Origin of the sequence: Variovorax sp. 3319 (genome assembly GCF_031456585.1) — a bacterium.
GTDB lineage: Bacteria > Pseudomonadota > Gammaproteobacteria > Burkholderiales > Burkholderiaceae_C > Variovorax > Variovorax paradoxus_P.
Window position 1 is genome coordinate 112,360 of record NZ_JAVDUZ010000007.1, and the last position, 110,023, is coordinate 222,382.

At 65.6% G+C, this 110,023-nt stretch carries 112 protein-coding genes and 1 tRNA gene (2 of these 113 running past the window's edge); 68 read left to right on the plus strand and 45 right to left on the minus strand.

Features of this window, described 5'->3' with window-relative positions:
- The 5 genes from J2X67_RS15540 to J2X67_RS15560 all read right to left on the minus strand — a co-directional run.
- Positions 1-375 carry the start of a creatininase family protein gene (locus tag J2X67_RS15540; RefSeq protein ID WP_309954185.1) on the minus strand. 447 nt of this gene lie to the left of the window's left edge, so the window shows 375 of its 822 coding nt (coding positions 1-375); its start codon is at positions 373-375; the stop codon falls past the left edge of the window.
- Between the two features lie 147 nt (positions 376-522).
- Positions 523-2,151: an MFS transporter gene (locus J2X67_RS15545; RefSeq protein WP_309954186.1), complete on the minus strand. Its 1,629-nt coding sequence runs from the start codon at positions 2,149-2,151 to the stop codon at positions 523-525.
- Between the two features lie 15 nt (positions 2,152-2,166).
- Positions 2,167-2,937, minus strand: a complete 771-nt coding sequence (locus tag J2X67_RS15550; RefSeq protein WP_281147288.1) for an amino acid ABC transporter permease — start codon at positions 2,935-2,937, stop codon at positions 2,167-2,169.
- Between the two features lie 38 nt (positions 2,938-2,975).
- Positions 2,976-3,734, minus strand: a complete 759-nt coding sequence (locus tag J2X67_RS15555; RefSeq protein WP_309954187.1) for a basic amino acid ABC transporter substrate-binding protein — start codon at positions 3,732-3,734, stop codon at positions 2,976-2,978.
- 69 nt (positions 3,735-3,803) lie between these two features.
- Complete coding sequence (locus J2X67_RS15560; protein WP_309954188.1) at positions 3,804-4,280, minus strand: Lrp/AsnC family transcriptional regulator; 477 nt, start codon at positions 4,278-4,280, stop codon at positions 3,804-3,806.
- 177 nt (positions 4,281-4,457) lie between these two features.
- Here J2X67_RS15560 and J2X67_RS15565 point away from each other — a divergent pair, with 177 nt between their 5' ends.
- From J2X67_RS15565 to J2X67_RS15585, 5 genes are all read left to right on the plus strand, one after another.
- Positions 4,458-8,066, plus strand: a complete 3,609-nt coding sequence (locus J2X67_RS15565) for an indolepyruvate ferredoxin oxidoreductase family protein (RefSeq protein ID WP_309954189.1) — start codon at positions 4,458-4,460, stop codon at positions 8,064-8,066.
- Positions 8,067-8,325: 259 nt separating this feature from the next.
- Positions 8,326-8,658: a preprotein translocase subunit YajC gene (gene yajC / locus J2X67_RS15570; RefSeq protein ID WP_126748582.1), complete on the plus strand. Its 333-nt coding sequence runs from the start codon at positions 8,326-8,328 to the stop codon at positions 8,656-8,658.
- A gap of 84 nt (positions 8,659-8,742) precedes the next feature.
- Complete coding sequence (gene secD / locus J2X67_RS15575; protein ID WP_309954190.1) at positions 8,743-10,626, plus strand: protein translocase subunit SecD; 1,884 nt, start codon at positions 8,743-8,745, stop codon at positions 10,624-10,626.
- A gap of 18 nt (positions 10,627-10,644) precedes the next feature.
- On the plus strand, positions 10,645-11,604 hold the full coding sequence (gene secF, locus J2X67_RS15580) for a protein translocase subunit SecF (RefSeq protein WP_309954191.1): 960 nt from the start codon (positions 10,645-10,647) through the stop codon (positions 11,602-11,604).
- A 139-nt stretch (positions 11,605-11,743) separates the two neighbouring features.
- Complete coding sequence (locus J2X67_RS15585) at positions 11,744-14,149, plus strand: DUF1631 family protein (protein ID WP_309954192.1); 2,406 nt, start codon at positions 11,744-11,746, stop codon at positions 14,147-14,149.
- A 4-nt stretch (positions 14,150-14,153) separates the two neighbouring features.
- On the opposite strand, the gene J2X67_RS15590 is transcribed toward J2X67_RS15585, so the two are convergent.
- From J2X67_RS15590 to J2X67_RS15600, 3 genes are all read right to left on the minus strand, one after another.
- Positions 14,154-14,672 (minus strand): DUF494 domain-containing protein, encoded by a 519-nt coding sequence (locus J2X67_RS15590; protein WP_309954193.1) that lies wholly within the window; start codon positions 14,670-14,672, stop codon positions 14,154-14,156.
- Positions 14,673-14,752: 80 nt separating this feature from the next.
- Positions 14,753-15,922, minus strand: a complete 1,170-nt coding sequence (dprA, locus tag J2X67_RS15595) for a DNA-processing protein DprA (protein ID WP_309954194.1) — start codon at positions 15,920-15,922, stop codon at positions 14,753-14,755.
- A 27-nt stretch (positions 15,923-15,949) separates the two neighbouring features.
- A complete protein-coding gene (locus J2X67_RS15600; protein WP_309954195.1) occupies positions 15,950-17,164 on the minus strand; it encodes a LysM peptidoglycan-binding domain-containing protein in 1,215 nt (404 codons plus the stop codon).
- 161 nt (positions 17,165-17,325) lie between these two features.
- Here J2X67_RS15600 and def point away from each other — a divergent pair, with 161 nt between their 5' ends.
- Genes def through J2X67_RS15625 form a run of 5 tightly spaced genes read left to right on the plus strand, consistent with a single transcriptional unit; the run spans position 17,326 to position 20,369 of the window.
- Complete coding sequence (gene def, locus J2X67_RS15605) at positions 17,326-17,847, plus strand: peptide deformylase (RefSeq protein WP_309954196.1); 522 nt, start codon at positions 17,326-17,328, stop codon at positions 17,845-17,847.
- 2 nt (positions 17,848-17,849) lie between these two features.
- Complete coding sequence (locus tag J2X67_RS15610; protein WP_309954197.1) at positions 17,850-18,344, plus strand: hypothetical protein; 495 nt, start codon at positions 17,850-17,852, stop codon at positions 18,342-18,344.
- A complete protein-coding gene (gene fmt / locus J2X67_RS15615; RefSeq protein WP_309954198.1) occupies positions 18,341-19,294 on the plus strand; it encodes a methionyl-tRNA formyltransferase in 954 nt (317 codons plus the stop codon). The genes J2X67_RS15610 and fmt overlap by 4 nt, the downstream gene beginning before the upstream one ends.
- Positions 19,294-20,034, plus strand: a complete 741-nt coding sequence (locus J2X67_RS15620) for an AzlC family ABC transporter permease (RefSeq protein ID WP_309954199.1) — start codon at positions 19,294-19,296, stop codon at positions 20,032-20,034. Before fmt ends, J2X67_RS15620 begins: the two co-directional genes overlap by 1 nt.
- Positions 20,031-20,369 carry an AzlD domain-containing protein gene (locus J2X67_RS15625; RefSeq protein WP_309954200.1) on the plus strand — a complete coding sequence of 113 codons (339 nt, stop codon included), beginning with the start codon at positions 20,031-20,033 and terminating at the stop codon, positions 20,367-20,369. Before J2X67_RS15620 ends, J2X67_RS15625 begins: the two co-directional genes overlap by 4 nt.
- Positions 20,370-20,388: 19 nt before the next feature.
- On the opposite strand, the gene J2X67_RS15630 is transcribed toward J2X67_RS15625, so the two are convergent.
- From J2X67_RS15630 to J2X67_RS15655, 6 genes are read right to left on the minus strand one after another with little or no spacing between them, the layout of a single operon-like run.
- Positions 20,389-21,366, minus strand: a complete 978-nt coding sequence (locus tag J2X67_RS15630; protein WP_309954201.1) for a tripartite tricarboxylate transporter substrate binding protein — start codon at positions 21,364-21,366, stop codon at positions 20,389-20,391.
- A 41-nt stretch (positions 21,367-21,407) separates the two neighbouring features.
- Positions 21,408-22,385: an MBL fold metallo-hydrolase gene (locus J2X67_RS15635; RefSeq protein WP_309954202.1), complete on the minus strand. Its 978-nt coding sequence runs from the start codon at positions 22,383-22,385 to the stop codon at positions 21,408-21,410.
- Positions 22,382-22,585, minus strand: a complete 204-nt coding sequence (locus J2X67_RS15640) for a DUF2783 domain-containing protein (RefSeq protein WP_309954203.1) — start codon at positions 22,583-22,585, stop codon at positions 22,382-22,384. The genes J2X67_RS15635 and J2X67_RS15640 overlap by 4 nt, the downstream gene beginning before the upstream one ends.
- On the minus strand, positions 22,582-24,231 hold the full coding sequence (locus tag J2X67_RS15645; RefSeq protein WP_309954204.1) for an FAD-dependent monooxygenase: 1,650 nt from the start codon (positions 24,229-24,231) through the stop codon (positions 22,582-22,584). Before J2X67_RS15645 ends, J2X67_RS15640 begins: the two co-directional genes overlap by 4 nt.
- Before the next feature lie 6 nt (positions 24,232-24,237).
- The gene (locus J2X67_RS15650) at positions 24,238-25,359 is read right to left on the minus strand and encodes an alpha/beta hydrolase (RefSeq protein ID WP_309954205.1); all 1,122 of its coding nucleotides are present in this window, start codon (positions 25,357-25,359) and stop codon (positions 24,238-24,240) included.
- The gene (locus tag J2X67_RS15655; protein ID WP_309954206.1) at positions 25,352-25,912 is read right to left on the minus strand and encodes a VOC family protein; all 561 of its coding nucleotides are present in this window, start codon (positions 25,910-25,912) and stop codon (positions 25,352-25,354) included. The genes J2X67_RS15650 and J2X67_RS15655 overlap by 8 nt, the downstream gene beginning before the upstream one ends.
- A gap of 88 nt (positions 25,913-26,000) precedes the next feature.
- On the opposite strand from J2X67_RS15655, the gene J2X67_RS15660 reads away from it, so the two are divergent.
- From J2X67_RS15660 to pyk, 3 genes are all read left to right on the plus strand, one after another.
- Positions 26,001-26,906 (plus strand): LysR family transcriptional regulator, encoded by a 906-nt coding sequence (locus J2X67_RS15660; protein ID WP_309954207.1) that lies wholly within the window; start codon positions 26,001-26,003, stop codon positions 26,904-26,906.
- A 95-nt stretch (positions 26,907-27,001) separates the two neighbouring features.
- On the plus strand, positions 27,002-28,195 hold the full coding sequence (locus J2X67_RS15665; protein ID WP_309954208.1) for a phosphoglycerate kinase: 1,194 nt from the start codon (positions 27,002-27,004) through the stop codon (positions 28,193-28,195).
- An 83-nt stretch (positions 28,196-28,278) separates the two neighbouring features.
- A complete protein-coding gene (gene pyk / locus J2X67_RS15670; RefSeq protein WP_281147248.1) occupies positions 28,279-29,727 on the plus strand; it encodes a pyruvate kinase in 1,449 nt (482 codons plus the stop codon).
- 10 nt (positions 29,728-29,737) lie between these two features.
- Here pyk and J2X67_RS15675 read toward each other — a convergent pair whose 3' ends face one another.
- Entirely contained in the window at positions 29,738-30,754 is a 1,017-nt protein-coding gene (locus J2X67_RS15675) for a 1-aminocyclopropane-1-carboxylate deaminase (protein ID WP_309954209.1), read from the minus strand.
- Between the two features lie 136 nt (positions 30,755-30,890).
- Here J2X67_RS15675 and J2X67_RS15680 point away from each other — a divergent pair, with 136 nt between their 5' ends.
- From J2X67_RS15680 to J2X67_RS15695, 4 genes are all read left to right on the plus strand, one after another.
- Positions 30,891-31,400 (plus strand): Lrp/AsnC family transcriptional regulator, encoded by a 510-nt coding sequence (locus tag J2X67_RS15680; protein ID WP_309954210.1) that lies wholly within the window; start codon positions 30,891-30,893, stop codon positions 31,398-31,400.
- Positions 31,401-31,482: 82 nt separating this feature from the next.
- On the plus strand, positions 31,483-32,412 hold the full coding sequence (locus J2X67_RS15685) for an alpha/beta hydrolase (protein WP_309954211.1): 930 nt from the start codon (positions 31,483-31,485) through the stop codon (positions 32,410-32,412).
- A gap of 64 nt (positions 32,413-32,476) precedes the next feature.
- Positions 32,477-33,541, plus strand: coding sequence for a class II fructose-bisphosphate aldolase (gene fba / locus J2X67_RS15690; RefSeq protein WP_309954212.1), 1,065 nt, complete (start codon positions 32,477-32,479; stop codon positions 33,539-33,541).
- A gap of 100 nt (positions 33,542-33,641) precedes the next feature.
- A complete protein-coding gene (locus J2X67_RS15695) occupies positions 33,642-34,547 on the plus strand; it encodes a phosphoribosylaminoimidazolesuccinocarboxamide synthase (RefSeq protein WP_309954213.1) in 906 nt (301 codons plus the stop codon).
- 9 nt (positions 34,548-34,556) lie between these two features.
- On the opposite strand, the gene J2X67_RS15700 is transcribed toward J2X67_RS15695, so the two are convergent.
- Positions 34,557-35,009 (minus strand): META domain-containing protein, encoded by a 453-nt coding sequence (locus J2X67_RS15700; protein ID WP_309954214.1) that lies wholly within the window; start codon positions 35,007-35,009, stop codon positions 34,557-34,559.
- 186 nt (positions 35,010-35,195) lie between these two features.
- A complete protein-coding gene (locus tag J2X67_RS15705; RefSeq protein ID WP_309954215.1) occupies positions 35,196-36,116 on the minus strand; it encodes a tetratricopeptide repeat protein in 921 nt (306 codons plus the stop codon).
- Positions 36,117-36,152: 36 nt separating this feature from the next.
- Between J2X67_RS15705 and purE the strand changes: the two genes are divergently transcribed.
- Genes purE through J2X67_RS15720 form a run of 3 tightly spaced genes read left to right on the plus strand, consistent with a single transcriptional unit; the run spans position 36,153 to position 38,901 of the window.
- The gene (gene purE, locus J2X67_RS15710) at positions 36,153-36,713 is read left to right on the plus strand and encodes a 5-(carboxyamino)imidazole ribonucleotide mutase (protein WP_309954216.1); all 561 of its coding nucleotides are present in this window, start codon (positions 36,153-36,155) and stop codon (positions 36,711-36,713) included.
- The gene (locus J2X67_RS15715) at positions 36,710-37,903 is read left to right on the plus strand and encodes a 5-(carboxyamino)imidazole ribonucleotide synthase (RefSeq protein WP_309954217.1); all 1,194 of its coding nucleotides are present in this window, start codon (positions 36,710-36,712) and stop codon (positions 37,901-37,903) included. Before purE ends, J2X67_RS15715 begins: the two co-directional genes overlap by 4 nt.
- Positions 37,900-38,901, plus strand: coding sequence for an L-threonylcarbamoyladenylate synthase (locus tag J2X67_RS15720; protein WP_309954218.1), 1,002 nt, complete (start codon positions 37,900-37,902; stop codon positions 38,899-38,901). Before J2X67_RS15715 ends, J2X67_RS15720 begins: the two co-directional genes overlap by 4 nt.
- Before the next feature lie 10 nt (positions 38,902-38,911).
- Here the strand turns inward: J2X67_RS15720 and J2X67_RS15725 are convergent, their stop codons facing one another.
- The 3 genes from J2X67_RS15725 to J2X67_RS15735 form a co-directional block, all read right to left on the minus strand.
- Positions 38,912-40,513, minus strand: a complete 1,602-nt coding sequence (locus J2X67_RS15725) for a prolyl oligopeptidase family serine peptidase (RefSeq protein WP_309954219.1) — start codon at positions 40,511-40,513, stop codon at positions 38,912-38,914.
- Between the two features lie 134 nt (positions 40,514-40,647).
- Positions 40,648-42,078, minus strand: a complete 1,431-nt coding sequence (dacB, locus tag J2X67_RS15730; protein ID WP_309954220.1) for a D-alanyl-D-alanine carboxypeptidase/D-alanyl-D-alanine-endopeptidase — start codon at positions 42,076-42,078, stop codon at positions 40,648-40,650.
- A gap of 7 nt (positions 42,079-42,085) precedes the next feature.
- Positions 42,086-42,673, minus strand: coding sequence for a GDP-mannose pyrophosphatase (locus J2X67_RS15735; protein WP_309954221.1), 588 nt, complete (start codon positions 42,671-42,673; stop codon positions 42,086-42,088).
- 79 nt (positions 42,674-42,752) lie between these two features.
- Here J2X67_RS15735 and J2X67_RS15740 point away from each other — a divergent pair, with 79 nt between their 5' ends.
- From J2X67_RS15740 to pyrF, 6 genes are all read left to right on the plus strand, one after another.
- Positions 42,753-43,517 (plus strand): DeoR/GlpR family DNA-binding transcription regulator, encoded by a 765-nt coding sequence (locus J2X67_RS15740; protein WP_309954222.1) that lies wholly within the window; start codon positions 42,753-42,755, stop codon positions 43,515-43,517.
- Positions 43,518-43,583: 66 nt separating this feature from the next.
- Positions 43,584-44,603, plus strand: coding sequence for a DMT family transporter (locus tag J2X67_RS15745; RefSeq protein ID WP_309954223.1), 1,020 nt, complete (start codon positions 43,584-43,586; stop codon positions 44,601-44,603).
- Complete coding sequence (gene tsaB / locus J2X67_RS15750; protein ID WP_309954224.1) at positions 44,596-45,321, plus strand: tRNA (adenosine(37)-N6)-threonylcarbamoyltransferase complex dimerization subunit type 1 TsaB; 726 nt, start codon at positions 44,596-44,598, stop codon at positions 45,319-45,321. Before J2X67_RS15745 ends, tsaB begins: the two co-directional genes overlap by 8 nt.
- A complete protein-coding gene (gene rimI / locus J2X67_RS15755) occupies positions 45,318-45,860 on the plus strand; it encodes a ribosomal protein S18-alanine N-acetyltransferase (protein ID WP_309954225.1) in 543 nt (180 codons plus the stop codon). The genes tsaB and rimI overlap by 4 nt, the downstream gene beginning before the upstream one ends.
- Positions 45,857-46,705, plus strand: a complete 849-nt coding sequence (locus J2X67_RS15760) for a uracil-DNA glycosylase family protein (RefSeq protein WP_309954226.1) — start codon at positions 45,857-45,859, stop codon at positions 46,703-46,705. The genes rimI and J2X67_RS15760 overlap by 4 nt, the downstream gene beginning before the upstream one ends.
- Before the next feature lie 11 nt (positions 46,706-46,716).
- Positions 46,717-47,541 (plus strand): orotidine-5'-phosphate decarboxylase, encoded by an 825-nt coding sequence (gene pyrF / locus J2X67_RS15765; protein ID WP_309954227.1) that lies wholly within the window; start codon positions 46,717-46,719, stop codon positions 47,539-47,541.
- A 3-nt stretch (positions 47,542-47,544) separates the two neighbouring features.
- Here the strand turns inward: pyrF and J2X67_RS15770 are convergent, their stop codons facing one another.
- Positions 47,545-48,279 (minus strand): helix-turn-helix transcriptional regulator, encoded by a 735-nt coding sequence (locus J2X67_RS15770; protein WP_309954228.1) that lies wholly within the window; start codon positions 48,277-48,279, stop codon positions 47,545-47,547.
- A gap of 141 nt (positions 48,280-48,420) precedes the next feature.
- Here J2X67_RS15770 and J2X67_RS15775 point away from each other — a divergent pair, with 141 nt between their 5' ends.
- From J2X67_RS15775 to J2X67_RS15805, 7 genes are all read left to right on the plus strand, one after another.
- Positions 48,421-49,278: a hypothetical protein gene (locus J2X67_RS15775; protein ID WP_309954229.1), complete on the plus strand. Its 858-nt coding sequence runs from the start codon at positions 48,421-48,423 to the stop codon at positions 49,276-49,278.
- Positions 49,279-49,292: 14 nt separating this feature from the next.
- Positions 49,293-51,254, plus strand: coding sequence for an MFS transporter (locus J2X67_RS15780; RefSeq protein ID WP_309954230.1), 1,962 nt, complete (start codon positions 49,293-49,295; stop codon positions 51,252-51,254).
- Between the two features lie 156 nt (positions 51,255-51,410).
- Complete coding sequence (locus J2X67_RS15785; RefSeq protein ID WP_309954231.1) at positions 51,411-51,914, plus strand: YiaA/YiaB family inner membrane protein; 504 nt, start codon at positions 51,411-51,413, stop codon at positions 51,912-51,914.
- A 52-nt stretch (positions 51,915-51,966) separates the two neighbouring features.
- Positions 51,967-52,434, plus strand: a complete 468-nt coding sequence (locus J2X67_RS15790; protein WP_309954232.1) for a hypothetical protein — start codon at positions 51,967-51,969, stop codon at positions 52,432-52,434.
- Complete coding sequence (locus J2X67_RS15795) at positions 52,431-53,222, plus strand: DUF2145 domain-containing protein (protein WP_309954233.1); 792 nt, start codon at positions 52,431-52,433, stop codon at positions 53,220-53,222. The genes J2X67_RS15790 and J2X67_RS15795 overlap by 4 nt, the downstream gene beginning before the upstream one ends.
- 48 nt (positions 53,223-53,270) lie before the next feature.
- Positions 53,271-54,380, plus strand: coding sequence for a serine endopeptidase (locus tag J2X67_RS15800; protein WP_309954234.1), 1,110 nt, complete (start codon positions 53,271-53,273; stop codon positions 54,378-54,380).
- 89 nt (positions 54,381-54,469) lie between these two features.
- Entirely contained in the window at positions 54,470-54,850 is a 381-nt protein-coding gene (locus J2X67_RS15805; RefSeq protein WP_309954235.1) for a DUF3597 domain-containing protein, read from the plus strand.
- A 49-nt stretch (positions 54,851-54,899) separates the two neighbouring features.
- Here J2X67_RS15805 and J2X67_RS15810 read toward each other — a convergent pair whose 3' ends face one another.
- A complete protein-coding gene (locus tag J2X67_RS15810; RefSeq protein ID WP_309954236.1) occupies positions 54,900-55,688 on the minus strand; it encodes an SDR family oxidoreductase in 789 nt (262 codons plus the stop codon).
- A gap of 126 nt (positions 55,689-55,814) precedes the next feature.
- On the opposite strand from J2X67_RS15810, the gene J2X67_RS15815 reads away from it, so the two are divergent.
- The gene (locus J2X67_RS15815; RefSeq protein WP_309954237.1) at positions 55,815-56,198 is read left to right on the plus strand and encodes a hypothetical protein; all 384 of its coding nucleotides are present in this window, start codon (positions 55,815-55,817) and stop codon (positions 56,196-56,198) included.
- A gap of 32 nt (positions 56,199-56,230) precedes the next feature.
- On the opposite strand, the gene tgt is transcribed toward J2X67_RS15815, so the two are convergent.
- The 3 genes from tgt to queA are packed head-to-tail and all read right to left on the minus strand — an operon-like array spanning position 56,231 to position 59,699.
- Positions 56,231-57,424: a tRNA guanosine(34) transglycosylase Tgt gene (gene tgt / locus J2X67_RS15820; RefSeq protein WP_309954238.1), complete on the minus strand. Its 1,194-nt coding sequence runs from the start codon at positions 57,422-57,424 to the stop codon at positions 56,231-56,233.
- Complete coding sequence (locus tag J2X67_RS15825; RefSeq protein ID WP_309954239.1) at positions 57,421-58,659, minus strand: PQQ-dependent sugar dehydrogenase; 1,239 nt, start codon at positions 58,657-58,659, stop codon at positions 57,421-57,423. The genes tgt and J2X67_RS15825 overlap by 4 nt, the downstream gene beginning before the upstream one ends.
- Positions 58,656-59,699 (minus strand): tRNA preQ1(34) S-adenosylmethionine ribosyltransferase-isomerase QueA, encoded by a 1,044-nt coding sequence (gene queA / locus J2X67_RS15830; RefSeq protein WP_309954240.1) that lies wholly within the window; start codon positions 59,697-59,699, stop codon positions 58,656-58,658. Before queA ends, J2X67_RS15825 begins: the two co-directional genes overlap by 4 nt.
- Positions 59,700-59,825: 126 nt before the next feature.
- Between queA and J2X67_RS15835 the strand changes: the two genes are divergently transcribed.
- From J2X67_RS15835 to J2X67_RS15865, 7 genes are all read left to right on the plus strand, one after another.
- A complete protein-coding gene (locus J2X67_RS15835) occupies positions 59,826-60,503 on the plus strand; it encodes a DUF4166 domain-containing protein (protein WP_309954241.1) in 678 nt (225 codons plus the stop codon).
- A complete protein-coding gene (locus J2X67_RS15840) occupies positions 60,500-61,990 on the plus strand; it encodes a TIGR01777 family oxidoreductase (RefSeq protein WP_309954242.1) in 1,491 nt (496 codons plus the stop codon). The genes J2X67_RS15835 and J2X67_RS15840 overlap by 4 nt, the downstream gene beginning before the upstream one ends.
- Before the next feature lie 11 nt (positions 61,991-62,001).
- Entirely contained in the window at positions 62,002-64,110 is a 2,109-nt protein-coding gene (gene recG / locus J2X67_RS15845) for an ATP-dependent DNA helicase RecG (RefSeq protein WP_309954243.1), read from the plus strand.
- 82 nt (positions 64,111-64,192) lie between these two features.
- The gene (locus J2X67_RS15850; protein WP_281147192.1) at positions 64,193-65,158 is read left to right on the plus strand and encodes a LysR substrate-binding domain-containing protein; all 966 of its coding nucleotides are present in this window, start codon (positions 64,193-64,195) and stop codon (positions 65,156-65,158) included.
- Positions 65,159-65,299: 141 nt separating this feature from the next.
- On the plus strand, positions 65,300-65,875 hold the full coding sequence (locus J2X67_RS15855) for a Dps family protein (RefSeq protein ID WP_309954244.1): 576 nt from the start codon (positions 65,300-65,302) through the stop codon (positions 65,873-65,875).
- Positions 65,876-65,936: 61 nt separating this feature from the next.
- Positions 65,937-66,797, plus strand: a complete 861-nt coding sequence (ubiA, locus tag J2X67_RS15860; protein WP_309954245.1) for a 4-hydroxybenzoate octaprenyltransferase — start codon at positions 65,937-65,939, stop codon at positions 66,795-66,797.
- A gap of 16 nt (positions 66,798-66,813) precedes the next feature.
- Positions 66,814-67,281: a MaoC/PaaZ C-terminal domain-containing protein gene (locus J2X67_RS15865; RefSeq protein WP_309954246.1), complete on the plus strand. Its 468-nt coding sequence runs from the start codon at positions 66,814-66,816 to the stop codon at positions 67,279-67,281.
- A 6-nt stretch (positions 67,282-67,287) separates the two neighbouring features.
- On the opposite strand, the gene proC is transcribed toward J2X67_RS15865, so the two are convergent.
- Both proC and J2X67_RS15875 read right to left on the minus strand, forming a co-directional pair.
- Positions 67,288-68,145: a pyrroline-5-carboxylate reductase gene (proC, locus tag J2X67_RS15870; protein WP_309954247.1), complete on the minus strand. Its 858-nt coding sequence runs from the start codon at positions 68,143-68,145 to the stop codon at positions 67,288-67,290.
- Positions 68,142-69,266: an esterase-like activity of phytase family protein gene (locus J2X67_RS15875; RefSeq protein WP_309954440.1), complete on the minus strand. Its 1,125-nt coding sequence runs from the start codon at positions 69,264-69,266 to the stop codon at positions 68,142-68,144. The genes proC and J2X67_RS15875 overlap by 4 nt, the downstream gene beginning before the upstream one ends.
- A gap of 269 nt (positions 69,267-69,535) precedes the next feature.
- On the opposite strand from J2X67_RS15875, the gene rplN reads away from it, so the two are divergent.
- The 18 genes from rplN to J2X67_RS15965 all read left to right on the plus strand — a co-directional run bounded on the left by rplN (position 69,536) and on the right by J2X67_RS15965 (position 78,443).
- Positions 69,536-69,904 (plus strand): 50S ribosomal protein L14, encoded by a 369-nt coding sequence (gene rplN, locus J2X67_RS15880; RefSeq protein ID WP_009124801.1) that lies wholly within the window; start codon positions 69,536-69,538, stop codon positions 69,902-69,904.
- 13 nt (positions 69,905-69,917) lie between these two features.
- Positions 69,918-70,250 carry a 50S ribosomal protein L24 gene (gene rplX, locus J2X67_RS15885; RefSeq protein WP_126748524.1) on the plus strand — a complete coding sequence of 111 codons (333 nt, stop codon included), beginning with the start codon at positions 69,918-69,920 and terminating at the stop codon, positions 70,248-70,250.
- Positions 70,251-70,261: 11 nt separating this feature from the next.
- Positions 70,262-70,801, plus strand: coding sequence for a 50S ribosomal protein L5 (rplE, locus tag J2X67_RS15890; protein ID WP_013544114.1), 540 nt, complete (start codon positions 70,262-70,264; stop codon positions 70,799-70,801).
- Between the two features lie 8 nt (positions 70,802-70,809).
- A complete protein-coding gene (gene rpsN / locus J2X67_RS15895) occupies positions 70,810-71,115 on the plus strand; it encodes a 30S ribosomal protein S14 (RefSeq protein ID WP_258502860.1) in 306 nt (101 codons plus the stop codon).
- Positions 71,116-71,135: 20 nt separating this feature from the next.
- Positions 71,136-71,531, plus strand: coding sequence for a 30S ribosomal protein S8 (gene rpsH / locus J2X67_RS15900; RefSeq protein ID WP_021012928.1), 396 nt, complete (start codon positions 71,136-71,138; stop codon positions 71,529-71,531).
- Between the two features lie 24 nt (positions 71,532-71,555).
- Positions 71,556-72,089 (plus strand): 50S ribosomal protein L6, encoded by a 534-nt coding sequence (gene rplF, locus J2X67_RS15905; protein ID WP_009124809.1) that lies wholly within the window; start codon positions 71,556-71,558, stop codon positions 72,087-72,089.
- A 14-nt stretch (positions 72,090-72,103) separates the two neighbouring features.
- Positions 72,104-72,469: a 50S ribosomal protein L18 gene (gene rplR / locus J2X67_RS15910; protein WP_307704314.1), complete on the plus strand. Its 366-nt coding sequence runs from the start codon at positions 72,104-72,106 to the stop codon at positions 72,467-72,469.
- Positions 72,470-72,487: 18 nt separating this feature from the next.
- Entirely contained in the window at positions 72,488-73,006 is a 519-nt protein-coding gene (gene rpsE / locus J2X67_RS15915; protein WP_042577478.1) for a 30S ribosomal protein S5, read from the plus strand.
- A gap of 35 nt (positions 73,007-73,041) precedes the next feature.
- Positions 73,042-73,227: a 50S ribosomal protein L30 gene (gene rpmD, locus J2X67_RS15920; protein ID WP_009124818.1), complete on the plus strand. Its 186-nt coding sequence runs from the start codon at positions 73,042-73,044 to the stop codon at positions 73,225-73,227.
- Between the two features lie 11 nt (positions 73,228-73,238).
- Complete coding sequence (gene rplO, locus J2X67_RS15925; protein ID WP_015867794.1) at positions 73,239-73,670, plus strand: 50S ribosomal protein L15; 432 nt, start codon at positions 73,239-73,241, stop codon at positions 73,668-73,670.
- A 26-nt stretch (positions 73,671-73,696) separates the two neighbouring features.
- A complete protein-coding gene (gene secY, locus J2X67_RS15930; RefSeq protein WP_309954248.1) occupies positions 73,697-75,010 on the plus strand; it encodes a preprotein translocase subunit SecY in 1,314 nt (437 codons plus the stop codon).
- 64 nt (positions 75,011-75,074) lie between these two features.
- Positions 75,075-75,188 (plus strand): 50S ribosomal protein L36, encoded by a 114-nt coding sequence (gene rpmJ, locus J2X67_RS15935; protein WP_013544106.1) that lies wholly within the window; start codon positions 75,075-75,077, stop codon positions 75,186-75,188.
- Positions 75,189-75,211: 23 nt separating this feature from the next.
- Positions 75,212-75,577, plus strand: a complete 366-nt coding sequence (rpsM, locus tag J2X67_RS15940) for a 30S ribosomal protein S13 (protein WP_013544105.1) — start codon at positions 75,212-75,214, stop codon at positions 75,575-75,577.
- 12 nt (positions 75,578-75,589) lie between these two features.
- Positions 75,590-75,994, plus strand: a complete 405-nt coding sequence (gene rpsK / locus J2X67_RS15945) for a 30S ribosomal protein S11 (RefSeq protein WP_009124825.1) — start codon at positions 75,590-75,592, stop codon at positions 75,992-75,994.
- Positions 75,995-76,124: 130 nt separating this feature from the next.
- The gene (rpsD, locus tag J2X67_RS15950; RefSeq protein ID WP_013544104.1) at positions 76,125-76,748 is read left to right on the plus strand and encodes a 30S ribosomal protein S4; all 624 of its coding nucleotides are present in this window, start codon (positions 76,125-76,127) and stop codon (positions 76,746-76,748) included.
- 128 nt (positions 76,749-76,876) lie between these two features.
- A complete protein-coding gene (locus tag J2X67_RS15955; protein WP_057593154.1) occupies positions 76,877-77,866 on the plus strand; it encodes a DNA-directed RNA polymerase subunit alpha in 990 nt (329 codons plus the stop codon).
- Between the two features lie 83 nt (positions 77,867-77,949).
- Positions 77,950-78,348 carry a 50S ribosomal protein L17 gene (gene rplQ / locus J2X67_RS15960; protein WP_028258418.1) on the plus strand — a complete coding sequence of 133 codons (399 nt, stop codon included), beginning with the start codon at positions 77,950-77,952 and terminating at the stop codon, positions 78,346-78,348.
- 18 nt (positions 78,349-78,366) lie between these two features.
- Positions 78,367-78,443: transfer RNA gene (locus J2X67_RS15965), tRNA-Met, on the plus strand.
- A gap of 182 nt (positions 78,444-78,625) precedes the next feature.
- On the opposite strand, the gene J2X67_RS15970 is transcribed toward J2X67_RS15965, so the two are convergent.
- The 6 genes from J2X67_RS15970 to J2X67_RS15995 are packed head-to-tail and all read right to left on the minus strand — an operon-like array spanning position 78,626 to position 85,524.
- Entirely contained in the window at positions 78,626-79,024 is a 399-nt protein-coding gene (locus J2X67_RS15970; protein ID WP_309954249.1) for a RidA family protein, read from the minus strand.
- A complete protein-coding gene (locus J2X67_RS15975) occupies positions 79,021-80,643 on the minus strand; it encodes an AMP-binding protein (RefSeq protein ID WP_309954250.1) in 1,623 nt (540 codons plus the stop codon). The genes J2X67_RS15970 and J2X67_RS15975 overlap by 4 nt, the downstream gene beginning before the upstream one ends.
- 5 nt (positions 80,644-80,648) lie before the next feature.
- Positions 80,649-81,842: an acyl-CoA dehydrogenase family protein gene (locus J2X67_RS15980; protein WP_309954251.1), complete on the minus strand. Its 1,194-nt coding sequence runs from the start codon at positions 81,840-81,842 to the stop codon at positions 80,649-80,651.
- 4 nt (positions 81,843-81,846) lie between these two features.
- Positions 81,847-82,701, minus strand: a complete 855-nt coding sequence (locus J2X67_RS15985) for an enoyl-CoA hydratase family protein (protein WP_309954252.1) — start codon at positions 82,699-82,701, stop codon at positions 81,847-81,849.
- A complete protein-coding gene (locus J2X67_RS15990; RefSeq protein WP_126748516.1) occupies positions 82,698-83,174 on the minus strand; it encodes a MarR family winged helix-turn-helix transcriptional regulator in 477 nt (158 codons plus the stop codon). Before J2X67_RS15990 ends, J2X67_RS15985 begins: the two co-directional genes overlap by 4 nt.
- 1 nt (position 83,175) lies before the next feature.
- Positions 83,176-85,524, minus strand: a complete 2,349-nt coding sequence (locus tag J2X67_RS15995; RefSeq protein ID WP_309954253.1) for a bifunctional salicylyl-CoA 5-hydroxylase/oxidoreductase — start codon at positions 85,522-85,524, stop codon at positions 83,176-83,178.
- Positions 85,525-85,681: 157 nt separating this feature from the next.
- Between J2X67_RS15995 and J2X67_RS16000 the strand changes: the two genes are divergently transcribed.
- Both J2X67_RS16000 and J2X67_RS16005 read left to right on the plus strand, forming a co-directional pair.
- On the plus strand, positions 85,682-86,950 hold the full coding sequence (locus tag J2X67_RS16000) for a class I SAM-dependent methyltransferase (RefSeq protein ID WP_309954254.1): 1,269 nt from the start codon (positions 85,682-85,684) through the stop codon (positions 86,948-86,950).
- A gap of 12 nt (positions 86,951-86,962) precedes the next feature.
- On the plus strand, positions 86,963-87,286 hold the full coding sequence (locus J2X67_RS16005) for a DUF1840 domain-containing protein (protein WP_309954255.1): 324 nt from the start codon (positions 86,963-86,965) through the stop codon (positions 87,284-87,286).
- A 24-nt stretch (positions 87,287-87,310) separates the two neighbouring features.
- Here J2X67_RS16005 and J2X67_RS16010 read toward each other — a convergent pair whose 3' ends face one another.
- Both J2X67_RS16010 and J2X67_RS16015 read right to left on the minus strand, forming a co-directional pair.
- The gene (locus J2X67_RS16010; protein ID WP_309954256.1) at positions 87,311-88,327 is read right to left on the minus strand and encodes a tripartite tricarboxylate transporter substrate binding protein; all 1,017 of its coding nucleotides are present in this window, start codon (positions 88,325-88,327) and stop codon (positions 87,311-87,313) included.
- A 63-nt stretch (positions 88,328-88,390) separates the two neighbouring features.
- A complete protein-coding gene (locus J2X67_RS16015) occupies positions 88,391-89,317 on the minus strand; it encodes a LysR family transcriptional regulator (protein WP_309954257.1) in 927 nt (308 codons plus the stop codon).
- 111 nt (positions 89,318-89,428) lie between these two features.
- On the opposite strand from J2X67_RS16015, the gene J2X67_RS16020 reads away from it, so the two are divergent.
- Entirely contained in the window at positions 89,429-90,196 is a 768-nt protein-coding gene (locus J2X67_RS16020; protein ID WP_309954258.1) for an SDR family oxidoreductase, read from the plus strand.
- Positions 90,197-90,199: 3 nt separating this feature from the next.
- Here the strand turns inward: J2X67_RS16020 and J2X67_RS16025 are convergent, their stop codons facing one another.
- The 6 genes from J2X67_RS16025 to J2X67_RS16050 all read right to left on the minus strand — a co-directional run bounded on the left by J2X67_RS16025 (position 90,200) and on the right by J2X67_RS16050 (position 95,039).
- Positions 90,200-90,622, minus strand: a complete 423-nt coding sequence (locus tag J2X67_RS16025) for a MarR family transcriptional regulator (RefSeq protein WP_309954259.1) — start codon at positions 90,620-90,622, stop codon at positions 90,200-90,202.
- 13 nt (positions 90,623-90,635) lie between these two features.
- Positions 90,636-91,619: an alpha-ketoacid dehydrogenase subunit beta gene (locus tag J2X67_RS16030; RefSeq protein ID WP_409050505.1), complete on the minus strand. Its 984-nt coding sequence runs from the start codon at positions 91,617-91,619 to the stop codon at positions 90,636-90,638.
- Positions 91,610-92,644: a thiamine pyrophosphate-dependent dehydrogenase E1 component subunit alpha gene (locus J2X67_RS16035; protein ID WP_309954260.1), complete on the minus strand. Its 1,035-nt coding sequence runs from the start codon at positions 92,642-92,644 to the stop codon at positions 91,610-91,612. The genes J2X67_RS16030 and J2X67_RS16035 overlap by 10 nt, the downstream gene beginning before the upstream one ends.
- Positions 92,645-92,719: 75 nt before the next feature.
- Positions 92,720-93,604: a LysR family transcriptional regulator gene (locus J2X67_RS16040; RefSeq protein WP_309954261.1), complete on the minus strand. Its 885-nt coding sequence runs from the start codon at positions 93,602-93,604 to the stop codon at positions 92,720-92,722.
- A gap of 68 nt (positions 93,605-93,672) precedes the next feature.
- The gene (locus J2X67_RS16045) at positions 93,673-94,584 is read right to left on the minus strand and encodes an amino acid ABC transporter substrate-binding protein (RefSeq protein ID WP_309954262.1); all 912 of its coding nucleotides are present in this window, start codon (positions 94,582-94,584) and stop codon (positions 93,673-93,675) included.
- Positions 94,585-94,598: 14 nt separating this feature from the next.
- Complete coding sequence (locus tag J2X67_RS16050; RefSeq protein WP_309954263.1) at positions 94,599-95,039, minus strand: VOC family protein; 441 nt, start codon at positions 95,037-95,039, stop codon at positions 94,599-94,601.
- Positions 95,040-95,290: 251 nt separating this feature from the next.
- Here J2X67_RS16050 and xylF point away from each other — a divergent pair, with 251 nt between their 5' ends.
- The 5 genes from xylF (at position 95,291) to J2X67_RS16075 (ending at position 102,213) form a co-directional block, all read left to right on the plus strand.
- Positions 95,291-96,313 (plus strand): D-xylose ABC transporter substrate-binding protein, encoded by a 1,023-nt coding sequence (gene xylF / locus J2X67_RS16055; protein WP_309954264.1) that lies wholly within the window; start codon positions 95,291-95,293, stop codon positions 96,311-96,313.
- A 131-nt stretch (positions 96,314-96,444) separates the two neighbouring features.
- Positions 96,445-97,635, plus strand: coding sequence for an ABC transporter permease subunit (locus tag J2X67_RS16060; protein ID WP_309954265.1), 1,191 nt, complete (start codon positions 96,445-96,447; stop codon positions 97,633-97,635).
- On the plus strand, positions 97,636-98,412 hold the full coding sequence (locus tag J2X67_RS16065) for an ATP-binding cassette domain-containing protein (RefSeq protein WP_309954266.1): 777 nt from the start codon (positions 97,636-97,638) through the stop codon (positions 98,410-98,412). It begins immediately after the preceding gene.
- 37 nt (positions 98,413-98,449) lie between these two features.
- A complete protein-coding gene (locus J2X67_RS16070) occupies positions 98,450-99,610 on the plus strand; it encodes an ROK family transcriptional regulator (protein ID WP_309954267.1) in 1,161 nt (386 codons plus the stop codon).
- 140 nt (positions 99,611-99,750) lie between these two features.
- Positions 99,751-102,213, plus strand: coding sequence for a membrane-bound PQQ-dependent dehydrogenase, glucose/quinate/shikimate family (locus tag J2X67_RS16075; protein WP_309954268.1), 2,463 nt, complete (start codon positions 99,751-99,753; stop codon positions 102,211-102,213).
- Between the two features lie 13 nt (positions 102,214-102,226).
- Here J2X67_RS16075 and J2X67_RS16080 read toward each other — a convergent pair whose 3' ends face one another.
- Complete coding sequence (locus J2X67_RS16080) at positions 102,227-103,516, minus strand: helix-turn-helix domain-containing protein (protein ID WP_309954270.1); 1,290 nt, start codon at positions 103,514-103,516, stop codon at positions 102,227-102,229.
- A 152-nt stretch (positions 103,517-103,668) separates the two neighbouring features.
- Here J2X67_RS16080 and J2X67_RS16085 point away from each other — a divergent pair, with 152 nt between their 5' ends.
- A complete protein-coding gene (locus J2X67_RS16085) occupies positions 103,669-105,789 on the plus strand; it encodes a PQQ-dependent dehydrogenase, methanol/ethanol family (protein ID WP_309954271.1) in 2,121 nt (706 codons plus the stop codon).
- A 20-nt stretch (positions 105,790-105,809) separates the two neighbouring features.
- On the opposite strand, the gene J2X67_RS16090 is transcribed toward J2X67_RS16085, so the two are convergent.
- The 3 genes from J2X67_RS16090 to J2X67_RS16100 all read right to left on the minus strand — a co-directional run.
- Positions 105,810-108,233 carry a hypothetical protein gene (locus tag J2X67_RS16090; protein WP_309954272.1) on the minus strand — a complete coding sequence of 808 codons (2,424 nt, stop codon included), beginning with the start codon at positions 108,231-108,233 and terminating at the stop codon, positions 105,810-105,812.
- Positions 108,230-109,006, minus strand: a complete 777-nt coding sequence (locus J2X67_RS16095) for a hypothetical protein (protein ID WP_309954274.1) — start codon at positions 109,004-109,006, stop codon at positions 108,230-108,232. The genes J2X67_RS16090 and J2X67_RS16095 overlap by 4 nt, the downstream gene beginning before the upstream one ends.
- A gap of 109 nt (positions 109,007-109,115) precedes the next feature.
- On the minus strand, positions 109,116-110,023 hold the 3' portion of the coding sequence (locus tag J2X67_RS16100; RefSeq protein ID WP_309954275.1) for a tripartite tricarboxylate transporter substrate-binding protein. The gene runs 67 nt beyond the window's last position; the window shows 908 of its 975 coding nt (coding positions 68-975); the start codon falls outside the window, past its right edge; the stop codon is at positions 109,116-109,118.

A 110,023-nucleotide genomic window follows, 5' to 3' on the forward strand; every position in this document is an offset into this window, starting at 1 on the left:
CTGGCCACCGTGGCTGTTGTAGAGCACGAGCTTGCGCACCCCGGCCTTCGCAACGCAGGCGCCGATGTCTTTCCAAAGCGAGATCAGCGTGTTCGCGGACACGGTGAGCGTGCCCGGGTAGCGCGAATGCTCGTTGCTCTTGCCGTAGGGCACGGTGGGCAGAAAGAGCACGGGCAGGTCGTCGGGCAGGTGCGGGAGCGTGGCGCGAACCATGCCGTCGATGGTGGCCGTGTCGGTCGACATGGGCAGGTGGGGCCCATGCTGTTCGGTGGCGCCTACCGGCAGCACGGCAATGAGCCGTTCACGGTCGAGGCGGGAGAACTCTTCGCTGGTCAGGTCGGACCAGAAGCGGCTGCACAAGGGGACCGGGTTCATCGTGGCGTACCTCGTGGTGACGGGCAATCAGGGCGGGATGATGGTCTAAATTATCCAATCGGTCAAAAAAAGATGGATCGGTAGTTACCCAGAGACAGGTCGATTGGCCGTAAGGCGGCCGCTGCAAACCCGAGTGACCGGTCTGATTCAGCGCTTCACCACATAGCGCGTCACCACAGGCGGCGATTCGCCGATGTGGAACGCCAGCCGCCGTTCGCGCAAGGCCATGTCGGCGGCCGTGGCGCGGTTGAAGCGGCGCAGGTGATCGGTCCAGCTTTCGTCTACGATCTCTTCCACGTAGCGGCCGAGTTCCGAAATGTCGTGCAGCAGCTCCCAGCCGATGGCGCCCTGGCCGAGCCGCGCGCGGCGGGTCTGGTGCATTACCAGGTGAAAGGCGGCGGCACGTGCGGGGTCGATCATGTATTCGATGGTGATGACCACGCGGCCGTTTTCTTCGGGCTTTTCAGCGGGCGGGCCGGCAGCCCAGCCGGCGCGCGCGGGGCTCATGTCGGCTTCTTCGCCCGAGACGTCGGTTACCCAGCGCAGCGCCGCCAGCATGAGCAGCGTGCCGCTCACGGCCGCAATTTCCAGGCTGGAGCGCAGGTTGGTAACCGTGGCCACCTGGCCCCAGAGGGCCGCGCCGATCGCGCTCGCGCCCATGATCGCCATCTGGTAGGTCGACATGCCGCGCGCGCGCACCCAGTCGGGCAGCGCCAGTTGCGCCGACACCGAGAGCGAATTGGCCACGGTGATCCACGCCATGCCGCCGAAGAACATGGCAGGCACCGCGACCCACGCGTTGGGCGCAAAGGCCATGACCCCGGTGGCCAGCGATTGCAGCGCCGTGCCGCGCAGCACGAGCTGGTCGCGCCCCAGCGCCTGGCGCAGCCGCGGCAGAAAGAGCACCGCGATGATCGCGCCCGAGCCCATGGCCGCGAGCAGCAGCGTGAAGGTGCCGGCACCGCCGCCCTCGAGGTTGCGCGCCAGGAGCGGCAGCAGCGCAAGCAGCGCCGTGGAGTGAAAGAAGAAGATCGTGATGCGAGAGAGCACCGCCCGCATGCGCTGCGACTGCCACACGAACTGCACGCCCACGCGCATGGCGCTGATGAGCCGCTCGCGGCCCAGCGGATTGGGCTTGTGCTCGCGCCGCCAGCGCAGCACCACGAAGCCCGATGCCACCGACAGCACGGCATTGAGCGCAAATACCCAGACGCTGCCCGCACTGGCAATCAGCATGCCCGCCGTGAGCGGGCCGATGATGCGCGAGGCGTTCATTGCGATGCCGTTCAGGCCCAGCGCCGCCGGCAACTGCGGCCGTGGCACCAGCTCGGGCACTATGGCCGAGAACACCGGCCAGCGCAGCGCCAGGCCAATGCCGTTGGCGAAAGTGAGCGCCAGCAAAAGCGGCGCGGTCATCATGTCCAGTGCAATGGCCGCGCAGAGGACGATGGCCGTTCCCGCCAGCCAGAACTGCGTAGCCACCAGCCAGCGCCGGCGGTCGAGAATGTCGGCCAGTGCCCCGCTTGGCAGGCCCAGCAGGAACACGGGCAAGGTTGAAGCCGACTGCACCAGCGCCACCCAGATCGGCGAAGTGGTCAGCGAGGTCATCATCCACGCCGCCGCCACGTCGCTCATCCACATGCAGATGTTGGCGATGAGCCAGGTGCTCCACAGCATGCGGAACACGGGCAGCTTGAGCGGCTCCAGCGCCGCGAACTTCGGCGGCTGCGGCCGGGCCGGGGGAACAGGTGTCTCTTCGGGGGAAATCGGTGGCATGTCGCCCGATTGTGCCTATCCCCTGTCGCTGCGCGCCAGGCGGTGTTCGAGCCGCCGCAGCATCGTGGTGAGCACGAGCGTCATCACCCAGTACACCACCGAAATCGCAAGGTACGGCTCCCAATAGCGCGCATAGGCGCCTGCCACCGTGCGTGCGGCGTAGGCCAGTTCGGCCAGGCCGATCGCGGAGACCAGCGAGGTGTCTTTGAGCAAGGCGATCGCGTTGTTGCCAAGCGGCGGCAGCATGCGGCGGAAGGCCTGCGGCAGCACCACATAGCGCATGACCTGCGCGGGCGTGAAGCCGATCGACCGGCCGGCATCGAACTGCCCGCGCGAGATCGACTGGATGCCGGCGCGGAACACTTCGGAGATGTAGGCCGCTGAATTGAGCGTGAGCGCCACCACGCCCGAGATGAGCGCGCCGTGTTCCTGCTTGAGCGTGCGCGCCAGGTCGCCGTCGATGAGGAGGCCGGTGGTGGGATGAATGAACACCGGCATCACCGCGAAGTGAATCAGCAGGATCTGCACGAAGAGAGGCGTGCCGCGAAAGAAGCTCACGTACACCGTCGCCGGCCACCGCAGAAAGAACCGCGCAACCCAGGTCCAGGGCGCATGGCGCGGCTGCGCGAGCCGTGCGAGCGCAAGGCACAGGCCCCAGCTTGCGCCTAGCAGCACGCACACCACTGTCATGCGCAGCGTCATCCAGGCGCCTTGCCAGAACAGGTCTTTGTATTCGACCAGGATGTCCCAGCGAAACCATCCGAACAACAGGATCGGCTGTTCCATCTAGTGCTCCCTTGCGCCCGGCTCGGACGTGCTGCTGCTCATCGGGCGTTCGGGTCCTTGTTGAACCACTTCTTGTAGATCGTGTTGTAGCTGCCGTCGGCGCGAATGGCGGCAAGGCCGGCCGTGAGCTTGTCGAGCAGCGCCTTGTCGCCCTTCTTCACGACGATGCCGAAACCCTCTTCAGGAAAGGACTTGTCGTCGATGGTCTTGAGATCGGGGTTTTGCGCCACGCGGTAGGCGATCACGCCGTTGTCGCCCATGGCTGCATCGACGCCGCCGCCGGCCAGTTCCGAAATGATGAGCGGCGTGCTCTCGAAGCGGCGGATGTTGGGGCTGGTCTTGCCGAATTCGCGCGAGGCAATGTCGTCGGCGGTGGAGGCGCTCACCACGGCGATCTTCTTGCCCGCAAGATCCTTCAGCGATGCGACCGTGCTGCCCTTCGGCAGTGCGATGAGCTGGCGCGCGGCAAAGTAGGGCGGCGTGAAGTCGTAGCTCTGCTTGCGCTTCTCGTTGATGGTGACGCCCGAGATCACCAGGTCGACGTCGCCGTTGTTGAGCGCGCCGAAAATGCCGGTGAACGGCGTGTTGACCACCTTGATCTTCAGGCCCTGCTGCTTGGCAATGGCATTGATGATGTCGATGTCGAACCCGACGATCTGCTTGTCCTTGTTCTCGAAGGCAAAGGGCGCGTAGGTAGCGCTCGAGGCCACGGTGAGTTCGCGGTTCTGTGCCTGGGCGCCAAAGGCGAGCGCGGCGGCGGCAAGGCCGAGCGCCAGGGTGCGGCGGATGGAGTTCATGGGGGGCTTCCTCTTGTTCCGCCCGATGGGCGGCGTGTGTCTGTGGTGGGCAGGAATTCTAGGTTGCAGCTAGCGTGCCAGGTGCCCGAGCGGCCAGGCGCTGCTGGCCTTCACCTCGCCAAGCGAGAAACTGGTGTGCAGGTCTTTCACGTTGGGCAGGTTCATCAGGTGGCGCCGTGCAAAAGCCGAAAAGCTGTCGAGGTCTTGCGCCACCACCTGCAGCTCGAACGTGCCGGTGCCGCTGATGTAGTGGCAGGCCACCACCTCGGGCAGCTTGCGGATCGAGTCCTCCAGTTTCTGGGTGGCGTCGTGCGTGACGCGTTCGGTGTCGACACGCACAAAAGCGAGCACGCCGAGCCCGATCTTGTGGCGGTCGATCTCGGCGTGATAGCCCTTGATGAAGCCTGCTTCTTCCAAAGCGCGCACGCGGCGCCAGCAGGGTGCGGCCGAAAGACCTACGCGCTGCGCAAGCTCGGCATTCGTCAGGCGGCCGTCGGCCTGCAGTTCTTGCAGGATTGCAAGGTCGAACTTATCAATGCTTTCCATAACTACCGATGTTAAGCAAGATTCTTTCTGAAAGGTGGTTTTTTGAGGCGAAGAACGCAAACACCTGTCGCTGGCCCCGGCATACACTTTGCGTGATCATGGGCTCATGCCCTACCGGGCACAGACCCATAGCCAATCAGCCAGGCCCATCAGGCCCTGCCAAACGGAGACAAACACATGAATGCACCCCTGCCCGAGCACATCCGCAAGGCGCTGGAAACCGTCACGCTCGACGACAAATACAGCCTGGACTACGGCCGGGCTTTCATGAGCGGGGTGCAGGCGCTGGTCAAGCTGCCCATGCTGCAGCGGCTGCGCGACAAGCAGGCCGGCAAGAACACCGCGGGATTCATCAGCGGGTATCGCGGCTCTCCACTAGGCGGCTACGACCAGGCGCTATGGAAGGCCAGCAAGTTCCTGAAGGAGCAGAACATCGTCTTCCAGCCCGGCGTGAATGAAGAACTCGCCGCCACGGCGCTCTGGGGCACCCAGCAGCTGGGCTTTTCGCCGGCGGGCACCAACAAGTTCGACGGCGTCTTCGGCATCTGGTACGGCAAGGGCCCCGGCGTGGACCGCTGCTCCGACGTTTTCAAGCACGCCAACATGGCCGGCACCACCGAATGGGGCGGCGTGATCGCAGTGGCGGGCGACGACCATATTTCGAAGAGCAGCACGGCTGCGCACCAGAGCGACCACATCTTCAAGGCGTGCGGAACGCCGGTGTTCTTTCCGGCCAACGTGCAGGAAATACTGGACCTGGGCATTCACGCCTTTGCCATGAGCCGCTTCTCGGGCATCTGGTCCGGCATGAAGACGATCCAGGAAATCGTCGAGTCGAGCGCCACGGCCATGATCGACCCGGACCGCGTCGAGATCGTCATTCCCACCGATTTCCAGATGCCCCCTGGTGGCCTGCACATTCGCTGGCCCGACCACGCGCTCGACCAGGAGGCGCGCCTCATGCACTACAAGTGGTATGCCGCGCTGGCGTACATCCGGGCCAACCGGCTGAACCACAACGTGATCGAAGGCCCGAACGACCGCTTCGGCATCATGGCCAGCGGCAAGGCCTACAACGACACCCGACAGGCCCTGATCGATCTTGGGCTGGACGACGCCACCTGCCGCCAGCTGGGCATCAGGCTGCACAAGGTGGGCGTGGTGTGGCCCCTTGAGGCGCAGCTCACGCGCGACTTTGCCACCGGCCTGCAGGAAATCCTGGTGGTCGAAGAAAAGCGCCAGGTCATCGAATACCAGCTGAAGGAAGAGCTCTACAACTGGCGCGCCGACGTGCGCCCCAATGTGCTCGGCAAGTTCAACGAGCTCGACGGCGATTTTTCCGGCGGCGAATGGGCCATGCCCAACCCCACGGCCAACACGCTGCTGCGCGCCAACGCCGACCTGAACCCCGCGCTCATTGCCAAGGCCATTGCCCAGCGCCTGCGCAAGCTGGGCATCCTGGAGCAGGCCGGTGCCGACATGCGCTCGCGCATCGACGCGCAGATGGCCATCCTCGAAGCCAAGGAGCGCTCGATGGAAGCGCTCAAGGTAGGCGGCGTGCAAGGCGCCGACCGCCAGCCGTGGTTCTGCTCGGGCTGCCCGCACAACACCAGCACCGTGGTGCCTGAAGGCTCTCGCGCCATGGGGGGCATTGGCTGCCACTTCATGGCAACCTGGATGGACCGCTCCACCATCGGCTTCACGCAGATGGGCGGCGAGGGCGTGCCGTGGGTAGGCCAGCAGCCTTTCACCACCGACCAGCACATCTTTGCGAACCTGGGCGACGGCACGTATTTCCACAGCGGCCTGCTCGCCATTCGCCAGAGCATTGCCGCGGGTGTGAACATCACCTACAAGATCCTCTACAACGACGCCGTGGCCATGACCGGCGGCCAGCAGGTCGGCGAGCGGCCCGAAGGCCATTCGGTGCTGCAGATTGCCGAAAGCCTGCATGCCGAAGGCGCGAAGAAAGTGGTCATCGTGACCGACGAGCCCGAGAAGTACGAGGGCGTGAACATTCCCGGCGACCACGTGGCGGTGAAGCATCGCGACTTGCTGGACGACATCCAGCGCGAGTTCCGCGAGATTGCCGGCACCACCGCCATCATCTACGACCAGACCTGCGCCACCGAGAAGCGCCGCCGCCGCAAGCGGGGCACGGCCGTCGATCCGGCCAAGCGCGTGGTCATCAACGACCTGGTGTGCGAAGGCTGCGGCGACTGCAGCGTGAAGAGCAACTGCCTGTCGGTCGAGCCGCTCGAAACCGAATTCGGCCGCAAGCGCACCATCAACCAGAGCACCTGCAACAAGGACATGAGCTGCCTGAAGGGCTTTTGCCCGAGCTTCGTCACTGTCGAAGGCGGCCAGCTCAAGAAGAAGGCGAAGAACAAGGCCGATACGCCGCTCGAACTCGGCCCGCTGCCCGAACCGGCCGTGCCGACACTGGCGCGCGACCAGGTGTGGGGCATCGTGGTGGCCGGTGTGGGCGGCACGGGCGTCATCACCATCGGCCAACTGCTGGGCATGGCGGCGCACATCGAGGGCAAGGGCATCGTCACGCAAGACGCGGCGGGCCTGGCGCAAAAGGGCGGCGCCACGTGGAGCCATGCGCTCATCGGCGAATCGCAGGACGCGATTCGCACCACGCGCGTCGGCACCGCCGCAGCCGACCTCATTCTTGCGGCCGATCCGCTGGTGGCCGTCAACGCCGAAACCCTGGCGCGGATGCGCGAAGGGCGCACGCACGTCGCGCTCAACACGCACAGCACGCCAACGGCCGCCTTTGTGCGCAATTCCAACTGGGTCAATCCGCAAGACGATTGTGCCAACCAGATCGCGCGCGTCGTGGGCACCGATGCGCTCGGCACTTTCGATGCCGATGCTGCCGCCACCACGCTGATGGGCGACAGCCTCTATGCCAACCCGATGCTGCTGGGCTTTGCCTGGCAAAAGGGCTGGATCCCGCTGGCACTCGAGTCGCTGCTGAGGGCCATCGAACTCAACGCCGTGGCGGTCGATAACAACAAGGCCGCCTTTGCCTGGGGCCGCCAGGCGGCGGCGAACCCGGACGCACTGCAAAAGCGCGTTCGCCCTGGCCAGGTCATCGAGTTCAAGAAGCGTGAAACCGTCGAAAGCCTCGTGGCGCGCCGGGCCGAATTTCTGACCGGCTACCAGAACGCCGCTTATGCCGACGAATACCGCCGGTTCGTGGGCAAGGTGCAGCAGGCCGAATCGGTGCTGGGCAAGAGCGCGCTGACCGAGACCGTTGCCCGCTACCTGTTCAAGCTGATGGCCTACAAGGACGAATACGAGGTGGCGCGCCTGCACACCGATCGCAGCTTCCTGGACCGGGTCGAAGGCATGTTCGAGGGCGAGATGGGCAAGGATTTCAAGCTCAACTACCACCTCGCGCCGCCCATCATCGCGAAGAAGAACGCCAAGGGCGAGCTGCAGAAGCAGCAATTCGGTCCGTGGATGCTCTCCGGCTTCAGGCTGCTGGCCCGGCTCAAGGGCTTGCGCGGCACGGCCCTGGACATCTTCGGGCGCACCGAAGAGCGCAAGACCGAGCGCGCCCTCATCGGCGAATACCGCGCGAGCATCGAAGAGGTGATTTCCGGCCTGCGCGCCGAGAACCACGCGCTGGCGCTGGAGATTGCCAGCCTGCCCGAGCAGATCCGCGGCTACGGCCACGTGAAGGAGCGCAACCTGGCTGCCGCCCGCACCCGCTGGAGCGAACTGCTCGCCAAGTGGCGCAACCCGCAAGCGGCGCAACGCGCAGCAGCCTGATTTTTTGGGAAAGGCCGGCTTGCCGCCGCGCCTTGCTCCTGAAAACATAGCGCAAGACGCGCGCCCCAAGCCCCTGGAAAGCCCTGCCCGGCGCGCCGGATAAGCGCGCGGGGCGGGGCATTGCCACGAATACAATGCCCGCTGCTGCGCGCGGCCGATGCCGCTTCAAGCTCTGACTCGCGGCCTTTTCCACGGGGCCGCGGAACCGCGGACCTGGTTCGCGCTTCTGACATTCCTCTTCTCTCTGCTGGAGACTCTCTTGTTCATTTCCTCTGCTTTCGCCCAAACCGCGCCCGCTGCTTCCGGCGGTGGCGACATGTTGTCCTCGCTGGGCAGCATGCTGCCCCTGGTGCTGATGTTCGTGGTGCTGTATTTCGTGATGATCCGTCCGCAAATGAAGCGCCAGAAGGAAGCCCGCGCAATGATCGAGGCGCTGGCCAAGGGCGATGAGGTGGCAACGGCCGGCGGCGTGCTCGGCAAGATCACCTCGCTCGGCGACCAGTACCTGGGCCTTGAAATTGCCAATGGCGTGGAGATCAAGATCCAGCGCAGCGCTGTGGTCCAGGTCTTGCCCAAGGGCGCCGTCAAGTAAGCAATAAAGGCGTGGCCGGGCCTTGCGCTTTGTGAGGCAAGACCTCAAGTCACGCCGTGTTCCGTTTCTGAAAAGCGCTTTCTCATGAACCGTTATCCGGTCTGGAAGTACGCGATCATCGTGATCGTGCTGCTTGTGGGGTTGATCTATTCCCTGCCCAATTTCTTCGGCGAGGCGCCTGCTGTGCAAGTGTCCGCGGCCAAGTCGACCGTCAAGGTCGACGCCGCCACCCAGGGCCGGGTCGAGGAGGCGCTGAAAACAGCCGGGCTCACGCCCGACCTGCTCACGCTTGAAGGCGGTTCGCTGCGCGCGCGCTTCGGCACGCCCGACGAACAGCTCAAGGCGCGCGACGTTCTGCAGCGCACGCTGGTGCCCGATCCGGCGGACCCGCCGTATGTGGTGGCGCTGAACCTGGTTTCGCGCTCCCCGGCGTGGCTCACGTCCCTGCACGCGTTCCCCATGTACCTGGGCCTCGACCTGCGCGGCGGCGTCGACTTCTTGCTGCAGGTCGACATGAAGGGCGCCATCGACAAGAAGGCCGAGTCGTTCGCAGGCGACCTGCGCACCACCTTCCGCGACAAGGGCATCCGCGGCACTTCGGTCAACCGCAACGGCCAGACCATCGAGGTTTCGTTCCGCGATGCCGCCGCGCTGCAAACAGCCAAGCAGCTCATCCAGGACCAGTTTCCCGATCTCGCAACCACTGAAGCGCAAGACGGCAGCAACTGGCGTCTTACTGCCACCATCAAGCCCGAGGCCGCTCGCCGGCTCCAGGACGCGGCGCTCAAGCAGAACATCACCACCCTTCACAACCGGATTAACGAACTCGGCGTGGCCGAACCGGTGATCCAGCAGCAGGGCCTGGACCGCATCGTGGTGCAGTTGCCCGGCGTGCAGGACACGGCCAAGGCCAAGGACATCCTGGGCCGCACTGCCACGCTCGAGATGCGGTTGGTCGACGAAAGCGCCGAAGGCCGCGCCGCCGAACTGAGCGGTGGGCCGGTGCCCTTCGGCTCCGAGAAATTCCTCGAGCGCAACGGCCGCCCGGTGATCGTCAAGAAGCAGGTGCTCGTTACCGGCGAAAGCCTCACCGACGCGCAGCCCGGCTTCGACCAGCAGAGCAACCAGCCCAAGGTCGACCTGACCATGGACGCCAAGGGCGGCCGGATCATGCGCGACGTGAGCCGCGAAAACTACAAGAAGCGCATGGCCATGCTGATCTTCGAAAAGGGCAAGGGCGAAGTGCTCACGGCCCCGTCGATCAACGGCGAGCTCGGCAACCGCTTCCAGATTTCGGGTTCGATGACCGTTGCCGAGGCCGCCGACCTCGCTCTGCTGCTGCGCGCGGGCTCGCTGGCTGCGCCGATGGAAATCATCCAGGAACGGACCATTGGCCCGAGCCTGGGTGCCGACAACATCGAAAAGGGCTTCAAGAGCGTGATGTACGGCTTCATCGCCATCATGATCTTCATGTGCGCGTACTACGCACTGTTCGGCCTGTTCTCGTCGATTGCGCTGGCCGTCAACCTGATGCTGCTGGTGGCCATTCTCTCGATGCTGCAAGCCACGCTTACCCTGCCCGGCATTGCGGCCATGGCGCTGGCCATTGGCGTGGCCATCGACTCCAACGTGCTCATCAACGAGCGTGTACGCGAAGAATTGCGCAACGGCGCCTCGCCGCAGGCTGCCATTCATGCGGGCTACGACCGCGCCTGGGGCACGATTCTCGACTCCAACGTGACCACACTGATTGCCGGCATCGCCTTGCTGGCGTTCGGCTCGGGCCCGGTTCGCGGTTTTGCAGTGGTGCACTGCATCGGCATCGTCACCTCGATGTTCTCCGCGGTGTTCTTCTCCCGCGGCCTCGTGAACTTCTGGTACGGCCAGAAGAAGAAGCTCAAGACGGTGTCGATCGGCACGGTGTGGCGCCCCAAGACCGACGGCACCGCCGTGGTCGACGCCGAATAAAGGTCAAGGACAAGCGCCATGGAATTCTTCCGCATCCACAAGACCATCCCGTTCATGCGCCATGCATTGGTGCTGAACATCATTTCCTTCGCCACCTTTGCGCTGGCGGTTTTCTTCCTGCTGCATCGCGGACTGCATCTGTCGGTGGAGTTCACGGGCGGCACCGTGATGGAGGTGGCCTACCAGCAGTCCGCCGACATCGGCAAGGTGCGCGAGGCCATCGGCAAGCTCGGCTACCCGGACGTGCAGGTGCAGAGCTACGGCACGTCGCGCGACGTGCAGATTCGCCTGCCTGCGCAAAAGGGCATGAGCTCCGACCAGCAAAGCGCGCAGGTCATGCAGGCGCTGAAGACGGTCGATCCCTCGGCCACGCAGCGCGGCATCGAGGTTGTCGGGCCGCAGGTGGGCGACGAACTCACCACCAACGGTCTCAAGGCGCTCGGCATGGTGGTGGTCGGCATCATGATCTACCTTGCGGTGCGCTTCGAATGGAAGTTCGCCGTGGCCACCGTGCTGGCCAACCTGCACGACGTGGTCATCATCCTGGGGTTCTTTGCCTTCTTCCAGTGGGAGTTTTCGCTCGCCGTGCTCGCCGCGGTGCTGGCGGTGCTGGGGTATTCGGTCAATGAATCGGTCGTGATCTTCGACCGGGTGCGCGAGAACTTCCGCCGCTACCGCAAGATGAACACGGTGGGGATCATCGACAACGCGATCACCTCGACCATCAGCCGAACCATCATTACCCACGGCTCGACGCAGCTGGTGGTGCTCTCGATGTTCTTCTTCGGCGGCCCAACGCTGCACTACTTTGCCCTGGCACTGACCATCGGTATCTGCTTCGGCATCTACTCGTCCTGCTTCGTGGCAGCGGCAATCGCCATGTGGCTCGGCATCAAGCGCGAAGACCTCATCAAGGGCTCGCCGGCCAAGCGCGACGGCGATTCCGGGGACGACCCGAACGCCGGCGCCGTGGTCTGACGCCACAGGGTCGAAGGAAAGTGCCGCGGGAAGCCAGCAACTGCAAAGAAGCTGATGCACACTTGTGCAGTTGCTTTTCCCGATGCAAGCTCTCGGCAGTTGCCGACAATAGAGCCTCACCGGCCTTTCCGATCTTTCAATGAGTATTGCGCGGTCCGCCTCTTCCTTGCAGCTCGCACGCGAGACGCGTGAGCGTTTCGTGCTGGCGACCGAGGGCGTCATCGTTCCCTTGGCGCAGGCCATCCGCGACCGCCTGACCAGGCAGGCTTCGGAAGTCGGCAGCGCGCGCACCATGCAGGAAAGCCGGGACGACTTTGTTGCATTCCAGGGACAGGCAACGCAATGGGTGTCGCTTGCCCAGACCCATTGGCGCAAATCGGTAAGCACCCCGGGTGCCGCCTCAGGCACGTCGTCCACCGGCGGGTTGCGGCTCGAGCTGATCGGCGACGACGTGATGGAAAGCAACATCCTGTCTTCGCGCCTGGCTCAGGCGATCCAGGACAAAGCCAGTTTCGAGCTCAGCGACCTGCGGCTTCGCATCCAGTACCTCGAAGACACCGTCGAGCTCGACGCCCATGACGTGCTCAAGCCCGAAACTCTGGCCAAGCTGCTGGTAGACCAGTGGCTGGCGGCCGGCTTGAGCCGTGCGCTCTGGGCCCGCGTGCAGGACACCGTTCAGCAGCATCTGGTCGGCGTGGTCGTCAAGGCCTACGAAGATGCCAATGCGTTCCTGATTTCCAAGGGCGTGATGCCGGAGATCGATCTCAAGAGCTTTGTGCGCCGCACGGGCGGTTCCGGCGGGCCGGCCACGGTGCCCGGGGCTCCATATTCCAGTGGCACCGCCGGCCAGGTACCGGGCGCTGCGCCGCAGCACGGCTCGCACGCATCGCCGCAAACGCGGGGCTTCGGCGCATCGGCGCCACAGGTAACGACAGGCGGGTCGCCGCTGCTGCTGGCTCGCCAGCGTGCGCAGACGGCTCTGCTGAGCCTCAAGCGTTTTGTGGCCGCACGCATCGGCTCGGCGGACATGCCATCGACGATGTCTTCTTCGCCGCAATCGGTCACCGGAGCGGACGGGCGGGCGCCGGGCGTCGGCAACAACGCTGGCGGTGGCGGTGGCGGTGGTGCCGGCGGGGCCACACAGGCTTTTTCCAAGACCTTTGCGGGCGTCATCGCCGATGCCGAAGCCGCCTACAGGATGGCCGCCACGCAGTACATGCAGAACCCCGGAAACGAGGCCACTGTCATCCAGCAGGCTTCGGTCGAGCTGCGCCGGCGCAGCGCCGAAATCAAGAAGCGAGCGCCCACCACTGCCGACAAGGCGACGGTCGAGATCGTGGCACTCATGTTCCAGGCCATCCTCGCGGAGGAGCGCATTCCGTTCTCGGCGCGCGTGTGGTTTGCGCGGCTGCAGATGCCCGTGCTGCGCGTGGCCATTGCCGAGCCCGAATTCTTCGGCACGCTTCAGCATCCCGCGCGCATGCTGATCGACCGCATGGGTTCCTGCGTGATGGGCTTCGACGCCGCCGCCATTTCGGGCAGCGCGCTCGAAGGCGAAATCCGGCGTGTCGTGCAGGTGATCGAGCAATACCCCGAAACCGGGCAGCGCGTCTTCAAGCTGGTGTTCGACGAGTTTGTTGCGTTCCTCAGCCGCTACCTCACGCAAAGCGACACCACCCAGCGGGTCATGAGCGTGGCGCAGCAGGTCGAGCAGAAGGAAACGATGGCGATCCAGTACACCATCGAACTGCGCAAGATGCTCAACGACATGCCGGTGCGTGACGAGATACGCGAGTTTCTTTTCAAGGTCTGGGCCGAGGTGCTGGCCATTGCCGCGCTGCGCTATGGCGCACAGGGCGAGCAGACCGTGATGCTCAAGCGCGTGGCCTCCGAGCTGGTGTGGGCCGCGAGCGCCAAGCCCAACCGCGCCGACCGCGCCCGCGTGATCCAGGACCTGCCTCAGCTGCTGCAACGCCTGCGGCTGGGCATGAACCTGCTCGGCATCATCGACGAGCCTCAAGAGGCCCATATCAAGACCATCGGTGCGACGCTGTCCGACGCCTTCCTGTCGAAAACCGAGGCGATTCCCGCGGCCAAGATCGAAGCCATGGCCGAGCGCCTGGCGCACCTGGAAGACTTTGTGAGCGACGACGGCGGCGCCTCCAACCTGCCGCTCGACGCGAACAGCATCGAACTGCTGCTGGGCGTGGATGCGGCATCGATCGAAGTCGTGCCCGACACCGCCGGCAGCGTTGTTGCCGAAGACATGCTCGAGTGGGCACACGAGCTGCAGGTGGGCAACTGGTTCATGCTCGACCACAACGACCGTGTGACCCAGGTGCAGTTTGTCTGGCGCAGCGAGCGCAAGCAGTTGCATCTGTTCGCCTCGGCCGACGGCCGCAGCTTTCTTATCCAGGTCGGGCGGCTGGCCAACTACCTGCAAGCAGGCCTCCTGGTGCCGGCCGAAGAAGAAACGCTCACGGTACGCGCCACGCGCGAAGCGCTCGCCAAGCTCGACGCAAATCCGGAACGGCTACTGAACTAGTCGGCTAGTGCGCGATGCGCCCTTCGCGGCTTTCGCAGAGTTCGTCCAGCACCAGCGCATCGGGCTCGATACCGGTACTCCAGTGCACCATCAGCACGATGATCTTGAGTTCGTCGAGCGCAACCGGGTCGCCTGGTGCGGCCATGGCGCGCTCGATGACGATTTCGCGCAACCCGCAAGACAGCACGTTCGACGATTCGAGAAAACGGATGAAGCCGAGGCAGTCAGCGCCCAGGTGCTCCTGCTCGGCTTGCGAATACACCCGCATGGCGTTGCTCGACTGGGGCAGCGCGGCTTCGGCAGCGCCTCGCAGCGTCACAGTGGCAATGGCATCGTCATCGGCGCTTCGCTCGAGCTGCATGCCTTGCGTGGCAAGGCTCAGGCCGTCGAGCCAATGCAGGGCATCGCGGATCTCTTCTGCCTCGAAGCCGTGTGCACTGAGCTTGCGGCCCAGCTGTTCAGGTTCGGGGCAAGCATCGCCGCGCCAATAGTTTTCGTAGACAAAAACGAGCACTTCGAACATGGGCCCAATATAGCCGAAGCTTGTTGCGAGCCCCCAGGCTTCGTGTCACTTCTTCTTCCCTTTTACGGGGGAGAAAAATACTAGGCCGCAGCTGTTCTCTGGAAGAGCCCGCCGGGCAGGCGCGCCACGTGGCCGTCGAGCTCGAGTTCGAGCATCTTGGCCTGCAGCGCGGCCGCGCTCCAGCCGGTGCGCGCGCTCAGGGCGTCGAGGTTGACGGGGTCGAAGCCCAGCGCCTCGAGCAGCGGGTTTTCCGAAGCCGACGAGGAGCTGGCGGAAGAAGAAGCTTCGCCGGCATCCGCAGTCTCGAAAAGGCGCCCGTTGGCACCGGCTGTGCGCAGATCGGGCAACTCTTCGAGGATGTCGTTCACCGATTCGACCAGCTTCGCACCCTGGCGGATCAGCGCATGGCAGCCCCGCGACTGCGGCGAATGGATCGAGCCCGGAATGGCGAATACTTCCTTGCCCTGCTCCGAGGTGAGGCGGGCCGTGATCAGCGAGCCCGACTGAAGTGCGGCCTCGACCACCAGCGTGCCGCGTGCCAGGCCGGCGATAAGGCGGTTGCGCTTCGGAAAATTTTGCGTGAGCGGCGGCGTGCCGAGCGGCAGCTCGCTCACGATCAGTCCCTGCAGCCTGATGCGGTGCGCCAGGTCGCGGTGCCGGGCCGGGTAGACGCGGTCAAGGCCCGTTCCCACAATGGCCACCGTGGCGAGCCGGGGCGTGTCGCCGGCTGCGTCGAGCGCGCCCTGGTGCGCGGCGCCGTCCACACCCAGTGCCAGTCCCGAAATCACCGGCAAGCCCGCTTCGCCCAGCGCCCGCGCAAAGGCGCGCGCATTGGCAGCACCTTGCGGCGTGGGGTTGCGGCTGCCCACTACCGCAATGCTGTTGGCGAGCTGTGTCAGATTGAAGTCCGCTGCGCCCAGCACGTAGAGCATCAACGGCGGGTCGACCATTTCGAGCAGCGATGCGGGGTAGTTCGCGTCGCCCAGCGTCACGATGCGGCGCGCGGTGCCGTCGTCGTGGCCGGGTTGCAGCCATTGCCAGGTCAGGTCGATTTGCGCCTGGAGGCCATTGGGCGGCTGCTGCAACGCATCGGCCTGCGCTTGCGACACCACCTGGCGGAGCGCCGCGCCGGTCTGCCCAAAAATGCCTTCAGGCAGCCCGAAGGCCGCCAGCAGCTTGCGCGCTGCGCCGTCGCCGATGCCCGGCGTCAGTGAAAGCCGCAGCCAGCCTGCGAGTTCTGCTCGTTCCAAACGAAATGGAAAGGAAGCGGAGGGGCGTCAGGGATTGACGAGGAAGTCGCCGGCACGCGGGGTGTCGGTGATTTCGAGCACCAGCGCGTACGAAACCTTTTCGAACGGGCGGAACACCATCAGCAGGCCGATGCGTTCGTTCGGAAGCTTGATCGTTTCCTTGCGTTCGCCGGTTCGGTCGAGAATGGTTTCGCCGTTCTTCAGGATGGCCAGCACGTGGCCGCTGTCGATGCCGTCGCGGGTGCCCTTGTTGATGGCCACCACCTGGTTCTGCGCCGCGAACTGCACCGCGTTGCCGTAGACGGAAATGATGCGGCCCTCGACCTGCGTGGAAGGTGCGCGCGGCACGTAGCTCAGCAACTGGCGCGGCGGCTCAGGCAGCAGGCGGTCGCCGGCGCGGATTTCCTCGCGCGCCGCAATGATGTCGATGCTGGCCGGCACCACGGTGATGACGTCCTTGTCCTTCTCGGTCTCGACCGTGGTCGATTCGCCACGCTGGAGCTGGGCCTTGCCCAGGTACTGCGCCTCGTAGCCGAGGATTTCGCCCGTTCCCGGGTCCTTGAGTGGCGTGGCGCTGCGGAACACGCGGAAATTCTTCAGCGGGCCCGGCGTTTCGAGCAGCGGGGTATCGGCATTGCCGCGTGCATAGGCGCGGTCGCCGCGCGACAGCAAGACACGGCTGTCGTTGCCCGCCACGATGCGCGGCGCGGCTTGCAGCGTGTCGGCATCCACCACGATCGGCTCGCTGAGGAACGGCTCGATGATGCTCGGGTTGAGCGTGGGCAGCGCCATGCCGGCAAGCGAATCGAAGCGCGTGCGGGGCGAAAGCTTGATGGTGCCGCCGTCGCCGCTGCCGCCCGCGCCGCGGCGCATGCTGAGGCGCGCGCGGCCGCCCGTCTTGTCCAGGTACAGCACCTGGCCGGGGTAGATGCGGTGCGGGTTGGCAATCTCGTTGATGTTCATGCCCCACAGCTCAGGCCAGCGCCAGGGGCGCAGCAGGTAAAGGCGCGAAATGGCCCACAGCGTGTCGCCGGGCTTGACGGTGTATTCGTCCGGCGCATTGGGCGCCAGTTCGCTCAACGGAACGCCGTTCTGGGCGGTTTGCTGCGCCGTGGCGCGTTGCTGCGGCGTGACGGGGTAGTTCTGAGCCCAGGCCGTGGTGCCGCCGCTGATCACCGCAAGGGCTGCCAACGTGGTGAAAAGGTGCGTGCGCTGGCGGACAGGGGTTCGGAGCTTTTTCATGTCTGGATGGGTGAGCGCATCAAAGTATCGGTGCGCATACGAATCTCACAATTTGCTACGAATTCTGCGCCCGAAGCCCTTTAAAGGGCAACGTTTTCAGGCGATCCGAGCTCATCGCGTCGCGGAATTGGCGAAAATAGCCACAACTTTTCCCGTTTTTCATGGCCAAACGAATCATTCTGAGTTACCCGGACAAGCGCCTGCACACAGTCGCCAAGCCGGTACAAGGCGTCGACGCACGCATCAAGGCCCTGGTTGCCGACATGCTGGAGACCATGTACGACGCCAACGGCATCGGCCTGGCCGCCACCCAGGTCGACGTGCACGAGCGCCTGGTCGTCATCGACGTTTCCGAAGAGCGCAACGAGCCGCTGGTGCTCATCAACCCGGAAATTATCTGGGCAAGCGACGAAAAGGTGCTGAACGAGGAGGGTTGCCTCTCGGTGCCGGGCATCTACGACGGCGTGATGCGTTCCACCTCGGTCAAGGTCCAGGCGCTGGACGAAAACGGCGAACTGCGCACCATCGAGGCCGACGGCCTCCTGGCCGTGTGCATCCAGCACGAGCTGGATCACCTGCTGGGCAAGGTGTTCGTCGAGTACCTGTCGCCGCTCAAGCGCAACCGCATCAAGAGCAAGCTGCTCAAGCAGCAACGCGAAGAAGCCAAGGAAGGCCGGGCCTGAGAATGAGGCTTGCCTGGTCCCACGCTTTCGTTGTTGTGGCCGGGTTGCTGCTGGTCGGCTGTGCCAGCGAACCGACGCGCATCGTTCCGGGCACCACGGCGGCCGAAACCCTGCAGCGCCTGGGCGCGCCAACTGGCCGCTATCCGCTCAACGGGGGTGGCGAGCGCCTGCAGTATTCGCGCATGCCGGCGGGCTTCGAGGTGATCGACATCGACGTCGATGCGTCGGGCAGGGTCGTCTCTGTCACGCAGGTGCTCAACGAGGCGCGCTTCGGCCACGACATCAAGGTCGGCCAATGGCGCCAGAACGAGGTGGTTGCCTTTTATGGCCGGCCCTATGAAATCAGCCGCGTCAGCTCTTTTGACGGAACCGTCTGGACCTGGCGCTACAAGGCCGTGAACGAGCGCCGCATGCTCTATATCTATATCGATCCCACAGGCGTGGTTCGCCGCTATCACACGGGGGATGACCTCGAATTCGATCGGATCCGGGATTGAGCCCGCTCAAGGTCGTTTTTGCGGGCACGCCCGAGTTCGCGCGCGTCGCGCTTGAAGCCATTGCCGCCGCGGGGCATGAAGTGGTGCTGGTGCTGAGCCAGCCCGACCGACCCGCAGGGCGCGGCATGAAGCTGCAGGCCTCCCCCGTCAAGCAATGCGCCGTTGCCAACAACTGGCCTGTGGCCCAGCCGCGAAGCCTTCGGCTCGACGGCAAGTACCCCGAAGACGCTTCGGCCGCGCGCGAGACCCTCCTGGCTGCAAAGCCCGACGTCATGGTGGTTGCCGCCTACGGGCTCATCCTGCCGCAATGGGTGCTCGACCTGCCGAAGTTCGGCTGCCTGAACATCCACGCCAGCCTGCTGCCGCGCTGGCGCGGCGCGGCGCCGATCCACCGCGCCATCGAGGCCGGCGACACGCGAACCGGCATCACCATCATGCAGATGGACGCCGGGCTGGACACCGGCGACATGCTGCTGCGCGAGGCGGTCGATATTGGAAGCGACAACACCGCCCGCCTGCACGACCGGCTGGCCGACCTGGGCGGCCGCATGATCGTCCAGGCATTGGCCAGCATCGGCGAGTTGAAGCGCACCCCGCAGCCTGCCGAAGGCGTGACCTACGCCAACAAGGTTGAAAAACACGAAGCGCAGGTCGACTGGAACCAGCCCGCCGACGCCATCGTGCGGCGCATTCGCGCATTCGATCCTTTTCCCGGGGCAAACAGCGTGCTCGATGGCGAAACGATCAAGCTCTGGGCTGCATACGCGGCGCCGGCCGGGCAATCGGCTGCGCCGGGCACCATCGTCGCCGTAACCGACACCGGCGTTGCGGTGGCCGCAGCCGGATCCGTCGTGATGATCACCGAACTCCAGCGGCCAGGCGGCAAGCGCCTGGCCGTGGCCGATTTCCTGCGCGGCTTCGATCTGAAGCCCGGGCAGGTGTTCGGCTGATGTTCCTGTCTTCAGCCATACGGCGCCGTCCCGAATTCCGCGCCGGCATCCGTGACATGTCTTCGGCCGCGCTGGGCATCGGCGCCTGGGGGCTCATGACCGGCGTGGCCATGGTCAAGTCGAACATGAGCGTGCTGGAATCGGTGGCGATGACGCTGCTGGTGTATGCCGGCAGCTCGCAGCTCGCTGCCATTCCGCTGCTGTTCGCGGGCGCGCCGGCCTGGGTGATATTGGCCACGGGCTTCTGCGTCAACCTGCGCTTCGTGGTCTTCAGCCTGCACTTGCGGCCCTACCTCATGCACATGCCGCGTTGGCGCCGCATGACGCACGGCTATCTCACGGCCGACCTGAGCTACGCGCTCTTTACCCGGCGCTATGCCTCGCCGCCGGTCGGGCCCGACGAGCAGAAGGCGCAGGAGGCCTATCTCACAGGCAACTACTTCGTGACCTGGTGCTCGTGGATGGGCATGAGCCTGCTGGGCATAGCGCTTGCCAACTTCATTCCGCAGAACTGGGGCCTCGGCTTTGCCGGGGTGCTGAGCCTGGTGGCCATCGTCTGCTCGATGGCGACAACGCCGCTGCGCATGCTGGCCGCGCTGATCGCCAGCGTTACCGCGGTCGCAGCCTATACCTTGCCGCTCAAGCTCAACATCGTGGTGGCCATCGGTGCGGCGGTGCTGCTGTGCTTCTGGCTGGAAAAGCAGCTCGGGCTCGACCCCGACGCGGAAGACAACAAATGAGCGGCACCACCGATTTCTGGACCCTTGCGGTCATCGTCGGACTGGCAGGGGTTACCGTGCTCACGCGGTGCTTCTTCTTCATTCTCGACAGGCCCTGGGGCTTGCCCGGCTGGGCGCACCGTGCACTGCACTACGCACCGGCGGCAGCGCTGGCGGGCGTTATCGCGCCGGAGATCGTGATGACCCAGGGCCACCTGATCACCACGCTGCACGACGCCCGCCTGTATGCGACCGTGGTCGGCGCCGCTTATTACTACTGGCGGCGTGGCGTGCTCGGCACGATGCTGGCAGGCATGGCGGTGTACCTGCCCTTGCACCTCTGGCTGGGTTGGTAGCCGGCGGGCCTTTTCTTTTTCAGTCCAGCTTCACGCCCGCAGCCTGGATGATCTTGCCCCAACGCTCGCTCTCGGCCCGCGATAGTTTGTAGAACTCCTGCGGTGTCCCCGGCAGCGGCTCGAAGCCGAAATCGGCGAAGAGCTTCACCACCTTGGGTGCCTTCATCGCCTTCTGCAGTTCGCTGTTGATGCGCGCCACGGCTTCCGGCGGCATGCCTGCCGGGCCGATCAAGCCATGGAAGGCATAGGCGTTGACGTCGCTGAAGCCCGCTTCGACGAAGGTCGGCACTTCGGGCAACGCGCCCGCACGCTGCGGCAGCGCAATTGCCAGCACCCGCACCTTGCCCGCCTTGATGATCGGCAGGCCCGAAGCCAGGTCGAGCATCATCGTGGGCACCTGGCCGCCCATCACGTCGGTCATTGCGGGTGCGGCGCCCTTGTAGGGCACGTGCGTGATGCTGATGCCGGCCTTCTGCTTGAAGAGCTCCATGGCCATGTGGTGCGGCGAGCCATTGCCTGGCGAGGCGTAGCTCACCTTCTCGGGGTTGGCCTTTACGTAGCGCACGAACTCGGCCACGTTCTTCGCGGGAAAGTCCGGGTGCACCACCAGCGCCACCGGAAAGCGGCCGATCGTGCCGATGTAGGTGAAGTCGCTTGCGGGCTTGTAGGGCAGCTTGGCGAACATGTGCTCGTTGAAGAGCAGCGCCGCGTTCTCGGCCTGCATGATCGTGTAGCCGTCAGGCTTGGCCTGCATCAGCACCGACACGCCGATGTTGGTCGATGCGCCCGGCCGGTTGTCGATGATGAGCGGCTGCCCGAGCGACGGCTGCATGGCCTCCGCCAATGCACGCGCAAGGTTGTCGGTGCCGCCGCCAGCCACGTAGGGCACGATCCACTTGACCGGTTGGCTCGGGTAGGCGGCTTGCTGGGCAGATGCAAAAGGCGCCGCGGTGGCCAGTGCAAGGGTTGCGGCCAGCAGGGGAAGAAATCGTTTCATCGTCTGTGTCTCCGTTGCTTGTCTTGAAAATCGGTAGCCGGTCAGTCCCCGCGAAGCGTCTGCCAGAGCTCGCGGTCGCGCTCCGCCGTCCACACCACGGGGTGTTCGATGCCGCGCAGTTCGTCATAGGCTCGCGACACGTCGAAGGGCAGCACATGCTGGAACACGGGCCATGCGCCAAAGCGCGGGGTCATCGCCGCTTCTGCTCGCGCGAAGCAGCCCTTGAGCGTCTCGCCCGCGGCAATGCCGGCCTTCACGCTCTCCAGAAGCGTCCCCAGAAAAGCCTGGGTGAGTCCGATGGCCTCGGCGCAGGCGGCTTCGTCCTGCAGCACGGCGCCGCGGCCCGGTACCAGCACGCGCGGCTTCAATGCGCGCACCGCGTCGAGCGTGCCGGCCCAATCGCCGATATAGGCGTCGCCGGCGTACACGCCGCAGTGGTTCTCGACCACGTCGCCCGAAAAAAGAACGCCGCAGTCGGGAAGCCATGCGACCGTGTCGCCGCTCGAATGGCCCCGGCCCAGCGCCATCAGGCGCAGTTCACGGCCCAGGCCCGGACGTGGGCCGAGCCACAGGCTCATCTCGCGCTCGAAGCTCGTCGTCGGAAAGGTCAGGCCCGGAATTTCCTCTACACCCGCAAAGAGGCGCGGAAACCGCCCGACCTCCGAATCGAAGTCGGCCTGTCCGCGTGTGCGAATCCAGTCGAGCGTGCCGTTGCTCGCGATGATGTTCTGCACCTGGTCGAAGGCGCTCGCGCCCATCACGCGCACTGCGTGATAGTGCGTGAGCACGATGGTCTTTATCGGCTTGTCTGTCACCGTGCGAATGGCGGCGAGAAAGTCTCGGGCCATGCGCGGTGTCGGGCGCGTGTCGATCAGCACCACTTGCTCGTCGCCCACGACGAAGCCGCAGTTCGGATCGAAATCGCTGATGTAGCCGTACACGCCGGGCGCGAGCTCGCGCAACTGCGGTTTCTGCTCTCGCGTGTCGGAGGCAGAGGCGAAGGAGACGTTGGCGTTCATGGGGCTTGGTTGGTGGTGAGGTCTTCGGCCGCCGCGCGAATGCAGGCGAGCAGCACGGCCTGGTCGCCGCACTGGTTGGCCAGCAGCAGGACGAGGCGGGCGTTGAGGTCGGCGCTCTGCGCTTCGCCCAGGCCTTCGTGGGCCGCAAGCAGGGCGGCGTAGAAGCCGTCGGGGTCGGGGATGCGGAGCTCGGTGATCATGCGGTGGTGTTCCGGGCAAGCGCCGTGCGCAGTGCATCGGCAATGGCGGCGGGCGTGGCGTGCGGCAGCGCCGCGGCGCGGTAGGCATCGGGGCGCACGAGCACAAGGCTGCCCACGTCACGCAGGCCGAGGTGGTTCGTGAGCCGGTCGTCGGCTTGCAGTGTCGGCAAGCCGCTGTCGCCGCCGATGGCAAACAGGCGCAGCGGCAACGAGCCCGCCGCTTCCATCGCCGCCTCGGCCTCGGCGCGGGTTGGCGCCAACCAGAAGCCAACGCACTGAGTGCCATCGGCCAGCAACTGCATCAGCGTCGTTTCGCTGCCATCGGCCCAATGCAGCGGCAGGTTCTGCACACTGCGTCCACCTTTGGGCAGCTGTGGCGAGGGCGGATAGTCGTTGGCAACCGACATGCGGCCCGTGTTCACCAAAGCCCTCGCAAACGGATAGCGCGCGGCAAGCGATACCACCGCGCGGCGCAACGTGTGCTCGGCCGGCGAACGCGGCGCGAGGAAGCGAGCCGAGCGGCTCGTCACCCGCAGGTTTTCCTGCGCTGCGGGTTGGCGCTCGGCGTCGTAGCTGTCGAGCAGCGCATCGCTCGCCTGCCCTTGCGCTACGAGCGCCAGCTTCCATCCAAGATTCGCCGCATCCTGGATGCCGCTGTTGCCCCCGCGCGCACCGAACGGGCTCACCACATGCGCCGCATCGCCGATGAAGAACACGCTGCCATGGCGGAAGCTGTCGAGCAGGTGGTCGCGGTAGCCGTAAGGGCCGATCCACACGAATTCGAACTCCACGTCCGGCCCCAGTTGCTCGCGCAGCCGCGCGCCTGCGACCTCGGGCTTGCTGATGTAGCTCGTGTCGCAGTCTTCGGGCATCTGGTAGTCGATGCGCCACACGCCATCGGCCATCAGGTGCTGCCATACGCCGCGACCTTCGTTGAAGGGCGCGTCCACCCATGTCCAGCGCTCGGTCGGCAGCGGCTTCTTGAAGCGCACATCGCTGATGCACCAGCGGTCGGTGCTGCGCGACGAGTGCGCATCGATGCCGAGCTGCGTGCGAATCGGGCTGTTGGCACCGGTGGCGTCTATCAGCCGGTCGGCCTCGATGGTGTAGCGGCCGGCGGGTGTCTCGACCTCGATGCGCACGCCGTCATCCAGTTGCTCGACGCTGGTCACGCGGCTCTTCCAGCGCATGTCGGTCAGGCCGAGTTCGAGGATGCGTTCGACCAGGAACCACTCCACGTAGAACTGCTGCAGGTTGATGAACGGCGGCTGCCTGGAGACGCTGTTCGCCTGGAGGTTGAAGTTGTACACCTCCTGCTCGCCCGAGAAGGTGCGCCCGAAAGACCAGGTGATGCCCTTGGCCGCCATGCGCTCGTACACACCCAGCCGCTCGAAGATTTCGAGGCTCTTTTGCGCGTAGCAGATGCCGCGCGAAGAAGCACCGCGCACACCCACGGTGTCGTCTTCGTCGAGCAGCACGGCGCGCACGCCGCGTTGTGCCAGGTCGCAGGCCAGCGTCAGGCCCGAAGGCCCGGCGCCGACGATCACCAGGGGGTGGCGAACGATTTGACTGCCTTCCAGTTCGGGCGGTGGCGTGAAAGGCCAACTCGGCAGCTCGTAGGCCGGCGCAAATGCAAAGGTTTCCATATCGGTCTACAGCGCGTGGGCGAACTCGGCAATCGCGTCCGCCGCCTTCGGAATCAGTTCGGGCTGCCCCGCCAGGTAGTGGTTGCCGCCCACGATGTCGACATTGCGAATGCGCGCGCCGCCGGCGGCCATCCACGCATCCCGTGTGCTCGGAAAGGTCGACTGGTCGCCCGTGTACGTGAGCAGCAGCTTGGGCACCGTAGTGCGCGCGAGGTTGGTGGGCCCGTCGGCCTGCGAGCGCGAAGACCACTGCGAAAGAAATGCGGTGAGCGAGGTGGTGCGTCCCATTGCGTTGGCCGAGTAGTTCACCTGCCGTGCGTCGCCCCACACGCTGCCCGGCAGCCGGTCGTTGGCATCAAGCGAAAGATCCACGCAGCGCGGGTCGGCATGCGTGCGATAGACAATGAAGGTCTGGTCGCGCGGCGCACCCGGTGTGCCGCGCAGCAGCGCGAGCCGGTCGATGCACCATTGCTCGATGCGATCGAGCCGGGCCTTCTGCGCCTTGCTGAAGCGCTCGAGAAATTCGGGGGTGTAAGGCATGCGGTGGCGCGGGTCGTACATGTCGAGGTCGGGGTCCACCGAAAGCGGATCGTGCTCGTCGGTGACCGAAGGATCGATCCAGTCGCGCATCAGCCGCGTGCGGCCCAGGTGCGCAGCGCACAGCGCAATGCCGTCGACCGGGGGCAGGTCACCGGAGTGCAGGTGCGTGGGGTCGCCGTCCGGAAAATGCGTGGCGGTGAGCTTCTCCGCTTGCGCCTGGTAAAAGCTCGCAAGCGCGGCGCCGCCCGAGTTGCCGACCAGGAAGACTTTCTCGTAGCCGGCCGCGCGCAGGTACTGCACGCCTGCCCCCAGGTCCTGGATGGCGCGCTCCATCAGCAGCACCGTGTCGTTGCCCACGTAGCGCGAGTTCAGCCCCATGCAGCAGATGCCGCGCTCGGCCAGCGGGCCGATGAGGTAGTGGCCCATGAAGTTGCTGGTCGGGTGCATCACGATGGCCGCGATCTTCTTCGGGCCTTGCGGCGCGCGAAAGGCGCCATAGATGCGAGGGCGCAGCATCTGCAGGCCCGACTGGCTCTCCATTGTGGCGCCGGGTTTCACGTCGATGACGGCAAGCTGCAATTCAGGCATTTGCAGTGCCCCTTGCGGCGCGCAGCCCGGCCTTGCGCACGGTCCACGCGTCCAGGTCCGCGCGGGCGCGCAGCGCATGCGCTTCCATCTCGGCCTGCGGCACGGTCGGCGTGGTCAGCTCCACGCGAATGCCATTGGGGTCGAAGAAGTAGATCGATTCGATGATGTGGTGGTCGGTCACGCCCAGCACTTCAACGCCGGCGTTCTCCAGCCGCGCCTTGGCGGCGAGCAGGTCGCTTACCGAATCCACCCGCAGCGCGATGTGGTTCACCCACGCCGGCGTATTGGGCGAGGGCAGCGCCGCCACGTCGTCGCCCAGGTCGAAAAAGGCGATGTACGAGCCGTCGCGCATCTGGAAAAAAATGTGCACGTAGGGGCAGTACTCGCCCGTGCTCGGCACGTGGTCGCTCTTGATGACATGCGCGAGCGGCAGGCCCAGCAGGTCTTCGTAGAAACGGCGGGTTTCCTCGCTGTCGCGGCAGCGCCAGGCAAAGTGATGCAGTCCGCGCACTGGCGGTGCGGGTGGGGGCGCCGTATTGGCGGTGGTCGGCATGGCTTCTTGTCTCCGGTGAGCCGTTATTGGGCGACGCCGCGTCTTATGATGCAATCGAAATTAATTCATCGATTGATGAAATAGATGTATGAATCTGACCTTGCGCCAATTGCGCGCCTTTGCCGCCGTGGCTGAAACCGGGGGCTTCACTGCTGCGGCGCAGCAACTGCATCTCACGCAGTCGGCGCTCAGCGTGCTGGTGCGCGAACTCGAGCGCGAAATGGGCGTGAAGCTGCTCGACCGCCACACCCGGCGCGTGCAGCTTTCCGAAGCGGGCCGTGAGTTCTTGCCCTCCGTGCACCGTTTGCTCGGTGACCTGACGGTCGCGGTGGCGGGCGTGACTGATTTGCGTGACAAGAAGAAAGGAGTGTTGCGCCTTGCAGCGCCCCAACTCATGGCCTGCACGCTGATGCCGCGCGTGATTGCGCTCTATCGCAAGGCCTATCCCGACGTTGACGTTCGCCTTGCCGACACCTTGCCCGAGCACCTGCTCGCCGGTATCGCCGCGGGCGACGCGGAGCTTGCGGTCGGGCAAGACGTGGCCGTCGATGCAGCCATTGAACGCCGCGTGCTGCTGCGCGACAGGCATTGGCTGATCTGCCCGCCAGACCACGCCTTTGCCAAGCGCCGCAAGGTGCGCTGGCACGAGCTCGGGCCATACACCTTCATTGCCCCCACGCGCGACTTTCGCCAGCGCGTGCTGCCCGAGCTTGCTCCGGCGGAGCGCGAATACATGCTGCGTCCGGGCACGCAAGAGGTGTCGTACATGACCACTGCGCTCGGCATGGTGGCTTCGGGCCTGGGCCTTACCGTGTGCCCGACTTATTCCGCGCCGCTGGTGCGTGCCCATGGCCTGCAGATGGTGCGATTGGAGTCGCCCGATTTCCATCGCGAGGTGTGCATCTACAGCGCCGCTCGCCGCACGCTCTCGCCCGCCGCGGCGAGCTTTGTCGAGGTGCTCGAACGCTTCGCCAGGGCGCAGCCGAAGGGCTGACGGAAAGCATCGGAAAGCCGCAAGAAGTGGTGTAGAGCCCTCGCTGGGCGAAACCTACAATGCAAGGCGACTTGTCTTCCACTACACACAGACCCATGAACGTCATTCGATTCACCGACCTCTGCGCGCAGGGCAAGGCCGCCGGCCAGCGCGTCTTCATCCGTGCCGACCTCAACGTGCCGCAGGACGATGCGGGCAACATCACCGAAGACACGCGCATTCGCGCCTCGGTGCCCTGCATCCAGCTGGCGCTCGACGCCGGCGCCGCCGTCATGGTGACCTCGCACCTGGGCCGCCCCACCGAAGGCGCGTTCAAGCCTGAAGACTCACTGGCTCCCGTGGCCAAGCGCCTGGGCGAACTGCTTGGCCGGGACGTGCCGGTGTTGGCCAACTGGGTCGACGGTGTCGAGGTGAAGCCCGGCCAGGTGGTGCTGCTCGAGAACTGCCGCGTCAACAAGGGCGAGAAGAAAAACGACGAGGCGCTGGCCCGCAAGCTCGCCGCGCTCACCGACATCTACGTGAACGACGCGTTCGGCACCGCGCACCGTGCCGAAGCCACCACCTACGGCATTGCGCAGTTTGCCAAGGTGGCTGCGGCCGGCCCGCTGCTTGCCGCCGAGCTCGACGCCATTTCGAAGGCACTGGCCCTGCCCAAGCGGCCGCTCGTGGCCATCGTGGCCGGCTCCAAGGTGAGCACCAAGCTCACCATTCTCAAAAGCCTGTCGGCCAACGTCGACCAGCTGATCGTCGGCGGCGGCATCGCCAACACATTCATGCTTGCGGCCGGCCTCAAGATCGGCAAGTCGCTGGCCGAGCCCGACCTCGTCGACCAGGCCAAGGAAGTGATCGAATCCATGCGCGCACGCGGCGCCGACGTGCCAATTCCGGTGGACGTGGTCACGGCCAAGACCTTTGCGGCCGATGCGCCCGCCACGGTAAAAGACGCAAGCAACGTGGCCGACGACGACCTGATCCTGGACATCGGCCCGAAGACCGCCGAGATCCTTTCGGCGCAACTGCGCGAGGCCGGCACCATCGTCTGGAACGGCCCCGTGGGCGTGTTCGAGTTCGACGCCTTTGCGGGCGGCACCAAAGCCATTGCGCAGGCCATTGCCGAAAGCAGCGCCTTCTCGATTGCCGGCGGCGGCGACACGCTCGCGGCCATTGCCAAGTACGGCATCGAGAAGCAGGTTGGCTACATCTCGACCGGCGGCGGCGCCTTTCTCGAGGTGCTCGAGGGCAAGACCCTGCCGGCCTTCGAAATCCTTGCCAAGCGTGCTGCGGGCTGATTTTTCGCGCCGCGCAGCGGTGTCCACTTCCTGTAGTCACACAAAGTGTATACAGTAGCGGATACAAAATGGAGACAAGCTCAATGATCACGGATCGCCTTCCCCGCCACGCCACCAAGATCGTCGCCACGCTCGGCCCGGCTTCCAACACGCCCGAGCTGCTGGAGCAGATGATCCTGAACAAGGTCAGCGTGGTGCGGCTCAACTTCAGCCATGGCACGGCGCAAGACCACATCGACCGCGCCGCCATGGTGCGCGAAGCCGCCCGCAAGATCGGCCGCGAAGTGGCGATCATGGCCGACCTGCAAGGCCCCAAGATCCGCGTCGGCAAGTTTGCGCAGGGCAAGGTCTGGCTGGAGCCGGGCGCGAAGTTCGTGCTCGACGCCTCGCGCACCGAGCCGGGCGACGCCGACGCCGTCGGCCTCGACTACAAGGACCTGCCGCGCGACGTGCGCCCCGGCGACAGGCTGCTGCTGAACGACGGTCTCATTGTGCTCACGGTCGACGCGGTGCGCGGCGAAGCGGTGCACACCACCGTGAAGCTTGGCGGCGAACTCTCCAACAACAAGGGCATCAACAAGCAGGGCGGCGGGCTCACGGCGCCGGCGCTTACGGCCAAGGACATGGAAGACATCAAGACTGCCATGAGCTTCCAGGCCGACTACGTGGCGGTGAGCTTTCCCAAGAACGCCACCGACATGGAAATGGCGCGCCAGTTGTGCAACGTGGCCGCTGCCGAGTACGGCCACAAGCCCGGACTCATTGCCAAGATCGAGCGCGCCGAGGCAATCCCCAAGCTGGAAGAAATCCTCCGCGCCAGCGACGGCATCATGGTGGCGCGCGGCGACCTGGCCGTTGAAGTCGGCAACGCTGCCGTGCCCGCGCTGCAGAAAAAAATGATCCGCATGGCGCGCGACATGGACAAGGTGGTGATCACCGCAACCCAGATGATGGAGTCGATGATCACCAACCCCGTGCCCACGCGCGCCGAGGTGAGCGACGTGGCCAACGCCGTGCTCGACGGCACCGACGCCGTCATGCTCTCGGCCGAAACCGCCTCGGGCCGCTACCCGCTCGAAACCGTCCAGGAGATGAGCCGCATCTGCGAAGCCGCTGAATCGGCCGAGGACCAGACGCTCGACGCAGACTTCAGCGGCAAGACCTACAGCCGCATCGACCAATCCATTGCCATGGGTGCGCTGTTTACCGCGCACCACCTGGGCGCCAAGGCGATCGTGGCGCTCACCGAATCGGGCTCCACCCCGCTGTGGATGAGCCGCCACCGCGCGCACATTCCGATGTACGCATTGACCTCGCGCCTCGCCACGCAGCGCCGCATGGCGCTCTACCGCAACGTGCGCCCGCTGCTGATGGATTCGGAGAGCGACCGCGACACCGCGCTCGAGCAGGCCGAAGCCCACCTGAAGAAGCGCGGAATCGTGCAGACCGGCGACGTCTATGCGATTACCTGCGGTGAACCGATGGGTGCCCCGGGCGGTACCAACATGCTCAAGATCTGCCGGGCCAGCTGATTGAATTGACTCAGCCGTTCCTGAACAGAAAGCTGTAGGCGTTCAAGGCCGGCACGCCGCCCAGGTGCGCGTACAGCACCTTCGAACCCGCCGGAAATTCGCCCAGCCGCACCTTCTCGATCATTCCGTTCATCGACTTGCCCTCGTACACGGGGTCGGTCAGCATGCCTTCCAGGCGCGCGCAAAGGCGAATCGCTTCCAGCGTGCCTTCATTGGGCAAGCCGTATTCGGGGCCGCCGAAGCGGCGGTCGAGCACCACGTCCTTGTCGGTGATGTCGCGGCCCAACTCGACCAGTTCGGCCGTGCCCTTGGCAATGCGCACGATCTGCTCGAAGGTCTGCTGCGGCTTGGCCGAGGCGTCTATGCCGACCACGCGGTCGGCGCGCCCGTCGGCTGCAAAGCCCACCACCATGCCGGCCTGCGTGCTGCCCGTGACCGAGCAGGTCACGATGTAGTCGAACTTGAAGCCCAGTTCGGCCTCCTGCTGCCGCACCTCCTCCGCAAAGCCCACAAAGCCCAGGCCGCCGCGCGGATGTTCCGAGCAGCCGGCCGGAATCGGAAAGGGCTTGCCGCCCGCCTTGCGCACGTCGGCCATGGCCTCTTCCCAGCTCTTGCGAATGCCGATGTCGAAGCCCGCGCTGTCGAGCCGCACGTCGGCGCCCATGATGCGTGACATCTCGATGTTGCCAACCCGGTCGTACACCGCGTCCGAGTAGTTGACCCAGTTCTCCTGCACCAGCACGCATTTCAGGCCCAGGTGCGCGGCCACTGCGGCCACCTGCCGTGTCTGGTTCGACTGGATGCCGCCAATGGACACCAGCGTGTCGTAGCCGCCCTCGAGCGCCTCGGGAATCAGGTATTCGAGCTTGCGGGTCTTGTTGCCGCCGAAGGCCAGGCCGCTGTTGCAGTCCTCGCGTTTGGCATAGAGCTCGACCTCGCCGCCCAAATGGGCGCTCAGGCGCTTGAGCGGGTGAATCGGCGTGGGGCCGAAGGTGAGTGCGTGGCGGGGAAATTTCTTGAGATTCATCGGTGCTGCTCCAGAGAAGGGGTGACATCGATGGTAGGAAGAAGCTCTCGAAAGGTGCTTGCAAACTCCGATGGAATTACGGCGTAAAAAAAGACAAGATCGAGAGATCGAAGATATTTGATTCGCCAGGACCAAGATGAGCACAACAAAGTTGCGTGCCTCGCCGGCACAGGCGGCCGAGGCGGCAGCGGAGCTGGACCGCACCGATCGCGCCATCCTTCGTGCGCTGCAGCGTGACGCCTCGGTGTCGAACGTGGCGCTGGCCGCCAAGGTCAACCTGAGTGCGCCGGCTTGCCTGCGCCGCGTGGAGCGGCTCAAGGCCGCGGGGCTCATCAAGGGCATCGTGGCGCTGCTCGATGCCGACGCGCTCGAGCTAGGCATGCTGGTGATGATCGGCGTGGTGCTCGACCGTTCCACGCCCGACTCCTTCGCCGACTTTGAAAAGGCCGCGCAAAAGGTGTCGGGCTGCCTCGAATGCCATGTGGTCACGGGCGAGTTCGACTACTTCATGCTCGTGCGCACGCGCGACAACGACAGCTTCAATCGCTTGCATGCGGAGCAACTGCTGTACCTGCCCGGCGTGCGTCAGATCCGGACCTTCGTGGTGCTCAAGCAGGTCATGTCGACCACCCAGTTGCCGATCTGAAGAGCTGATCGCGCAAGCGGCGCTGCGACAGCGGCCTAACCGGCGCTGTAAACCGGAAGGGCTTTTTCTGCGTACCAGCCAGATGACCTTTCCCATGCCCGCGCCGGCGCGCAAGCTTCGCCGCGCCCTCGCCCTGTCTCTGGGGGCCGCTGCCATGGCGGCGCTGCCGGCCTGCTCGCCGCTCAAGCTCATCAATGGGCTCGTGCCCACGGGCACTTACGGGTTCCAGGGCGGCATTGCCTATGCCAAAGAGCCGCGCCAGCGGCTGGACGTGTACCAACCGCTGCCGGCGACGCTGCCTGAGCAGGGCGAGCGCCCGCTGGTGGTGTTCTTCTATGGCGGCGCATGGACCACCGGCGACCGTGCGAGTTACCGCTTTCTGGGCGAAGCGCTCGCCTCGCGGGGTGCTGTGGTGGTGGTGCCCGACTACGGCCTTTCGCCGCGCCATACCTATCCGGTGTTCGTGCGCGACAGCGCGCTGGCGGTCAAATGGGCGCTCGACAATGCCGCCCGGCTCGGCGCAGACCCGAAGCGCGTCTACGTGATGGGCCACAGCTCCGGCGGCTACAACGCCGCCATGGTCGCGCTGGACGAACGCTGGCTGGCCGAGGCCGGCGCCAGTCCGAAGCAGCTGGCCGGCTGGATCGGGCTTGCCGGGCCGTACGACTTCCTGCCGATCGGCGACCCGGACGTGCGTGTCGCGTTCCACTGGCCCGACACCCCGCGCGACTCGCAGCCGATCGCGCATGCGGGCGCCGCCTCGCCTCGAACATTGCTGCTGGCGGCTGCCAAGGACAACCTCGTCTACCCCGAGCCCAACACCCTGCGCATGGCCCGCACGTTGCGCGACGCGGGCGTACCGGTAGAGGTTCATCTGTACGACAACCTGAGCCACGTCACGCTGATGGGCGCGTTTGCCAGGCCGATCCAGTGGCTCGGCGGCCCGGTGCTTCCCCCTGTCATCGATTTCCTCGGATTGCCGTCAGTGCCGTCCCACAAGGGCGCTCGATAGAATTGCGGCAGTTTTCTCTCGTCTTTCCGCCTTCTTTTTCCCCTATTTCCGCGAGGTATTTCCCATGGCACTCGTCTCGATGCGCGAACTGCTGGACCACGCAGCCGCCAACGGCTACGGCATTCCGGCCTTCAACGTCAACAACCTCGAACAGGTCCAGGCCGTGATGGAGGCCGCCAAGGAAACCGGTGCGCCCGTCATCCTGCAAGCCAGCGCCGGCGCCCGCAAATACGCCGGTGAGGCCTTCATCAAGCACCTCATCCAGGCCGCGATCGAGCAGTACCCGAACATTCCGCTGGTGATGCACCAGGACCACGGCCAGAGCCCGGCCATCTGCCAGGGCGCTATCGACCTTGGCTTTTCATCCGTGATGATGGACGGCTCGCTCAAGGAAGACGGCAAGACGCCGGCCTCCTTCGAATACAACGTCGACGTGACGCGCAAGGTCGTGCAGCTGGCCCACAAGGTCGGCGTGACGGTCGAAGGCGAACTGGGCTGCCTGGGTTCGCTCGAAACCGGCCTGGCCGGTGAAGAAGACGGCATTGGCGCCGAAGGCGTGCTCGATCACGCGGCGCTCCTCACCGACCCCGAGGAAGCGGCCCAGTTCGTGAAGGCCACGCAACTCGATGCCCTGGCCATTGCCATCGGCACCAGCCACGGCGCCTACAAGTTCACCCGCAAGCCCACGGGCGACATCCTGTCGATCTCGCGCGTGAAGGAAATCCACGCCCGCCTGCCCAACACCCACCTGGTGATGCACGGCTCGTCGTCGGTGCCGCAAGACCTGCTCGAGATCATCCGCAAGTACGGCGGCAACATGAAGGAAACCTACGGCGTGCCCGTCGAGGAAATCCAGGAAGCCATCAAGTACGGCGTGCGCAAGATCAACATCGACACCGACATTCGCCTGGCAATGACCGGCGCGGTGCGCAAGTTCCTGGCCGAGAACCCCGAGAAGTTCGACGCACGCGAATGGCTCAAGCCGGCGCGCGAAGCCGCCAAGCAGATCTGCAAGCAGCGCTACATCGAGTTCGGCTGCGAAGGCCAGGGCGCCAAGATCAAGGGCGAGACGCTGCAAGTGGTTGCCGCCAAGTACGCCAAGGGCGAGCTCGCGCAAGAAGTGGTCTGAAGAAACTTTTTTCGCGATTCGCAGGCCACCGTTCGCGGTGGCTTTTTTCTGCGCGCACAATCCGTTTTTCCCGTCACCCGTTTCCGTACAGCATCGCCCCATGACCACCGTCCACACCTCCTCCATCCAGAGCCTGCCCCTGCTTGCGCGCGGCAAGGTGCGCGACAACTACGCCGTCGGCGAAGACCGCATCCTGATGGTCGCGAGCGACCGGCTCAGCGCCTTCGACGTGATCATGGGCGAGCCGATTCCGGGCAAGGGCGAAATCCTCACGCAAATGGCCCTGTGGTGGTTCGAACGGCTCGGCCAGCTGTGCCCCAACCACCTGACGGGCGAGGCGCCCGAGAGCGTGGTTACCGCCGACGAGGTGCCGCAGGTCACCGGGCGTTCGATGCTCGTCAAGCGCCTGAAGCCGATTCCGGTCGAGGCCGTGGTGCGCGGCTACCTGGCCGGCAGCGGCTGGAAGGAATACCAGGAAAGCCGCTCTGTGTGCGGCGTGCCCCTGCCCGAAGGGCTCACTAACGCGAGCAAGCTGCCGCGCCCGATCTTCACGCCCGCCGCCAAGGCAGCGGCCGGCGAGCATGACGAGAACATCAGCTACGACCGCGTGGTCGAGATCGTCGGCCCCAAGCTGGCGCAGCAAATCCGCGAAACCAGCCTCGAGATCTACGAGACCGCCGCGCAGATCGCTCTTACCAAGGGAATGATCATCGCCGACACCAAGTTCGAATTTGGCCTGGACGAGGCCGGCACGCTGGTGCTGATGGACGAAGTGCTCACGCCCGACAGTTCGCGCTACTGGCCGGTCGAGGGCTACCAGGCCGCGCTGGCGGCCGGCACCAATCCGCCGAGCTACGACAAGCAGTTTGTGCGCGACTGGCTCGAGGCCACCAAGATCAACGGCAAGCCCTGGGACAAGACGCCGCCCGCGCCGCGCCTGCCGGCCGAAGTCATTGAGAAAACTGCGGCCAAGTACCGCGAAGCGCTGGAGCGGCTCACCGGCTGAACTGGCTGGTCAGCGGCCGCCTGAACTCAGCGTGGCCACTGTCCGCCCGCTTGCATCGAGCAGCGCCAGCCGCCCGGGGCCGGCCAGCCTATAGCTGGCGGTGGTCTGCAGCGCAGAGATGAATTGCGCTTCGTTGGCGCCGCGCACCGGGTCGGTGCAGGCCATGCGGGTAGAGGCCAGTTGGCCGATGGTCAGGGCGCTGCCGCTGCGCGTGAACGATCCCGACACGCGGTTGCAGCCGCCCGAGCCGCTGACGCGGCCGCTGCTGCGGTCGAACTGAATTTGCGCGTCGCCGCCGGGCGCCACGGGCTCGTTGCCCAGCTGCGCGAGGCGCCACACCGGCCCCTCGATCGGCTCGTCCAGGCTGATGCCGCTGCCGCAACCGGACAGCGCGGCCCCGAGGATGACGGTCGCAAAAACGGAGAGCGCGAGGCGGGCTCGGTGGCGGGCAAGGAAACGCATGGCCGGATTTTCCTTCTCAATTGCAACAAGTTGAATCGCCGCCAATCGTATTCGACGGCGCCCGGGCCCGCCAATGCCGCGCCTTGTCAGCCCCGCTCAGAACCCGTTGCACAAAAAAAAGCGACCCGAAGATCGCTTTTCATGCGGTTGCGCACATCCATGCGCACATCCATGCGCAATCGGCGGTCAGCTCAATACAACGCTGCTGAGCCGGCGGCGATACGTGGCCACCACCGGATCGTCCGGCGGAATCTGCCCGTCGGCCACCTTTACCTTCGGCGGCTCGATGAGGTCGAGGATTGCGATGTACGTCTTGCGCGCGAGTTCTTCGTTCCAGCTCTTGTCGCGCATCAGTATTTCGAGCAGTTCGTCCATGGCGTCGGTCCAGCGCTGCTCGGCCATCAATAGGCGGGCACGGCCAAACCGCGCGTCGAAGTCGCGCTTGCCTGCGGCGATCTTGCTGTCGAATTCGGCGAGCGACGGTGCGGCGCCAGAGGCCGGCGCCGCAAAATCGATGGCGTCCATCCAGCGCTGCAGCGAATCGAAGCGGCGCACCAGCGTGGTCTTGGCGATGACAGGCGCAAAAGCCACCTTGGCGTCGTCGATGCGGCCCTGTTGCAGCAGCAGCTTGATGTAGTCGAAGCGCGCATCGTCGTTGGCCGGGTCGGTAGCCACCGCATGCTGCAGCCGCTCGAGCGCGCCCTCGGTGTCGCCTTCGGCCAGCGCTTCCTGTGCTGCGGCTTCCTCGGAGGCTGCCTCGACCTCTTCGGCGCCGGGCACGTGCTTGTCCAGGAACTCGCGGATCTTGTCGGCCGGAATGGCGCCGACGAAGCCGTCGACCGGCTGGCCGTCCTTGAACATCACGCAGAACGGAATGCTGCGCACGCCGAACATCTCCGAGAGCTGCGACGAAATCTGCGGCACCTTGTCGGCGTCGAGCTTGGCCAGCGTGAAGCGGCCGGCGTACTCGGTTTCGAGCTTTTCGAGCACCGGGCCGAGCTGTTTGCACGGGCCGCACCATTCGGCCCAGATGTCCAGCAGCACCGGCGTGGCGACCGAGCCTTCGATCAGTTCGGCCTGAAAATTTTCGAGAGTGATGTCGATCATCGGAACCAGCTGGGGGTGAAACGTAAAATTGAAACCATGAACGAAACCATTCAGGTCGGTGTAGTGATGGGCTCGAGCTCCGATTGGGAGACGATGCGCAACGCGGTCGAGATTCTCCAGCAATTCGGAATCAAGCACGAAGCGAAGGTGGTCTCGGCCCACCGGATGCCCGATGCGCTCTTTGCGTACGCCGAAAGCGCCGCTGGGCGCGGGCTCACCGCAATCATCGCGGGCGCGGGCGGCGCGGCCCACTTGCCCGGCATGCTGGCCTCCAAGACCACCGTGCCCGTGCTGGGCGTGCCAGTGGCCAGCCGGCACCTGCAGGGGGTGGATTCGCTCTACAGCATCGTGCAGATGCCCAAGGGTGTTCCGGTGGCGACTTTTGCCATTGGCAATGCGGGCGCCGCCAACGCGGCGCTTTTCGCGGTGGCGATGCTGGCGGTAAACGACCCGGCGCTGCGAGCCCGGCTCGACGCCTTCCGCACCGCGCAAACCGCTGCGGCCGAGGCCATGGCGTTGCCGCCGCCCGCGGCTGCCGACGCGGGCGCTGTTTCGCCTGTCTCGCCTTTTTCGCCGCAAGGCGGGGGTGCACTGTGAGCAAGAACGACCTTCCGATTCTTCCGGGCGCCACGCTGGGCGTGCTCGGCGGCGGCCAACTGGGCCGCATGTTCGCCCATGCCGCCCAGCGCATGGGCTATTTCACGGCGGTGCTCGACCCTGACGCCGACAGCCCGGCGGGCCGCGTGAGCCACCACCACATTCATACCGACTACGCCGACGTGGACGGCCTGGCACGCCTCGCGGGCCTGGCCGATGCGGTAACGACCGAGTTCGAGAACGTGCCCGCGCCGTCGCTCGACAAGCTGTCCGTGGCCCGGCCGGTGGCGCCCGATGCCGCCGCCATTGCCATCGCGCAGGACCGCATCGCCGAAAAAGCCCATTTCACCCGCTGCGGCGTGGCCTGCGCGCCGTATGCAGTCATCGAAACCGCGGCGCAGCTGGCAGCCGGTGAGGACGGGCTCCTGCCCGGCATTCTCAAGACCGCCCGCCTCGGCTACGACGGCAAGGGCCAGCAGCGCGTGTCGACGCGGGCCGAGCTGATCGATGCTTGGCAGGCCGCGGGCTGCGTGCCCTGCGTGCTCGAAAAGATGTTGCCGCTCGAATTCGAATGCTCGGTGATCGTGGCGCGTGGCCGCGACGGGCAGATGGTGCACTTTCCGCCCCAGCGCAACCTGCATCGCGACGGCATCCTGGCCGTGACCGAGGTGCATGCGCAGAACATGCCCAAGACCGTGGCCCAGGCAGCCATCAACTCGGCGAAGAGCATTGCGGTGGGGCTCAACTACGTGGGCGTGCTGTGCGTCGAGTTCTTCGCGCTGGCCGACGGCTCGCTGGTGGTGAACGAAATGGCGCCCCGCCCGCACAACAGCGGCCACTACACCATGGAAGCCTGCGACGTGTCGCAGTTCGAACTGCAGGTGCGCACCCTTGCCGGCTTGCCGCTGGCGGCACCGCGCCAGCACAGCCCCGCGATCATGCTGAACCTGCTCGGCGACCTGTGGTTCACCGCCGAAGGTGGCGACAAGCCGGTGACGCCGCGCTGGAGCGACGTGCTCGCGTTGCCCGGCGCACACCTGCACCTCTACGGCAAGGTCGAACCGCGCCGCGGCCGCAAGATGGGCCACCTTACCTTCACCGGCGCCACGCTCGAGGGCGTGCGCGCCGCGGCTTCGCAAGCCGCCATCCTGCTCGGCCTGCCGGCGCTCACGGCGGCCGACTTCGCATGATTCTCGACGGCCAGTCTCCCCAGGCCATTGCCGAGGCCGCGCGCGTTCTGCGCGCGGGCGGGCTGGTCGCGTTCCCGACCGAAACCGTCTACGGGCTGGGCGCCGATGCCACCAGCGACATGGCGGTGGCCGGCATCTTCAAGGCCAAGGGGAGGCCTTCGGACCATCCGTTGATCGTGCATGTGGCGGCCGGCATCAAGGGCACCGAGGCGCTGTCGCGCTTTGCGCAGCCGCTTCCGCCTTTCGCGCAAAAACTGGTGCAGGCCTTCTGGCCCGGCCCATTGACGCTGATCGTCACGCGCCAACCCGGGGTTGCCGCAGCGGCAGCCGGCGGGCAGGACACCATCGGCCTGCGCTGCCCCTCGCATCCGGTGGCGCAGGCGCTGCTCGAAGCCTGTGCCGAGCAGGGCGTGCCCGGCCTTGCGGGGCCCAGTGCCAACCGGTTCGGCCGCGTGAGCCCGACCACGGCGCAGCATGTGTTCGACGAGTTCGGCGAATCGCTGCCGGTGGTCGACGGCGGCGCCTGCGAGGTGGGCATCGAATCCACCATCATCGACTGCAGCCGCGGCGCGCCCGTGCTGCTGCGGCCGGGCCTGATCACGCGCGCGCAGGTCGAGGCGGCGCTGGGCGAGCGCTTGAGCGACCGCGAGGTGCTCGAAACGCCGGACCCGCGTGCCCCGGGCACGCTGGAGGCGCACTACGCCCCCAATGCCAAGCTGCGGTTGATGGACGCCAGGGCCATCCAGACCGGGCTCGACGTGCTCGGTGCGGGCGCGGCGAACATCGCGGTTTGGACGCGCGCCGGGGTGCGCAGCCATTCGCAGCGTGTGCTGCAGCGGCGAATGCCCGACGATGCCGCGGCCAGCGCGCACCAGCTGTTCGCGGTGCTGCGCGAATTCGACGCGCAGGGCGTCAAGCTGATCTGGGTCGAGACGCCGCCGGACACCCCTGAATGGGAAGGGGTGCGAGACCGCCTCCAACGAGCTTCAATGGGCTGACCCTCAAGGGTCAGCCGCCGGCTGCCAGCACGCCTTGGAAGAAGCCGCGCGCCGAAGCCAGGCAGAAAGGCGGCGCCAGCGTGCCGTGATAGGCCAGCGTGACCGCCCGCGCCTTGTCGGAGTCGCTGCCCGAAGTGTTCTGCGCCAGGGTGCTCTTGGCCTGCGCAAACCCGGCCCGCGCGGCGGAATAGGCGTCGGTGGTGGCGTTGTCTTCCAGGTCGACAACGGTCAGCGCTGCGGCCGGCATGCCGCGGGCGCGGAAGTACCCTGCGGTGGCACGGGTGCTCAGGAAGTTCACGGTCGGATCATTGGCTCCGCCGCACATGAGCACCGGCCGGGTGGGCAGCCAGTTGCGCAGGTCGTTGGCGCGCGCGGCCTTTCTGAAGCCCACGGCCGGCCGGCAATCGAGCGGCGAGGTCGTGCTGAGCGAACCGGCCGTAGGAGGCAGCGCATTGCCGGGGCAGGGATTGGCCTGGATGTCGCTGGCCGCTTGCGTCAGGTAGCTCTGGCGAATCAGGTTGTTGGCGCCGTAGAAGATCGACAGGTCGGGGCTCACCGGCCCCGGCGTGGCGCCTGCCGGAAAGAGTGCCAGCTGAGGCAGTTTTCCATTGGCAAAAAGCGTGGTGATCGGCGTCAGGCTCGGCAGCAGGGTGTCGATGCCGGCGGCGTACTGCGACTCATAGATGTCGCCGGTATTGCCGTACACGTCGCCGAACTGCTGTTGCCAGCTGGCCGAGAGCAGCGGCACGAAGAGCGTGCTGCCCAGCGCCGGCCAGCCCTCGAAGGTGTAGTCCGCCAGCAGGCCGATGGCCGACGGCGCAGAAAGCGGCGCCGACGCGGTCACCGGCTTGCCCGTGGCCTGCATCTCGCGGTGCGCCGCCATGGCCACGTAGCCGCCCTGCGAATAGCCGGTGATCAGCAGCGAGCCCGCATCGGTCGCGTTGATATCCGAAAAGGTCTTGCGCGCCGCGGTGAGCGCATCGACCATGTCCTTGCCCTGCTGGTCGCCGTTCAGGTACGGGTGATAGGGCAGCGTCGACTTGTCGTAGCCTGCGTAGTTGGGCGCCACCACGATATAGCCTTGCGCAGCGAACATGGCGGCAACCGTAAGGCCCTCGCCGGCTGCGGGCTGGCCGGCCTCGGTCCACTTGGCAATGTTGAAGTTGCGCGCGGCGGTGGTGCCGTGGGCATACAGAACCACCGGCCGTGCGCCGCTGCAGGCCACGTCCGAGCCGGTCGGCACCATGACCGCGGCCGTGGCGTTGGTGGCTTCGTTCTTGCCGCCGATCGTCCGGTATTCGAGGTAGCGCGTCTCAATGCCGCATTTGGGCGTGCCGGTCACCTGGAGCAGCGCCCTGCCGGAAGCATCGGCCTCGAGCAGCGACTTGAACTGGTCCGCGGTCAGCTTGGACGCCTGCTCCGGCGGGGTCGTCACGACCGAACCCCGGCCTGTGTCCGATGCGGGCGGCGGAAAACCGATTCCGATACCCCCGCCGCCTCCGCCACCACCACCTCCGCCACAGGCTGCCAGCAGCAGCACGGCGCCGGCGAGTGCCGCCGATGCAGCCTTCTTGTGAGCTGAGGCGCGGGATGGTTGTTGCGGTGTCTTCAAGGCAAATCTCCTGTGTGCTCCGGTGTGCACGGGTGTCGAGCCGAACGGGCGTTCGATTCTGTGCAGCGCCCCGGCCGCGCGCAAGCGGCTATTACCTACAGAAGTTTTCAGTACACCGGGCAGACGACCAGCGCCTAGTTGTCCTGGTACGCCCAGTCGACCAGCGCGTCGAACGCGGCGCGCGCCGCGCCCGCGTTCTCGCCGTTGGCAATGGCCACCAGCACGTAGCGGCGGCCGCTCGCGCCGTGCACATAGCCGGCCACGCCCGACGAATCGCGCAGCGTGCCGGTCTTCAGGTGGGCTGCGCCGCCCGAGCGCAGCGCGCGCCGCTTGAGCGTGCCGTCCACCCCCGAGGCCGGCAGCGACGACACCAGCTCCGGCATGACCGGCGAGCGCCAGGCCACTTGCAGCATCTTGCCGAGCGCTGCGGCGCTGATGCGCTCTTCACGCGAAAGGCCCGAGCCGTTGTCGAACACCGGCTGCGCCTCGCCCGTGCCGATGCGATCGCGCCACCACTGGCCCAGCGCATTGCGCGAAGCCTCGAACGTGCCGCGGTTCTTTTGCGTGAGGCCCAAGGTGAGGAACACCTGCTGCGCCATCACGTTGTTGCTGTATTTGTTGATGTCGCGAACCACTTCCGCGAGCGGCGGCGAGGCAAATTCGAACACCGGCTTCAGGCCCGGCGGCACCCGGCCGTCGCGCATCTGCCCGCCGACGCGGCCGCCCATTTCAGCCCACATGCCGCCGACGGCGCGGAGACCGTAGGTGCGCGGATCGGCATAGGCCACGGCCCAGCTCTTCTCGCCGCAGGCTGCCGGAAGACCGCCGTTGAAGCGGATGCGGTTCGGGTCGCTGAAGTCCGGCCTGATTGCCGTGCGCCAGTCGCCGCATTCGCCCGGCGCCATCGCTATGGTGGGCTGCATCGAAACACTGGCAAGCGGGGGCTCGTAGTTGATGCGCGCCAACTGCCCCCCGCGCTCGGGCGTGAAGGTCATGTTGACCGACTTGAAGTTGACCAGCAGCGCGTCGGGCGAGGCGTTGTAGGGCCGCAGCGGCTCGCCGTCGAACGCGGCGGGGTCGTTCTCGGCGGTGTTCTCGAACGTGCTGCGGTCCAGCACGATATCGCCGCTCACGGTGTTGATGCCCAGGCCCTGCACGCGTCGCAGCAGCAGCCACACCCGTTCGAGCACCAGCTTGGGATCGCCCTGGCCCTTGATGTACAGGTTGCCGTTGAGCACGCCGTTGCTCACCGTACCGTCGAGGTAGACCGGCGTGCTCCAGCTGTAGGCCGGGCCGAGCAGGTCGAGCGCGGCGTAGGTGGTTACCACCTTCATGATCGATGCAGGGTTCACCGGCACCTGCGAGCGCCACGCCAGGCGCGGCGGGCGCAGGCCGTCGGCATCGGCCACCAGCATGGTGACCGAATCGCGCGGTACCTTGGCCCGCGCGAGGGCGGTCTCTACCTCTGTTGGAAAGGCTTGCTGCGCATCGGCGCCCGAGGCAAAGAGCGTGGCAAGGGTCAGTGCGCAAACGGGCCGGAGAAAGGAGAGACGACGAAGAACCATCGGCCGATTATCTCGGCGGAAAAACGTGCAGCTGGGCGTAATAAAGCAGCATCACTGTCTTGGCATCGGCAATGCGTCCGTCCGCCACCATGGCCAGCGCCTCGTCGATGCCGAGTTCGAGCACCTCGATGTCCTCGCCTTCCTCAGCCAGGCCGCCGCCGTTGCCGACGCGCATCGAGGCTTCGTACCCGGCAATGAAGAAGTGCAGTTTCTCGGTCACCGAGCCTGGGCTCATGAAGGCTTCGAAGATCTTCTGCACCGCGCCGAGCCGCAGGCCCAGTTCTTCTTCCACCTCGGCGCGAATGCGCTCTTCGGGCGCCGCGTTGTCGAGCAGCCCCGCGGCGGCTTCGATCAGCAGGTCGTCGTGGCCGTTGACGAAGGCCGGGTAGCGGAACTGCCGCGTCAGCAGCACCGTGCGCCGGGCAAGGTTGTAGGGCAGCAGCGTGGCGCCGTTGCCGCGGTCATAGGTTTCGCGATGCATGCGCTGCCACTCGCCGTCGTTGCGCCGCCAGTCGAAGGCGGTGGTCTTCAGCGTGTACCAGTTGTCGGAAAGCAAGGTGACTTCGTGCACCCGGACGCGGTCTTGTAGGGTCATGGCGCGGAGCTTATGCGCAGATTCGTGCAAAAACAAGAAAATTCGTGCAATCTGCGTTGTGGCCGGATACGATCGGACGATGCTCACCCGCCAGCGCAAACAACACATCCTCTCGGTCTTGCAGCGCGACGGCAACGTCGTTGCTAAGTCGCTCAGCGAGGAGCTTGCGCTGTCTGAAGACACCATCCGCCGCGACCTGCGCGAACTTGCCGCCGAGGGCCTGCTGCAGCGCGTGCACGGCGGTGCCCTGCCGCTCGCCAGGGCCGAGGCCGACTTTGCAGGCCGCCTGCAATTGGCCACCGCCGAGAAAGTGGCCATTGGCCGCGCCGCCGCCCGCCTGGTGCAGCCGGGGCAGGTGGTGTTCATCGACGGCGGCACCACGGCCGTGCAGATGGCGCGGCACTTGCCCAGGAACCTGCGCGCCAGCGTGGTGACGCACAGCCCCTCGGTGGCGGTCGAGCTGGTCGGCCACGCCGGCATCGAGGTGGTGCTGGTCGGCGGGCGGCTTTTCAGGCATTCGATGGTGGCGGTGGGCGCCGCCGCCATGGACGCCATCTCGCGCGTGCATGCCGACACCTGCTTTCTGGGCGTGACCGGCGTGCATGCCAGGGCGGGACTGACCACCGGCGATGACGAAGAGGCCGCGATCAAGCGCGCGCTCATGGCGGCCGCGGCCGAGACGGTGGTGCTGGCTTCGTCGGAAAAAATCGGGGCGGCTTCGGCTTGGGTGATCAACCCTGTTTCGGCCGCCACCAGTCTTCTGGTGTCTCCGGAAGCGCCGGCCTCCGCGCTGGCGGACCTGCGCAAGGCGGGGCTTGCCATCTTGCGCAGCGACGGCGCCTGACGGGCGCGTTTACGCCTGATTCGCCCCTTGCCGGCGGGACTGCGGCGGGCCCTCGATAATCGGGGGATGCCCGCCATGCCCCGTTTTTCGCCCCGCACCCTCGGCATTGGTGCGGCCGTGGTCACCGTGCTGGTCTGGACCGCTTTCATCGTGATCGCCCGAGCCTCGGCCGGACGCTCGCTCACACCTTTCGACCTGGCCCTGGCCCGCATCTGCGGCGCCAGCATGGTGCTGGTCCCGTGGGGCGCCTGGCTGGTCATGAAGGGCCGTGGCCGTTCCGGGGGAGGCGCCGTCTCGTCGCTGTTCGGCCTTTCGCCGCTCTCGCTGCGGGTGACCGCCACCGCCGGCGTCTTCGGTGGCCTGGCCTACGCCATGCTTGCCTACAGCGGCTTCTTCTTTGCGCCCGCGGGCCACGCCTCGGTGCTGATGCCGGGCAGCCTGCCGCTGTGGACCACGCTGCTTGCGGCCCTGGTGCTGCGCGACCGCATCACGCCGGGCCGTGCGTTCGGCTTGGCGCTGATCGTTGCCGGCGACCTCATGGTCGGCGGGCGCAGCCTGCTGCACGCCTTCGAGGGCGGCGAGGTCTGGAAGGGCGACCTGCTCTTCATGGGCGCGGCCTTCTGCTGGGCCTGCTACAGCGTGGTGGCGCGCCGCCATGGGCTCGACGCGGTGCGCGCGACCATCGCTATTACCGTGTTCGCGCTGTTGACCTATGTGCCCGTGTACAGCCTGCTCGTCGCAGGCGGCGCGGTCGTGAGCCACATCGGTTCTGCGCCGTGGGGCGAAGTGGCGTTCCAGATGGTGTTCCAGGGCATCGGCTCGGTGGTGATCTCGGGCATTACCTTCACCAGGATGATTCAATATTTCGGGCCGGTGCGCAGCACCATGATCACGGCATTGGTGCCGGGCCTCTCGGCCTTCGGCGCGGTGATCTGGCTGGACGAGCCGCTGTACTGGAACCTGGTGGCCGGCCTGCTGCTGGTGACCGCCGGCATCCTGTTCGGCGTGCAGAAGGCCGCCGCGGGGCGCAATGCCGCAATACCCGCGGTGCCGGCCGCCGCAGCCATGGGGCGCCGCGATGCATAAGCTCCTGGCCTTCGACACCAGCACCGAGCACCTGTCGGTCGCGGTGCGCCACGGCGAGCGCCTGTTCACGCACAGCGGCGCCGGCGGCGCGCAGGCGTCGGGCACGCTGATTCCGCTCATCCTGCAATTGCTGACGGATGCGGGGCTCGAACTGGCCGCGCTCGACGCCATTGCCTTCGGCCGCGGACCGGGTTCGTTTACGGGCTTGCGCACCGCCTGCTCGGTGGCACAGGGCCTGGCCTTCGGCTCCGGCGTGCCGCTGTTGCCTGTCGATACCCTGCTGGCCGTGGCCGAAGAGGCGCGCCATGCCTTCGGCGCCCGCCAGGTGGTCGCGGTGCTCGATGCGCGCATGGACCAGCTGTATGCCGCCCGCTACGACTTCGAAGGCGGCGGCGAACTGGGCGCGCCGCAGGGCAACGACGACGAGCCGCTGCTGCTCGCCCCAGAAGCGCTGGAAGTGCCCCCCGGCTGGTCGCTCGCCGGCAATGCCTTTGCCGCCTACGGGCCGCGCCTGGCACCGGCCGCCGCACGCCACGAGGTGCTGCCGACCGCCACCGCCATGCTCAGGCTCGCGCCGGCGCTGCTTGCTGCCGGACGCACGGTGGATGCGGCACATGCCTGGCCGCTGTATGTTCGCGATAAAGTGGCGCAAACCACGCAGGAGCGTGCCGCCATCAAGGCGGCCGCAGTTGCGAATTTGCCGGTGACCAACCCATGAGTGCCGTTCTTCAACCCGTCGAAGCCCGCCTCGAACCGCTCACCATCGAGCGGCTCGATGCAGTCTGCGCGGTGGAGCAGACGGCCTACAGCCACCCCTGGACGCGCGCGAACTTCATCGATTCGATGGCCGTCGGCTACCACTGCCAGTGCCTGCTTGCGCCGGTGTCGCTGCCGCACCTGGCCACGCCAGTTACCACCCTCGGCGAAACGCTCATCGGGTATTTCGTGGCCATGAAAGGCGTCGATGAGGTGCATCTGCTCAACATCACCGTGGCGCCGGCTTTCCAGCGCCAGGGCTGGGCTCCGTTGATGCTCGAGGCGCTGACCGGTTGGTCGCGCGGCGAAGGCGCGCAATGGCTGTGGCTCGAGGTGCGCGAAAGCAACCGGCGCGCGCTCGACATCTATGTGCGCCAGGGGTTCCGCAGTGTGGGCGTGCGCAAGGGCTATTACCCGGCGCATGAAGGCAAGCGCGAAGACGCCGTGGTCATGAGCCTGAGATTGAACGAAACAGGCTCCGCCTGGGGAGCCTTGCGATGAGTGCAGTGCAGACATTGAAGCTCGATGCGCGCCAACGCGCGATGCTTGACGAAATGGGCGTGAAGGTCTGGTGGCCGATGCCCGAGGCCTTCGACGCGCCTCCTGCCGCCGCGGAGACCAAAGCGGTTGCCGCGGAGCCACCGCCTGTCGATGAGCGCGAGCCGTACGCCGCGCCGGCGTCCCCGGCGCCGATGGCCCCCTTGGCTTCGCCCGCGCAGTCACCGGCCGCGCAGTCACCGGCCGCGCGGTCGGCGGCGGCGCAACCGCCTGCCGCGCGCCCCGTTGCCGCGCCGCTCGTCCACGGCGCCGCAGTGCTTGTCGAAACACCCCGCCGCCTCTATGCCGAAGCCGGCACCGGGCCGGCACAAGGCGGCTGGCTGGTCGTCGCCGACATGCCGCCCGAAGCCGACGGCCGCCACGGCGAGCCATTTGCAGGCGATGCCGGCAAGCTTCTCGACAACATGCTGCGCGCCCTCAAGCTGAACGACGGCAGGACGCCGGTGCACCTGATGCGCACGCACCGCGGCGTGGCCGCAGGACAGCCCGGCAGCCCGCGACCCATTGCCGAAGCCTTCGACGAACACGCCGCCGCATTGGCGCCGGCCCTGGTGCTTGCCATGGGGCCGCTGGCCGCGCAAAGCCTTATGCAAAGCGCAGATCCCCTCGGAAAATTGCGTGGCCGGGCCGTGCCGCTGCCCTCGGTCAACGGCGTGCCCGTGGTGGCCACCTATCACCCGGCGTACCTGCTGCGAAACCCCGCCGACAAGGCGCGCGCCTGGGCCGACTTGTGCCTGGCTGCCGAACAGCAAACGCCATCGAATCAGGCGGTGGCCGGCGGTCCGTAAAATCGGGCCCCATGACTTTCCTCGACAAGCTGGCCACCGCACAGCAAAAAAACGGTTCGTTGCTCTGCGTGGGGCTCGATCCGGAGCCAGCCAAGTTCCCGGGGCAACTCAAGGGCGATGCCAGCCGCATCTATGACTTCTGCGCGCGCATCGTCGATGCGACCGCCGATCTGGTCATTGCATTCAAACCGCAGATTGCCTACTTTGCGGCCCACCGTGCCGAAGCCCAGCTGGAGCAGCTGATGGAGCACATGCGCCGCAATGCGCCCCATGTGCCCGTCATCCTGGACGCCAAGCGGGGCGACATCGGCTCTACCGCCGAGCAGTACGCCATCGAGGCTTTCGAGCGCTACGGCGCCGATGCGGTCACGCTGTCGCCCTTCATGGGTTTCGACTCCGTTGCGCCGTACCTGAAGCACGAAGGCAAGGGCGCCTTCCTGTTGTGCCGCACCAGCAACCCCGGTGGCTCCGACCTGCAGGGCCAGCGCCTGGCCGACATCGAGGGCCAGCCCTTTCTGTACGAGCACGTTGCCAAGCTCGCGCAAGGCCCGTGGAACCTCAATGGACAACTCGGCCTCGTGGTGGGGGCCACCTACCCCGCAGAGATCGAACGCGTGCGCGAACTCGCGCCCACGGTGCCGCTGCTGATTCCGGGTGTCGGCGCACAGGGCGGCGATGCGGTGGCAACGGTGCGTGCGGGCTGGCGCGCCGATGCGCCGATCATCGTGAACTCGTCGCGCGCCATCATCTATGCCTCGTCCGGCGACGACTTTGCCGCCGCCGCGAAGAACGCCGCGCGCATGACGCGCGATGCTCTCGAAGCCGCAAAGCCCTGAGCTTCAGGCCCTGCGCAGGCGCGTGAACGCTTCGAACTCCCAGTTCCGCATGCCCAGGAGCAGCGTGTAGCCCTCGCGGTCCTTGGCCGAGAGCTTCTGGTCCGTCTGGTGCTGCTGCGCAAAGTCTTGCGCCACGCGCTGCAGGCGCTCCAGGAACGCCGGCGCCAGCGACCGGCTGATCGAGCCGTGCACCAGCAGTAGTCCCTCGGCCGGGCCATCGAAGCCGCCGCGGTAGTAGTCGAGCACCACGTTCTCGCGAAAGAACTCCATCACCGGGCCATGCGGCCGCCAGCGGAAGGTCTTGGCCAGCTTGAGCCGGTAGCGGTTGAGCGGCCGCAGTTCGATGATGCCGATGCGGTCCAGCTGCGCCAGAAAGCTGATGCACTCCGCTTCGCTGATGCGGTATGAGGCCACGATCTGCTCCAGCGTCCACTGGCTCAGCACGCTGATGGCCACCAGCAGCAGCTTCTTGTCCTTGACCACCGCCCTTTCCTGCTCCTGCGTGAGCTCTTTCAGCAGCGGCTGGGCGTCGGCCACGCGGCGGGCCAGCTCGGCAAAGTCGATCTTCAGTGCGCGGCAGATCGCGTCGACGCGCGACAGCGGCATGTCGCTCTTGGCCAGCATGCGCTTCACGCTGGATTCCGCCATGTCGAGCGACCGCGCCAGGTCGGCGTAGGTCATGCGGGCGCTCTTGAGTTCGTTCTTGAGGGCTTGGACAAGGTCGACGGTAGTGCTCATGAAAGGTGGCTTGTGCGGGGAGGGGTATCGAAAAAGGATACCGAAAGGTGTGAATTAATACCTCGTATCGATTCTCGATGCCTACAGAGAGGCTGGCAACTAAATTCCGCGGCTCGTACCACCCAACCAACGAGGCCCGCCATGTTCCTGCCCACTCTCAGCCGCCGCGAACGCGGGCTGCTCTTCGCATTTGCGCTGCTTGCGCTGATCGCTCTGTTCGGCCCCGCGCTGCCTGCGGCCGACGTGGCAATTGCCTCGGTGTTTGCCGACGACCGGGTCTGGCACGGCCTGCCCAACGCAATGGACGTGCTGAGCAACCTGCCTTTCCTGCTGATCGGCTGCTGGGGCTTGTACCGGCTCAACCGGATCGACCGGGCCCACCAGCAGGCGCTGGCGCAGTTTCCGCTGGCGCCGCCGGCCAGCGACCCGCCGGACAACACGCTCGACTGCGCCTGGCTGTTCTTCGCGGGCCTGATCGCCACCGCTGCGGGCTCGGCCTTCTATCACCTGCTGCCGGAGGCTCCCCGGCTCGCGGCAGACCGCGCCGGCATGGCGGTGGCCTTTGCGGGGCTGATCGGCATGGCCGTCTGCGAGCGCGTGAGCCAGCGCGCCGGCTGGCCGGCGGCGTGGTTCGTGCTGACTGCGGGGCTGTTGGCGGCAGAGTTGGTGCAGGAAACCGGCAACGTACTGCCCTGGGCCCTCGTGCAGTTTGGCGGCATGGCCCTGGTGCTGACGCTTGCGCTGGCCACGCCGATGCGCTGTGCGGTCGGCCTCAAACTGGGCTGGGTGATCTTGTTCTACGCCGTCGCCAAGGCTTTCGAGCTGGCGGACCACCAGGTCTACGAGGCCTCCGGCCACCTGATTTCGGGCCATAGCCTCAAGCACCTGGTGGCGGCGCTGGCGGGCCTGCCTGTGCTGGCCGCACTCCGGAAGCTCGATGTGAGCTGGCGCGGGACCCTGCTGCGGCACAATCCTGACGCAGCCGTCGTAACGGCCTGAGGAGAATTCTTCGAATGACAACCCCCGCCGCTGCTGCGACTGCCGCCACCGCGCCCCACGAGGCGAACGCGCACGCCAACCAGTTCGCGCTTCTCAAGCAGCGGCGTTTCGCGCCTTTCTTCTGGACGCAGTTCGCGGGCGCGGCGAACGACAACCTCTTCAAATTCGCCTTCACCGTGATGGTGACCTACCAGCTCCAGCTGAGCTGGATGCCGCCGGCCATGGCGGGCCTGGTGATCGGGGCGCTGTTCATCCTGCCGTTCTTGTTGTTCTCGGCAACGGCCGGGCAGCTCACCGACAAGTTCGACAAGACGAAGATCATTCGCTTTGTGAAGAACTTCGAGATTGCGATCATGCTGATTGCAGCCTGGGGCTTCGTGCGCGCAGATGCGGTGGTACTGCTGGGCTGCGTGTTTCTGATGGGCCTGCATTCCACGCTGTTCGGCCCGGTCAAGTTTGCCTACTTGCCGCAGGTGCTCGATGCGCGCGAACTCACGGGCGGCAACGGCATGGTCGAGATGGGCACGTTCGTCGCCATCCTGCTCGGGCAGGTGGCGGGCGGGCTGCTGGTGGCGTTGCCGCAAGTCGGCCACACCACGGTGGCGGTGGCCTGCGTGCTGCTGGCATTGGTCGGGCGCGGCGTGGCGCAGGCGATTCCGCGGGCGCCCGCCACCGACCCGGGGCTGGTGATCAACTGGAACCCGGTCAGCGAGACGTGGCGCAACCTCAAGCTGGCGCACGGCAATATCGTGGTGTTCCGCTCGCTGCTGGGCATTTCATGGATGTGGTTCTTCGGTGCCGTCTTCCTGAGCCAGTTCCCGAGCTTCGCGAAAGAAGTGCTGCACGGCGACGAGCAGGTGGCCTCGTTGCTGCTGGTGGTGTTTTCTGTGGGCATTGGCGTGGGCTCGCTGCTGTGCGAAACGCTGAGCCGCCGGCAGGTCGAAATTGGCCTGGTGCCGCTGGGTGCCATCGGCATGAGCGTGTTTGCCATCGATCTGTACTTTGCGTCGCGCGGTCTGCCGCCGGTGGCCGTCATGGGCCTCGGGGCCTTTGTGAGCCAGGCCGCGCATTGGCGCGTGATGGCCGACCTGGCGCTGCTGTCGCTCTTTGCGGGGTTGTACAGCGTGCCCATGTACGCGCTGATCCAATTGCGCAGCCAGCCCACGCACCGCGCGCGCATCATTGCGGCCAACAACATTCTCAATGCGCTGTTCATGATCGGCAGTTCGGTCATCGCGGGTGCGCTGCTTGGCGCCGGCTTCACCATTCCGCAGATCTTCCTGTTTACCGGCATTGCCAACGCGGTGGTGGCGTTCTATATCTTCATGCTGGTGCCGGAGTACCTGCTGCGCTTCATTGCGTGGATGCTGTCGCACTTCGTCTATCGCTTCGAGATCAAGGGCGACGAGCACATTCCGACCGAAGGCGCGGCGGTGCTGGTGTGCAACCACGTGAGCTTCATCGACGCCATCCTGCTGATGGCCGCAAGCCCGCGGCCGATTCGCTTCATCATGGACCACCGGATCTTCAAGGTGCCGGTGCTCGGCTGGCTGTTCAAGCTGGCCAAGGCGATTCCGATCGCGCCGCAAAAAGAAGACCCGGCCGCCTATGAAGCCGCCTTTGCCAAGGCGCTGCAGGTTCTGCGCGAAGGCGACCTGCTGGCTATCTTTCCCGAAGGCGCCATCACCCGCGACGGCAAGCTGCAGCCTTTCAAGGGCGGCGTGATGAAGATCATCGAAAGCGCACGCGCCGAAGGCATCGAACCGCCGGTGATTCCCATGGCGCTGAACAACCTCTGGGGCTCGTACTTCAGCCGCATCGAGCTGCGGGGTGGCCAGAACGTGGCCATGGCAAAGCCCTTTCGCCGTGGCTTCTTCAGCCGCGTGGGGCTCAACGTCGGCCATGCCGTGCCGCCGGTCGAAGTGCAGCCGGAGGCGCTGCAGCAGCGCGTGAGCGGATTGCTGGCAACCACCTGACGTCCTGAAGCCAGGCCTCGTCGGCGCGCAAGGCGCTGGAAAGTATCTTTCTGGGATACCAGTAGCGGCTCAAACCAGAACTGGTTGAAGCATTTGATCCTCGCGGTGCGGGAGCGAACCATCATTCGCTCACCTTCACTACGCCGCGAGGCATTCATGCAAACCTTCCCTTCCACCACCGTTTCGATCCAGCGCGATACGCGGGCCTGGCAGCTCCAGGTCTGGGCTTCTTTCGCGATTGCCGTGTTCCTGTGCGCCACCGGCTTGAGCTGGCTGCCAGGGGAGGCGCTGGACCGTGCGTTCATGGTGATGGGCTATGTGTTCTGCCTGAGCACCGCCTTCATGCTGGCCAAGTTCATTCGCGACAACCAGCATGCGGACGGCGGCGGCACCGCAAGCCGCGACGTGCCGATGTGGCGCATGGTGGTCTGGGGAAGCTTCTTCACGGCCATGGGCCTTACGGGCTGGGGCTTGATCCGTATGGAGATCAACGACGCCTACAAGGCCTTCCTGGGCGTGAGCTGGCTGTTCCTGATCAGCTCGGCTTTCACGCTGGCCAAGACGCTGCGCGACCGCCACGAAGCCGACCTTGTCGAAGCGCGCCTGCAAGGCCGCCGTGCCGCTCGCCAGGAAGCCGCCGTCGCCGGCTCGGCTGAGTGAGGGCGGCACCTTCACTTTGCTTGATTTACATCTCAACCCACGAAAGACCGTCATGAAAAAGTCGATTGCTGCTCTTCTTGTCGCTGCCAGCACCGTGTTCGGCGGTGCAGTGCTTCCCCTTCATGCCCAGGCCCAGAGCCAGGCTTCCGAGGCTTCGGGCGCACTGTCGCTGTTGCCCGTGGCCTCGGTGGTGGGTGCTGCTTCAGCCGCCGGCGCTTCGGCTACCGCGGTGGTCGCGGTGCCGGCGGCGATCTCGGTGGGCGGCTCGATGCTCACCGTGGTTGCAGTCGAGGCCTCGGCCGACGGAACTGTCTACGTGCTGGAGCGCGCGTCGGATGGCGCCCGTGCCAGCGTCAAGGTAGTGGGCCGCGCCGCCAACGGCGTGTCTGCCTCCGTCGGCACGGGTGTGCTGGTCAGCGTGATCGGTACCGGCATCGTGTTGTCGGCCGCAGGCGAGGTGCTGGCCTTTGTGCCCAATGCCATCGGCCGCGCCCTGTTGCACAACGAGAGGCTGTCATGAGGCGCGCGCTCTTTCCTGTGCTCTTTGCGCTTGCGGCGGCCCTGCCGCTGCAAGCGCAAGCCGGCCGCTCCTGCGAGCAGGCCAAGCCGACGGCCGAGTTGATCATCAAGGGCATGCAGCTGGCCGAGCGCACCTCGCAGCAGCTGGATGCGAGCGGCGCCCGCGTCGTGCTGCTGGCCCGGGCCGGGCAAGACCTGGGCAAGTACGGCCTGCGCTATTCGCATCTGGGCATTGCCTACAAGACCGAGCAAGGCCCGTGGCGCGTGGTGCACAAGCTCAACCAGTGCGGCACGGCCGTGGCCGCGGTCTACCGGCAGGGGCTCGGCGAGTTTTTTCTTGACGACCTGTGGCGCTACGAGGCGGCCTGGGTGGTGCCAACCGCGCCTGTGCAAGCGCAACTCCTGGCTGCGCTGCAGGAGCCGCCGCCCCGCATCGTGCGGCTGAATGTGGCGCCCTACAGCATCGTGAGCTACGTGTGGGGGCAGAAGTACCAGCAGTCGAACCAGTGGGCCGTCGAGACGCTGGCCGCGGCGATGGAGCCGGCCACCATCGCCAACCGGGGGCAGGCCCAGGCGTGGATGCAGTTCAAGGGCTACGAGCCGACGACGCTCCGGCTTGGCCCGCTCACGCGCCTGGGCGGCCGTGTGGGGTCGGCCAACGTGGCGTTCGACGATCACCCGAATGACAAGCGCTTTTCGGACCGCATCGAAACGGTCACTGTCGATTCGGTATTTGCATGGCTGCCGCGCGCGGGGCTGGGTGCTGCGCCTGTGGCGTTCAAGCTGTAGTTGCAAGCCGGGCGTTCGCGCTTCGAAAAGAAAACGAGGAAAAAAGAAATGAGCAAGTCATTGCGACTGTCTGAAAAGTGGTTTCGCCGCGGCCTGTGGCTGGTGGCCCTGGTGTTCGCGAGCTTCCTGATCGGGCTTGGCGGCACCATCGTGGGCGACTTGCCGCAGGTCGAGCGGGCGCTGCAGCTGGACGACTTCATCGACCGTGCCGCGGCCGAGCCGCTGCGCAACACCATCAAGGCGGCGGAGCAAACCGAGCTCGTCGCAACACGCGAGCTCGAGCAGGTTCGCCTGCAGCTCACTGCCGCACAGCAGGCCAGCGCCAACGCCCGCGAGACCTTTGCCAACTGGATAGCCACGCGGCGCGCCACCGCGCAGCCCGACCAGGACACGGAACTCATTGCGCGCACCAAGGCGCTCGATGCCTTCAAGCAAAAGGAAGACGAGGTTCAACAGCAGGTGAATGCGCAACGCCAGATCGTGCTCGATGCGCGGCAGGGCGAGCAGCGCGCGCGCCAATCGCTGGCGGTGCTGGAGCGCGACGCGCAGGAGAAGCTCGAGGCCGAGTACCGCCGCGTCGAACTGCGCGTGTTCGGCTACAGGCTTGCGCTGACGCTGCCCCTGCTGGTGGTGGCGGGCTGGCTCTTCGTCAAAAAGCGCAAAGGCACGTATTGGCCGTTTGTGTGGGGCTTCATCTTCTTTGCGGTGTTCGCTTTTTTCGTCGAGCTGGTGCCCTACATGCCCAGCTATGGCGGCTACGTGCGCTACGTGGTGGGTATCCTGGCCACGGTGCTTGTGGGGCGCTATGCCATCGTCGCGCTCAACAGCTACCTTGCGCGCCAGAAGCTCGCCGAGCAGCAGCCCGACCAGGTGCGGCGCGAAGAGCTCAGCTACGACACCGCGCTCACGCGGCTCGGCAAGAACGTGTGCCCAGGATGCGAGCGGCCGGTGGACCTTAAGAACAACGAGATCGACTTCTGCCCGCATTGCGGCATTGGCCTGTTCGACCATTGCGAGCAATGCGAAACCCGCAAAAGTGCGTTTTCGAAGTTCTGCCACGCCTGCGGTACCTCCGCCGCGCCGCCGACGGCGCCTGCATCCGAAGGGGAGTCTGCGAAATCGTTCACATCCGGCGTGGCGGTTCGGCCCGCGGTTTAGCGGGAGCGCTGCGGGGCCGTGCTACAACGTCCGGCGCGTCACAACTGTGGCCGCGGGTTTTCAGTTCTCAACATCGACGGAGCACACGCATGAGCATTTTCGGCAGCATTCTTTCCAAGATTTTCCCGTCCGCAAACGCCGCCACCGCGCCCGCTGCTCCGGCAGCCCCGGCGTCCGCAGGCGCACCCGCTGCAGCCGCACCGCCGGCGGCCATTACCGTGGTGGACGTCGAGGCCCTGCTCGACGGCATGCCCGGTGCGAGCAGCCTGAACTGGCGCACCTCCATCGTCGACCTGATGAAGCTGCTTGGCCTGGACAGCAGCCTCGATGCGCGCAAGCAGCTCGCAGCCGAGCTCAGCTACGGCGCCGACACCAGCGACAGCGCCAAGATGAACATCTGGCTGCATCGCCAGGTCATGACCAAGCTGGCCGCCAATGGCGGCAAGGTTCCGGCCGAACTGCGCGACTGATCGGCTGGTCGCCAACCTGTAAAAAAGCCCGGCACGCCGGGCTTTTTTTTCAGGTCCAGCCGGCATCCACCACGAAGTCTTGCGCGGTGCACATCCTCGAATCGTCCGCGGCAAGAAAAAGCGTCATTGCGGCAATGTCTTCGGCCATCACGCGGCCCGGCAGGCACTGGGCTGCATCGATCTCGGCTCCCGATTCGGGCTTGACCCACAGCTTGATCTGCCGCTCGGTCATGACCCAGCCCGGCACGATCGAATTGACGCGGATGTTCTCCTTGCCCAAGTCTCGCGCCAGCGACCGCGTGAGCCCGCGCGCGGCGGCCTTGCAGGCCTGGTAGACGGGATAGCCGCGGCCCTTGATCATCCAGCTGATCGAGCCGAAGTTGATGATCGAGCCACCGCCCAGCGCGCGCATGTCGTCTGCAACGGCCTGCGCGGCGAAGAACTGGTGCTTGAAGTTGACCGCCACCAGGCGGTCGAAATCTTCGCTTGTGACGTCGGCCATTTCATGGCGGCGGTCATTGGCCGCGTTGTTCAGCAGCACGCCAATGGGGCCGAACTGCGCGCGCACCGCGGCAATGGCGGCAGCAAGCGCTGCGGTGTCGGTCACGTCGCATTCGCAGAACAGCACCGGATTGCCGCCCTGGAGCTGGGCCGCGAGTGCTCGGCCCGCTGCGGCGTCGAGGTCGCAGAAACCGACCCTGGCGCCCTGGGCGTGAAAAGCCCGCACAAGCCCTTCGCCGATGCCTGTGGCGCCGCCCGAGATGAACACGGTGCGGCCGGCAAGCGAGGGGTAGCGGGCGGTGTATGCGGAAGAAGGTGAAGAAGAGGCGGTGGTCATGGCGTTTAGCGTAGCGGATGTACATCGTCGAGCGAATCCGGTTTACTCCTGCATACCTCCGGTGTACGTGGCGTATGGCTTCCGGGATGTGGGCAACGTGCGCCTGCGTGGGTAGGCTTGTCGCCCATGAACATTTCTTACCGTCGCCGCGCGTTGGCCGGCCTTGCCGCCCTCGCGCTTCTTCCCCTGGCCGCTGCTGTGCAGCCCGCGCGCGCGCAGGCGCCAGCGCCCGTTCAACTCTTCAAGCTGGTTTCGCCCAAGGACGAAATCGTCGTTGGCGTAGAGGCGGCGCAACTCGGCGGGGGTTCAGGCCCCGGCGTGCAGCGCCTGGCCGAGTTGCTGGCGGCCAAGGGGCAGCTCACGCTGTGGCAATACGCATCGCAGAAGGACGCGGGCGGCGCGCTGGTTCAGGCGCCGCTGCGCCAGGTGGCGGTGTTCAAGAACGACCTGCTGCGCATCGAGCCGTACACCACGCCGCTTGCCGTCAAGGCGCCAGGCGCAGCAAAGTAGGCGCGCGCGGTTCGACGGTGCCAGTGCGGTGCCTACACACCGCGTGCGCGGTCGGCCTTGAAGCGTGCCCTGAACGTCGTGAAAGTACCCGCTTCGAGCGATTCACGAATTTCGCGCATCAGGTTCAGGTAGTAATGCAGGTTGTGGATGGTGGTAAGCATCGGCCCCAGCATCTCGGCGCAGCGGTCCAGGTGGTGCAGGTACGCGCGGCTGAAGCCCTCGCGTCCACCGTCGTTCCAGCTTACGCCCGAGGTGCCCGCGCAGGCATGGCAGGTGCAGCTCGGGTCGATGGGCTGCGGATCGTTCTTGTGGCGCGCATTGCGCATCTTCAGGTCGCCGAAGCGCGTGAACAGCGTGCCGTTGCGCGCGTTTCGGGTCGGCATCACGCAGTCGAACATGTCGACGCCGTCGGCCACGCCCTGCACCAGGTCCTCGGGCGTGCCCACACCCATCAGGTAGCGCGGCTTGTCGGCCGGCAGCCGGTGCGGCGTGTGGCCCATGATGTGCAGCATTTCTTCCTTGGGCTCGCCCACGCTCACGCCGCCGATGGCGTAGCCCGGAAAGTCCATGTCCACGAGCGCGGCGAGCGATTCTTCGCGCAGGTTCTCGAACATGCCGCCCTGCACGATGCCGAAGAGTGCGTTCGGGTTTTCGAGCCGCGCAAATTCATGCTGGCAGCGCTTGGCCCACCGCAGGCTCAGTTCCATCGAGATGCGTGCCTCGGCTTCGGTCGTGATGTGGCCCTTGGTGTCGTAGGGCGTGCACTCGTCGAACTGCATCACGATGTCGCTGTTCAGGATGGTCTGGATCTGCATCGACACTTCGGGCGTGAGAAACAGCTTGTCGCCGTTGACGGGCGAAGCAAACTTGACGCCCTCTTCGCTGATCTTGCGCATGGCGCCCAGCGACCACACCTGGAAACCGCCCGAGTCGGTGAGGATGGGCTTGTTCCACTTTTCGAACTGGTGCAGCCCGCCGAAGCTCGCCATCACGTCCAGGCCGGGGCGCATCCACAGGTGGAAGGTGTTGCCCAGAATGATCTGCGCGCCCATCTCCTCGAGGCTGCGCGGCATCACGCCCTTGACGGTGCCGTAGGTGCCCACGGGCATGAAGATCGGCGTTTGCACCACGCCATGGTTGAGCGTGAGGGTGGCCCGGCGCGCGTGGCTGTCGGGGTCGGTCTTGAGAAGTTCGAACTTCAGGCGGGGCAAGGTGGTGTCGGTCATTTCCGGGGGGCGGCGCCGGTGTCCGGCAGCAGCATCAGGATGGTACGGTTGAAGTCCTCGACGGCGAGCAAACGGCCCTGCCGGTCGACGGTGATGCCGGTGGGGCGGCCCATGGGGCGCACGCCGGACTTGGGGTTCCAGCCGGCGAGCCATTCGATCGGCTTGCCGGACGGCAGGCCCCGCGCATCGAGCTTGTAGCCCACGACACGGTGGCCGGGTGCCTGGTGGCCGCGCCATGCAACCAGCAGCTGGCCCGCGAAGCGGCTGTTTGCAGGCCCGGCGATCATCTGCAGCGGCGCGACGTGCGCGGGCCAGAGCATGAGCGGCGCTTCGGTGGCCTTGCAGTCGTGCCGGTTCTCATAGCCGCGCGCAGGCCGGCGGTTGCCGACGCAATAGGGCCATCCGTAGTCGCGCCCGGCCTGCAGGCGGTTCAACTCTTCGAGGGGCTGGCCCACGTCTTCGTAGTCGATGGAATTCTCGCCCTGCAGCACGGTGCCCCTGGCTGGGCCATCCGGGAGCACGGTCAATGCCACCGAGTTGCGCAGGCCCGTGGCAAAGGGCTTGAAGCTCTGCAGCTTGTGGTCCGGCCCGGAGAGCACCGCTTCGTACACGGTGGCGCGGGGCTTGGGCCCTGCTAAATCGGGGCAGGGCACCGGGTACTGCTTCGCCGCATCGCGGCATGCATCCGAATCGGAGCCGACGTTCACGTAAAGACGGCCGCCCGGTCCGAACGCGAGTTCCTTGAGCGGGTGCGTACCGTCGCCCGGCAGCCCATCGATCACCGTTTCGCGCTGCAGTGCGCCGCCGGGCGCGGGAATCGGCGTGCGCCAGACCGTGCCCGATTCGCCGATGTAGATCTTGCCGTCGGGTCCGGCAACGAGCCCCAGGGGCCGGTCGAGTTGCTCGGCCAGCACGCTGAAGCGCGCGCGCCGCGGCGCAGGGCCTTCGGCGGGCAACACCATCTCTAGCAAGCGGCCGCGGCGGGGCTCCCACGAGCCCATGTCGACCACCCAGTAGCGGCCTGGCGCCACCTCGAGGATGCGACGGGGCGCACGCAGGCCCTGCGCCTCATCGGCCAGCAGCGCGACACAGGTGCCCGCGGGGCTGCCGATGTCGAGCCGCGCGTAGTCGGCGCACAGCCCCTGCGGCGTGTAGCCGCGCGCATGGCCGGCCGTCGGCAGCAGCATCGCGCATCCGAGCGCGGACAGCCAGAGGCGAAGGTCGCCGGTCTTCATGCGGCTGAGCGCGCCAGCAGCATGGCGTCGCCGTAGCTGAAGAAGCGGTAGCGGTGCGCAATGGCGTGGGCATACAGCGCCATCACGCGCTCGTAGCCCGCAAAGGCCGAGACCAGCATCATCAGCGTGCTCTTCGGCAGATGGAAGTTGGTGACCAGCAGGTCCACGTGCTCGAAGGCGAAGCCGGGCGTGATGAAGATGCGCGTGTCGCCGCTGACCTCACCGCTCTTGGCCCACGACTCGAGCGTGCGCACGGTGGTGGTGCCGACGGCGACCACACGGCCGCCGCGCGGCTTGCACTCGGCAATTGCGCGCTGCGTGGCTTCAGGCACCTCGTAGCGCTCGGCGTGCATGGTGTGCTCGGCGATGTTCTCGGTCTTTACCGGTTGGAAAGTGCCGGCGCCCACGTGCAGCGTGACGTTGGCGCGCTGCACGCCGCGCGCTTCGAGCTCGTCCAGCAGCGCTTCGTCGAAGTGCAGCGCAGCCGTTGGTGCGGCCACGGCGCCGGGCACGCGCGCGAACACGGTCTGGTAGCGGCTCTCGTCGTCGGCTGAGTCGGTATGGGTGATGTAGGGCGGCAGCGGCACGTGTCCGCAGCGGGCCATCAGCGCATAGGGGTCTTCGCCGGCGTCGCTTTCAAAACCGAACCGGAACAGTGCGCCATCTTCCTCCGGCCAGCGGCCCAGCAGCGTGGCGCGAAAGCCGCCCACCATCTGCAGCGTGGTGCCCACCGGCGGCTTCTTGCTGACCTTCATGTGCGCAACCACCTCGTGGCCCTGCAGCACGCGCTCGACCAGCAGTTCGAGCTTGCCCCCGGTCGGCTTCTCGCCGAAAAGGCGCGCCTTGACCACGCGCGTGTCGTTGAAGACCAGCAGGTCGCCCGCCCGCAGCAATGAAGGCAGGCTCTTGAAGATGCGGTCGGCCGGCTCGCTGCCGGTGCCGTCGAGCAGACGGGAAGAAGTGCGTTCGGTGGCCGGATGCTGCGCCACCAGTTCGGGGGGCAGGACGAAGTCGAAATCGGAAAGCGTGAAGGCGCGCATGATGCTTGAGGGCCGGACGGGCCCGTGCCAAGGAGGCGTGGGAAGGAGAAAAAGGCGGAGAGCGGCGATTCTCCCATGGCCCGGAATCACAGGCGCCGCCCGGGGTTGCCGAGGCAGAATCGACGCATGGTCGATTCCTCTGTCGCGCGTGTCACGCCGCCCCCTGCTCCTCCTTCCGAAGGCGAGCTCTTCAAGAAGATCCTGGGCGGTGCCTGGATGGGCCTGCACCCCGACATCCGTCGGCGCTTCGACAAGAACCCTTTGCCGGGCAAGGCGCTGCATTACCTGGGCGCGCTCAGCGAACTGCGCTGCTCGCGCTTCGGCAAGCTGCTGGGGCACCTCACTCAGCCGATGATCCATGGTGCGCTGATCCCCTACAGCGACAGCCACTTCCCGGTCGAAATCCAGGTCTACGCCAGGCCCGGCGACTCGGCCATCTACAAGCAGCGCATCTACCGCTTGCACGGGCGCCAACCTATCCAGTTCACCAGCTTCATGCGCGAGAGCGAAGGTGGCGAGGTGTTGGAGTACGTGGGCATGGGGCTGGGCATGAAGCTGGCGCTGAGCGTGGAAGCCAATGGCAGCCTGCATTTCCAGAGCGATGGCTATTTCTGGGAACTTTTCGGCTGGCGCATTCCGCTGCCGGGCCTGTTCACACCTGGCAAGACTTTCCTCTGGCACCACAACGAGACGCCCGAGCGTTTCAACATCCGCATCGAGATTCGCCACTGCCTCATGGGCACCACTTTCACGCAGGTCGGCGTGTTCGAAGAAGTGGCGCAGCCGCGGGTGGTGGCCGCATGATCGACACGCAACTGCTGGCCCTTCAGCTCATGGCGGTGCAGGGCGCCCTGGGCGCCTTCGACACGCTCTATCACCACGAAGGCACAGAAGCCCTGCCGCGCCGCGGCACGGCAGGGCGCGAGCTGGCGATTCACGCCACGCGTTCGTCGATTTATTGCGCGCTGTTCCTCGGGCTGTCGGCGTGGGCCTGGCACGGCGCGTGGGCGTGGGTGCTGCTCGCAGTGTTCGCTATCGAGATCGTGCTCACGCTGTGGGACTTCGTGGTCGAAGACGGCAGCCGCCTGCTGCCGCCCACCGAACGCGTCACCCATACGGTGCTGGCCATCAATGCCGGCGCATTCATCGCGCTGTTGGGGATGAGCGCGGTCGACTGGGCAGCACAACCGACCGCGATGGTGTGGCAGCCGCACGGCTGGCTCAGCGCCTTCCTGGCGCTGTGCGGCGTGGGCGTCGGCATCTCGGGCCTGCGCGACGGCTTTGCGGCGCGCGCGCTGTTCAAGCAACAGAAGCAGGCGCAGGCGCGCGACGCCGAGGCACCGGTGCACTTCGGCACGAAGCCACAGCAGGTGCTGATAACGGGCGGCACCGGCTTCATCGGCCAGATCCTCGTGCGCCACCTGCTGGCCGATGGCCACGCGGTAACGCTGTGGACGCGCGACGCGCGCGCCGCCGCCTGGGGCTTCGGCGGCGCGGTGCGCTGCGTGGAGTCGCTCGAACAGATTCCTGTGGCGGACGCCATCGATGTCATCGTCAACCTTGCGGGCGCGCGCATCCTCGGCCAGCGCTGGAGTGCGCGGCGCCAGCAGCAGCTGCTGCAAAGCCGCGAAGGCCTGACACAGCAGCTTGTCGCGTGGATTGCAGCGCGCCCTCGTAAGCCGCGGCTGCTGCTCTCGGGCTCCGCCATCGGCTACTACGGCGTGCAGCCGCAGGGCGACGCCACCGAACTCACCGAAGACGCGCCGCCGCAAGGCATCTTCATGTCGACACTGTGCCAGCGCTGGGAGCAGGCAGCCCACGCTGCCTTGCCGCACGGCGTTCGCGTGGCCTGCCTGCGCTTCGGCTTCGTATTGGGACACCAGGGCTCGCTGCCGCAGCTGCTGATGCCGGTTCAACTCGGCATGGGCGGGCGCCTGGGCAGCGGACGGCAATGGCTCTCGTGGGTGCACGTGCACGACCTGATTCGCGCCATCGCGCACGTATGGACCATGACCGAATCTGCCACTGGCCACGTCGCCGCGCAGGCCTTCAACGTTACCGCGCCTGGCACGCTGGGCCAAGAGGCCTTCACCCGCATCGCGGCCAACGTGTTGAATCGCCCCTGCTGGCTGCCCACGCCCGCCGCGCCCGTGAAGTGGTTGCTCGGCGAGCAGGCGGACCTGCTGCTCGAAGGCCAGCGCGTAGTGCCGGCGCGGCTGCTGCGCACCGGCTTTCAGTTCATGTTTCCGGATGCCCGCAGCGCCTTGACGGACCTTTGCCGTCCACGCTAGAAGCCTTGCCCGTGCCCGCCAAGAAAGAACCGAGTTCCTCCGCCGCTCCGGCGCAACCGCCCGGCGCCGGCCTGAGCGCCGTTCAGCGCGCGCTGCGCAAGCTCGGCCTGGTGCGCGACATCGACTTTGCGCTCTACCTGCCGATGCGCTACGAGGACGAGACCCGCATCGTGCGGCTCGCCGATACGCGCGACGGCGACATGGCGCAGGTCGAAGGCGTGGTGACCGAGTGCGAGGTGGTGTTTCGGCCGCGCCGGCAACTGATTGCCACCATCGACGACGGCAGCGACACGTGCCAGTTGCGCTTTTTCAATTTCTATCCGTCGCAGCAGAAGCAGCTCGCGGTGGGGGCGCGCGTGCGGGCGCGGGGCGAAGTGCGCGGCGGATTCGTCGGGCGGCAGATCATGCATCCGACCGTCAAGGCGGCCGGTACTTCGCTGCCCGAGGCCCTCACGCCTGTGTACTCGACCGTGGCCGGGCTCCCGCAGCCCGTGCTCCGGCGCGAGGTGCGTTCGGGTCTTGCGCGTGCGGTGCTCGATGAGACGATTCCGGTGCAGATCGGCCTGCGCGGCGCCTGGGACTTGCGCAGTTCGCTGACCTTTCTGCACTATCCCACGCCCGACGTGGCAATGGCAACGCTCGAAGACCACAGCCATCCCGCATGGCAGCGCATCAAGGCCGAGGAACTGCTGGCGCAGCAGCTTTCGCAGCTGCAAGCGCGGCTGGAGCGGGCGGCGCAGCGCGCACCGGCGCTGCCCTCTTCGGCCAAGCCGGAACCAAGCTCGCTGCATGCGCAATTGCTCGCGGTGCTGCCGTTTGGCCTTACCGGCGCGCAGCAGCGGGTGGGCGAGGAAATCACGCGAGACCTCGGCCGCGAGATTCCGATGCACCGCCTGCTGCAGGGCGATGTGGGCTCGGGCAAGACGGTGGTGGCTGCGCTCGCCGCTGCGCGGGCCATCGATGCGGGCTTTCAGTGCGCGTTGATGGCGCCGACGGAAATACTTGCCGCGCAGCACTTCGGCAAGCTGGTGGGCTGGCTCGATCCGCTGCTGGCGGAGCGGGGCTTGCGCGTGGCCTGGCTCACAGGCAGCCAGAAAAAGAAAGAGCGCGACGCCATGTCGGCCGCGGTGGAAAGCGGCGAGGCGGCCCTGGTGATCGGCACCCATGCGGTCATATCGGAAAAAGTGCGCTTCAAGAACCTGGCGCTCGCGATCATCGACGAGCAGCACCGCTTCGGCGTGGCCCAGCGGCTTGCGCTGCGCGGCAAGGCCGTCGGCCATCTCGAACCCCATTTGCTGATGATGAGCGCCACGCCCATCCCGCGCACGCTGGCGATGAGCTATTACGCCGACCTGGATGTGTCCACGCTTGACGAGTTGCCGCCTGGCCGCACCCCGATCGTCACCAAGCTGGTGGCCGATCACCGGCGCGACGAGGTGATTGCGCGTATCCAGGCGCAGCTTGGCCAGGGGCGGCAGGTGTATTGGGTCTGCCCGCTCATCGAGGAGAGCGAGGCCGTCGATCTGCGCAATGCGACCGAGACACGCGATGAACTTGCCGACGCCTTGGGCGAGGAGGTGAACGTCGGGCTGCTGCACTCACGCATGCCCACTGCCGAGAAGCAGGCCGTGATGGAGGCCTTCACGGCCAACGAAATCCAGGTGCTGGTGAGCACCACGGTGATCGAGGTGGGCGTGGATGTGCCGAACGCCTCGCTGATGGTGATCGAGCACGCCGAGCGGTTCGGCCTCTCGCAGCTGCACCAGCTGCGCGGCCGCGTGGGACGCGGCGCGGCGGCATCCGCCTGCGTGCTTCTCTATGCGCCGGGCGACAGCGGACGCGTGGGCGAGGCGGCGCGGGCACGGCTCAAGGCCATGGCCGAAACCAGCGACGGCTTCGAAATAGCACGCCGCGACCTTGAGATTCGCGGCCCTGGCGAGTTTCTGGGCGCGCGCCAGTCGGGTGCGCCGTTGCTGCGCTTTGCCGACCTGACCACCGATGCGATGCTGCTTGATTGGGCGCGCGAGCTGGCGCCGGTCATGCTGCAAAAGCATCCTGACCTGGCACAGCGGCATATCGATCGCTGGCTCGGCACCAAGGCCGAATACCTGAAGGCATAGGCCTGTTTACTGCGCCGGTGGCCCGAAAGGCGACCCCAGGCGGAGTCCGGTCACACACCCTTGCGCATAATTGACGCAAGCTATGACTCTCACAGAACTCAAATACATCGTCGCAGTAGCCCGCGAACGGCACTTCGGCAAGGCGGCCGAAGCCTGCTACGTCTCCCAGCCGACGCTGTCGGTGGCCATCAAGAAGCTCGAGGACGAGCTCGAGGTCAAGCTCTTCGAGCGCAGCGCGGGCGAGGTGACCGTGACGCCGTTGGGCGAGCAGATCGTGCAGCAGGCGCAAAGCGTGCTTGACCAGGCAGCGAGCATCAAGGAAATTGCCAAGCGCGGAAAAGACCCGCTGGCCGGCCCCCTGAACCTTGGGGTGATCTACACCATTGGCCCCTACCTGCTGCCCGACCTGGTACGCCAGGTGATCGCGCGCACGCCGCAAATGCCGCTGGTGCTGCAGGAGAATTTCACCGTCAAGCTGCTGGAGATGCTGCGCGCCGGCGAGATCGATTGCGCAATCATGGCCGAGCCTTTTCCCGATACCGGCCTGGCAATGGCGCCGCTCTACGACGAGCCGTTCATGGCGGCACTGCCGGCAAAGCACAAGTTTGCTGACCGGGAGTCGGTGACCTCGGACGAACTGCAGAACGAAACCATGCTGCTGCTCGGCACGGGCCACTGTTTTCGCGACCATGTACTGGAGGTGTGCCCCGAGTTCGCGCGCTTCTCCAGCAATGCCGAGGGCATTCGAAAAAGCTTCGAGGGCTCGTCGCTCGAAACCATCAAGCACATGGTGGCATCGGGCATGGGCGTAACGCTGGTGCCGCGCCTCTCGGTGCCTGCCGAAGCACTCAAGCCCAAGGTCAAGGGCCGCAGGGAGCCCGAGCAGATGGTGCGCTACCTGCCGGTGCGCGACGCGCAGGACCGCGACCCGCCCACGCGGCGCGTGGTGCTGGCATGGCGGCGGACCTTCACGCGCTACGAGGCGATTGCCGCCTTGCGCAATGCCATTTATGCGTGCGAGCTGCCGGGCGTCAAGCGGCTGTCATAAGAACGGAAGTTCGAGAACTTGGCCTACGTCGAGGTCATTCGAATTCATCGATCGCTGGGATAGAGTGACGCTGTTGCGAAGCTGCGGTCCGGCTTCCAGAATAACGGTGTCCCTTAAAACTTGAAGAAAGAGTTTCACGCCATGGCAAAAGATTCGAAGAAAACGTCGTCGTCCTCTTCGTCGGGCAAGGTGCCCAAGAAGGGAGACGCACTGGTAGCCCAGGAGTCGGGCAGCCGCAATGCGCCAATCATCAATATCGGTATCGAGCGCCAGGACCGCGCCGCCATCGCCGAGGGCCTGAGCCGCGTGCTGGCCGACACCTACACGCTCTATCTCACGACGCACAACTTTCACTGGAACGTGACGGGCCCGCACTTCAACTCGCTGCATGCCATGTTCATGACGCAGTACACCGAGCTCTGGGGTGCGACCGACATCATTGCCGAGCGCATCCGCGCGCTGGGTCACTACGCGCCCGGTTCCTATGCCGAGTTCAGCAAGATCGCAACCGTGCCGGATGTGCCGCAAACCCCGCCCAAGGCAATGGAAATGGTGCGCATCCTCGTGAAGGGCCATGAAACCGTGTCGCGCATTGCGCGAGAGTTCATTCCAGTGGCGGAAGAAGCCGGCGACGACCCAACGGCCGACATGCTGACCGCGCGGTGCACGGTTCACGACCAGACCGCGTGGATGCTGCGTTCACTGCTCGAAGACTGAGCGGCACGCGCAGCCCGAATCCCGAGAGCGGCACAATGGCCGCTCTTTTTTTGCCTGTCGCATGCTCGCCCGCCGTTTTGCGCTTTATCTCGACCTGATTCGCTGGAACCGACCTGCCGGTTGGCTGCTGTTGCTCTGGCCCACGCTGGGGGCCCTGTGGTTTGCGGCGCAGGGGTGGCCGGGCTGGCACCTGCTGGTCGTGTTTGTAATCGGCACCATCCTGATGCGCAGCGCTGGGTGCTGCATCAACGACGTGGCAGATCGCGACTTCGACCGCCATGTGAAAAGAACCGCGCAGCGGCCGGTGACCAGCGGAGCGGTTTCGGTCAAGGAGGCGCTGTCGCTGGGCGCGGTGCTGGCGCTGCTGGCCTTTGCGCTGGTGCTCACGACCAATCGGGTGACAGTGCTGTGGTCGTTCGCGGCGCTGGCCATCACGCTGGTCTATCCGTTTGCCAAGCGCTTCGTTTCTGTTCCCCAGGCGGTGCTCGGCATAGCTTTCAGCTTCGGGATTCCGATGGCTTTTGCAGCGGTGCAATCGAGCGTGCCGGTATTCGCCGCTTGGCTGCTCGCCGGCAACCTGTTCTGGGTGCTGGCATACGACACCGAATACGCAATGGTCGACCGCGACGACGACCTCAAGATCGGCATGAAGACCTCGGCCATTACGTTCGGGCGCTTCGATGTGGCCGCGGTCATGGCGAGCTACGGCCTGTTCCTGGCCGTCTGGACCTGGGCCGGAGCCAGCCGGGGCCTGGGCGTCGTGTTCTTTGCAACGATTGCCATTGCCGCGGCGCAGGCAGCGTGGCATTGGCGGCTGATTCGAGACCGCAGCCGCGACGGATGTTTCAAGGCCTTTCGCCTGAACCACTGGCTCGGGTTCACGGTGTTCGCCGGTATCGTGGCCGGCTACGCCGTTCGCTAGACAGACAGGACGCACCATGCTCGAACGCCTTACGCAGAAGGTCGGCCAGGAAGGCCTGTCCGGATGGCACCTCATCACGCAGGAGATGGTCGACCGGTACGCGGCACTGTCGGGCGACGGCGAGGGCGAATGGATTCATCTCGATCCTGAGCGCGCCGCACGCGAGGCGAGCTACGGCGGAACGATCGTGCCGGGGTTCTTCCAGGTGTCGCACCTGATCCGGCTGACTGGCGAGGCCATGCGGACGCTGCTGCCCTTCGATGCAAATCACGCGTTGAACTATGGATTCGACCGGTTGCGCTTCGTCAGGCCGATGCCGGTGGGCGCGCGCTTCCGGGGGCGTGTGCGCATTCTCGAGGTGACGCCCAAGCCCGGCGACAGCTTCCTGCTGAAGGAGGAGGTGCTGCTCGAGCTAGAGGACGGCACCGTTACGCTGGCAGCCGAGTGGCTGGTCTTCATCGGGCCGCGCGCATTGCCCGCCTGACGAGGGTCAGGCGCGGCCGAATTCCTCGCCCAGTTCGGCGGCGCGTTGCTGGGCTGCGCGAATGGCGGCCTTGAACTTTGCCTTGACGTCGGCGCCTTCAAGCGATGTAAGAGCCGCATAGGTCGTTCCGCCCTTCGATGTCACGCGTTCGCGCAGCACCGACGGGGGCTCGGTGGCGCTGTGCGCCAGTGCCGACGCGCCAGTGAAAGTGCCGATCGCCAGCCGCAGCGCCTGGTCGGACGAAAGGCCCATCTCCACGCCCGCCTCGGCCATCGCCTCGATGAAATAGAAGACATAGGCGGGGCCCGAGCCGGACATGGCCGTGACGGCGTCCAGCGCGGCTTCGTCGTCGACCCAGAGCAGTTCGCCGGTCGGCGCCAGCGATTGCGCGACCAGTGCACGGTCGGCAGCGTCCACGCCGTCGCGTGCGTAGAGGCCGGTCATGCCCCGGCCCACGAGCGCGGGCGTGTTGGGCATGGCGCGCACCACGCGCTCGCTGCCGAGCCAGCGTGCGATGCTGCCCGATGGAATGCCCGCCGCAACGCTCAAGTGCAACGCGTTTTCGGCAAAGGCACGAACCGGGCGGGCCGCTTCTGCAAAGGTCTGTGGCTTGACCGCCCACACCACTACCGCGCAGCGTGAGAGGGCTTCGCTCGCCTCTGCGCGGGCGGTAATGCCGAAGGACTGCGTCAGCTTGGCGCGGGCTTCTTCAAAGGGCTCGACCACCTCGAAGGCGTCCGCGGGCGTGCCTTGCTTGATGAGCCCGCCGATGATGGCGCTGGCCATGTTGCCTCCGCCGATGAAGGCCACGGGTGGAAGGGGCGCTGGCCCGGTGCGGGGCAGAAAAGTGACTGCAATGGTCATGGTCGGTCGGTGTATTCGAATGCCGCGAACTGGGTTGTCTGCAGCGGGTTGAAATTGTCGTCGCTCACCACCACCAGCATGCGCTTGCCGTTCGGCAGCGTTGGGCCCCAGCACATGCCTTCGGTGTTGTCGAGGCGCGAAAGGCCCAGCCCGGCGAAGTCGGCAATCAGCGTCTTCTCGGCGGGATGATGGTTGCCTGTGGCGAGCACATCGGTAGTCAGCACGTCGGTGGCGCCACGGGTGTTGATCTCGTACAGGCGCAGCGAGTTTCCGGAGCCGGTCGCGTAGGCTCGTTCGAGCACCAGCATGCGGTCTGAATCGAGCATCAGGACTTCGCTGACGCCGTTGTCGGCATGGCTGCCGGGAATGAGCGGCCGCAGGGGAACCGCGTCGGGAACATAGGCAATCTGGCGAATGGCCTGGCCAGTTTGCAAATTGACCTGTGTCAGCCGGCAGGGGCCTCCCGCCGCCCGGGTGGTGGGTACCGGGCCGTCCTGGATCAGCGCGTTTTCCATCGCGAGCCAGGCAGACTGGCCATCTGGCGTGAGTGCAAGGCCTTCGAAGCCCAGATTGTCGCGCGGGCCGCGCTGCTGTGCTGGATCTGGGGTGAACATGGCCGGCAGCGCGAATTCACGCAGCAGGAGGCCGTCGCGTGTCGACTCGTAAAGAGCCGGCCCGAACCCGCGCACCACATCGCCTTCGCTGACCCAGAGCAGGGTGCCAGTGTCAGGGCGCAGGCGCAGCGACTCGGGATCCGGAATGGCCGTCCCGGGCTCGGCACGGCGACGAGCGGGCCAAGGCGCACCGCCCGTCCGTTGCAGCTGCACCACATCCTTCGGCTCTGGCGGCTTGAGCCAAGGCGCTGGCCAAGTGGCCGTGTAGAAGCGTGCGGGGTTCAAGTCTGATCGATCATCGCTGAGTAGCAAGTACTCGCTTCTTTGGGGGTCGTAGTCGATCCCCGAGAGGCCGCCACCCGTGGTGCCTTGTATATTCGGCCGATGCGGCCAGTGCGCCTCCGCGATACGGCGCAACCGGCCTGCACCCGGCAGCGGCGGCGCCGGACTGCCGCAGCCCCCCAGCCCAGCCCCGGCAACAGCAGCCGCAACGCCGGCCCGAAGCAACCGGCGGCGTTTGGGCGAAAAGGCTTGCTGGCTGGTTGGATAAAGGGCGTGCACGCCGCCAAGTCTAGTTCCAGCGCATTCCGGACCCAGAAGGCAGTTGACACCCTTTTGTCCGCGTGCCACAATCGCTGGCTTCGCTTCAAAAAGGCGAAGCTTTCAGCCCAAAGCGGAAGTGCCTCGAGTGGTTCGAGGTGCAGACGACGGGCCCAAGACTGACCGCAGCGTCTCCCTCCTGGAGGCGCATCGGTACAAGTTGGGAACTACTAGCAATGATCCAAACTGAATCCCGGCTCGAAGTGGCCGACAACACAGGCGCGAAGTCCGTCCTGTGTATCAAGGTGCTCGGTGGCTCCAAGCGGCGTTATGCCAGCGTGGGCGACGTCATCAAGGTCAGCATCAAGGAAGCCGCTCCGCGTGGTCGCGTCAAGAAGGGCGAGATCTACAGTGCAGTGGTGGTCCGCACCGCCAAGGGCATCCGTCGCGCCGACGGCTCCCTCGTCAAATTCGATGGCAACGCAGCTGTGTTGCTCAACGCCAAGCTGGAGCCGATCGGCACCCGCATCTTCGGACCGGTGACGCGCGAGCTGCGCACCGAAAAGTTCATGAAGATCGTGTCGCTGGCCCCCGAAGTTCTGTAAGGACAACAACGCCATGAACAAGATTCGCAAAGGCGACCAGGTCATCGTGTTGGCCGGGCGCGACAAAGGCAAGCGCGGCGTCGTCTCGCTGCGCAAGGACGATTCGCACCTCGTCGTCGAGGGCGTGAACATCGTCAAGAAGCACGCCAAGCCGAACCCCCTCAAGGGTACGACCGGCGGCATCGTCGAGAAGACCATGCCCATCCACCAATCCAACGTGGCGATCTTCAATGCCGCGACCGGCAAGGCCGATCGCGTGGGCATCAAGATCACCCAGGGTGCTGACGGCAAGCGCGTGGCTGTTCGCGTCTTCAAGTCCAGCGGCGACGAAATCAAGTTCGCCTAAGAGGTACTCACATGGCACGTCTCCAACAACACTATCGCGAAAAGATCGCGAAAGACCTGACGGAAAAGTTCGGCTACAAGTCGCCGATGCAGGTCCCCCGCCTCACCAAGATCACCCTGAACATGGGTGTGGGTGAAGCTGTCGCCGACAAGAAGGTTCTCGACAACGCTGTCGCCGACCTCACCAAGATCGCCGGCCAGAAGCCCGTGGTCACCAAGTCGAAGAAGGCTATCGCCGGTTTCAAGATCCGCGAAAACCAGCCTATCGGCTGCATGGTCACGCTGCGTGGCGTGCAGATGTATGAGTTCCTGGACCGTTTCGTGACCATCGCGCTGCCGCGTGTTCGCGACTTCCGCGGCATCTCCGGCCGTGCGTTCGACGGCCGTGGCAACTACAACATCGGCGTCAAGGAACAGATCATTTTCCCTGAGATCGAATACGACAAGGTCGATGCCCTGCGCGGTCTCAATATCAGCATCACGACGACGGCCAAGACCGACGAAGAAGCCAAGGCGCTTCTCGCTGGTTTCCGTTTCCCGTTCAAGAACTGAGGTGATCTGTGGCTAAAGCATCTTTGATCCAGCGCGAACTCAAGCGCGACAAGCTGGTCGCCAAGTACGCTGCTAAGCACGCGGAACTGAAGGCAATTTCCAACGACGTGAAGAAGAGCGACGAAGAGCGCGCTGCTGCCCGCCTGGGTCTGCAAAAGCTCCCGCGCAACGCGAACCCCACGCGTCAGCGCAACCGCTGCGAAATCACCGGTCGCCCCCGTGGCACTTTCCGTCAATTCGGTCTGGCCCGCGCCAAGATCCGCGAACTGGCTTTCAATGGCGACATCCCCGGTGTCACCAAGGCCAGCTGGTAAGCCAGGCAGGAGCAAACAACATGAGCATGAGTGATCCCATTGCCGACCTGCTGACGCGTATCCGTAACGCGCAGATGGTGGCGAAGCCCACTGTGTCGGTCCCGTCTTCCAAGGTGAAGATCGCGATCTCGCAGGTCCTGAAGGACGAAGGCTACATCGACGGTTTCCAGGTCAAGACCGAAGACGGCAAGTCCGAACTCGTCATTACCCTGAAGTACTACGCTGGCCGTCCGGTCATCGAGCGCATTGAGCGCGTGAGCCGTCCTGGCCTGCGCGTCTACAAGGCCAGCGCTTCCATTCCGCAAGTCCAGAACGGCCTCGGCGTTGCGATCGTCACGACCCCCAAGGGCGTGATGACGGACCGCAAGGCACGCGCTACCGGTGTCGGTGGCGAAGTGCTGTGCTACGTCGCCTAACCGAGACATCGAGGAGTAACTGAAATGTCCCGAGTAGGAAAAATGCCGATCACCATCCCCGCAGGCGTGGATGTGTCGATCAAGGAAGACCAGATCAGCGTCAAGGGTACGGGCGGCACGCTCAACCTCGCGCGCAATGCACTGGTCAAGATCGTCAGCAATGACGGCAAGCTGAATTTCGAACCCGCCAACGAATCGCGTGAAGCGAACGCGATGAGCGGCACGATCCGTCAGCTGGTGAACAACATGGTGGTTGGCGTGACCAAGGGCTTCGAAAAGAAGCTCAACCTGGTCGGCGTCGGCTACAAGGCTGCAGCGTCCAACAACAAGTTGAACCTGCAAGTCGGCTACTCGCATCCGGTCAACATCGACATGCCGCAAGGCATCACGGTGGCCACTGCGACCCCGACCGAAATCGTGATCAAGGGTGCTGACCGTCAGCGCGTTGGTCAAATCGCCGCTGAGATCCGCGCTGTTCGTCCGCCTGAGCCTTACAAGGGCAAGGGCATCCGTTATTCGGACGAGAAGATCGTGATCAAAGAGACCAAGAAGAAGTAAGGGGCAGCAAAATGATGTTGACCAAAAAAGCACAGCGTCTTCGCCGCTCGCGCCAGACCCGCATTCGCATCGCGACGCAGGGCGTGGCCCGTCTGACGGTGAACCGCACCAACCTGCACATCTATGCCACCGTCATCTCCGACGACGGCACCAAGGTGATCGCCACCGCATCGACGGCCGAAGCCGAAGTGCGTTCGGCACTCGGCGGCTCGGGCAAGGGTGGCAATGCCGCCGCTGCAACGGCCATCGGCAAGCGCATCGCTGAAAAGGCGAAGGCTGCCGGCGTCGAGAAGGTCGCCTTCGACCGCGCAGGTTTTGCGTACCACGGCCGCGTCAAGGCGCTGGCCGAGGCGGCCCGCGAAGCCGGTCTGCAGTTCTAACCGGACACGAGATTCAAAATGGCAAAGATTCAAGCAAGAACGCAGAACGAAGGCCCTGAAGACGGTTTGCGCGAGAAGATGATCGCGATCAACCGCGTCACCAAGGTGGTGAAGGGTGGTCGTATCCTCGGTTTCGCAGCACTCACCGTCGTGGGCGACGGCGAAGGCCGCGTCGGCATGGGCAAGGGCAAGTCGAAGGAAGTGCCTGCTGCCGTGCAAAAGGCGATGGAAGAAGCCCGTCGCAACCTGGCCAAGATCTCGATCAAGAACGGCACGCTGCATCACCGCGTGACGGGGCATCACGGCGCCGCTTCGGTTGTCATGATCCCCGCCCCGAAGGGTACCGGCATCATCGCCGGCGGCCCGATGCGCGCCGTGTTCGAAGTCATGGGCATCACCGACATCGTGGCCAAGAGCCATGGTTCGTCGAACCCCTACAACATGGTTCGCGCCACGCTCGACGGGTTGAAGAACTCGACGACCGCGTCCGAAGTGGCTGCCAAGCGTGGCCTGACCGTCGAAGAAATCTTCGCCTGAGCGCAAGCTCTCGCAAGGCTGAAGGAAGCATTCAAATGACGACGCAACAACAAACCCTCAAGGTGCAATTGGTCAAGAGCCCGATTGGCACCAAGGAATCGCATCGCGCGACCGTGCGTGGCCTCGGCCTGCGCAAGCTCAACAGCGTGAGCGAGCTGCAAGACACCCCCGCGGTGCGCGGCATGATCAACAAGATCAGTTATCTGGTCAAAGTTCTGTAAGAGAGACTGATATGGAACTCAATGGCATCAAGCCGGCAGCCGGCGCCAAGCACGCCAAGCGCCGTGTTGGCCGCGGTATCGGCTCCGGTATCGGCAAGACCGCGGGTCGCGGTCACAAGGGTCAGAAGTCGCGCGCAGGCGGTTTCCACAAGGTCGGCTTCGAAGGCGGTCAAATGCCGCTGCAGCGTCGCCTGCCGAAGCGTGGCTTCAAGTCGCACCTGCTGAAGTTCAACGCCGAAGTCACGCTGACTGCCCTCGAGCAGCTCGGCCTGGCCGAAGTGGACATTCTTGCGCTCAAGCAAGCCGGCCTCGTGGGCCAGCTCGCCAAGGTCGTCAAGATCGTCAAGACCGGTGAACTCACCAAGGCCGTCAAGCTGACGGGCGTGGGTGCAACCGCTGGTGCCAAGGCCGCTATCGAAGCAGCCGGCGGCAGCGTCGCCTGATCACACTGGACTGAAAGAAGTTCTTCGTGGCAACTAACGCGGCAACGATCGCAAAAACAGGCAAGTTCGGCGACCTCCGCCGTCGGCTCGTCTTTTTGCTGCTCGCGCTCGTGGTCTATCGGATCGGCGCGCACATTCCTGTGCCGGGCATCAACCCGGACCAGTTGGCTGCGTTGTTCCAGGGCCAGCAGGGCGGCATTCTGAGCCTGTTCAACATGTTCTCGGGCGGGGCGCTGTCGCGTTTCACCGTGTTCGCGTTGGGGATCATGCCGTACATCTCGGCGTCGATCATCATGCAGTTGATGACCTACGTGGTTCCGACCTTCGAGCAATTGAAGAAGGAAGGCGAGGCCGGCCGCCGCAAGATCACCCAGTACACGCGCTACGGTGCGCTCGGCTTGGCATTGTTCCAGTCGTTCAGCATTGCAGTGGCCCTCGAGTCGTCTGCCGGTCTGGTTAACTCCCCCGGTTTCGGCTTCCGCCTGACCGCAATGGTGAGCCTCACGGCCGGTTCGATGTTCCTGATGTGGCTCGGCGAGCAGATCACCGAGCGTGGCCTGGGCAACGGCATCTCGATCCTGATCTTTGCAGGTATCGCGGCCGGCTTGCCGAGCGCCATTGGTGGGCTCGCTTCGCTGGTGACTACCGGTGCAATGAACCCGATCGTTGCGCTCTTCATCATCGCGATCGTGGTGCTGGTTACCTACTTCGTGGTGTTCGTCGAACGCGGCCAGCGCAAGATCCTCGTGAACTATGCGCGGCGCCAGGTCGGCAACAAGGTCTATGGCGGCCAGTCGTCGCACCTGCCCTTGAAGCTGAACATGGCGGGTGTGATTCCGCCGATCTTCGCCTCGTCGATCATCCTGCTGCCGGCAACGGTGGTCGGCTGGTTCAGCACCGGTGAAGGTGGGTTCCGCTGGATCAAGGACATTGCCAGCGCATTGCGCCCGGGCGAGCCGATCTACGTGCTGCTGTACGCTGCCGCGATCGTTTTCTTCTGCTTCTTCTACACGGCACTCGTGTTCAACAGCAGGGAAACGGCCGACAACCTGAAGAAGAGTGGTGCTTTCATTCCGGGCATTCGTCCGGGTGACCAGACCGCTCGCTATATCGACAAGATTCTGGTTCGCCTGACGTTGGCCGGCGCGGTGTACATCACCTTCGTCTGCCTGCTGCCCGAGTTCCTGATCCTGAAGTACAACGTGCCGTTCTACTTCGGTGGTACCTCCCTGCTGATCATCGTGGTCGTCACGATGGACTTCATGGCCCAGGTGCAAAACTACATGATGTCCCAGCAGTACGAATCGCTGCTGAAGAAGGCTAACTTCAAGACATCGTAGGGCTGTGTTGCAGTATTGAGATCGGGCGGTAGACCGCCACGTTAAACAGTTTTAGGAGAATGAAATGAGAGTTTCGGCTTCGGTCAAAACCATCTGCCGTAATTGCAAGGTCATCCGCCGTAAAGGTGTGGTGCGTGTGATTTGCACCGACCCGCGCCACAAGCAGCGCCAGGGTTGATTGAAGAGTATTAGAGGACGCACATGGCACGTATTGCTGGCATCAACATTCCGCCGCACAAGCACGCTGAAATCGGCCTGACCGCCATCTTCGGCATCGGTCGCACGCGCGCCCGTCAAATCTGCGAAGCGAGCGGCATCGAATATTCGAAGAAGATCAAGGACCTGACTGACGCCGATCTCGAAAAGATCCGCGACCAGATCGCCTTGTTCACCATCGAAGGCGATCTGCGTCGCGAGACGACGATGAACATCAAGCGTTTGATGGACATCGGCTGCTATCGCGGCTTCCGTCACCGTCGCGGCCTGCCGATGCGCGGCCAGCGCACGCGCACCAATGCCCGCACCCGCAAGGGTCCGCGCAAGGCTGCGCAGTCCCTGAAGAAATAAGGATAGACCAGCATGGCTAAAGCACCTGCAAACAACGCCGCACAGCGCGTTCGCAAGAAGGTTCGCAAGAACGTTGCGGACGGCATCGCCCACGTGCATGCCTCGTTCAACAACACCATCATCACGATCACCGATCGCCAGGGCAACGCCCTGTCGTGGGCTTCGTCGGGTGGCCAGGGCTTCAAGGGCTCGCGCAAGTCGACGCCGTTCGCTGCGCAGGTTGCTTCCGAAGTTGCCGGCCGTGCTGCTGTCGAACAAGGTATCAAGAACCTCGACGTCGAGATCAAGGGCCCCGGTCCCGGTCGCGAATCGTCGGTGCGCGCATTGGCTGCGCTCGGCATCCGGATCAATTCCATTGCCGACGTGACGCCCGTTCCGCACAACGGCTGCCGTCCCCAGAAGCGTCGCCGCATCTGATCGTCAGTCCGCAAGGCGCAGCCAGCTCTTGAGCGGCTGCGCATTTGTTTTTTAACTAAGCCCACCGCCATCCGCGTTTTCGCCGATGGCTCCCGCAGGCAACTGCGGCAGATGACACAAAGGAAACCACGTGGCACGCTACCTCGGCCCCAAGGCCAAACTTTCCCGCCGCGAAGGCACCGACCTGTTCCTGAAGAGCGCTCGCCGCTCCATTCAAGACAAGGCCAAGTTCGACTCCAAGCCCGGCCAGCACGGCCGCACTTCGGGTCAGCGCACTTCGGACTACGGTCTGCAACTGCGTGAAAAGCAGAAGGTCAAGCGCATGTACGGCGTGCTCGAAAAGCAATTCCGCCGTTACTTCGAGGAAGCCGACCGTCGCCGTGGCAACACCGGCGCCAACCTGCTGTTCATTCTCGAATCGCGCCTGGACAACGTCGTCTATCGCATGGGCTTCGGCTCGACGCGCGCCGAAGCACGCCAGCTCGTGTCGCACAAGGCGATCACGGTGAACGGCCAATCGGTCAACATCCCGTCGTACCTGGTGAAGACCGGCGACGTGATCGCCGTCCGCGACAAGTCGAAGAAGCAGACCCGCATTGCCGAAGCGCTCCAGCTCGCCCAACAAGTCGGTATTCCGGCCTGGGTCGAAGTGAACGCCGACAAGGCCGAAGGTACCTTCAAGAAGGTGCCCGATCGCGACGAATTCGCAGCCGACATCAACGAATCGTTGATCGTCGAACTGTACTCGCGCTAAACAGACGATAACGGGCCGCCCTTCGCGGCCCGAATTTGATTTTTTTGTTCCCATCGGGAGGCACTTCCGATGGGTGCTTCACCAGCCTTACCGGTGTAACGAGCCGGGGGTATTGAGAGGAAGTCTGCATGCAAACCACCCTGCTGAAACCCAAGACCATTCAGGTCGAGCAACTTGCCGCCAACAAGGCCAAGGTTACGCTCGAGCCTTTCGAGCGCGGCTACGGCCACACGCTCGGCAACGCGCTGCGTCGCGTTCTGCTGTCGTCGATGGTCGGTTATTCGGCCACTGAAGTCACGATCGCCGGCGTTCTGCATGAGTACTCGTCGATCGACGGCGTGCAGGAAGATGTCGTCAACATCCTGCTGAATCTCAAGGGCGTGGTGTTCAAGCTCCACAACCGCGACGAAGTCACGCTGAGCCTGCGCAAGGACGGCGAAGGCGCAGTGCTTGCGTCTGACATCCAGACCCCGCACGACGTTGAGATCATCAACCCCGACCACGTGATCGCGCACCTGTCGCAAGGCGGCAAGCTCGACATGCAGATCAAGGTTGAAAAGGGTCGCGGCTATGTGCCCGGCACGATGCGCCGTTATGCCGACGAGCCGACCAAGTCGATTGGCCGCATCGTTCTCGACGCTTCGTTCTCGCCCGTCAAGCGCGTGAGCTACACCGTCGAAAGCGCTCGTGTCGAACAGCGTACCGACCTGGACAAGCTGCTGGTCGAAATCGAAACCAACGGCGCGATCACCGCTGAAGACGCGGTTCGCGCCTCGGCTAAAATCCTGGTCGAGCAACTGGCTGTGTTTGCACAGCTCGAAGGCGGCGAACTGGCTGCATTCGATGCGCCGGCACCGCGCAGCGCTCAGCAATTCGATCCGATCCTGCTGCGCCCCGTCGACGAGCTCGAACTCACCGTGCGTTCGGCCAACTGCCTGAAGGCCGAAAACATCTACTACATCGGTGACCTGATCCAGCGCACCGAGAACGAGCTGCTCAAGACCCCGAACCTGGGTCGCAAGTCGCTCAACGAAATCAAGGAAGTGCTTGCCTCGCGCGGCCTCACCTTGGGTATGAAGCTTGAAAGCTGGCCGCCGGCCGGCCTCGACAAGCGTTGATTTTTTGAAAAGAGCCCATGAGGGCTCGTGCCCGGGCAGTACCTGATACGGCTGCCTGTTTAATAAAGTAAAGGAAAAGCACCATGCGTCACGGACACGGACTTCGCAAACTCAACCGCACCAGCTCGCACCGCCTTGCGATGCTGCAGAACATGATGAATTCGCTCATCGAGCATGAAGTCATCAAGACCACGGTCCCCAAGGCCAAGGAACTGCGCCGCGTCATCGAACCGATGATCACGCTTGCCAAGAAGCCCACGCTCGCCAACAAGCGCCTGGCCTTCGATCGCCTGCGCAGCCGCGACAGCGTCGTCAAGCTCTTCGGCGAACTCGGCCCGCGTTTCGCAGCGCGTCCGGGCGGCTACACCCGCATCCTGAAGATGGGTTTCCGCGTTGGCGACAATGCACCCATGGCTCTGGTCGAACTGGTCGACCGTCCTGAAATTAAAGAAGAAGCCGCCGAGCAAGGCGCTGCCGAATAAGGTATAATTCCATCTTGCCGCGCGATGGAGCAGCCTGGTAGCTCGTTGGGCTCATAACCCAAAGGTCGCAAGTTCAAATCTTGCTCGCGCAACCAATTTAAAAGGCCCTTTGAATTTCAAAGGGCCTTTTTTCTTTGGCAGATGAGTCCAAATACAAAGCCCTCTTCGCGAGGGCTTTTTTATTGCTCTGCCGGCCTGTGAAATTCACTCTGGAGTTCTGGCCAGAAGCGCTCAAGCGCAGAGCAGAGGGTGTGGGTATGCCTGCCTCGAACTCCGGTCAGTCGGGGATGACGGCTGTCACCTCGATCTCGACCTTCGCACGGTGCTCGACGAGCGCCGCCACCTGCACGCAGGTCATGGCCGGAAAGTTGCGCCCCATCGCTTCGCGGTACACGGGCCCGAGTTCGGCCAGCCGCCGGGTGTATTCGTCGCGATCCGTCACGTACCACGTCATGCGCACCATGTGCTCGGGGCCGGCACCGGCCTCGCGCAGCACTTCGGCGATGTTGCGCAGCGCCAGGCCGCATTGATCGATGAAGTCATCCGACTCGAACTGCTGCTGCGCATTCCAGCCGATCTGACCGCCGACGAACACCATGGTGCCGCGTGCGGCCACGCCATTCGCATAGCCTTTGGGAGGCAGCCAGCCCGGTGGCTGCAAGAGTTTGTTCATCATGTTGTGCTGTTGAGTTGTCTCAGTTTGAATCGCTGGAGCTTGCCGGTTTCGGTGCGCGGAAGCACCGTCACAAACTCGATCTCCCGCGGGTATTTGAAAGGCGCGATGCTGGCCTTCACGTGGTCCTGCAACGCCTTGACGAGTGCGCCGTCGCCTTCATGGCCCGGCTTCAGCACGCAGAAGGCTTTCACGATCATGCCGCGGTCTGGGTCAGGCTTGCCGATCACGCCGCACTCGGCCACCGCCGGGTGCTTGAGCAGCGCATCTTCCACCTCCGGCCCGCCGACGTTGTAGCCGGCCGTAATGATCATGTCGTCGGCGCGCGCCTGATAGAAAAAATATCCGTCGTCGTCCTGCACGAATGAATCGCCCGGATAGTTCCAGCCGTTCTTCACGTAGTCGGCCTGGCGGGGATCGTCCAGATAGCGGCAGCCGACCGGCCCCTGCAGCGCCAGCTTGCCGACCGTGCCGCGCGGCACTTCGTTGCCTTGGTCGTCCACCACCTTTGCGGTGAAACCCGGCACCACCTTGCCCACCGCGCCGCGGCGCACTTCGTCGCCAGCCGCCGAAATGTAGATGTGGAACACCTCGGTGCCGCCAATGCCATCGAGCATCTCGATGCCGGTGGCTTCCTTCCAGAGTTGCCGCGTTGCATCGGGCAGCGCCTCGCCGGCGCTTACGCAAATGCGCAGGCTCGGCGCGCCGTGCTGGCGAACAAAGGGGGCCATCTGTCGGTAGAACGTGGGTGCGGTGTAGCAGATGGTCGCGCCCACCTCGTTGATGAGCTTCACGAGCCCTTCGGGTGTGAACGGTGCATCGGCAAAGTACACAGACGCGCCAGCCCACATCGGAAACACCAGCAGCCCGCCGAGCCCGAAGGTGAAGGCCAGGGGCGGCGACCCGATCACTATGTCGTCGCTTTGCGCTCGCAGCACATGGCGCGGCCATGTTTCGCACATCGCGAGCACGTCGCGGTGTGTGGTGACTGGCGCCTTGGGCTTGCCCGTGGTGCCCGATGTGAATGCGAGCAATGCGATGTCGTCCGACGCTGTGGGGCACGCGGTGAACACGCCGTTTTTTCTCGCCGCTCGAGCGGACAGTGAATCGGGCGCATCGGGCTTGTTGAAAGCGATTACCGAAGCAAGCACCGGATGCTCCTTCTGCGCAATCGAGAGTTCATCGAGCAGGCGGCCGTCGCACAACGCCGCTACCGGCTGCGCCTTCTCGATGATGTCGCCCAATTCCTTCGCACGCAGCAGCGGCATCGTCGCCACTGCAACCAAGCCAGCCTTGACAACCGCGAGCCAGGCCAAGGCCATGGCCACCGAGTTGCCCCCGCGCAGCAGCACACGGTTGCCAGGCACCAGCTTGAGATCTTCGGTCAGCACCTGCGCGATGCGGTTGACCTCGACGGCAGCCTGCGAATACGTGAGCGTGCCGGTCGGCGAACGCAGCATCGGCTTGTCGCCGAACCCCTTGGCGGGCGCCTTGTCCAGAAGCTCTTCAACCAGGTTCAGCTGGTCGGGTAGCTGCAACTCCGGAAGGTCGTAGCGAAAGACCGGCAACTGCTCGGCGGGCGGCAGGCGGTCGTGAACGAAGCGGTCGACTTGGGCAGACACGGTATTTATCCCCGCAGAACGGATTTGCCAATGATCAGTTGTTGAACCTCCGTCGCGCCTTCGTAGATGCGCAGCGAGCGGATGTCGCGGTAGAGGCTTTCAATCTTCGTGCCAACCTTTACGCCGAGGCCACCGTGCATCTGAAGTGCCATGTCGATCACGCGGCTCGCGTTCTCGGTGGCGCACATCTTGGCCATGGCCGCGGCAGCGGACACATCGCCCACCGCCGCCGCGCCACGCTGCTCGGCGTCGTCGCGCATCCATGCGGCGCGGTAGGTGAGCAACGCCGCGCTGTCGATCAATGCGGCCATCTCGCCCAGCTTGGCCTGCGTGAGCTGGAAGTCGGCGAGCGTCTGCCCGAACATGCGTCGGCCCTTCGCATGGGCAATCGCCTCAGCGAGTGCGCGGCGGCCCATGCCGAGCGCCGCGGCCGCCACCGACGCGCGAAAGATATCGAGCGTGCGCATCGCGAGCTTGAAGCCACCGTTGAGCTCGCCCAGCTGCGCCGTGCGCGGAACGATGCAATTGTCGAAGCGCAGCGTGGCCAGCGGGTGCGGCGCCATCACGTCGATGTGCTCGGACGTGTCGAGCCCGGGTGTTTTCGCATCGACGATGAACACCGTGATGCCGCGCGTACCGCCCGTGGGATCGGTCTTTGCGAACACGCAATAGAAATCGGCGATGCCGCCGTTGCTGATCCAGGTCTTTGCGCCGTTCAGCCGCCAGCCTTCGGCGGTGGGTTCGGCGCTCATGGCCATAGCGGCCACGTCCGACCCGGCATCGCGTTCGCTCAATGCAAAGGCCGCGATCTTCTCGCCCTTGCCCACGGCTGTGAGGTACTGCGACTGCTGCTCGGGCGTACCCGCAAGCGTGATCGCGCCGCTGCCCAATCCCTGCATGGCAAACGCGAAGTCCGCCAGCGGCGAGTGATAGCCCAGTGTTTCGCGCAGCAGCACCAGCGCGCGCGAATCGAGGCGATCGAGCGCGCCACCCGCACTGCCGGGCACCGCGTAGCGCAGCCAGCCGCCGTCGCCGAGTCGGCGCACCCATTCGCGGCAAGCCGCGCGGTCGTCTCGCTCATCGATCTCTTGCGCTGCGCACCAGGGCAGCAGGTCGCGCGCGAGCGAACGATGGGCTTCGTCGAAGAAGGGCAGCGCGAGGTGCGCGGTCGACGGTGGTGCGGGGATCTTCGTCATCATGGCGTCAGTCCCCACCGAACACCGGCTTGCGCTTGGCGGCGAAAGCTTCGTAGGCCCGCTTGAAGTCCTCGGTCTGCATGCAGATCGCCTGCGCCTGGGCTTCGGCTTCGATGGCTTGGTCGATGGTCATCGACCATTCCTGCGAGAGCATGGTCTTGGTCATGCCGTGCGCAAAGCTCGGGCCTTCGGCCAGTTCGCGCGCCACTTTGGTGGCAGCTTCCAGCAGTGCATCGCTTTCGTGCAGCGCGTTGAAGAAGCCCCAGGCGTGGCCTTCCTGCGCAGTCATTGCACGCCCGGTGAACAGCAGCTCCGATGCGCGGCCCTGGCCAATCACGCGCGGCAGCAGGGCGCAGGCACCCATGTCCGCACCGGCAAGGCCCACGCGCGTGAACAGAAAGGCGGTGCGCGTGGCGGGCGAACCGTAGCGCAGGTCGCAGGCCAGCGCAATCATGGCCCCGGCGCCGGCGCACACGCCGTCTATGGCGCCGACGATCGGCTGCGGGCACGCGCGGATCGCCTTCACCAGGTCGCCCGTCATGCGCGTGAACTCGAGCAGCTCCGGCATGCGCATGCCGGTGAGCGGGCCGATGATCTCGTGCACGTCACCGCCGGAGCAAAAGTTGCCGCCGGCACCGGTGATGACGATGGCCTTCACATCCGTTGCATAGTTCAACGCGCGAAAGAGGTCGCGCAGTTCGGCGTACGAATCGAATGTGAGCGGGTTCTTGCGCTCGGGCCGATTCAGCGTGACCGTGCCCACGCCGGCCTCATAGCTCCACGCGAAGTGCCTGGCCTGGTAAGGCGCCTTGGCCTCGAACTGCGCGTGCATGGGATTGCCCGCTCCGATGTAGTGCTTCATTCGGCCTCCGCCATCTGGCTGTGTGAGTGTTGCTTGACCTTGCCGAGCAGCTTGTGAAGCTGCGCGATCTCCTTGGCGCTGAGGCCCGCAAAGGCATCGACGATCCAGTCTTCGTGCTGCTGCGCCATCTCGTTGAAGAGCTTGCGGCCGCGCGCAGTGAGGCGCACGCGCCAGGCGCGCCGATCACCCTCGACGTCGACGCGCTCCACCAGGCCCTCGGTCACCAGCTGGTCAGTGATGCCGGTGACGTTGCCTCCCGTCACCATCATGCGGCGCGAGAGCTCGTTCATCTTGAGGCCGTCGGGTGCACGCTCGAGCTGGGACATCAGGTCGAAGCGGGGCAGCGTGGTCGAGAACTGCGAGCGCAGTTCGTTGCGCACCTGCTTCTCGATCAGCTGCGTGCAGGTAAGGAGCCGCAGCCACAGCCGCAGGGCCTCGGGATGTTCGCTGTGAGCGCGCGCTTCGAGGTCCATGTCAGTGCGTCTCCTCGTTGTTCTGCGCGGCCATTGCGGCATTGGCGGCAGCGGCCATTTGCTGCTGCTTGGCAATCTCGCGGTACATCTGGTCGCGCCCGCTCAGGTACTGCCTGGGCCAATCGACGTCGCGGCTTTGCAGCTTGGCGGCTTCGTGCAGCGTCCACGCCGGATCGGCAAGGTGCGGACGGGCAATGGCGCAGAGGTCGGCGCGTCCCGCGGCAATGATGCTGTTGGCCTGGTCCGCATCGGTGATGGCGCCCACGGCAATGGTGGAGATGCCGACCTCGTTGCGGATGCGGTCCGAGAACGGTGTCTGGTACATGCGGCCGTATACAGGCTTTGCGTCGCGCGTGGTCTGGCCGGAAGACACGTCGATGAAATCGGCGCCGGCTTCCTTGAAGAGCCGGGCGACGATGACCGCGTCCGCATCGGTGTTGCCGCCGGGCGCCCAGTCGTGCGCCGAGATACGCACGCTCATGGGCTTGTCTTCAGGCCACGCAGCACGCATTGCGCGGAACACCTCGAGCGGATAGCGGCAGCGCGCCTCGATGCTGCCGCCGTACTCGTCGGTGCGCAGGTTGGTCAGCGGACTGATGAAGGCCGACAGCAGGTAGCCGTGCGCGCAGTGCAGTTCGAGCCAGTCGAAGCCGCATTCGGCCGCGCGGCGGGTGGATTCGACGAACCGCTCGCGCATGTCGTCCATCTGCTCGCGCGTCATTGCGGCGGGCGTCTGATTCTGTTCACCATAGGGCACCGCGCTGGCGGACAGCAACGGCCAGTTGCCGGTCTCCAGAGGCTCGTCAGTGCCTTCCCAGCCCACGCGCGTCGAACCCTTGGCTCCGCTGTGGCCAAGCTGCATGGCAATCTTGGCGCTCGACTGCGTGTGCACAAAATCGACGATGCGCTTGAACGCAGCCTGCTGCGTATCGTCATAGAGCCCGGTACAGCCGGGGGTAATACGGCCTTCAGGCGTCGGGCTGGTCATTTCGACGAACACCATGGCGGCGCCGCCCAGCGCACGTGCACCCAGGTGCACCAGCAAAAAGTCTTGAGGCACACCGTCGACCGCGCTGTAGGTGGCCATCGGCGACACCAGGATGCGGTTCTTCAGCGTGAGGCCGCGCACCGTGAGCGGCATCAGCATGGGGGCCACGGGCTTGCCGCCCGCCAGCCACCGCTCGTAGCCGCCGAGCCATTCGGTGTCGCGCACGCGCAGGTTCTCGTGGCTGATGCGCTGCGAGCGCGTGAGCAATGAGTAGGCAAACTGCTCGATCTGCATGCCGGTGTAGCGCGGCACGTTTTCGAACCATTCGGTGGAGTTGCGGGCCGCGTTCTGGATCTTGAGCACCTCGACGCTGCGGCGTGCCTCGTAGCCTTCGAGCACGTGGTCGACAGTGCCGCCCCGCTCGAATTCATTCGCCAGGTCGATCGCGTCCTCCAGCGCGAGCTTGGTGCCCGAGCCGATTGAGAAGTGAGCCGTGTGCGCCGCATCGCCCATCAGCACCACGGGCACCGAGCGGCCCTGCACGTCGATGCGGTGCGTCCAGCGCTCGCACACCACGCGCGGAAAGCGGATCCAGTTGGCCGACCCACGCAGGTGCGTGGCGTTACTGATGAGCGGATGGCCACCCAGGTACCTGGCGAACAGCTTCTCGCAGAAGGCAATGGCCTCGGGCTGCTCCATCTGGTCGAGGCCATGGGCCTTCCACACCGCCTCGGGCGTTTCGACGATGAAGGTGGATGTCTTGTCGTCGAACTGGTAGGCATGGGCCTGGAACCAGCCATGCTCGGTCTGCTCGAAGGCGAAGGTAAACGCGTCGAATGTCTGGTGCGTGCCCAGCCATACGAAGCGGCAGTTGCGCAGGTCGATGTCGGGCTTGAACACATCGGCATAGCGCTGGCGAATGCGGCTGTTGAGGCCGTCGCTGGCAATCACCAGGTCGGCGTTGTATTGCGCTGCAATGGCCTGGTCGTCGGTCGCGTCGGTTTCGAAGACCAGCTTCACGCCGAGCGCGAGGCAGCGCTCCTGCAGGATGTTCAGCAGCCGCTTTCGGCCGATGCCGCAGAAGCCGTGCCCGCCGGAGCGCACCTGCCGGCCCTTGAAGAACACCTGGATGTCGTCCCAATGATGGAACTCGTTACCGATGAGCGCCGCGGTCTCGGCGTCGGCCGCCGCCAGGTTGGCCAGCGTCTGGTCGCTGAGCACCACGCCCCAGCCGAAGGTGTCGAAGGGGCGGTTGCGCTCGACCACGGTGATGTCCAGCGCGGGGTTGCGCGCCTTCATCAGCAGCGCGAAATACAGCCCGGCGGGGCCGCCGCCGATGCACAGGATGCGTTGAAGGTCCATGGCGGGTGCGGCTGAAGCGCCGACGGTTAGGCTGTTCATGATTGAATAGTTTAAGCATAAACAATCTGGTGTCAACGGGATCACTACCAGCGGGCCGGCGGCTTGCCTTGCGCGGTGTCATGCAAAAACTCCAGAAAATCAATACCATGGCGCCACCATGCAAAGCTTGATACCCAAGATCGAGTCGCAGCTTGCGTCGCTGCCCGTGCCCATCGCGCTGGAATTGCCTGATGGCCGAAGAGTTGCCAAGCCGGGGTCCCGCGTCACCCTGGCGTTCAGCGAGTGGTCGGCGCTGGCCAAGCTGGCGGCCAGGCAGGTGGGCGCCATTGGCGAGGCCTACGTGGAGGGCAAGGTCCAGATCGAGGGCGCAATGCGCGACCTCATCGACGCAGCGGTGGGCATGCTGCCCGGCAACCCGGCTGAAACCGACACCGCATGGTGGACCCGCCTGCTGCGGCTGGCCAAGTCCCGCGGCTCCCATTCATTGAACAAGGATGCGGAGCAGATCCAGTTCCACTACGACGTTTCAGACGACTTCTACGCGCTGTGGCTCGACCCGCGCCGGGTGTATTCGTGCGCTTACTTCCGCACCCCAGACCTGACGCTTGCCCAGGCACAGGAAGCCAAGCTAGACCACATCTGCCGCAAACTGCTGCTGCAGCCCGGCGAGCGTTTTCTGGACATCGGCTCCGGTTGGGGCGGGCTGCTCATGTGGGCCGCCGAGCACTACGGCGTGGACGCGACCGGCATCACGCTGTCGAAGAACCAGCATGCGCATGTACAGCGCCTCATCGAGGAAAAAGGCCTGCAGGGCAGGGTGCGCGTGGAACTGCGCGACTACCGCGAGCTTTCCGCCGACGCGCCTTTCGACAAGATCGCGTCCGTCGGCATGTTCGAGCACGTGGGGGCGGCCAACATGCCGACCTACTTCCGCAAGATCCATTCGCTGCTGAGGCCCGGCGGCCTGGTGCTGAATCACGGCATTACCTCGGGCCAGCTCGACTACCGCCAGCTCGGCGCGGGCATGGGCGACTTCATCGAGAAGTACATCTTCCCGGGTGGAGAGCTTCTGCACGTGACGCATGTGCTGCGCGAAACCGCCGCCGCGGGGCTGGAGATGGTCGACACAGAAAGCCTGCGCCCGCATTACGCGCGCACGCTCTGGGCCTGGTCCGACTCGCTCGAGGCGCAACTCGGCACCGCGCGCGAGGTGCTCGAGCGCTCCGGCGGGGCGCAAAGCCGCAATGTCGAGCGAATCCTGCGGGCCTATCGTCTCTATCTGGCGGGCTCCGCCATGAGCTTCGAGCAAGGTTGGATCTCACTGCACCAGATGCTTTCCACCAAGCCGGACGGCAGGGTGGAGCACGGCGCGCTGCGCGGTTCGCAATCGGTGTACCCTTTTGCCCGTGACTACATCTACAAGTGAGTAAAAACAACCATGCTGTACAAATTCCAGTCGCGGGCAACACCTGACTTTGTGATGCTGGAGGTGCATGCACGCCAGCTGCTCGACATCGTCGGCAAGCCGGCTGCACCCCAGGGCATCATCACCGTCGAACAGATTCCCGCTGCCATTGCGGCGCTTGAGTCCGCGCTGGCACGCGAGGCCAACAATTCGCACAACCACGACGACCACGTTGTCGAAGGCCATGCCAACGAGGCCGAAAAGCAGCATATAAGCCTGCACCAGCGCGCCGCGCCGCTGCTTCACATGCTGCGGGATTCCCTGGCCGAGGAAAAAGACGTCACCTGGAGCACCTGACCAGTCCGCGTTCCAGACTGGGGGTTAGTCGACCTTTGCGCCGGAGTCCTTCACCACCTTGGCCCACTTCACATGCTCGCTGGCAATCAGCTTGGTGAAGTCGGCCGGTGAATTGCCGCTCGGAATCGCGCCCTGCGCCAGCATCTTTTCCTTGATGGCCGGCGTGCCGAGCGACTTGGCCACTTCCTGCTGGATGCGGTTCACGATGTCCGGCGAGGTGCCCGCCGGCGCCAGCAATCCGAACCACGAGCTGGCCTCGAATCCCTTGAGCGCCGGGCCGCCTGCCTCCGCAACCGTCGGAATATCAGGCAGCGCGGGCGACCGCTGCGCGCTGGTCACGGCCAGTGCCGTGAGCTTGCCGCCCTTGATCTGCGCCATCGACGAAGGCAGGTTGTCGAACATCACGTCGGCATTGCCGCCCACCATGTCCAGCAGTGCCGGGCCCGAGCCCTTGTATGGAATGTGCGCCATGTAGGTGCCGGTCATGCTCTTGAAGAGCTCGCCCGCCAGGTGGATGGACGTGCCGCTGCCGCTGGACGCCATGTTGAGCTTGCCGGGGTTGGCCTTGGCGTACTTGATGAAGTCCTGCACGTTGTGGATGTTCAGCGCCTTGGCTTTCTCGGCGTTCATTTCCATCACGTTGGGCACTGCTGCCACCAGCGTGATCGGCACAAAATCCTTGATCGGGTCGAAAGGCAGCTTGGGGTAGAGCGCGCGGTTGATGCCGTGCGTGCCCACCGTGCCCATCAGCAGCGTGTAGCCGTCGTTCGGCGCACGCGCCACGAGTTCGGCGCCCACGTTGCCGCCCGCGCCCGCGCGGTTGTCCACGATGAACTGCTGCCCGAATGCCTTCGAAAGCTCGGGCGCCACGGCGCGTGCCAGGATGTCGGTGGTGCCGCCGGCCGCAAAGGGCACGACGATGCGCACCGGCTTGTTCGGCCAGGTGTTCTGGGCCCACGAAGGGGCGGCCGAAAGGGCGATGGCTGCAGCCAAGGCGGCAAGCGCAACCCGGCGATTCGTTTTGAAAATTGAAGAAGTCATGCGCGCGTTTGTACAGGCGAACGGCGTCGGGCGTCGCGGGTAAAAACCCCGGTGGCGCGACGGTTATGCCACCTGCATCCGCTGTGCAAAGCGCTCGCTGCGAAAGCGCTCCAGCACAAAGTCGATGAACACCCGCGTCTTGGCCGGCAGCAGCTTCTTGCTCGGGTAATAGAGCCACACGGCGCCCGCATCGAAATGCCACGCCGGCAGCAGCCGCACCAGTTCGCCGGTGCGCAGCCCCCGTTCGACGAAAGGCATCGGCAGCATGGCCACGCCCAGGCCCATCAGCGCGGCATGGGCAATTGCTTCAGGGTCGTTGAAGATCGCCCGCGGCCGGGGCAGTTCCACCGTGGCCTGGTCGCCCGTGGCATGCTGCAGCGTCCAGCTTCGCAGCCGGCCCGTGGGCGACGAGCGGCGCAGCAGCGCATCGAACTGCGCCAGCTCCGCCGGCTGGCGCGGCAGCGAGCGGCCGGCCATGTACGCCGGGGCGGCCACCGCCACCACATGGATGCGCGCCAGCTCCCGCGCCACCATGCCGGGCGACAGCTCGATGCCTCCGCCAATGGCCGCGTCGAAGCCCTCGCCCACCAGGTCCACCTGGTGGTTGTCGAAGTGCCAGTCGGGCAGGATTGCCGGGTAGCGTGCAAGAAAGTCGCCCATCAGGGGCAAGACATGCTCGCGGCCGAACGCCTGGCCCATGCTCACTTTCAGCGTTCCGGCGGGCTGGCCATCGTCTTTCGAAAGGTCGGCGACGGCGTCTTTCAAGGTAGTGAGCGCTCCGCCGATCTGCCCCAAAAAGCGCTCGCCGCCCTCTGTCAATGTCAGGCGGCGCGTGCTGCGCTGGAACAGCCGCACGCCCAGGCGCACTTCAAGCCGGGCAACGTTCTTGCTGACTGCCGCGGGTGTGAGCCCGAGCCGCCGGGCCGCCGCCGAGAAGCTGCCGCTCTCGGCGCTCTGTACAAAAGACTCGAGATGGTTGAGCGATTCCATCCGCGTATTTTCAACCAATGGTTGAATTTGATTGCGCCAATTGATGGCTACCGGCAAGGTAATGAAATCCCGACACTGAAGGCCTTCCATTTCACAACCTCAGGAAACCACATGGCCTCCACCACCCCATCCACCCCCTCCCGCTCATTGGCCGGCAAGGTCGCTTTCGTCACCGGCGGTTCGCGCGGCATCGGCGCCGCCATCGTGCGCCGCCTGGTTCGGGACGGCGCCGCCGTTGCCTTCAGCTACGCCAGCTCCAGCGCCCCGGCCGACGAACTCGCGCGCAGCATCGAAGCCGAAGGCGGCCGCGCACTGGCGCTGAAAATCGACAGCGCAGATGCCGCTGCGCTCACGGCCGGCATCGACGAGGCGGCCCGCACACTCGGCAAGATCGACGTCCTGGTGAACAACGCAGGCGTGTTCCTTGGCGGCAGCCTCGACGACTTCTCTCTCGAAGATTTCGACAAGACCCTCGACATCAATGTGCGCGCCGTGTTCGTCGCCGCAAAGGCGGCCTCGCGCCACATGGGCGAAGGCGGCCGCATCATCAACATCGGCAGCACCAACGCCGAGCGCATGCCCTGGCCGGGCGGCAGTGCCTATGCCATGAGCAAGTCGGCGCTGAAGGGGCTCGTGCAGGGCCTCGCGCGAGACCTCGGCCCGCGTGGCATTACCGTCAACAACGTGCAGCCCGGTCCGGTCAACACCGACATGAACCCGGTCGACGGCCCCAACGCCGCTGCAATGCACGGCCTGATGGCGCTCGCCCGCCATGCGCACCCCGAAGAAATTGCCGGCATGGTGGCGTACCTGGCCAGCCCCGAAGCGGCCTTTGTGACGGGCGCAAGCCTCAACATCGACGGCGGTTTTGCCGCCTGATGGCTAGCCGGCGCGCTGGACGGCGGCAATGAGCTTGTCCAGCGTTGCATCCAGCCGAATGAGCTCATCGGGTTCGATGCCCTCGAACAGCGCGGCCTCGCGCTGCCGACCCAGCACGCTGACCGATTGGTGCAGCGCCTTGCCTGCCGCCGTGAGGTAGATGCGGCTGCGCCGCCGGTCGGTCGGGTCGTCATGGCACTGCGCGCGCTTGCGGCGCTTCAGGCCGGCCAGCGCGCGGCTCACGGCCATCTTGTCCAGCCCGGTGAGCTCGGCGATCTGCGTGGCCGTGAGTCCCGGCTGGGTGCCAAGCACCGCCATGGCCCGCCACTCATTGAGCGTGAGGTGGTGCTCGCGGCCGACTCTTTCATGAAACGGCCGCGCCGTCAGGTTGACCACCCGAACCAGCTTGAAGAACAGCGGGTCCATGGTGCTCGCCGGCTCAGCCCAGCAGTTTTCTGGCGGCAGCCGCTATGGCCTCGGCACCCACGCGCGATTGCGCTTCGAGCACCGGCGCATAGCCGACCGGAATGCGCGGCGCGCCAAGCCGCGCCACGCGGCACCCGGTCGCTTCGGCGGCACTGGCCGCAATCTCTGCGCCGAAGCCCGCCACCTGCACCGCCTCGTGCACCACCAGCAGCCGCTCTGTGCGTGCGCATGAAGCAAGCACCGTTTCGCGGTCCCATGGCCAGAGCGTGCGCAGGTCGATCAGGTCGGCCGAAATGCCTTCGGCCGCAAGCGAGTCGCAGGCGGCAGCGCAGGCCTGCATCTGCTTGCTCCAGCTCACGATGGTGATTGCATTGCCTTCGCGCACGCGCCGCGCCTTGCCAAGCGGCACGGCCGCGGTTTCGTCGACGTTGCCGCGCTGCCCCCACAGCGTCTTGTGCTCGATGTAGACCACAGGGTCGCCGCACTGCAGCGCGGCGCGCAGCAGGCCGTAGTTGTCCTGCGGCGTCGAGGGGCTCACCACCACCACGCCTGGCAGGTGCGCAAACCACGCCTCGAGCGACTGCGAATGCTGCGCGGCCGATGCGTCCCAGATGCCGCCGGGCATGCGCGCCACCAGCGGCACGCGGCCCTGCCCGCCAAACATGAAACGGTTCTTGGCGGCCTGGTTCACCAGTTCGTCCATGCCGCAGAGCGCAAAGTCGACCACGCGCATTTCGACCACCGGGCGCAGGCCCGCAAGCGCCATGCCCACGCCGGCGCCCATGATCGCGGCCTCGCTGATCGGCGTATCGATCACGCGCCCGGCCCCGAAGGCCTGCTGCAGCCCCTTGTACTGGCCGAAGATGCCGCCGCGGCCCACGTCTTCGCCGAGCACAACCACGCGCGCGTCGGCTTCCATCTCGCGCTGTATCGCAAGCACAGCGGCTTCGGAGTAGCTCAGTTCGAGGCCGCCGTTCGAAGGCTTGTTCATATCCATTGGCCTGCTCCGATGGTCTGCACGTCGGTGAAGGCGGCGGCGGCATCGGGCCATGGCGCCGCATCGGCCACGGCCAGGGCGGTGGCCACTTCATCGCTTGCCGCGTTTTCTATCGCGTCGAGCGTGGCCGCGCTCACGCCGTGCGAAAGCAGATGCCCCCGCGCCCGTGCGATCGGATCGGTTTCGAGCGCGGCTGCGAGTTCGCCAGGATCGCGGTACGCCGCAAGATCCACCGACACATGCCCCTTCACCCGATAGGTTAGCGCATGCAGCAGGCGCGGTCCGCCGCCGCTGCGCACTTCGCTTACCAGCTGCGCGGCGGTTTCATGCACTGCAAACACATCGTTGCCATCGACCTGCGTGGCCGCAATGTCCATCGATGCAGCACGTGCCGATGCGCCTTCGCCCGCCGTCATGGGCCCGCTTGCGGTGGTGGCGCTCCAGCGGTTGTCCTCGCAGACGAAAAGCACCGGCAGCTCGTACACGCGCGCCCAGTTGAGTGCCTCGAGAAACGGTCCGCGGTTGATTGCGCCATCGCCGAAAAAGCAGACCGTGATGTCTCCGTTTTTCTGGAGCAGTTTCTGCGCGTGCGCCGCGCCCACGGCAATCGGCAGGCCGGCCGCCACCACGCCGTTCGCGCCCAGCATGCCTACCGAAAAGTCCGCAATGTGCATCGAGCCACCCTTGCCGCCATTGAAGCCCGTGGCCTTGCCGAACAGCTCGCACATCATGCGGGCAAGATCGGCGCCCTTGGCCAGCGTGTGGCCGTGGCCCCGGTGCGTGGAGGTGAGGTAGTCGCTTGCGCGCAGGTGGGCGCACACGCCCGCCGGCACCGCTTCCTGCCCGGTTGAAAGATGCAGCGGCCCGCGCACTTTTGCAGAGCCCGCAGCCTGCTGGCCATAGGCGCTCACGCCGCCCTGGCTGGCCGCCTCGGCCGCGTTCTCGAAAGCGCGTATGCGCACCATGGTGCGGTAGAGCGCCTCGCCAAGATCTTCCGGCGCGGTGCTTGAAATGCTTGAATCCATCTTGCCTCCAGCGCCTGTGAAGTGGGGCGCTTTGGCAAAAATCGTATCAAGCGTGACGATCTCCCGTCACAGGGCTTACCCCCTGGGCTGGCTGGCCTCGGCCGCTTCCTGCAAGCACTGCGCGAGCCGCCCCACGATGGGTGGGCTGGCGCGCGGCTTGCGCTGCAAAAGGCCCACCTCCCTGTAGAACGTAAGCTCGCCCAGCGAGAGCACGCGAACGCTTGCCGGTAGCGGAAGGTGCGCCTCCACCAGGGGCACGAGTGCCACGCCCAGTCCTTTCGACGTCATGTGGATGAGGCCCGGTATTTCGTCGAGCTCGATGGAATCGTTGACCACGATGCCTTCGCGGCGCAGGAATCTTTCCACCATGCGGCCGCCGAACGAAGCGCGGTCGTAGCGCAGGAACGGCTGCTCCTGTATGAGGGCGCGCCAGTCCTTGCCCGGCACCTTCCTGGGCGCGATGAGCACATACGGTTCGTGCACCAGCGATTGCCACGTCAGGTCCGGAAGAATGCCGAAAGGCGGCCTGATGATCACTGCCGCGTCGATGGCGCCTGCGTCCAGGTCGTCCATCAGCCGCATCGACACGCCGGGCGACACGTGCACGCGAAGTTGCGGAAGCTCCTTGCGCAGGCTGGCGAGCGCGCGTGCCAGCAGTGTCGATTGCGTCGATGCAATCGCGCCGATCCGCAGCAGCCCGCCGTGCGCGGCGTCCTCCGGCAGGTCGCCCAGCTTGGCATAAAGCCCGCAAATCTCTTCCGCGCGCGCCAACGTCGTCTCGCCTGCCGCGTTCAAGGTGGCCGAGCGGCCCGTTCTGTCGAAGAGCTCGAACCCCAACGCCTCTTCAAGCCGCTTGATCTGGCTGCTGACGGCCGATTGCGTGAGGCCGATGCGCTCGCCCGCGGCGGCAAACGTACCGTGCCGGCACACGGCAATAAAGGTTCTGAGCTCGTTGATCATGGCCCGAGCATCTCAAGAATCGATGACTCGTTCAACGACTCATCGCTCGGGTTCATGCACGGCGCGCACTATCGCGCTTCGTAGTCTTCCATCGGCTTGTCGGTCGGGTTGGCCCAGGCGGCTTTCGTCAAGGCGCTCGCCGGCAGTCCGACCTTCGAGTTGTGCGGCGGAATGGGCTGCACAAACCATTTGTCGTAGATGCGAGCGGCCTCCCCGCTCCTGGCCAGCGACACCACGCTCTGGTCAACGAGCTTCTTGAACGCCGCGTCTCCCTTCGCAAGCATGATCGCAATCGGCTCCACGCTGAGCACCTGGTCGAGCAGCCTGTATTGCGACGGTTCCCTGCTCTTGGAAATGAGCGTGGCAAGAATCTGGCCATCGGCCGCAAAGCCCTCCACGCGACCCGACTCGAGCAGCAGGAAGCCCTCGCTGTTGTCCTTGGCCAGCACTTCCGCAATTTCGCCCGCGCCATCGCGCTTGAGCTTTCGCAGGATTTGTACGGACGTAGTGCCCGTTGTCGCGGCCACCGCTTTGCCCGCCAGTTGCGCCGGAGAAGCAACGCCCGAGCTTGCCTTGACGGCGATGCGAACCCCTTCGACATAGAGCGTAGGGGCAAACGCCACGTCTTTCTGACGCGCCGTATTGTTGGTGGCGGTGCCGCATTCGATGTCGACCGTGCCGTTCTGAACCAGGGCAATGCGGTTCTGCGGCGTGACCAGCTGGTACTTCACGTTGATCTTTTCGAGCTGCAGCGCTTTCCGGATGTCTGCGATGACACGCTCGCAGACTTCCACATGAAAGCCCGTGTAGCTGCCGGGCCCCAGCGTGAAGGACATGGCGCCCGAAGCGTCCCGCACGCCCATGGTGATGGCGCCCGATTCCTTGATCTTCTTCAAGGTGTCGACCTGCGCAGAAGCGCTTGCGGCTGAAAGCAGGAGAGCCGCTGCAGTGGCGCACGCGATGAGCAAAGGGGTTTTCACGCGGTGCCTCTTTCTCAAACGGCGAACAGCGAATCCAGGTTCGCGAACGACTTCATCTCGATGGCGTTGCCCGAGGGATCGAGAAAGAACATCGTCGCCTGTTCGCCCGCCTCGCCCTTGAAGCGGATGTAAGGCTCGATCACGAATTTCGTTTGCCGCGCAATGAGCTTGTCGGCCATTGCCTGCCACTTGGCCATTGGAAGGATCGCGCCGAAATGCCGCACCGGCACGTCATGGCCGTCTACCGCGCTGCTGGCCTTGTGGCCGCATTCATCGGGCGCAAGGTGCGCCACGATCTGGTGGCCGTAGAAGTCGAAGTCGACCCACTCCGGCGCACTGCGGCCTTCGGGGCAGCCGAGCAGCTCTCCATAGAACGCGCGCGCTTCGGCAATGTCGCGAACCGGAAAAGCCAGGTGAAAAGGAATTCTTTCGTAAGGAGCATTCATGACGGACATCGCAGCTGAAAGTTGAAGGTGAGCAAACTTTAAGCAGCGAGCCTCATAAACGAAAACGATATATCTCATTGCTGAGCACCGATTTCTTCAATGGTTTGCAGCCGTCCGGTGCCTTGCACTTTGAAACCAGGTTCATCGGGAATTCCCGGATGACCTTGGCCCGGCACCAATGGGATAGTTAGTTCGCCCTTCAAACTAACTAATTTCTTACACGGCATTTTTCGCCGGGCACCACCACAGGAGAGACATCGATGCAACTCAAGCACACCCTGGCCGCCATGGCCTTCGGCCTCACCGCAGTGAGCGCATTGGCCCAGACCGTGGTCGGCGTGAGCTGGTCCAACTTCCAGGAAGAGCGATGGAAGACGGACGAGGCCGCCATCAAGGCCCAGCTCGAGAAGCTCGGTGCCAAGTACATCAGCGCCGATGCGGGTGGCTCGCCCGAGAAGCAGCTGGGCGACATCGAGGGGCTGATGTCCAAGGGCGCCAAGGCGCTCATCGTGCTGGCTATGGACAAGGACGCGATCCTTCCCGCCATTACCAAGGCCACTCGCCAGAAGGTGCCCGTTGTGGCGTACGACCGGCTGATCGAGGCGCCGGGCGTCTTCTACATCACTTTCGACAACGTCGAAGTGGGCCGCATGGAGGCGCGAGAGGTGTTCAAGGTCAAGCCCAAGGGCAACTACGTGATCATCAAGGGTTCCCCCAGCGACCCCAACGCCGACTTCCTGCGTGCGGGCCAGCAAGAGGTGCTGGACGCTGCCGTGAAGAAGGGCGACATCAAGATCGTGGGCGACGAATACACCGAAGGCTGGAAGCCCGAAGTCGCGCAAAAGAACATGGAGCAGATCCTCACCAAGGTCGGCAACAAGGTCGATGCCGTGGTGGCCGCCAACGACGGCACGGCGGGCGGCGCGGTGGCCGCGCTCACGGCTAAGGGCCTGCGCGGCATTCCGGTGTCGGGCCAGGACGCCGACTTTGCGGCGCTCAACCGCATTGCGCTGGGCACGCAAACCGCAACCATCTTCAAGGACTCGCGCGAGCTCGGGCGCGAGGCCGCCAGCGCAGCCATTGCGCTGTCGCAAAACAAGCCGGTCGAAAAGGCCGCGCCCTGGAATTCGGGCCCGAAGAAGATCTCGCTCTCGTCGCGCCTGCTCACGCCGGTGCCGATCACGCGCGACAACCTCGACGTGGTCGTGAAGGCCGGCTGGATCAAGAAGGACGAGCTCTGCAAGGGCGTCCCGGCGGCCAGCGCGCCTGCGGCCTGCAAGTAGCAACGGCAGCGGCAACAGCAGCAGCGGCGAGCACAGGCGCTCGCCCATGATCCGCGCAGCATTGCGCCGGCGGGCCTGAGGGCCCGGCCGGAGAGCGGGTGCGCACCTGTACCTTCGAGAGGGCAAGAAAAATGAGCAACCAAACACCAGGCTGGTGGCGCCGCACCGGTGTCGATCTGCGGCTGCTGTTGATGAGCGTGCTGCTGATTGCGATGGGCGTGGTCTTCAACGTGATGTCGGGCGGCGTATTTCTTTCGCCCGAAAACCTCTACAACGTGGCGCAGCAGACGGCCGTGGTGGGCATCGTGTCGACGGTGATGGTGCTGGTCATCGTCGCGCGCCACATCGATCTTTCGGTCGGCTCGGTCATGGGCTTCGTCGGCGTGCTGATCGCCTACCTGCAATACACCTCGGGCTGGTCATGGCCCACGGCATGCCTGGCAGGTCTTGCGGTGGCGCTGCTGGTCTCCATCTACCAGGGCTGGCTCACGGCCATGCTGGGCGTACCCTCGTTCGTGGTCACGCTGGGCGGCCTGATGTCTTTTCGCGGCGCGGCCTTCCTGGTGGCAGACGGCAAGACACAGCCCGTGAACGATGAATTCTTTCAGCGGCTCGGCGGCGGCTACGACGGTGGCATTGGCACCACCGCAACATGGGCCATTGCGGCCTTCGTCGCGCTGGTGCTGTTCGGCCGCATGCTGCAGAAGCGCCGTGCCCGCGCCCATCACGAAATGCCCAACGAACCGCTGTGGGTGGAGGTGCTGCTGACGGCGGTACCCGCGGCCGTGGTGTTCGTCTTTGCGGCAGTCATGAACAACTATCAGATCGCCTCGAAGGACGCTCCGCAGGGCCTGCCGATTCCGGTGCTCATATGGGCGGTGGTGGCAATCGTGCTGTCGTTCATCGTGCATCGCACGCGCTTCGGCCGCTATGTTTTCGCGATGGGCGGCAACCCCGATGCCGCGGCACTGGTGGGCATTCCGGTAAAGCGCGTCACGCTGATGCTGTTCGCATTGCTCGCGGTGCTGGTCACGGTGGCGGCCATCGTGTCGATTGCGCGCCTCAACGCCGGCACCAATTCGCTGGGCACCGGCATGGAGCTGTATGTGATTGCGGCGGCCGTCATCGGCGGCACCGCACTCGCGGGGGGCACCGGCTCGATCTTCGGATCGGTGCTGGGCGCGCTCATCATGCAGTCGCTCGACAGCGGCATGCTGCTGCTCGACGTACCCATCGGCAAGCGCATGGTCATCATCGGGCAGGTGCTGATCGTGGCGGTCGTGTTCGATGTGCTGTACCGGCGCAAGTTCGGGGAGAACTAGATGAACGCTGTAGACACCTCGAAACCATTGGTCGAGCTCAAGGAAATCCGCAAAGCCTTCGGCGGCGTAAAAGCCGTGGACGGCGTGAGCATCAACCTCTACCCCGGTGAAGTCGTCGCAGTGCTTGGCCACAACGGGGCAGGCAAGAGCACGCTCATGAAGATGCTCGCGGGCGCTTACCCCATCGATTCGGGCGACACGCTGATCGCGGGCGAAAAGGTCAACATCCGCACGCCCGCCGAGGCGCAGGCGCTGGGCATCGAGACCATCTACCAGACCCTCGCGCTTGCAGACAACCTCGACTCCGTGTCCAACCTTTTTCTCGGCCGCGAGAAGATGACGCGTTGGAACACGCTCGACGACCATTTCATGGAGGTGCAGGCGCGCAAGGTGTTCCAGCGCCTGAACAAGAACTTCACCAACATCCGCATTCCGGTGCGCCGCCTCTCCGGTGGACAGCGGCAGGTGGTGGCGATTTCGCGTGCGCTGTACTTCAATGCACGCATTCTCATCATGGACGAGCCCTGCGCCGCGCTCGGCCCTGAAGAAACCGCCATGGTCGGCGGGCTCGTGAAGCAGCTCAAGGCCGACGGCGTCGGCATTTTCCTCATCACCCACGACATGCCCGATGTGTTCTCGCTGAGCGACCGCGTCGCCGTCATGAAGAACGGCAAGCTCGTGGGCACCTACCGCACGGCCGACGTTACCGAAGACGAAGTGCTCGGCATGATCATCGCCGGCAAGCGCCCCGAAGGAAAAGAGCAGGCGCACAGGTGAACGTGGTGGTGTCGGTTTGTGCGCCGGGGGTTGCTCCATGACCATCGGCGACCAGCAACTGCTCAAGCGAATGAACCGCAGCGCCCTGCTGCGTTTGCTGCGCGCGCGGCCCGGCTTGTCGCGGGCGCGGTTGGCCAGCGAAAGCGGCCTTACCAAATCGACCGTGAGCCTGCTGGTGCGCGAGCTGCTCGACGAGGGCTGGCTCAGCGAAGCGGGTGCCACCGTTGCCGACGGCCTGGGGCGGCCCTCTACGCCGCTGCAGATCAACGTCGGCGTGCGCGCATTGATGGGCGTCGAGATTGCCGTCGAAACCGTGCGCCTCGTTTGCGTCTCGCTGCAGGGCGAGGTGCTGCATGCCGATACGCAAGCGCTGGCCGATGGCACGCCTGCGGGCGTTTGCGCGCAGGTCGCGCGCATGGCCGCGGCCGCGCATGCGCAACTGAAGGGCCTGGGACTGCGCCTGTCGAGCATCGGTGTCGGCGTGCCGGGTGCGGTGGACGATTGCACAGGCGTGGTCCGCTTTGCGCCCAACCTCGGCTGGCGCAACGTGAGCCTGTTGCCCGCGCTCGAAAAAGCCTTTGCTGCAGCAGGCCTGCCGGGCGTGACCGTGCAGTTGCAGAACGATGCCGATGCGGGCGCGCTCGGCGAATACGAATTCTTCGGCAGCGAAGGCGGAGACCCACTCATCTTTGTCAGTTGCGACGTGGGCGTGGGCGCCGGCGTGGTGCTGAACGACCGCCTGTTTACCGGCGCGCAAGGCATGGCCGGCGAGATCGGCCACACCATATTGCAGATCGAAGGGCCGCTGTGCTCGTGCGGCCGCCGCGGCTGCGCCGAGGCCTTCTTCGGCTCCCATGCACTGGAGCGCGAGGGGCCCGGCATGGCGCATGCGGCCGCCTTCCTCGGCGTGCTGCTGCAGAACCTGTGGGTCACCTTCGATCCGCGTGCAATTGTGCTCGGCGGCAAATCGTGCACCAACCATCCCGGCTTGCTGCAAGCGGCCTTCGCGGTGGTCAAGCGCCAGGCCGACGCAGCCGGCATGCCCGCACCCGACCTGCGCCTGGCGCGCTACGGCGAGCTTGCTGCCGCCGTGGGTGCTGCGGCGCTGGCGCTGCATGAATACCTGCGGCCGCTCCAGCCCGATGCGCGCACGCGCCGTGCCCGCGCCGCGCGCGAAGACCGAATACCTTCGAACTAAAGGCCGCCCTTCAAGGCGGCAATGCCACTGGCATTGCACGGCCACATGCGCAAACCGCCTACGCACGTCGGCGTCGCCTTGGCCTAGGTTCTGAACTTCGCAGTCTCCAGGAACCCGGGAACAACAAGGAGCTTCGTGCCATGCCTGACGCCGCCGCGCGCCTACGCGCGCCTTCTTCCACGCTGTTGACCGTTACCGCCGCCGTCATCGGCCTTGCGGGCCTGTCATTGGCTGCGGCGGGCGCATGGCTCGTCGTGCTCGGCGGCTCGTGGTACTACGTGGCCGCGGGGCTCGGACTCATCCTTGCCGCAGTGCTGCTGCCGCGCGGAGGCGGCACCGGCCTGTGGGTCTATGCGCTCGTCGTGGCCGCCACACTGGCATGGGCTCTGTGGGAGGTTGGGTTCAACTGGTGGCCGCTGGCGGCGCGCGGCGATGTGTTCTTCGTGATCGGCGTGTTCCTGCTCACGCCATGGGTCGCGCGCGCTCTCGTGCGCCGCAATGCCGCCGGCGTGGCAACCGCGCGCGGTTTCCTGGGGGTGGTGTTGGTGGCCTTCCTGTTGGCCGCAGTGGTCTCGTGGACCCGCGACCCGACGCGCGTGGAAGGCACCATGCCGGCACCCACGGCACCTGTTGCTGCTGCAGCAGCCGCGGCGCCGGCCAGCCCGCCGCCGCCCAGGCAAGACTGGACTGCCTACGGCGGCAACGGCATGGGCCAGCGCTACTCGGCACTCGACCAGATCACGCCGGCCAATGTCGGCCAGCTCCAGGAGGCATGGCACTTTCGCACCGGGGATGTGCGCGGCCAGAGCGGCGATCCCGAGGAGACGACCTTCGAGGTCACGCCGCTGAAAATCGGCGAACGGCTTTTTCTTTGCACGCCGCACCAGTCGGTGGTGGCGCTGAACGCGACCACCGGCGAGCAGCTGTGGCGCTACACGCCCGAGATTCGCCGCCCACTCGCACTGCAGCACCTGACCTGCCGCGGCCTCTCGTATGACCCGGGCACTGCGGTGCGGCCCGCAGCTGCTTCCACCGCCGCCCCGGCGCCCGCCGCACCCGCACCCGCACCCGCCGGTGGCGATTGCGACGCCAAGCTCTTCATGCCCACTGCGGACGGCCGTGTCATCGCGCTCAATCCCGAAAGCGGCAAGCCGTGCATGCGCTTCGGCGGCGGCACCGGGCAGATCGACCTGTGGAAGAACATGCCCAACGTGAAGCCCGGCTCGTACTACTCCACCTCTCCGGTGGTCGTGACGCGCTCGCTCATCATTGTTGGCGGCACCGTGCTGGACAACGTCTCGACCAAGGAAACCTCGGGCGTGATCCGCGCCTTCGACATCGACACCGGCGCGCTGGTGTGGAACTGGGACTCGGGCAACCCCGACGACACCGCGCCCATTGCGGCCGACCGCACGTACACCGCAAACTCGCCGAACAGCTGGTCGATCTCCAGCGTCGACGAGGCGCTGGGCATGGTCTACGTGCCCATCGGCAACCAGCCGCCCGACCAGTGGGGCGGCAAGCGCACCGAAGGCGCCGAGCGCTACTCGTCTTCCGTGGTGGCGCTCGACCTTGCCACCGGCCGCGTGCGCTGGAGCTTCCAGACCGTGCACCACGACCTGTGGGACTACGACGTTCCCTCGCAGCCCAGCCTCATCGATCTGCGTGTGGGCAACGAGACGGTGCCTGCGCTGGTGCAGCCCACCAAGCAGGGCGAGCTGTTCGTGCTCGACCGGCGCGATGGCAAGCCGGTGGTGAATGTGCATGAGCGGCCCGCACCGCAGGGCGCGGCCGAAGGCGATCACACCTCGCTCACGCAGCCGGTGTCGGACCTGTCGTTCGATCCGCCCGCGCTCACGCCGGCCGACATGTGGGGCGGCACCGTGTTCGACCAGCTCGCATGCCGCATCGCGTTCCACCGGCTGCGCTACGAGGGCCGCTACACACCGCCGTCGACCGAGGGCTCGCTCATCTACCCGGGCAATTTCGGCGTGTTCAACTGGGGCAGCGTCGCGGTCGATCCGCAGCGGCAAATGGCTTTCACCACGCCCGCCTCGCTGGCCTTCGTGTCCAAGCTCATTCCGCGCAAGGACGACACCTCGCTCTACGTGCAGGGCAAGGACCGGCCCAACGACAGCCTGCCCGCGCTCAACGAGAACTTCGGTGCGCCGTTTGCGGTGCAGCTCAGCGCCTTTACCTCGGTGCTGGGCCTGCCGTGCCAGGCGCCGCCCTGGGGCCATGTGGCGGGAGCAGACCTTCGCACCGGCAGGGTGGTGTGGAAGCACAAGAACGGCACCGTGCGCGACAGCTCGCCGTTGCCTCTGCCCTTTGCCATGGGCGTGCCCAGCCTCGGCGGGCCGGTCATGACGGCGGGCGGTGTGGCTTTCCTGTCGGGCACGCTCGACTACTACGTGCGCGGCTACGACGTTGCCAACGGCAGGGAACTCTGGCGCAGCCGCCTGCCTGCCGGCGGGCAGGCCACACCCATGACGTACACCGGCAGCGACGGACGCCAGTACGTGGTGGTGGTTGCCGGCGGCCACGGCTCGCTCGGCACGCGCACGGGCGACCATGTGATCGCCTACGCATTGCCCAAGCGCTGACTGAAGACCCGACTCAGCCCGCCATCGAAAGCGGGGCGCCTTTGCCGTCTTCTTCGCGCCAGCCGCGCAGCCGCCGGTACAGCGTGCCGCGCGACACGCCAAGCTGGCGGGCTGCTTGCGACACATTGCCGCCCTGTGCCGCAAGCGCCTCTTCGATCAGCTTGCGGTTGTACTCGCGCAGCGTTTCGCCGTGCGGCGTTTCTGCCGGCTGCTTTCGATGGGGCGCGGCGGGCTCGGCGTTGCCTTCTGCTGCAGGCTCCTTCGTCAACGCGGCAGGCTCGACAGGCAATACCGGCACGGTCTCACCCGGCATTGCCACCGCATGCCTGAAGTCCGCGCCGTCCGCTGCTTTCAGCCGCGCCTGCACCCATACGCCCAGGCCACTCGCCAGGCGGATCGGCTGGGCCGCTTCGCGCCGTCCCAGCCGCAGCAGGCTTGCCAGGTCGTGGCCCAGCATCGACTCGACATCGCGCTCGCCGGCGTCTTCGGGCAGGCGGCCGATCAGCCGCGCGCCGGCTCCGTTGAGCCAGGCAATGGTGCCGTCCGGTGCCACGCCGGCCAGCGCTTCCATTGGCGTGCCCAGCAGCGTGAGGCTGGCCTGGAAGCGCAAGATCAGGTGGTCGCGCGATTGCGCCTGCAGCAGCCGGTTCTCGATGATGGTCGCGTACAGCCCCACCATCGATGCCGCGTCAAAGCCGAAGCGCCGTGCTTCCATCGTGATGTCGAGCACACCGGCCAGCCGGCCCGTCACGTCGCGGATCGGCGCCGCGGCGCATTGCATCTGCGACAGCACATCGAAGTAGTGCTCCGCGCCGTCGACGGTGCAGGCCTGCCCGGTGGTCGCCACGATGCCCGGCGCCGTGGTGCCCACAATGCGCTCCGAAATGTTCACGCCCACGCGCGCCGTCTTGCGCAGCACCGGCTGGTGCGCGGCGGCGGGCTGCTGCGTTACATGCACCACCACGCCTTCGCCGTCGGTCAGGATCACGCGGCAATCGGTGCCCGCAAGGGCGCTTTCCATGCTCGCGAGTTCTTGCCGCGCTACCTCGAGCAGTTCGCGGTTGCGCGCCAGCGTGGCGTGCAGCCGGCTGGGCGTGACCGCATCGAAGGGCACGATGCGCTGCCTGTCGCTGTGCGTGCGGGTGCAGCGCAGCCACGACTGGAGCACCGCTTCGCCCACCAGCCCCGAAGGGCGCACGCCTTCCTCGAAGAACTGCTGCCGCGCAAGCGCCACGCGCTGCGCCGGCGTGGTTGAAAAGAGTTGGCGCGGCGCGTTGGCCTTGCCCAGCCTTTCGAAAGCCATGCTGTTCGCTGCTCCTCGAAGTGGGGAAATCGGAGGGGAATCGCTGACCCCTGCGAATGTGTTCCGCAATGGAACAGCGCCGGACTGGGGAAATCCCGAGGGTGAATGCCGGCCCGGTGCCAACGATCCTTGCGGCACAAAGGAGACTCACGATGAAAAAGATCCACTCCGGCTGGCTTCTGCTTGCCGGCGCATTGCTGGGCATGGGCGCGCCGGCGGCCGTCGCGCAGGGTTCCGCAGCCCCGCAAGACCGCGCGGGCGCCTCCATCAAGCGGGTGAACGGCGATTTCATCCGCGCCAACGCGGCGCAAAAGAAAACGCCCGACTGGCCCAGCTACGGCCTCGACTACGCCGAGTCGCGCTTCAGCAAGCTCGACCAGGTGAACGCCGGCAATGTGAAGCAGCTCGGCCTGGTGTGGTCGTACAACCTGGAGTCCACGCGCGGCGTCGAAGCCACGCCGCTGGTGGTGGATGGGGTCATGTACGTCACGGCTTCGTGGAGCGTGGTTCACGCCATCGACACGCGCACGGGGCAGAAGCTCTGGACCTTCGATCCGCAGGTCGACAAGTCGAAAGGCTTCAGGGGCTGCTGCGACGTGGTGAACCGCGGCGTTGCACTGTACGAGGGCAAGGTCTACGTGGCCGCCTACGACGGGCGGCTCATCGCGCTCGATGCGGCCACGGGCCAGAAGGTCTGGGAAAAGAACACCATCGAAGGGCAGAAGGGCTCCTACACCATCACCGGTGCGCCGCGCGTCTTCAAGGGCAAGGTCATCATCGGCAACGGGGGCGCCGAGTACGGCGTGCGCGGCTACGTCACGGCCTACGACGCGGCAACGGGCGATCAGAAGTGGCGCTGGTTCACCGTGCCCGGCGATCCGTCCAAGCCTTTCGAAGACGAGTCGATGGCGCGCGCGGCCAAGACCTGGGACCCCAGCGGCAAATACTGGGAGGCCGGGGGCGGCGGCACCGCGTGGGACACCTTCGCGTTCGATCCCGAGCTCAACCTGATGTATGTGGGCACCGGCAACGGCTCGCCCTGGGCGCACAGCAAGCGCAGCCCCAAGGGCGGAGACAACCTCTACCTCAGCTCGGTGGTGGCCCTCAACCCCGACACCGGCAAGTACGTGTGGCACTACCAGGAGACGCCCGGCGACAACTGGGACTACACCTCCACCCAGCCGATGATCCTGGCCAACATCCAGATCGGCGGCAAGCCGCGCAAGGTCATCCTGCATGCACCGAAGAACGGCTTCTTCTTTGTCATCGACCGCACCAATGGCAAGTTCATCTCGGCCAGGAATTTTGTCGAGGTGAACTGGGCCACCGGCTACGACACCAACGGCCGCCCCATCGAGATTGCCGCCGCGCGCCAGAACGAGAAGCCCGGCGACAGCATTCCAGGGCCCTTCGGCGCGCACAACTGGCACCCGATGTCGTTCAACCCGCAGACCGGCCTTGCCTACGTGCCCGCGCAGCACGTGCCGCTCAACCTCATGGACGACAAGGACTGGAAGTTCGACCAGAACGCCCCCGGCCGCCCGCATGCGGCGCTGGGCTGGAACACAGCCATGTTCGCCAACGCCGAGCCGCCCAAGAGCAAGCCCTTCGGCCGCCTGGTGGCCTGGGACCCGGTGGCGCAGAAGGAGGCCTGGGGCGTCGACTACGCCTCGCCATGGAACGGCGGCACGCTCACCACCGCGGGCAACCTGGTGTTCCAGGGCACGGCGGACGGGCGCCTGTTGGCCTACAACGCCAGGACCGGCGAGAAGCTCTGGGAAACGCCCACGGGCACCGGCGTGGTCGCTGCGCCGTCGACGTACATGGTCGACGGCAAGCAGTACGTGTCGGTTGCGGTGGGCTGGGGCGGCGTGTACGGGCTTGCGCAGCGCGCCACCGAAAAGCAGGGCCCGGGCACGGTGTACACCTTTGCGGTGGGCGGCACCGCCAAGATGCCCGACTTCGTGCAGTACCGCATGAGCAAGCTGGTCGAAGGCGTGAAGTACGACCCCGCCAAGGTGCAGGCCGGCACCATGCTCTACGTGAGCAACTGCGTGTTCTGCCACGGCGTGCCGGGTGTGGACCGCGGCGGCAACATTCCGAACCTCGGCTACATGGATGCGGCGTACATCGAGAACCTCGACAAGTTCATCCTCAAGGGCCCGGCCATGGCGCGCGGCATGCCCGACTTCACGGGCAAGCTGTCGGGCGACGACATCGAGAGCATCAAGGCGTTCATCCAGGGCACTGCGGACGCGATACGGCCCAAGTAGCGCACGGCAGCAGCGCTGCCTCAGCGGCCGCCGTACCAATAGAGGGTGCCGGCCGCCCAGGTGGTTTTCGGATAGTTGGCGTGGAGGGCCTGCAGGCCCTTGCGCGACCAGTCGCCGACTGTCTTGTCCTGGCAGGTATAGCGCGCCATCTTCACTGAAACCGAGAGCGCCTGCGGCACCAGCGGATCGTTGCGGTTGCGCTGCATGAGCGCGAGGCTTTCCTGCGTGAAGTAGACCGAATCGGGCGGCGTGAGGCGCAGCTTTTTTACCAGCCTGGCCTGCTGATCGCGTTCGTCCTTCGGCAAGAACGCGGGCGGCTCCAGATCCGCGGCGCTGGCAGCCTCGGCGCCGAGCGGGCGGCACCACTTGCCGTAGCTGTTGATGGCGGGGCTCGAGTCGTCACCCGCCTCGCGCCCGGGCAACAGCGGTGCGGGCCGCACGCTCCAGCCGGCGCCAGGCCAGTGCGGAGCGGCGAGCACTTCGGTGGTGCTGGCCATGCGTTCGAGCAGCAGTCTTTTCCATGCAGCCGTGTCGGTGTCCGGCAGCGCGGCCGATCGGCGCAGCCCGGCAAGCGGGTCGGCGCCCTTTGCGGGCGGCCGCGGCGCCGATGCGACGCGCAGGCCAGCCGCGCTGCGCGCCAGTGCGTAGTCTTCGGCCAGCACTGCGCGCGTCCACGCAGTTTCGAGCAGCGCGTCGCGAAGCGCAGGCGAAAGGCCCGCGTCGGCGGACAGGCGAAGCCACATCGGCAACGGTGCGCGCAAGTTCAGAAAGCGGATCACGTCGTCGTCGAAGGCAGTGGCCAGCGGCGGGCGGCCTGTGTTCGGGGCAGCCGTCCGGGCCTCCATGGCCTCGGGGTCTCGGCGCGCGACCACGGGGCGAATGGCGAGGCGCCGCCACTCTTCTTCCGAAGCGGCCGTGGGCAGCAGCAGCGCCTTCACGAGGTTATGCCCCGAGAGGCTGTGCGCGATGAGCGGCGAATCGGCCGCACCGGCCATCGCCGAGCGCACTTCCTGATAGCGGCCCTGCCCGAACAGGCGCTGCGCGCGCAGCTGTGTGGCCGCGAAGCGCGCAGGATGATTCTCGGGCACGGCTGCCAGCGCGGCTTGCAGTTCGGCTTCCCGCGTATCGCCCGGCGCGGCCGCAGGCGAAGAAGGCACCAGGCTTGCCGCGGCCATCAGCCAGGCCAGGTTGCGGGTGCGCTGGTACTTGTCCCAGCTCACGGTTTCGCGCCATTTGCCGGACGGCGCGCTGCCGTCGCCGTGGCTTTCGAAATTGCGCACCACGCTGAGCCACTGCACAAGATCCGCGCCATGCGCCGGCCCGATGTATGAGCAGCCCATGAACGCGCAGTTGCGGAACTCGTGGTTCAGCAACAGCAGCCTTGCGGCTGCCACGTCGGGCGGGCCCATGGCCGCGAGCCCGTCTGCCAGGCGCTGCACGCGCGTGCCGGGCGTGAGATAGCGAATGCGCAGTGCCTCGGCAAGCCGGTGCACCGACGGATGCAGCGCCTTCAGCCGCGGGTTCTTCAGCAGCGGTTGCGCAATGGCATCGACTTCACGCGTGAGCTCGGCCTGCTGCTTCAAGGCTTCGGGGCTTTCCGCTCCCGCGGCGTCGCGCTCCGATGCAGAGGGCTCACCGCCAGGATGCCTTCGCGCCAGAACGCGCAGCCGCATGTAGGCCGAGAGGTCGCGCCACGCGCTGGTCTTGTCGGCCGCGATGTCCGCGAATGCGGCGTCGGCGCCGTCGAGGTCGCCTGCATAGAAGCGCTGCGCGGCCATCTGGTAGGCGTTGTCGGCCTGGAGCCATGCGGGTGCGCTGGCGGGCAGCGCGGGCGCGGTGGCGGCCTTCTCGTCGCAAGTGCTGAACACCGCATCTTGCATTTGCAGCCAATGCAGCACGTGGGGCACCGCGGCCTTGTCGGCGGCCGTGCGTTCGATGCGCTGGGCCAGCGTCCTGGCGGCGTTGCGGAAGGCATCGCCATAGAAGCAGTTGGGGCTGGCCTGCAGGCTTTCGGCGTTCCATTGCGGCTGCTGCTGTGATGGCGCGGTCGCTGCATCGGAGGCCGGGAGCGGACGCCCCAGCGCGGCGTAGGCACTGCTGCGCGCCTTCTGCCATTCGGCCACGCCCTTGTCGGTCTCGTCCATGCCGCCGTCTTCGCGGGGCAGCTTTTCGAGCAACTCCGAAAAAACGCGCACCGCCTCGGGTGAAAAGGCCTGGCCGTGCAGGCGCCAATACCAGAGCACCTGGTAGGGCACGAGGTAGCTGGTGTAGTAGCCCGCAGGCCGTTCGACGAATTCGCGCACCGGTTGATCGGGCCGGTTGGTCGCGAAGAACAGGTCTTCGGGTTCGTAGCCGCCGCTGGCGTGCGCCGCAACGCCGCCGAGCAGGCTCGCTAGGGCGAGCAGCCCCGCGCCGATGCGCATCGTGTTTCTGGAGAAAGTCATCCTGGCGTGTTCCTCATTGCCTTGGCTGGTCTGGTGGAGGTGTCGCTGATCCGTCCGAAGTCTTCGCGCTTCCACGTGACGGCATGAAACACGTAGCGCCGGCGCAGTCCGTTCAGCCTGGGCCAGCTCTCGCCAAGCAGCAGGCCCGCCGCGCCCCTGCAAGCCGGCACTGAGGCCGAGCCGCTTGCAGCAAGGCGCTGGTTGATGCGCGCGGATTCGGCGCCCATGCGAAAGTACATCGGCACCACTTCGTCGAGCAGTTCGGCCGGGAGCCATGGATCGCCCATGCACCACGAGGCAAGCGCCGTGGCCGAGAGCCGCACGCTGCCGCGCAGCGGCTGCAGGCGCCGCAGCAGCGCAACGTAGGCGCTGCGCTGGCTGCGGCGGGCCTCGAAGTCGAGCTGCACCCAGCCCGAGCGGTTGTGCCTGGCGGCATGTTCAACGGCCGCGGCAATCGCGCCCTGCTGCGCCTCGTTGACCGGTGAGGGCGCGAGGTTGTCGAACGCGACGTGCACCACCGGAACCGCAATGATGCCAGGTGCAAGGCGCAGCGGCCACTGGCGCCAGGCCGTGCGGCTTTGCTCGCCGCTCAGCTGCACGGTGGCATGCAGGTAGGCCACGCCGATGCCATCGGGCAGCGAATCGAAGCGTTGCGGCCGGTCCCACATCCAGAGCAGCGTCTGGGGCTCTTGCATCGGCCGCGACAGCGCCGCGGCGCCATGCGTCAGGAGGGCAAGAAAAGCCAGCACCGGCAGCGTGCCGTGAAAACGCATGAAAGGGGTCGCGCGAGGCGGAAGAAAAGTCCGGCGAGCATAACGAAAAAAGCCGCCTGGCCCATGCGGGCTCAGGCGGCCTTTCGGCTGCTTTGTTTGCGTGTCCGGATCAGTCGGCGTACACGCCGGCGGCCTTGATGATCGGGCCCCACTTGGCGATTTCAGCCGAGACGAACTTCTTGTGCTCGGCCGGCTCCACGCGCTTGTCGGTGGTGATCACCGCGCCAAGGCCTTCCTGGCGCTTGATGAAGCCAGGGTCCTTCATGGCGGCCTTGATGGCGTCGTTGAGCTTCTTCAGCACCGGCGCGGGCGTGCCCTTGGGTGCATACACGCCGTGCCAGATCGTCACTTCGAAGTCCTTCAGTCCCGATTCGGCGAGCGTGGGCAGGTCTTTCAGGGCCGGCGTGCTCAGGCGCTTGGTGGTGGTGACTGCGTAGGCCTTGACCTTCTTGGCTTCGATCTGCGAAGTGGTGTTGGTGGTCTGGTCGCACAAGAGGTCGATCTGGCCGCCGAGCAAGTCGGCAATGGCCGGCGCGGTGCCCTTGTAGGGAACCGGCGTCATCTCGACCTTGAGCGCGCTCTGGAACAGCAGGCCGCACAGGTGCGAGGCGGCGCCCAGGCCCGCATTGCCGAGGTTGATCTTGCCCTTGTTGGCTGCGATCCAGCTCGTCAGTTCCTTGTAGTTGTTGGCAGGCAGCGTGGGCTTGCCGATGAGCGTCATCGGCACTTCGTTGACCATGCCGAGGTACTCGAAGTCGTTTTCGACATTGAACGGCAGCTTGCGGTACAGCGCCGGCATCGTCGACATGCCGATGTGGTTGAGCAGCAGCGTGTAGCCGTCAGGTGCGGCGCGCGCCACCTTGGCCGTGCCGATGGAGCTGCCGGCGCCGGCCGTGTTGTCGACCACGATGGTGGTGCCGAGGGTCTTCTGCAGCGATTCGGCGAGGTCGCGTGCGACGCGGTCGGTCGGGCCGCCAGCCGAGAACGGCACCACCAGGGTGACGGTCTTGCCTGCGG

Bases quoted from the DNA above. Each gene is read 5' to 3' on its own strand.
- J2X67_RS15800 (WP_309954234.1), top strand. From the start codon at position 53,271: ATGAGCAAGTCATTGCGACTGTCTGAAAAGTGGTTTCGCCGCGGCCTG.
- rpmD (WP_009124818.1), top strand. From the start codon at position 73,042: ATGACGACGCAACAACAAACCCTCAAGGTGCAATTGGTCAAGAGCCCG.
- rplX (WP_126748524.1), top strand. From the start codon at position 69,918: ATGAACAAGATTCGCAAAGGCGACCAGGTCATCGTGTTGGCCGGGCGC.
- J2X67_RS15660 (WP_309954207.1), top strand. From the start codon at position 26,001: ATGAATCTGACCTTGCGCCAATTGCGCGCCTTTGCCGCCGTGGCTGAA.
- J2X67_RS16000 (WP_309954254.1), top strand. From the start codon at position 85,682: ATGCAAAGCTTGATACCCAAGATCGAGTCGCAGCTTGCGTCGCTGCCC.
- J2X67_RS15645 (WP_309954204.1), bottom strand. From the start codon at position 24,231: ATGGAAACCTTTGCATTTGCGCCGGCCTACGAGCTGCCGAGTTGGCCT.
- J2X67_RS16070 (WP_309954267.1), top strand. From the start codon at position 98,450: ATGACCATCGGCGACCAGCAACTGCTCAAGCGAATGAACCGCAGCGCC.
- J2X67_RS16030 (WP_409050505.1), bottom strand. From the start codon at position 91,619: ATGGATATGAACAAGCCTTCGAACGGCGGCCTCGAACTGAGCTACTCC.
- rplQ (WP_028258418.1), top strand. From the start codon at position 77,950: ATGCGTCACGGACACGGACTTCGCAAACTCAACCGCACCAGCTCGCAC.
- J2X67_RS15680 (WP_309954210.1), top strand. From the start codon at position 30,891: ATGAGCACAACAAAGTTGCGTGCCTCGCCGGCACAGGCGGCCGAGGCG.
- J2X67_RS16040 (WP_309954261.1), bottom strand. From the start codon at position 93,604: ATGATCAACGAGCTCAGAACCTTTATTGCCGTGTGCCGGCACGGTACG.
- J2X67_RS15970 (WP_309954249.1), bottom strand. From the start codon at position 79,024: ATGATGAACAAACTCTTGCAGCCACCGGGCTGGCTGCCTCCCAAAGGC.
- queA (WP_309954240.1), bottom strand. From the start codon at position 59,699: ATGCGCGCCTTCACGCTTTCCGATTTCGACTTCGTCCTGCCCCCCGAA.
- rplE (WP_013544114.1), top strand. From the start codon at position 70,262: ATGGCACGTCTCCAACAACACTATCGCGAAAAGATCGCGAAAGACCTG.
- J2X67_RS15555 (WP_309954187.1), bottom strand. From the start codon at position 3,734: ATGAACTCCATCCGCCGCACCCTGGCGCTCGGCCTTGCCGCCGCCGCG.
- rpmJ (WP_013544106.1), top strand. From the start codon at position 75,075: ATGAGAGTTTCGGCTTCGGTCAAAACCATCTGCCGTAATTGCAAGGTC.
- J2X67_RS15980 (WP_309954251.1), bottom strand. From the start codon at position 81,842: ATGATGACGAAGATCCCCGCACCACCGTCGACCGCGCACCTCGCGCTG.
- proC (WP_309954247.1), bottom strand. From the start codon at position 68,145: ATGACCATTGCAGTCACTTTTCTGCCCCGCACCGGGCCAGCGCCCCTT.
- xylF (WP_309954264.1), top strand. From the start codon at position 95,291: ATGCAACTCAAGCACACCCTGGCCGCCATGGCCTTCGGCCTCACCGCA.
- rplF (WP_009124809.1), top strand. From the start codon at position 71,556: ATGTCCCGAGTAGGAAAAATGCCGATCACCATCCCCGCAGGCGTGGAT.
- J2X67_RS15650 (WP_309954205.1), bottom strand. From the start codon at position 25,359: ATGCCTGAATTGCAGCTTGCCGTCATCGACGTGAAACCCGGCGCCACA.
- ubiA (WP_309954245.1), top strand. From the start codon at position 65,937: ATGCTCGCCCGCCGTTTTGCGCTTTATCTCGACCTGATTCGCTGGAAC.
- J2X67_RS15810 (WP_309954236.1), bottom strand. From the start codon at position 55,688: ATGACCACCGCCTCTTCTTCACCTTCTTCCGCATACACCGCCCGCTAC.
- J2X67_RS15550 (WP_281147288.1), bottom strand. From the start codon at position 2,937: ATGGAACAGCCGATCCTGTTGTTCGGATGGTTTCGCTGGGACATCCTG.
- J2X67_RS16095 (WP_309954274.1), bottom strand. From the start codon at position 109,006: ATGCGTTTTCACGGCACGCTGCCGGTGCTGGCTTTTCTTGCCCTCCTG.
- secD (WP_309954190.1), top strand. From the start codon at position 8,743: ATGAACCGTTATCCGGTCTGGAAGTACGCGATCATCGTGATCGTGCTG.
- J2X67_RS15590 (WP_309954193.1), bottom strand. From the start codon at position 14,672: ATGTTCGAAGTGCTCGTTTTTGTCTACGAAAACTATTGGCGCGGCGAT.
- J2X67_RS15665 (WP_309954208.1), top strand. From the start codon at position 27,002: ATGAACGTCATTCGATTCACCGACCTCTGCGCGCAGGGCAAGGCCGCC.
- J2X67_RS15635 (WP_309954202.1), bottom strand. From the start codon at position 22,385: ATGAACGCCAACGTCTCCTTCGCCTCTGCCTCCGACACGCGAGAGCAG.
- J2X67_RS16050 (WP_309954263.1), bottom strand. From the start codon at position 95,039: ATGTCCGTCATGAATGCTCCTTACGAAAGAATTCCTTTTCACCTGGCT.
- rpsE (WP_042577478.1), top strand. From the start codon at position 72,488: ATGGCAAAGATTCAAGCAAGAACGCAGAACGAAGGCCCTGAAGACGGT.
- J2X67_RS15805 (WP_309954235.1), top strand. From the start codon at position 54,470: ATGAGCATTTTCGGCAGCATTCTTTCCAAGATTTTCCCGTCCGCAAAC.
- J2X67_RS16035 (WP_309954260.1), bottom strand. From the start codon at position 92,644: ATGGATTCAAGCATTTCAAGCACCGCGCCGGAAGATCTTGGCGAGGCG.
- J2X67_RS15735 (WP_309954221.1), bottom strand. From the start codon at position 42,673: ATGACCCTACAAGACCGCGTCCGGGTGCACGAAGTCACCTTGCTTTCC.
- J2X67_RS15705 (WP_309954215.1), bottom strand. From the start codon at position 36,116: ATGATCGACATCACTCTCGAAAATTTTCAGGCCGAACTGATCGAAGGC.
- J2X67_RS16080 (WP_309954270.1), bottom strand. From the start codon at position 103,516: ATGGCTTTCGAAAGGCTGGGCAAGGCCAACGCGCCGCGCCAACTCTTT.
- rpsH (WP_021012928.1), top strand. From the start codon at position 71,136: ATGAGCATGAGTGATCCCATTGCCGACCTGCTGACGCGTATCCGTAAC.
- fba (WP_309954212.1), top strand. From the start codon at position 32,477: ATGGCACTCGTCTCGATGCGCGAACTGCTGGACCACGCAGCCGCCAAC.
- tsaB (WP_309954224.1), top strand. From the start codon at position 44,596: ATGCATAAGCTCCTGGCCTTCGACACCAGCACCGAGCACCTGTCGGTC.
- J2X67_RS16025 (WP_309954259.1), bottom strand. From the start codon at position 90,622: ATGGACCCGCTGTTCTTCAAGCTGGTTCGGGTGGTCAACCTGACGGCG.
- secF (WP_309954191.1), top strand. From the start codon at position 10,645: ATGGAATTCTTCCGCATCCACAAGACCATCCCGTTCATGCGCCATGCA.
- J2X67_RS16010 (WP_309954256.1), bottom strand. From the start codon at position 88,327: ATGACTTCTTCAATTTTCAAAACGAATCGCCGGGTTGCGCTTGCCGCC.
- J2X67_RS15855 (WP_309954244.1), top strand. From the start codon at position 65,300: ATGGCAAAAGATTCGAAGAAAACGTCGTCGTCCTCTTCGTCGGGCAAG.
- J2X67_RS15675 (WP_309954209.1), bottom strand. From the start codon at position 30,754: ATGAATCTCAAGAAATTTCCCCGCCACGCACTCACCTTCGGCCCCACG.
- J2X67_RS15815 (WP_309954237.1), top strand. From the start codon at position 55,815: ATGAACATTTCTTACCGTCGCCGCGCGTTGGCCGGCCTTGCCGCCCTC.
- J2X67_RS16075 (WP_309954268.1), top strand. From the start codon at position 99,751: ATGCCTGACGCCGCCGCGCGCCTACGCGCGCCTTCTTCCACGCTGTTG.
- J2X67_RS15560 (WP_309954188.1), bottom strand. From the start codon at position 4,280: ATGGAAAGCATTGATAAGTTCGACCTTGCAATCCTGCAAGAACTGCAG.
- J2X67_RS15785 (WP_309954231.1), top strand. From the start codon at position 51,411: ATGCAAACCTTCCCTTCCACCACCGTTTCGATCCAGCGCGATACGCGG.
- J2X67_RS15790 (WP_309954232.1), top strand. From the start codon at position 51,967: ATGAAAAAGTCGATTGCTGCTCTTCTTGTCGCTGCCAGCACCGTGTTC.
- pyk (WP_281147248.1), top strand. From the start codon at position 28,279: ATGATCACGGATCGCCTTCCCCGCCACGCCACCAAGATCGTCGCCACG.
- J2X67_RS15700 (WP_309954214.1), bottom strand. From the start codon at position 35,009: ATGCGTTTCCTTGCCCGCCACCGAGCCCGCCTCGCGCTCTCCGTTTTT.
- J2X67_RS16060 (WP_309954265.1), top strand. From the start codon at position 96,445: ATGAGCAACCAAACACCAGGCTGGTGGCGCCGCACCGGTGTCGATCTG.
- J2X67_RS15720 (WP_309954218.1), top strand. From the start codon at position 37,900: ATGATTCTCGACGGCCAGTCTCCCCAGGCCATTGCCGAGGCCGCGCGC.
- J2X67_RS15770 (WP_309954228.1), bottom strand. From the start codon at position 48,279: ATGAGCACTACCGTCGACCTTGTCCAAGCCCTCAAGAACGAACTCAAG.
- rimI (WP_309954225.1), top strand. From the start codon at position 45,318: ATGAGTGCCGTTCTTCAACCCGTCGAAGCCCGCCTCGAACCGCTCACC.
- rpsK (WP_009124825.1), top strand. From the start codon at position 75,590: ATGGCTAAAGCACCTGCAAACAACGCCGCACAGCGCGTTCGCAAGAAG.
- J2X67_RS15630 (WP_309954201.1), bottom strand. From the start codon at position 21,366: ATGAAACGATTTCTTCCCCTGCTGGCCGCAACCCTTGCACTGGCCACC.
- J2X67_RS15685 (WP_309954211.1), top strand. From the start codon at position 31,483: ATGACCTTTCCCATGCCCGCGCCGGCGCGCAAGCTTCGCCGCGCCCTC.
- J2X67_RS16085 (WP_309954271.1), top strand. From the start codon at position 103,669: ATGAAAAAGATCCACTCCGGCTGGCTTCTGCTTGCCGGCGCATTGCTG.
- J2X67_RS15865 (WP_309954246.1), top strand. From the start codon at position 66,814: ATGCTCGAACGCCTTACGCAGAAGGTCGGCCAGGAAGGCCTGTCCGGA.
- J2X67_RS15985 (WP_309954252.1), bottom strand. From the start codon at position 82,701: ATGAAGCACTACATCGGAGCGGGCAATCCCATGCACGCGCAGTTCGAG.
- J2X67_RS16090 (WP_309954272.1), bottom strand. From the start codon at position 108,233: ATGACTTTCTCCAGAAACACGATGCGCATCGGCGCGGGGCTGCTCGCC.
- purE (WP_309954216.1), top strand. From the start codon at position 36,153: ATGAACGAAACCATTCAGGTCGGTGTAGTGATGGGCTCGAGCTCCGAT.
- J2X67_RS15565 (WP_309954189.1), top strand. From the start codon at position 4,458: ATGAATGCACCCCTGCCCGAGCACATCCGCAAGGCGCTGGAAACCGTC.
- J2X67_RS15695 (WP_309954213.1), top strand. From the start codon at position 33,642: ATGACCACCGTCCACACCTCCTCCATCCAGAGCCTGCCCCTGCTTGCG.
- J2X67_RS15795 (WP_309954233.1), top strand. From the start codon at position 52,431: ATGAGGCGCGCGCTCTTTCCTGTGCTCTTTGCGCTTGCGGCGGCCCTG.
- J2X67_RS15640 (WP_309954203.1), bottom strand. From the start codon at position 22,585: ATGATCACCGAGCTCCGCATCCCCGACCCCGACGGCTTCTACGCCGCC.
- rplO (WP_015867794.1), top strand. From the start codon at position 73,239: ATGGAACTCAATGGCATCAAGCCGGCAGCCGGCGCCAAGCACGCCAAG.
- J2X67_RS15745 (WP_309954223.1), top strand. From the start codon at position 43,584: ATGCCCGCCATGCCCCGTTTTTCGCCCCGCACCCTCGGCATTGGTGCG.
- J2X67_RS16015 (WP_309954257.1), bottom strand. From the start codon at position 89,317: ATGGAATCGCTCAACCATCTCGAGTCTTTTGTACAGAGCGCCGAGAGC.
- tgt (WP_309954238.1), bottom strand. From the start codon at position 57,424: ATGACCGACACCACCTTGCCCCGCCTGAAGTTCGAACTTCTCAAGACC.
- pyrF (WP_309954227.1), top strand. From the start codon at position 46,717: ATGACTTTCCTCGACAAGCTGGCCACCGCACAGCAAAAAAACGGTTCG.
- J2X67_RS15625 (WP_309954200.1), top strand. From the start codon at position 20,031: ATGAGCGGCACCACCGATTTCTGGACCCTTGCGGTCATCGTCGGACTG.
- rplN (WP_009124801.1), top strand. From the start codon at position 69,536: ATGATCCAAACTGAATCCCGGCTCGAAGTGGCCGACAACACAGGCGCG.
- rplR (WP_307704314.1), top strand. From the start codon at position 72,104: ATGTTGACCAAAAAAGCACAGCGTCTTCGCCGCTCGCGCCAGACCCGC.
- J2X67_RS15780 (WP_309954230.1), top strand. From the start codon at position 49,293: ATGACAACCCCCGCCGCTGCTGCGACTGCCGCCACCGCGCCCCACGAG.
- J2X67_RS15775 (WP_309954229.1), top strand. From the start codon at position 48,421: ATGTTCCTGCCCACTCTCAGCCGCCGCGAACGCGGGCTGCTCTTCGCA.
- J2X67_RS15620 (WP_309954199.1), top strand. From the start codon at position 19,294: ATGTTCCTGTCTTCAGCCATACGGCGCCGTCCCGAATTCCGCGCCGGC.
- J2X67_RS15955 (WP_057593154.1), top strand. From the start codon at position 76,877: ATGCAAACCACCCTGCTGAAACCCAAGACCATTCAGGTCGAGCAACTT.
- J2X67_RS16065 (WP_309954266.1), top strand. From the start codon at position 97,636: ATGAACGCTGTAGACACCTCGAAACCATTGGTCGAGCTCAAGGAAATC.
- J2X67_RS15585 (WP_309954192.1), top strand. From the start codon at position 11,744: ATGAGTATTGCGCGGTCCGCCTCTTCCTTGCAGCTCGCACGCGAGACG.
- J2X67_RS16020 (WP_309954258.1), top strand. From the start codon at position 89,429: ATGGCCTCCACCACCCCATCCACCCCCTCCCGCTCATTGGCCGGCAAG.
- J2X67_RS15545 (WP_309954186.1), bottom strand. From the start codon at position 2,151: ATGCCACCGATTTCCCCCGAAGAGACACCTGTTCCCCCGGCCCGGCCG.
- J2X67_RS15850 (WP_281147192.1), top strand. From the start codon at position 64,193: ATGACTCTCACAGAACTCAAATACATCGTCGCAGTAGCCCGCGAACGG.
- J2X67_RS15825 (WP_309954239.1), bottom strand. From the start codon at position 58,659: ATGAAGACCGGCGACCTTCGCCTCTGGCTGTCCGCGCTCGGATGCGCG.
- J2X67_RS15760 (WP_309954226.1), top strand. From the start codon at position 45,857: ATGAGTGCAGTGCAGACATTGAAGCTCGATGCGCGCCAACGCGCGATG.
- dacB (WP_309954220.1), bottom strand. From the start codon at position 42,078: ATGGTTCTTCGTCGTCTCTCCTTTCTCCGGCCCGTTTGCGCACTGACC.
- J2X67_RS15600 (WP_309954195.1), bottom strand. From the start codon at position 17,164: ATGAAAAAGCTCCGAACCCCTGTCCGCCAGCGCACGCACCTTTTCACC.
- J2X67_RS15740 (WP_309954222.1), top strand. From the start codon at position 42,753: ATGCTCACCCGCCAGCGCAAACAACACATCCTCTCGGTCTTGCAGCGC.
- J2X67_RS15995 (WP_309954253.1), bottom strand. From the start codon at position 85,524: ATGGACCTTCAACGCATCCTGTGCATCGGCGGCGGCCCCGCCGGGCTG.
- J2X67_RS15835 (WP_309954241.1), top strand. From the start codon at position 59,826: ATGGTCGATTCCTCTGTCGCGCGTGTCACGCCGCCCCCTGCTCCTCCT.
- rpsM (WP_013544105.1), top strand. From the start codon at position 75,212: ATGGCACGTATTGCTGGCATCAACATTCCGCCGCACAAGCACGCTGAA.
- J2X67_RS15610 (WP_309954197.1), top strand. From the start codon at position 17,850: ATGAGGCTTGCCTGGTCCCACGCTTTCGTTGTTGTGGCCGGGTTGCTG.
- J2X67_RS15840 (WP_309954242.1), top strand. From the start codon at position 60,500: ATGATCGACACGCAACTGCTGGCCCTTCAGCTCATGGCGGTGCAGGGC.
- def (WP_309954196.1), top strand. From the start codon at position 17,326: ATGGCCAAACGAATCATTCTGAGTTACCCGGACAAGCGCCTGCACACA.
- J2X67_RS15990 (WP_126748516.1), bottom strand. From the start codon at position 83,174: ATGGACCTCGAAGCGCGCGCTCACAGCGAACATCCCGAGGCCCTGCGG.
- J2X67_RS15655 (WP_309954206.1), bottom strand. From the start codon at position 25,912: ATGCCGACCACCGCCAATACGGCGCCCCCACCCGCACCGCCAGTGCGC.
- J2X67_RS16005 (WP_309954255.1), top strand. From the start codon at position 86,963: ATGCTGTACAAATTCCAGTCGCGGGCAACACCTGACTTTGTGATGCTG.